Origin of the sequence: Exiguobacterium sp. s59, assembly GCF_018617475.1 — a bacterium.
GTDB lineage: Bacteria > Bacillota > Bacilli > Exiguobacteriales > Exiguobacteriaceae > Exiguobacterium > Exiguobacterium aestuarii.
Map to the genome: position 1 here is coordinate 519,043 of NZ_JACSKG010000001.1, position 109,118 is coordinate 628,160.

The 109,118-nt window shown below is 46.8% G+C and carries 116 protein-coding genes and 2 pseudogenes (1 of these 118 running past the window's edge); 103 read left to right on the forward strand and 15 right to left on the reverse strand.

Features of this window, described 5'->3' with window-relative positions:
- From KNO91_RS02680 to KNO91_RS02725, 10 genes are all read left to right on the forward strand, one after another.
- On the forward strand, positions 1 to 293 hold the end of the coding sequence (locus KNO91_RS02680; RefSeq protein WP_251126021.1) for a UDP-N-acetylmuramoyl-L-alanyl-D-glutamate--2,6-diaminopimelate ligase. Its footprint begins 1,168 nt before the window's first position; 293 of the gene's 1,461 nt are visible here — the last part of the coding sequence; the start codon falls outside the window, past its left edge; the stop codon is at positions 291 to 293.
- Positions 294 to 296: 3 nt separating this feature from the next.
- Positions 297 to 1,550 carry a lipid II:glycine glycyltransferase FemX gene (locus tag KNO91_RS02685; RefSeq protein WP_214788706.1) on the forward strand — a complete coding sequence of 418 codons (1,254 nt, stop codon included), beginning with the start codon at positions 297 to 299 and terminating at the stop codon, positions 1,548 to 1,550.
- Positions 1,547 to 2,200, forward strand: a complete 654-nt coding sequence (locus KNO91_RS02690; protein ID WP_214788703.1) for a M15 family metallopeptidase — start codon at positions 1,547 to 1,549, stop codon at positions 2,198 to 2,200. The genes KNO91_RS02685 and KNO91_RS02690 overlap by 4 nt, the downstream gene beginning before the upstream one ends.
- A gap of 94 nt (positions 2,201 to 2,294) precedes the next feature.
- On the forward strand, positions 2,295 to 3,962 hold the full coding sequence (locus KNO91_RS02695) for a ribonuclease J (RefSeq protein ID WP_074034657.1): 1,668 nt from the start codon (positions 2,295 to 2,297) through the stop codon (positions 3,960 to 3,962).
- Positions 3,963 to 4,023: 61 nt separating this feature from the next.
- On the forward strand, positions 4,024 to 6,228 hold the full coding sequence (locus KNO91_RS02700; RefSeq protein ID WP_214815936.1) for an FtsK/SpoIIIE family DNA translocase: 2,205 nt from the start codon (positions 4,024 to 4,026) through the stop codon (positions 6,226 to 6,228).
- 401 nt (positions 6,229 to 6,629) lie between these two features.
- Positions 6,630 to 7,349 (forward strand): GntR family transcriptional regulator, encoded by a 720-nt coding sequence (locus tag KNO91_RS02705; RefSeq protein ID WP_074034655.1) that lies wholly within the window; start codon positions 6,630 to 6,632, stop codon positions 7,347 to 7,349.
- 130 nt (positions 7,350 to 7,479) lie between these two features.
- Positions 7,480 to 8,568, forward strand: a complete 1,089-nt coding sequence (locus KNO91_RS02710; RefSeq protein WP_214789852.1) for a BMP family lipoprotein — start codon at positions 7,480 to 7,482, stop codon at positions 8,566 to 8,568.
- 63 nt (positions 8,569 to 8,631) lie between these two features.
- Entirely contained in the window at positions 8,632 to 10,158 is a 1,527-nt protein-coding gene (locus KNO91_RS02715; protein ID WP_214794030.1) for an ABC transporter ATP-binding protein, read from the forward strand.
- Positions 10,155 to 11,219, forward strand: a complete 1,065-nt coding sequence (locus tag KNO91_RS02720) for an ABC transporter permease (protein WP_214788691.1) — start codon at positions 10,155 to 10,157, stop codon at positions 11,217 to 11,219. The genes KNO91_RS02715 and KNO91_RS02720 overlap by 4 nt, the downstream gene beginning before the upstream one ends.
- Positions 11,216 to 12,175 carry an ABC transporter permease gene (locus KNO91_RS02725; RefSeq protein WP_214794027.1) on the forward strand — a complete coding sequence of 320 codons (960 nt, stop codon included), beginning with the start codon at positions 11,216 to 11,218 and terminating at the stop codon, positions 12,173 to 12,175. Before KNO91_RS02720 ends, KNO91_RS02725 begins: the two co-directional genes overlap by 4 nt.
- A gap of 162 nt (positions 12,176 to 12,337) precedes the next feature.
- On the opposite strand, the gene KNO91_RS02730 is transcribed toward KNO91_RS02725, so the two are convergent.
- Positions 12,338 to 12,586 carry a ferredoxin gene (locus KNO91_RS02730; RefSeq protein WP_214740203.1) on the reverse strand — a complete coding sequence of 83 codons (249 nt, stop codon included), beginning with the start codon at positions 12,584 to 12,586 and terminating at the stop codon, positions 12,338 to 12,340.
- Positions 12,587 to 12,728: 142 nt separating this feature from the next.
- On the opposite strand from KNO91_RS02730, the gene KNO91_RS02735 reads away from it, so the two are divergent.
- The 7 genes from KNO91_RS02735 to KNO91_RS02765 all read left to right on the forward strand — a co-directional run bounded on the left by KNO91_RS02735 (position 12,729) and on the right by KNO91_RS02765 (position 19,475).
- On the forward strand, positions 12,729 to 13,751 hold the full coding sequence (locus tag KNO91_RS02735) for a YpbB family protein (RefSeq protein WP_214815939.1): 1,023 nt from the start codon (positions 12,729 to 12,731) through the stop codon (positions 13,749 to 13,751).
- Complete coding sequence (locus KNO91_RS02740; RefSeq protein ID WP_353047451.1) at positions 13,735 to 15,162, forward strand: RecQ family ATP-dependent DNA helicase; 1,428 nt, start codon at positions 13,735 to 13,737, stop codon at positions 15,160 to 15,162. The genes KNO91_RS02735 and KNO91_RS02740 overlap by 17 nt, the downstream gene beginning before the upstream one ends.
- Positions 15,163 to 15,203: 41 nt before the next feature.
- Positions 15,204 to 15,404 (forward strand): hypothetical protein, encoded by a 201-nt coding sequence (locus tag KNO91_RS02745; RefSeq protein WP_074034648.1) that lies wholly within the window; start codon positions 15,204 to 15,206, stop codon positions 15,402 to 15,404.
- 129 nt (positions 15,405 to 15,533) lie between these two features.
- Complete coding sequence (locus KNO91_RS02750; RefSeq protein WP_214815942.1) at positions 15,534 to 16,397, forward strand: MerR family transcriptional regulator; 864 nt, start codon at positions 15,534 to 15,536, stop codon at positions 16,395 to 16,397.
- A gap of 60 nt (positions 16,398 to 16,457) precedes the next feature.
- Complete coding sequence (locus KNO91_RS02755; RefSeq protein WP_214788678.1) at positions 16,458 to 17,036, forward strand: adaptor protein MecA; 579 nt, start codon at positions 16,458 to 16,460, stop codon at positions 17,034 to 17,036.
- A gap of 97 nt (positions 17,037 to 17,133) precedes the next feature.
- Positions 17,134 to 18,060, forward strand: coding sequence for a D-alanine--D-alanine ligase (locus KNO91_RS02760; protein WP_214788675.1), 927 nt, complete (start codon positions 17,134 to 17,136; stop codon positions 18,058 to 18,060).
- A gap of 146 nt (positions 18,061 to 18,206) precedes the next feature.
- Positions 18,207 to 19,475: a Glu/Leu/Phe/Val family dehydrogenase gene (locus tag KNO91_RS02765; protein ID WP_015881453.1), complete on the forward strand. Its 1,269-nt coding sequence runs from the start codon at positions 18,207 to 18,209 to the stop codon at positions 19,473 to 19,475.
- 40 nt (positions 19,476 to 19,515) lie between these two features.
- Here KNO91_RS02765 and KNO91_RS02770 read toward each other — a convergent pair whose 3' ends face one another.
- Positions 19,516 to 20,496, reverse strand: a complete 981-nt coding sequence (locus tag KNO91_RS02770) for a YpdA family putative bacillithiol disulfide reductase (protein ID WP_214794015.1) — start codon at positions 20,494 to 20,496, stop codon at positions 19,516 to 19,518.
- A 51-nt stretch (positions 20,497 to 20,547) separates the two neighbouring features.
- Entirely contained in the window at positions 20,548 to 21,519 is a 972-nt protein-coding gene (locus tag KNO91_RS02775; RefSeq protein ID WP_214794012.1) for an asparaginase, read from the reverse strand.
- A 107-nt stretch (positions 21,520 to 21,626) separates the two neighbouring features.
- Here KNO91_RS02775 and prsW point away from each other — a divergent pair, with 107 nt between their 5' ends.
- From prsW to KNO91_RS02910, 27 genes are all read left to right on the forward strand, one after another.
- Positions 21,627 to 22,283, forward strand: coding sequence for a glutamic-type intramembrane protease PrsW (gene prsW, locus KNO91_RS02780; protein ID WP_214794009.1), 657 nt, complete (start codon positions 21,627 to 21,629; stop codon positions 22,281 to 22,283).
- 14 nt (positions 22,284 to 22,297) lie between these two features.
- Positions 22,298 to 22,963: a flagellar brake protein gene (locus tag KNO91_RS02785; protein ID WP_214815945.1), complete on the forward strand. Its 666-nt coding sequence runs from the start codon at positions 22,298 to 22,300 to the stop codon at positions 22,961 to 22,963.
- 74 nt (positions 22,964 to 23,037) lie between these two features.
- A complete protein-coding gene (cmk, locus tag KNO91_RS02790; RefSeq protein ID WP_214794003.1) occupies positions 23,038 to 23,712 on the forward strand; it encodes a (d)CMP kinase in 675 nt (224 codons plus the stop codon).
- Entirely contained in the window at positions 23,709 to 24,332 is a 624-nt protein-coding gene (locus KNO91_RS02795) for a lysophospholipid acyltransferase family protein (protein ID WP_214815948.1), read from the forward strand. The genes cmk and KNO91_RS02795 overlap by 4 nt, the downstream gene beginning before the upstream one ends.
- A 155-nt stretch (positions 24,333 to 24,487) precedes the next feature.
- Positions 24,488 to 25,636 (forward strand): 30S ribosomal protein S1, encoded by a 1,149-nt coding sequence (gene rpsA, locus KNO91_RS02800; RefSeq protein ID WP_214793997.1) that lies wholly within the window; start codon positions 24,488 to 24,490, stop codon positions 25,634 to 25,636.
- 138 nt (positions 25,637 to 25,774) lie between these two features.
- Positions 25,775 to 27,085, forward strand: coding sequence for a ribosome biogenesis GTPase Der (der, locus tag KNO91_RS02805; protein WP_214788650.1), 1,311 nt, complete (start codon positions 25,775 to 25,777; stop codon positions 27,083 to 27,085).
- A gap of 17 nt (positions 27,086 to 27,102) precedes the next feature.
- Positions 27,103 to 28,128, forward strand: a complete 1,026-nt coding sequence (locus KNO91_RS02810) for an NAD(P)H-dependent glycerol-3-phosphate dehydrogenase (protein ID WP_214793994.1) — start codon at positions 27,103 to 27,105, stop codon at positions 28,126 to 28,128.
- Between the two features lie 115 nt (positions 28,129 to 28,243).
- Positions 28,244 to 28,423, forward strand: a complete 180-nt coding sequence (locus KNO91_RS02815) for a DUF2768 domain-containing protein (protein ID WP_251126107.1) — start codon at positions 28,244 to 28,246, stop codon at positions 28,421 to 28,423.
- A 3-nt stretch (positions 28,424 to 28,426) separates the two neighbouring features.
- Positions 28,427 to 29,137, forward strand: coding sequence for a hypothetical protein (locus tag KNO91_RS02820; protein WP_214788641.1), 711 nt, complete (start codon positions 28,427 to 28,429; stop codon positions 29,135 to 29,137).
- Positions 29,138 to 29,246: 109 nt separating this feature from the next.
- Positions 29,247 to 29,519: an HU family DNA-binding protein gene (locus KNO91_RS02825; protein WP_074034634.1), complete on the forward strand. Its 273-nt coding sequence runs from the start codon at positions 29,247 to 29,249 to the stop codon at positions 29,517 to 29,519.
- Positions 29,520 to 29,645: 126 nt separating this feature from the next.
- Positions 29,646 to 30,218, forward strand: a complete 573-nt coding sequence (locus tag KNO91_RS02830; RefSeq protein ID WP_214788638.1) for a heptaprenyl diphosphate synthase component 1 — start codon at positions 29,646 to 29,648, stop codon at positions 30,216 to 30,218.
- 20 nt (positions 30,219 to 30,238) lie between these two features.
- Positions 30,239 to 30,940 (forward strand): demethylmenaquinone methyltransferase, encoded by a 702-nt coding sequence (locus KNO91_RS02835; protein ID WP_214815951.1) that lies wholly within the window; start codon positions 30,239 to 30,241, stop codon positions 30,938 to 30,940.
- A 30-nt stretch (positions 30,941 to 30,970) separates the two neighbouring features.
- The gene (locus KNO91_RS02840; protein ID WP_251126513.1) at positions 30,971 to 31,906 is read left to right on the forward strand and encodes a polyprenyl synthetase family protein; all 936 of its coding nucleotides are present in this window, start codon (positions 30,971 to 30,973) and stop codon (positions 31,904 to 31,906) included.
- 91 nt (positions 31,907 to 31,997) lie between these two features.
- Entirely contained in the window at positions 31,998 to 32,417 is a 420-nt protein-coding gene (gene ndk, locus KNO91_RS02845) for a nucleoside-diphosphate kinase (RefSeq protein ID WP_214691868.1), read from the forward strand.
- A gap of 100 nt (positions 32,418 to 32,517) precedes the next feature.
- Positions 32,518 to 33,297, forward strand: coding sequence for a CheR family methyltransferase (locus KNO91_RS02850; protein ID WP_214789851.1), 780 nt, complete (start codon positions 32,518 to 32,520; stop codon positions 33,295 to 33,297).
- A 9-nt stretch (positions 33,298 to 33,306) separates the two neighbouring features.
- Positions 33,307 to 34,470: a chorismate synthase gene (gene aroC / locus KNO91_RS02855; protein WP_214815954.1), complete on the forward strand. Its 1,164-nt coding sequence runs from the start codon at positions 33,307 to 33,309 to the stop codon at positions 34,468 to 34,470.
- Positions 34,464 to 35,519 carry a 3-dehydroquinate synthase gene (locus KNO91_RS02860; RefSeq protein WP_214815956.1) on the forward strand — a complete coding sequence of 352 codons (1,056 nt, stop codon included), beginning with the start codon at positions 34,464 to 34,466 and terminating at the stop codon, positions 35,517 to 35,519. Before aroC ends, KNO91_RS02860 begins: the two co-directional genes overlap by 7 nt.
- The gene (aroA, locus tag KNO91_RS02865; protein WP_214815959.1) at positions 35,516 to 36,766 is read left to right on the forward strand and encodes a 3-phosphoshikimate 1-carboxyvinyltransferase; all 1,251 of its coding nucleotides are present in this window, start codon (positions 35,516 to 35,518) and stop codon (positions 36,764 to 36,766) included. The genes KNO91_RS02860 and aroA overlap by 4 nt, the downstream gene beginning before the upstream one ends.
- Before the next feature lie 29 nt (positions 36,767 to 36,795).
- A complete protein-coding gene (locus KNO91_RS02870) occupies positions 36,796 to 38,070 on the forward strand; it encodes a tetratricopeptide repeat protein (RefSeq protein WP_214815962.1) in 1,275 nt (424 codons plus the stop codon).
- A gap of 23 nt (positions 38,071 to 38,093) precedes the next feature.
- On the forward strand, positions 38,094 to 38,627 hold the full coding sequence (locus KNO91_RS02875; RefSeq protein WP_214793970.1) for a ReoY family proteolytic degradation factor: 534 nt from the start codon (positions 38,094 to 38,096) through the stop codon (positions 38,625 to 38,627).
- 160 nt (positions 38,628 to 38,787) lie between these two features.
- Positions 38,788 to 39,228 (forward strand): DUF2487 family protein, encoded by a 441-nt coding sequence (locus tag KNO91_RS02880; protein ID WP_214815965.1) that lies wholly within the window; start codon positions 38,788 to 38,790, stop codon positions 39,226 to 39,228.
- A gap of 110 nt (positions 39,229 to 39,338) precedes the next feature.
- Positions 39,339 to 39,839 (forward strand): QcrA and Rieske domain-containing protein, encoded by a 501-nt coding sequence (locus KNO91_RS02885; protein WP_074034622.1) that lies wholly within the window; start codon positions 39,339 to 39,341, stop codon positions 39,837 to 39,839.
- A gap of 19 nt (positions 39,840 to 39,858) precedes the next feature.
- Entirely contained in the window at positions 39,859 to 40,530 is a 672-nt protein-coding gene (qcrB, locus tag KNO91_RS02890; RefSeq protein WP_015881478.1) for a menaquinol-cytochrome c reductase cytochrome b subunit, read from the forward strand.
- Between the two features lie 33 nt (positions 40,531 to 40,563).
- Positions 40,564 to 41,358, forward strand: coding sequence for a menaquinol-cytochrome c reductase cytochrome b/c subunit (locus tag KNO91_RS02895; protein WP_214788615.1), 795 nt, complete (start codon positions 40,564 to 40,566; stop codon positions 41,356 to 41,358).
- An 88-nt stretch (positions 41,359 to 41,446) separates the two neighbouring features.
- Positions 41,447 to 42,064, forward strand: coding sequence for a DUF1405 domain-containing protein (locus KNO91_RS02900; RefSeq protein WP_214793967.1), 618 nt, complete (start codon positions 41,447 to 41,449; stop codon positions 42,062 to 42,064).
- A 38-nt stretch (positions 42,065 to 42,102) separates the two neighbouring features.
- The gene (locus KNO91_RS02905; RefSeq protein WP_214745364.1) at positions 42,103 to 42,786 is read left to right on the forward strand and encodes a zinc metallopeptidase; all 684 of its coding nucleotides are present in this window, start codon (positions 42,103 to 42,105) and stop codon (positions 42,784 to 42,786) included.
- A gap of 59 nt (positions 42,787 to 42,845) precedes the next feature.
- Positions 42,846 to 43,304, forward strand: coding sequence for a GreA/GreB family elongation factor (locus KNO91_RS02910; RefSeq protein ID WP_214815968.1), 459 nt, complete (start codon positions 42,846 to 42,848; stop codon positions 43,302 to 43,304).
- Between the two features lie 39 nt (positions 43,305 to 43,343).
- On the opposite strand, the gene KNO91_RS02915 is transcribed toward KNO91_RS02910, so the two are convergent.
- A complete protein-coding gene (locus tag KNO91_RS02915) occupies positions 43,344 to 44,219 on the reverse strand; it encodes a YitT family protein (RefSeq protein WP_214788607.1) in 876 nt (291 codons plus the stop codon).
- A 112-nt stretch (positions 44,220 to 44,331) separates the two neighbouring features.
- On the opposite strand from KNO91_RS02915, the gene bshB1 reads away from it, so the two are divergent.
- From bshB1 to nth, 14 genes are all read left to right on the forward strand, one after another.
- Positions 44,332 to 45,015, forward strand: a complete 684-nt coding sequence (gene bshB1 / locus KNO91_RS02920) for a bacillithiol biosynthesis deacetylase BshB1 (RefSeq protein WP_214788604.1) — start codon at positions 44,332 to 44,334, stop codon at positions 45,013 to 45,015.
- Positions 45,012 to 46,133, forward strand: coding sequence for an N-acetyl-alpha-D-glucosaminyl L-malate synthase BshA (bshA, locus tag KNO91_RS02925; protein WP_214793958.1), 1,122 nt, complete (start codon positions 45,012 to 45,014; stop codon positions 46,131 to 46,133). The genes bshB1 and bshA overlap by 4 nt, the downstream gene beginning before the upstream one ends.
- The gene (locus KNO91_RS02930; protein WP_214793955.1) at positions 46,130 to 47,269 is read left to right on the forward strand and encodes a CCA tRNA nucleotidyltransferase; all 1,140 of its coding nucleotides are present in this window, start codon (positions 46,130 to 46,132) and stop codon (positions 47,267 to 47,269) included. Before bshA ends, KNO91_RS02930 begins: the two co-directional genes overlap by 4 nt.
- Complete coding sequence (locus KNO91_RS02935; protein WP_214793953.1) at positions 47,242 to 48,204, forward strand: biotin--[acetyl-CoA-carboxylase] ligase; 963 nt, start codon at positions 47,242 to 47,244, stop codon at positions 48,202 to 48,204. Before KNO91_RS02930 ends, KNO91_RS02935 begins: the two co-directional genes overlap by 28 nt.
- Before the next feature lie 224 nt (positions 48,205 to 48,428).
- The gene (panB, locus tag KNO91_RS02940) at positions 48,429 to 49,262 is read left to right on the forward strand and encodes a 3-methyl-2-oxobutanoate hydroxymethyltransferase (RefSeq protein ID WP_214793951.1); all 834 of its coding nucleotides are present in this window, start codon (positions 48,429 to 48,431) and stop codon (positions 49,260 to 49,262) included.
- Entirely contained in the window at positions 49,262 to 50,092 is an 831-nt protein-coding gene (gene panC, locus KNO91_RS02945; protein ID WP_214815971.1) for a pantoate--beta-alanine ligase, read from the forward strand. Before panB ends, panC begins: the two co-directional genes overlap by 1 nt.
- 5 nt (positions 50,093 to 50,097) lie before the next feature.
- Positions 50,098 to 50,481 carry an aspartate 1-decarboxylase gene (gene panD, locus KNO91_RS02950; RefSeq protein ID WP_015881490.1) on the forward strand — a complete coding sequence of 128 codons (384 nt, stop codon included), beginning with the start codon at positions 50,098 to 50,100 and terminating at the stop codon, positions 50,479 to 50,481.
- Between the two features lie 107 nt (positions 50,482 to 50,588).
- The gene (gene dinG / locus KNO91_RS02955; RefSeq protein ID WP_214815974.1) at positions 50,589 to 53,399 is read left to right on the forward strand and encodes an ATP-dependent DNA helicase DinG; all 2,811 of its coding nucleotides are present in this window, start codon (positions 50,589 to 50,591) and stop codon (positions 53,397 to 53,399) included.
- A gap of 64 nt (positions 53,400 to 53,463) precedes the next feature.
- On the forward strand, positions 53,464 to 53,649 hold the full coding sequence (locus tag KNO91_RS02960; protein ID WP_015881492.1) for a YpmA family protein: 186 nt from the start codon (positions 53,464 to 53,466) through the stop codon (positions 53,647 to 53,649).
- Positions 53,646 to 54,131, forward strand: coding sequence for a hypothetical protein (locus KNO91_RS02965; RefSeq protein ID WP_214793946.1), 486 nt, complete (start codon positions 53,646 to 53,648; stop codon positions 54,129 to 54,131). The genes KNO91_RS02960 and KNO91_RS02965 overlap by 4 nt, the downstream gene beginning before the upstream one ends.
- A 20-nt stretch (positions 54,132 to 54,151) precedes the next feature.
- On the forward strand, positions 54,152 to 55,339 hold the full coding sequence (locus KNO91_RS02970) for a pyridoxal phosphate-dependent aminotransferase (RefSeq protein ID WP_214793944.1): 1,188 nt from the start codon (positions 54,152 to 54,154) through the stop codon (positions 55,337 to 55,339).
- A gap of 20 nt (positions 55,340 to 55,359) precedes the next feature.
- Positions 55,360 to 56,661 carry an asparagine--tRNA ligase gene (asnS, locus tag KNO91_RS02975; protein ID WP_214788579.1) on the forward strand — a complete coding sequence of 434 codons (1,302 nt, stop codon included), beginning with the start codon at positions 55,360 to 55,362 and terminating at the stop codon, positions 56,659 to 56,661.
- 62 nt (positions 56,662 to 56,723) lie between these two features.
- Positions 56,724 to 57,308, forward strand: a complete 585-nt coding sequence (locus KNO91_RS02980; RefSeq protein ID WP_214815977.1) for a DnaD domain-containing protein — start codon at positions 56,724 to 56,726, stop codon at positions 57,306 to 57,308.
- Positions 57,308 to 57,967 carry an endonuclease III gene (gene nth, locus KNO91_RS02985; protein ID WP_214793940.1) on the forward strand — a complete coding sequence of 220 codons (660 nt, stop codon included), beginning with the start codon at positions 57,308 to 57,310 and terminating at the stop codon, positions 57,965 to 57,967. Before KNO91_RS02980 ends, nth begins: the two co-directional genes overlap by 1 nt.
- Before the next feature lie 38 nt (positions 57,968 to 58,005).
- Here nth and KNO91_RS02990 read toward each other — a convergent pair whose 3' ends face one another.
- Positions 58,006 to 58,857, reverse strand: coding sequence for a DUF3800 domain-containing protein (locus tag KNO91_RS02990; protein WP_251126025.1), 852 nt, complete (start codon positions 58,855 to 58,857; stop codon positions 58,006 to 58,008).
- A 356-nt stretch (positions 58,858 to 59,213) separates the two neighbouring features.
- On the opposite strand from KNO91_RS02990, the gene recU reads away from it, so the two are divergent.
- From recU to KNO91_RS03030, 8 genes are all read left to right on the forward strand, one after another.
- Positions 59,214 to 59,840 (forward strand): Holliday junction resolvase RecU, encoded by a 627-nt coding sequence (gene recU / locus KNO91_RS02995; protein ID WP_214815980.1) that lies wholly within the window; start codon positions 59,214 to 59,216, stop codon positions 59,838 to 59,840.
- 20 nt (positions 59,841 to 59,860) lie between these two features.
- Positions 59,861 to 62,470 (forward strand): transglycosylase domain-containing protein, encoded by a 2,610-nt coding sequence (locus KNO91_RS03000; protein WP_214815983.1) that lies wholly within the window; start codon positions 59,861 to 59,863, stop codon positions 62,468 to 62,470.
- Positions 62,471 to 62,550: 80 nt separating this feature from the next.
- Positions 62,551 to 63,111, forward strand: coding sequence for a hypothetical protein (locus tag KNO91_RS03005; RefSeq protein ID WP_214815985.1), 561 nt, complete (start codon positions 62,551 to 62,553; stop codon positions 63,109 to 63,111).
- A 17-nt stretch (positions 63,112 to 63,128) separates the two neighbouring features.
- Positions 63,129 to 65,378, forward strand: coding sequence for a DEAD/DEAH box helicase (locus KNO91_RS03010; RefSeq protein WP_214815988.1), 2,250 nt, complete (start codon positions 63,129 to 63,131; stop codon positions 65,376 to 65,378).
- On the forward strand, positions 65,375 to 66,538 hold the full coding sequence (locus tag KNO91_RS03015; protein ID WP_214793935.1) for a ribonuclease H-like domain-containing protein: 1,164 nt from the start codon (positions 65,375 to 65,377) through the stop codon (positions 66,536 to 66,538). The genes KNO91_RS03010 and KNO91_RS03015 overlap by 4 nt, the downstream gene beginning before the upstream one ends.
- A complete protein-coding gene (locus KNO91_RS03020) occupies positions 66,535 to 67,080 on the forward strand; it encodes an SLOG family protein (RefSeq protein ID WP_214788552.1) in 546 nt (181 codons plus the stop codon). The genes KNO91_RS03015 and KNO91_RS03020 overlap by 4 nt, the downstream gene beginning before the upstream one ends.
- Positions 67,081 to 67,084: 4 nt before the next feature.
- Entirely contained in the window at positions 67,085 to 67,381 is a 297-nt protein-coding gene (gene gpsB, locus KNO91_RS03025; protein ID WP_214793934.1) for a cell division regulator GpsB, read from the forward strand.
- Between the two features lie 20 nt (positions 67,382 to 67,401).
- The gene (locus tag KNO91_RS03030; RefSeq protein WP_214815991.1) at positions 67,402 to 67,977 is read left to right on the forward strand and encodes an NERD domain-containing protein; all 576 of its coding nucleotides are present in this window, start codon (positions 67,402 to 67,404) and stop codon (positions 67,975 to 67,977) included.
- A gap of 34 nt (positions 67,978 to 68,011) precedes the next feature.
- Here the strand turns inward: KNO91_RS03030 and KNO91_RS03035 are convergent, their stop codons facing one another.
- Positions 68,012 to 68,299 (reverse strand): hypothetical protein, encoded by a 288-nt coding sequence (locus tag KNO91_RS03035; protein WP_074034596.1) that lies wholly within the window; start codon positions 68,297 to 68,299, stop codon positions 68,012 to 68,014.
- 96 nt (positions 68,300 to 68,395) lie between these two features.
- Here KNO91_RS03035 and KNO91_RS03040 point away from each other — a divergent pair, with 96 nt between their 5' ends.
- Entirely contained in the window at positions 68,396 to 68,647 is a 252-nt protein-coding gene (locus tag KNO91_RS03040) for a hypothetical protein (protein WP_214691944.1), read from the forward strand.
- A 50-nt stretch (positions 68,648 to 68,697) separates the two neighbouring features.
- Here the strand turns inward: KNO91_RS03040 and KNO91_RS03045 are convergent, their stop codons facing one another.
- Positions 68,698 to 70,236 (reverse strand): FAD-dependent monooxygenase, encoded by a 1,539-nt coding sequence (locus KNO91_RS03045; RefSeq protein ID WP_214793932.1) that lies wholly within the window; start codon positions 70,234 to 70,236, stop codon positions 68,698 to 68,700.
- A gap of 112 nt (positions 70,237 to 70,348) precedes the next feature.
- Here KNO91_RS03045 and KNO91_RS03050 point away from each other — a divergent pair, with 112 nt between their 5' ends.
- From KNO91_RS03050 to KNO91_RS03110, 13 genes and pseudogenes are all read left to right on the forward strand, one after another.
- Positions 70,349 to 70,972, forward strand: a complete 624-nt coding sequence (locus tag KNO91_RS03050; protein ID WP_371816627.1) for an NUDIX hydrolase — start codon at positions 70,349 to 70,351, stop codon at positions 70,970 to 70,972.
- A gap of 40 nt (positions 70,973 to 71,012) precedes the next feature.
- Positions 71,013 to 71,213, forward strand: a complete 201-nt coding sequence (locus KNO91_RS03055; protein ID WP_214788531.1) for a DUF2187 family protein — start codon at positions 71,013 to 71,015, stop codon at positions 71,211 to 71,213.
- Between the two features lie 17 nt (positions 71,214 to 71,230).
- Positions 71,231 to 72,415: a DUF2157 domain-containing protein gene (locus tag KNO91_RS03060; protein ID WP_214815997.1), complete on the forward strand. Its 1,185-nt coding sequence runs from the start codon at positions 71,231 to 71,233 to the stop codon at positions 72,413 to 72,415.
- Positions 72,412 to 72,864: a GDYXXLXY domain-containing protein gene (locus KNO91_RS03065; RefSeq protein WP_214788525.1), complete on the forward strand. Its 453-nt coding sequence runs from the start codon at positions 72,412 to 72,414 to the stop codon at positions 72,862 to 72,864. Before KNO91_RS03060 ends, KNO91_RS03065 begins: the two co-directional genes overlap by 4 nt.
- A 238-nt stretch (positions 72,865 to 73,102) precedes the next feature.
- Positions 73,103 to 73,834, forward strand: coding sequence for a 3D domain-containing protein (locus KNO91_RS03070; RefSeq protein ID WP_251126026.1), 732 nt, complete (start codon positions 73,103 to 73,105; stop codon positions 73,832 to 73,834).
- 106 nt (positions 73,835 to 73,940) lie between these two features.
- A pseudogene (locus tag KNO91_RS03075) lies at positions 73,941 to 74,657 on the forward strand (ABC transporter ATP-binding protein); the annotation flags it as partial.
- A 10-nt stretch (positions 74,658 to 74,667) separates the two neighbouring features.
- Positions 74,668 to 76,173: an ABC transporter permease/substrate-binding protein gene (locus KNO91_RS03080; protein ID WP_214788519.1), complete on the forward strand. Its 1,506-nt coding sequence runs from the start codon at positions 74,668 to 74,670 to the stop codon at positions 76,171 to 76,173.
- Positions 76,170 to 77,042, forward strand: a complete 873-nt coding sequence (locus tag KNO91_RS03085; RefSeq protein ID WP_214816000.1) for a diacylglycerol/lipid kinase family protein — start codon at positions 76,170 to 76,172, stop codon at positions 77,040 to 77,042. The genes KNO91_RS03080 and KNO91_RS03085 overlap by 4 nt, the downstream gene beginning before the upstream one ends.
- A 122-nt stretch (positions 77,043 to 77,164) precedes the next feature.
- Positions 77,165 to 78,529, forward strand: coding sequence for a sodium-dependent transporter (locus tag KNO91_RS03090; RefSeq protein WP_214788513.1), 1,365 nt, complete (start codon positions 77,165 to 77,167; stop codon positions 78,527 to 78,529).
- 196 nt (positions 78,530 to 78,725) lie between these two features.
- Positions 78,726 to 79,448, forward strand: a complete 723-nt coding sequence (locus KNO91_RS03095) for a 5-bromo-4-chloroindolyl phosphate hydrolysis family protein (RefSeq protein ID WP_214788511.1) — start codon at positions 78,726 to 78,728, stop codon at positions 79,446 to 79,448.
- Positions 79,432 to 80,661, forward strand: a complete 1,230-nt coding sequence (locus KNO91_RS03100) for a toxic anion resistance protein (RefSeq protein ID WP_074034586.1) — start codon at positions 79,432 to 79,434, stop codon at positions 80,659 to 80,661. The genes KNO91_RS03095 and KNO91_RS03100 overlap by 17 nt, the downstream gene beginning before the upstream one ends.
- A gap of 51 nt (positions 80,662 to 80,712) precedes the next feature.
- On the forward strand, positions 80,713 to 81,288 hold the full coding sequence (locus tag KNO91_RS03105; RefSeq protein WP_214793923.1) for a deoxycytidylate deaminase: 576 nt from the start codon (positions 80,713 to 80,715) through the stop codon (positions 81,286 to 81,288).
- 198 nt (positions 81,289 to 81,486) lie between these two features.
- Positions 81,487 to 81,837 (forward strand): hypothetical protein, encoded by a 351-nt coding sequence (locus tag KNO91_RS03110; RefSeq protein ID WP_214788506.1) that lies wholly within the window; start codon positions 81,487 to 81,489, stop codon positions 81,835 to 81,837.
- Between the two features lie 151 nt (positions 81,838 to 81,988).
- On the opposite strand, the gene hisJ is transcribed toward KNO91_RS03110, so the two are convergent.
- Positions 81,989 to 82,807, reverse strand: a complete 819-nt coding sequence (gene hisJ / locus KNO91_RS03115) for a histidinol-phosphatase HisJ (protein WP_214816003.1) — start codon at positions 82,805 to 82,807, stop codon at positions 81,989 to 81,991.
- A 110-nt stretch (positions 82,808 to 82,917) separates the two neighbouring features.
- Here hisJ and KNO91_RS03120 point away from each other — a divergent pair, with 110 nt between their 5' ends.
- From KNO91_RS03120 to hisIE, 9 genes and pseudogenes are all read left to right on the forward strand, one after another.
- Positions 82,918 to 83,841: an ATP phosphoribosyltransferase regulatory subunit gene (locus KNO91_RS03120; RefSeq protein ID WP_214788501.1), complete on the forward strand. Its 924-nt coding sequence runs from the start codon at positions 82,918 to 82,920 to the stop codon at positions 83,839 to 83,841.
- A complete protein-coding gene (gene hisG / locus KNO91_RS03125) occupies positions 83,838 to 84,446 on the forward strand; it encodes an ATP phosphoribosyltransferase (protein WP_214793917.1) in 609 nt (202 codons plus the stop codon). The genes KNO91_RS03120 and hisG overlap by 4 nt, the downstream gene beginning before the upstream one ends.
- Positions 84,443 to 85,660: a histidinol dehydrogenase gene (hisD, locus tag KNO91_RS03130; RefSeq protein ID WP_214793914.1), complete on the forward strand. Its 1,218-nt coding sequence runs from the start codon at positions 84,443 to 84,445 to the stop codon at positions 85,658 to 85,660. The genes hisG and hisD overlap by 4 nt, the downstream gene beginning before the upstream one ends.
- Positions 85,657 to 86,673, forward strand: coding sequence for a pyridoxal phosphate-dependent aminotransferase (locus KNO91_RS03135; protein ID WP_214816006.1), 1,017 nt, complete (start codon positions 85,657 to 85,659; stop codon positions 86,671 to 86,673). The genes hisD and KNO91_RS03135 overlap by 4 nt, the downstream gene beginning before the upstream one ends.
- Positions 86,660 to 87,247, forward strand: a complete 588-nt coding sequence (gene hisB, locus KNO91_RS03140; protein WP_214816009.1) for an imidazoleglycerol-phosphate dehydratase HisB — start codon at positions 86,660 to 86,662, stop codon at positions 87,245 to 87,247. The genes KNO91_RS03135 and hisB overlap by 14 nt, the downstream gene beginning before the upstream one ends.
- Entirely contained in the window at positions 87,244 to 87,831 is a 588-nt protein-coding gene (gene hisH / locus KNO91_RS03145) for an imidazole glycerol phosphate synthase subunit HisH (protein ID WP_214793906.1), read from the forward strand. Before hisB ends, hisH begins: the two co-directional genes overlap by 4 nt.
- The gene (gene hisA, locus KNO91_RS03150) at positions 87,809 to 88,522 is read left to right on the forward strand and encodes a 1-(5-phosphoribosyl)-5-[(5-phosphoribosylamino)methylideneamino]imidazole-4-carboxamide isomerase (protein WP_214816012.1); all 714 of its coding nucleotides are present in this window, start codon (positions 87,809 to 87,811) and stop codon (positions 88,520 to 88,522) included. Before hisH ends, hisA begins: the two co-directional genes overlap by 23 nt.
- The gene (hisF, locus tag KNO91_RS03155) at positions 88,515 to 89,282 is read left to right on the forward strand and encodes an imidazole glycerol phosphate synthase subunit HisF (RefSeq protein WP_214816014.1); all 768 of its coding nucleotides are present in this window, start codon (positions 88,515 to 88,517) and stop codon (positions 89,280 to 89,282) included. Before hisA ends, hisF begins: the two co-directional genes overlap by 8 nt.
- Positions 89,231 to 89,868, forward strand: a pseudogene (gene hisIE, locus KNO91_RS15315) (bifunctional phosphoribosyl-AMP cyclohydrolase/phosphoribosyl-ATP diphosphatase HisIE). Before hisF ends, hisIE begins: the two are co-directional and overlap by 52 nt.
- A 40-nt stretch (positions 89,869 to 89,908) precedes the next feature.
- Here the strand turns inward: hisIE and KNO91_RS03170 are convergent.
- A complete protein-coding gene (locus tag KNO91_RS03170) occupies positions 89,909 to 90,832 on the reverse strand; it encodes a DUF7916 family protein (RefSeq protein ID WP_214788471.1) in 924 nt (307 codons plus the stop codon).
- A gap of 85 nt (positions 90,833 to 90,917) precedes the next feature.
- On the opposite strand from KNO91_RS03170, the gene KNO91_RS03175 reads away from it, so the two are divergent.
- Positions 90,918 to 91,472 (forward strand): maltose acetyltransferase domain-containing protein, encoded by a 555-nt coding sequence (locus KNO91_RS03175; RefSeq protein WP_285800894.1) that lies wholly within the window; start codon positions 90,918 to 90,920, stop codon positions 91,470 to 91,472.
- 22 nt (positions 91,473 to 91,494) lie between these two features.
- Here the strand turns inward: KNO91_RS03175 and KNO91_RS03180 are convergent, their stop codons facing one another.
- From KNO91_RS03180 to KNO91_RS03205, 6 genes are all read right to left on the reverse strand, one after another.
- Positions 91,495 to 92,508 carry a pyridoxal phosphate-dependent aminotransferase gene (locus tag KNO91_RS03180; RefSeq protein ID WP_214816017.1) on the reverse strand — a complete coding sequence of 338 codons (1,014 nt, stop codon included), beginning with the start codon at positions 92,506 to 92,508 and terminating at the stop codon, positions 91,495 to 91,497.
- A complete protein-coding gene (locus KNO91_RS03185) occupies positions 92,505 to 93,272 on the reverse strand; it encodes a transporter substrate-binding domain-containing protein (protein ID WP_214788462.1) in 768 nt (255 codons plus the stop codon). The genes KNO91_RS03180 and KNO91_RS03185 overlap by 4 nt, the downstream gene beginning before the upstream one ends.
- 117 nt (positions 93,273 to 93,389) lie before the next feature.
- Positions 93,390 to 93,905, reverse strand: coding sequence for a P-loop nucleotide/nucleoside kinase family protein (locus tag KNO91_RS03190; protein ID WP_256441800.1), 516 nt, complete (start codon positions 93,903 to 93,905; stop codon positions 93,390 to 93,392).
- A 144-nt stretch (positions 93,906 to 94,049) separates the two neighbouring features.
- Positions 94,050 to 94,400, reverse strand: a complete 351-nt coding sequence (locus tag KNO91_RS03195) for a VOC family protein (protein WP_214816020.1) — start codon at positions 94,398 to 94,400, stop codon at positions 94,050 to 94,052.
- An 8-nt stretch (positions 94,401 to 94,408) separates the two neighbouring features.
- Positions 94,409 to 94,918: a DNA topology modulation protein gene (locus KNO91_RS03200; RefSeq protein WP_214816097.1), complete on the reverse strand. Its 510-nt coding sequence runs from the start codon at positions 94,916 to 94,918 to the stop codon at positions 94,409 to 94,411.
- Between the two features lie 33 nt (positions 94,919 to 94,951).
- Complete coding sequence (locus tag KNO91_RS03205) at positions 94,952 to 95,458, reverse strand: hypothetical protein (protein ID WP_214788456.1); 507 nt, start codon at positions 95,456 to 95,458, stop codon at positions 94,952 to 94,954.
- A gap of 137 nt (positions 95,459 to 95,595) precedes the next feature.
- Here KNO91_RS03205 and KNO91_RS03210 point away from each other — a divergent pair, with 137 nt between their 5' ends.
- The 13 genes from KNO91_RS03210 to nrdG all read left to right on the forward strand — a co-directional run bounded on the left by KNO91_RS03210 (position 95,596) and on the right by nrdG (position 109,103).
- Positions 95,596 to 97,062, forward strand: a complete 1,467-nt coding sequence (locus KNO91_RS03210; RefSeq protein WP_214816023.1) for a phytoene desaturase family protein — start codon at positions 95,596 to 95,598, stop codon at positions 97,060 to 97,062.
- Positions 97,063 to 97,073: 11 nt separating this feature from the next.
- A complete protein-coding gene (locus KNO91_RS03215; protein ID WP_214793879.1) occupies positions 97,074 to 97,532 on the forward strand; it encodes a GNAT family N-acetyltransferase in 459 nt (152 codons plus the stop codon).
- Positions 97,533 to 97,590: 58 nt separating this feature from the next.
- On the forward strand, positions 97,591 to 98,022 hold the full coding sequence (locus tag KNO91_RS03220) for a YlbF/YmcA family competence regulator (RefSeq protein ID WP_012726155.1): 432 nt from the start codon (positions 97,591 to 97,593) through the stop codon (positions 98,020 to 98,022).
- A gap of 53 nt (positions 98,023 to 98,075) precedes the next feature.
- The gene (mutS, locus tag KNO91_RS03225) at positions 98,076 to 100,604 is read left to right on the forward strand and encodes a DNA mismatch repair protein MutS (RefSeq protein ID WP_214793876.1); all 2,529 of its coding nucleotides are present in this window, start codon (positions 98,076 to 98,078) and stop codon (positions 100,602 to 100,604) included.
- A gap of 4 nt (positions 100,605 to 100,608) precedes the next feature.
- Positions 100,609 to 102,429 carry a DNA mismatch repair endonuclease MutL gene (gene mutL, locus KNO91_RS03230; RefSeq protein WP_214816026.1) on the forward strand — a complete coding sequence of 607 codons (1,821 nt, stop codon included), beginning with the start codon at positions 100,609 to 100,611 and terminating at the stop codon, positions 102,427 to 102,429.
- Positions 102,430 to 102,594: 165 nt separating this feature from the next.
- Positions 102,595 to 103,245 (forward strand): 50S ribosomal protein L25/general stress protein Ctc, encoded by a 651-nt coding sequence (locus KNO91_RS03235; RefSeq protein WP_214816029.1) that lies wholly within the window; start codon positions 102,595 to 102,597, stop codon positions 103,243 to 103,245.
- Between the two features lie 236 nt (positions 103,246 to 103,481).
- A complete protein-coding gene (locus KNO91_RS03240) occupies positions 103,482 to 103,832 on the forward strand; it encodes a cupin (protein ID WP_214793866.1) in 351 nt (116 codons plus the stop codon).
- A 51-nt stretch (positions 103,833 to 103,883) separates the two neighbouring features.
- Positions 103,884 to 104,168, forward strand: coding sequence for a barstar family protein (locus KNO91_RS03245; RefSeq protein ID WP_214816032.1), 285 nt, complete (start codon positions 103,884 to 103,886; stop codon positions 104,166 to 104,168).
- A 159-nt stretch (positions 104,169 to 104,327) separates the two neighbouring features.
- Positions 104,328 to 104,972, forward strand: coding sequence for a hypothetical protein (locus KNO91_RS03250; RefSeq protein WP_214816035.1), 645 nt, complete (start codon positions 104,328 to 104,330; stop codon positions 104,970 to 104,972).
- Between the two features lie 226 nt (positions 104,973 to 105,198).
- Positions 105,199 to 105,498: a hypothetical protein gene (locus tag KNO91_RS03255; protein ID WP_214816037.1), complete on the forward strand. Its 300-nt coding sequence runs from the start codon at positions 105,199 to 105,201 to the stop codon at positions 105,496 to 105,498.
- Between the two features lie 242 nt (positions 105,499 to 105,740).
- Positions 105,741 to 106,571, forward strand: a complete 831-nt coding sequence (locus KNO91_RS03260) for a formate/nitrite transporter family protein (protein ID WP_074035310.1) — start codon at positions 105,741 to 105,743, stop codon at positions 106,569 to 106,571.
- A gap of 191 nt (positions 106,572 to 106,762) precedes the next feature.
- Positions 106,763 to 108,613 (forward strand): anaerobic ribonucleoside triphosphate reductase, encoded by a 1,851-nt coding sequence (locus KNO91_RS03265; RefSeq protein ID WP_214816040.1) that lies wholly within the window; start codon positions 106,763 to 106,765, stop codon positions 108,611 to 108,613.
- Positions 108,591 to 109,103 (forward strand): anaerobic ribonucleoside-triphosphate reductase activating protein, encoded by a 513-nt coding sequence (gene nrdG, locus KNO91_RS03270; RefSeq protein ID WP_214816044.1) that lies wholly within the window; start codon positions 108,591 to 108,593, stop codon positions 109,101 to 109,103. Before KNO91_RS03265 ends, nrdG begins: the two co-directional genes overlap by 23 nt.
- Positions 109,104 to 109,118: the final 15 nt, after the last annotated feature.

Genomic DNA, 109,118 nt, shown 5'->3' on the forward strand with positions numbered 1-109,118 from the left:
AGATGGCATCGACTTATGCGGGGACGGTCATCATTACGACAGACGATCCGCGCTTCGAAGCGTATGAATCCATTACAAAAGGGATTGCGGCCGGAATGACGCACGATAACTACGTCGAAATCGGCGACCGGGAAGAAGCGGTCCGTTATGCGGCAAGCTTAGCCAAACCGGACAATATCATCGTGTTAGCAGGAAAAGGGCACGAAAAATATCAGATTATCGGAAACGAGAAATTGCCACTCGACGAAGAGGCGATTGTCCGATCGACCATTTTGAATACGGAGGAAGCATGATTTATGGCAGTACAACCAGTTACGTTGACAGAAAAAGAACATGACGACTTCGTCAAAAAACACGACCGTGGCGACCTATTACAACTATCAAGTTGGGGAGATGTAAAACGACAGAACGGATGGACGTCAGAACGAATCGCAGTTGCCCGCGACGGATTGACGACCGGTGTGGCTTTGTTGTTATTTAAACGTGTCCCGAAACTACCATATACGTTATGTTATGCGCCACGTGGCTTTGTCGTAGACTATGATGACGTGGCATCGCTCCAAGCGCTTGTAAAAGAAGCGAAGCGTGTCGCTGCGAACCATAAAGCAATCGTCATCAAAATCGATCCGAACATCGACCGCGATGAGATGCCGGGTCTCTTGACAGAAATGGAAGCCGTCGGATTTCGGCACAAAGGGTACGGGGGTGGCTTCGATTACGCACAACCTCGTTTCACGATGGAGACAGATTTACGTCCGAGTGAAAAAGAAATTTTTGCGAAATTCCATCATAAATTCCGCTATAACGTTCGTTTAGCAGAGAAAAAAGGAATCGTCTGTAAGGAAGTCGGTCGTGATGGATTAAAAACGTTCGCCGATCTCATGAGAGTGACGGGAGAACGTGACGGGTTTGCCATTCGCGGTCTTGATTATTTTGAGAATCTATATGATTGTCTCCAACCGAACGATGCTCGACTCTTTTTAACAAAACTCGAACCTAAAATTGCGCTCGATCAGCAACAAGCAACGCTTGAGAAAGCGAAAAAAGAGTTGGAAAAAATTGAACGTGGGTTAGAGAAGGAAACCGTCGAAAAGAAACGAACGAGCCTTCATAATCGTAAAGAACAGACGGTGGCACAAATTCAAAAAGCCGAGCAAGCGTTACCTGAGCTCGTCGAATTGAATCAGGCTTACCCGGATGGACTTGTCTTATCAGGTGGGCTTTTGACACTTGCGGGACGACGTTCTTATTACTTATATGGTGCCTCGTCAAATGAGTTCCGTGAATTCATGCCAAACCATTTGATGCAATGGACGATGATGCAAGCGGCGAAAGAGAGTGGAGCCGAGCGTTATGATTTTGGTGGCGTCTCGGGTAGCACGGATCCTGATGATGAATATGCGGGTCTCTATGCATTCAAGTCTGGATGGGGGAGCGACATGATTGAGAAAGTCGGAGAATTCGACCTCGTCTTAAATCGCCCGTTCTATATGGCACTCGAAAAAGGATTGCCCATCCTTAAAGGACTCCGTAAACGGTTAAGAAGATGAGATGGACCGGCGTGTTATCACTTGCGATGGTCGCCTTCTTGATCGGTATCATACTTGCTTACTTTTATATGCAGCCAGAACCTGTGCCATGGGTGGATGAGCCCACGTTTGAAGCGGACATGTGTGTCCGGGACGTAGGGGCGGAAAACACGATATTGGCAAGAACGAAGATTGATTTTGATCGCCTTCATCCGCAAGTTGCGGAACGTGGTGCGATGTTCGTACGGTTGGCTCATTCTTGTCTCGATCTCGAAGTTCGATTGACGTCAGGGTATCGTTCAGCAAAAGAACAAAACGCTTTATATGCACAAGGGCGTTCTGAACCGGGACAAGTGGTGACGAATGCGAAAGCAGGTCAAAGCTATCACAATTATGGACTGGCGGTCGATTTTGTCATCATCCATAACAATAAAACGGACTATGACTTAAGCACGGATCGTAATCGCAACGATGTACCAGACTGGCAAGAGCTTGGGGAATTAGGAAAGGCGCTTGGTTTCGAATGGGGAGGCGACTGGAACTCATTCCCTGACTATCCGCATCTCCAGATGGACTTTGGCTTGTCAATCCGACAACTCGTCGCAGGGAAGCAACCGGACAAGAAAGCAATCGCACCGCTTGCCGATACACTAAAACCTCTACTAGATTGAACGGAAATGTTGGCAATGAAGCCGTTTTCCGATACAATATTCAGTAGCGATAAGGGACGAAACAGAATATGAAACATTTAGGAGGTTTTTGTTAGTGTCAAAAAAGAAGACAGAGAATATTAGCGTCTTTGCGCTTGGAGGCGTAGGCGAAATCGGGAAGAACATGTACGTCGTGGAGCTAGACGACGACATCTTCGTCATCGATGCCGGTCTCATGTTTCCAGGCGATGAGATGCTCGGGATTGATATTGTCATCCCAGACATCACTTATTTAAAAGAAAACAAGGATCGCGTCCGAGCGATTTTCATCACTCACGGTCACGAAGACCATATTGGTGGACTCAGTTATGTCCTACGCGATTTAAAACATGTTCCGGTATACGGGACGAAGTTGACTCTCGGATTGATTGAACTGAAATTAAAAGAGGCCGGTTTGTTGAAAGAAGTCGACCTTCGCATGATTGATGCCAAAACGAAATTGACTATCGCTGATCATCTCGTCACGTTCTTCCGCGTCAATCACTCGATTCCCGACTGTGTCGGTGTTTGTATTCAAACATCTCAAGGTGCCATCGTCCATACCGGAGATTTCAAGTTTGATTACACGCCAGTCGACGGGAAACAATCTGACTTTAACAAATTGGCGGCGATTGGACAGCGCGGAGTACTTGCATTGCTTTCCGATTCAACAAACGCAGAGCGTCCGGGTCAAACCGGTTCAGAATCGATTGTCGGTGCTGAATTGAACGATGTGATCTATCAAGCCGAAGGTCGTGTCATCGTGGCATCATTCGCCTCGAACGTTCACCGCTTACAACAAGTCTTTGCAGCCGCAGAAGCGAATGACCGCAAAGTCGCGGTCGTTGGTCGCAGTATGGTCAACATCGTCGAAGTCGCACAAAAATTAAACTACTTACGTTTCAAAGCGAAGACACTTGTCGAGTTATCGCAAGTGAATCGTCTTCCTGACAACAAAGTCGTCATCTTGACGACGGGATCTCAAGGGGAGCCGATGGCGGCGTTGACTCGGATGGCACGTAATGCGCACAAGCAAGTAAACATTCGCTTGAACGACACGGTCGTCATTGCGGCAACTCCGATTCCGGGGAATGAGAAGTCGGTTTCGAAAACGATTGACCTATTGTTCCGTTCTGGGGCAAACGTCATTTACAACCAACGTAAAGTTCACGTATCCGGACACGGTTCGGCGGAAGAGTTGAAGTTGATGCTCAATCTCGTCAAACCGAAATATTTCTTACCGATTCACGGCGAATACCGGATGCAAATGGCACACTCGAAACTCGCTGAACAAGTAGGGGTCAAACCGAACAACATCTTCATCGTTGAAAAAGGAGATGTCGTCGAGTTCACAGGTCGTAAAGCCCGCATGAGCCGTAAAGTTCCTGCAGGTAACGTCTTGATTGATGGGATCGGTGTCGGTGACGTCGGAAATATCGTCTTACGAGACCGTCGCTTGTTATCACAAGATGGGGTCGTGCTTTGCGTGGTCACATTGAATCGGAAACAGAAGAAATTGATTTCAGGACCTGAACTCATCTCACGTGGATTCGTGTATATGCGCGAATCGGAAGAAATGATTTCAGAGGCAAACCGTATTGTCACAAAACAGATTGAAAAGAGTCTGCAAGCTGGCAGTGATTGGACCGAATTGAAATCAAATATCCGCGAGCGACTTAGCGTCTTCTTATTCGAGCAGACGAAACGTCGTCCGATGATCTTGCCGATCATCATGGAGATTTAATGGAATGAGAGTGAGGCAAAAGTCATCAGACTTTTGCCTTCTTTTTTTAGGAGGAACTGAAGTGGCTCAAAAAACGAGTAAGACACCCGTGAAGCGGAAGCGACCAGCAACGCGAAACACGAGAAAACGGAAAAAACAACCGATTGCGCCACGTACATATGGATGGGGAATTTTCGTTCTTTCCATCGTCGCATTCGTATTTGCCTTATTCGATTTCGGATGGATTGGTCGACAACTATCTGACTTGTCCGAATATCTGTTTGGTGGCTGGGGTGCGCTCACGTATCTGATGATTGCCATCTTATTATGGATTTTACTGAAACCGATGAAACCGATGGAGCGAGCTGGACTGTTCAGTATGACCGCGTCCTTTTTACTGTTCGGTGATTTACTGTGGGGAGAAGAACGAGGCGGCGTCAACGGTGCACTTTATGGCTTAAACCAATACTTATTTTCTGACTTCGGCCTCATCTTTTTAGGCATTGTCTGTTTGATCGTCGGTGTATCCCTTTATGTGCCAACGATTTGGGGAACGATTTACCATCGTTTAGAGGAATCTGTTGTGGCTGTGAAAAAGGAATGGCAGTCAAGGCCGAAAGCAGAGAAAAAACAAGAGATCAAGCAGAAGCAGGAACCGAAAGGGTCTCGTAAATCTTCGCCTAAACCGTTGCCGGTGGAAGCCGATTCGGATGTAGAGTCGGAGTCAGATGTGGTCACGATGAATGATATCCCGATTGTCGGGTTCAGTGAGAAAGTGGTGGCAGAGAAAAAAGAGGAAACCAAAGCGGCACCTTCTACGGAAACAGACGCTTCCATTTCGACCGAGGAAATGATGATGACCGCGGCGCAAGACGTCTCGGACACATATGAACTCCCTCCGTTCTCCAATTTAAAAGAACCGGTAATCACCGATTTATCTGGAGAAAATGCGCGTTTAAAAGAGAATGCCGCTAAATTGGTGAAGACATTAAAGTCGTTTGGTGTAGGCGTGAAAGTATTAAAAATTCACCTTGGGCCGACCGTCACAAAGTATGAGTTACAACCGGACATTGGGGTGAAGGTCAGTCGAATCACTTCGCTTAGCGATGATCTCGCACTTGCACTTGCCGCGAAAGACATCCGAATCGAGGCACCAATCCCGGGTAAGGCGGCGATTGGAATTGAGGTACCTAACCAGGAAGTCGCTCCAGTCTGTTTACGAGAAGTGCTTGAAGCAGACCCAGTGAGACAGGACGATTCAAAGCTACTCGTCGCACTCGGACGAAGCATTAGTGGGGAGACTGTTGGCATCTCACTAAACAAAATGCCACACTTACTCGTGGCCGGATCGACAGGTTCCGGTAAATCAGTCTGTATTAATGGAATGATTGTATCCATACTGATGCGCTCTCGACCAGACGAGGTCCGTCTCATGATGATCGACCCAAAAATGGTTGAGCTGAATGTCTACAACGGTGTCCCACATTTGTTGACACCGGTCGTCACAGACCCGAAAAAAGCAGCACAGGCATTGAAACAAGTCGTCGCCGAGATGGAAAGACGATATGAGCTGTTCAGTCGCTATGGTGTCCGCAACATTGAAGGATACAATGAACTCGTCGATCAGTCCGATGATGAGGATGCGAAGCGTCTACCGTTTATTGTCGTCATTGTAGATGAGTTGGCGGATTTGATGATGGTCGCTTCAAATGACGTCGAGGACGCCATCATGCGCCTCGCACAAATGGCACGGGCCGCAGGGATTCATATGGTCTTGGCGACACAACGTCCATCTGTCGACGTCATTACAGGGGTCATTAAAGCAAACATCCCGTCTCGAATCGCGTTTGCAGTCTCTTCACAAACCGATTCCCGGACAATCTTGGACGGAGGAGGAGCAGAGAAACTACTTGGGCGTGGCGACATGCTGATGCTTGCAAACGGGATGAACAAACCAGTACGTGTCCAAGGTGCGTTCGTTTCCGATCAAGAAGTCGAAACGGTCGTCAATCATGTCATCGCCCAGCAACGAGCACAGTATGTGGAAGCGATGATGCCGAAAGAAGAAGAGGTGACGACAATCGACTCCGATGATTCATTGTTCGGAGAAGTCGTTCAATTCATCGTCACCCAAGAAACGGCTTCGACATCGATGATTCAACGAAGATTTCGAATTGGCTATAATCGGGCAGCACGCTTAATTGACTCGCTCGAAGAGGCGGGGTACGTAGGTCCGTCAGAAGGTTCAAAACCTCGGAAAGTTTTAATAAACGAACAAAATGAATAAGTGTATAAACGAACGATTGTATATCAATATATTCAATCGTTCGTTTTTTATTGCTTTTTAAATAATATGGAAATATTCGCGCAAATCAGAGAGGTTCGTTATAATATTCATGTAATATAGCACATATGACCTATATCGTTTATTAGTACATACTTTTAAAAACGGCTGAAACGCTTACATTTTTTAATAACGTTTACATTTTACAAAAGTTTTTCAAACTGAATCGAAAAGAGTAAAATGGACTCAGAGGTACGGTTCGAGATGGTTTTTTAAAATATTTCCTTGATTCCGAACAAAAAGTATTGCGTTCTAATTCTCGAATCCCTATACTTAATATTGGCAAGGACATTCATACGTCAGATGTCTGAGCACTGGTAAGTAAATTAAAGGTGGTGAGGCCAATGTCGATTAAGCTCGATCATCGATTGCTCTATCTTCGAGTGATTGAGAAAATTAAGCAAGATATCGACGCTGGTGTCTATCGTGAAGGTGAGAAATTACCTTCAGAGTTTGAGCTTTCGAAGCAACTCGGAGTCAGTCGAGCGACACTTCGTGAAGCGTTAAGAATTCTCGAAGATGAGAAATTTGTCGTGCGAAAACATGGGGTAGGGACGTTTATTAGTTCTAAACCGCCATTCACATCAGGGATCGAGGAATTATTCAGTGTTACTGATATGATCACACGTGCAAAAATGACACCAGGAACGAAAGTATTGGTGGCCGAGAAAGTGTTGGCAACAGAGAGAGAAGCCGAGCGTCTCAAGATTGAGCCGAACTCACCGATTTATCGAATCGTTCGAATTCGATATGCGGATGACACACCGGTCGTTTATTGTGTCGACAAAGTGCCGGCCCATCTCGTCTCAAATCCTGAGGCATTGACCGAAGGGAAGTCGTTGTTTGACTCTCTCGAAAAAGAGGTAGGACGTCGAGTCGCATATGCAATCACGCACATCGAACCGAGTGTCAGCTCTGAAATATCGTCACAACTTCAGACGGACCAACCGTTACTCGCATTAAAACAATTGCATTACGATGAGAGTGATTTACCATTACTCGATTCGGCCAACTTTTTCCGAGCTGATCGATTCGACTTCCATGTCGTACGTAAACGAGTGTAACCGAACAGTTTATGAACGGAAGAGTTATTTTTGGGGAACAGCGTGAAAGCGCTTTCTTATACCGGTGTAAAGACTACTGATAACATGACAACAAAATTTGTTATGAACCGAAAGGGGAAACACGACGATGATGAACAAAAAGAAAACGATTCTCTCAGCTTTAGCAGCAGGACTCACACTCTCTACAGTACTCGCAGCATGCGGTGGCGATGACAACGAAGGTGGCTCATCTTCAAACGGTGAAGGCGGAGAAGGCGGCGACTTCAAAGTAGCGATGGTTACAGATACTGGCGGTGTTGATGACAAATCATTCAACCAATCTGCTTGGGAAGGTCTCACAAAGTTCGGTCAAGACAACGACTTGACTGAAAACGAAGGATACAAATATCTTCAATCAGCTAAGCAAGCGGACTACCAGCCAAACTTGCAACAATTGGCTCGTGATAACTTCAACTTGATCTACGGAATCGGCTTCTTGATGGCTGAAGACGTACAAAAAGTTGCAGAGCAGTTCCCTGACAACAACTTCGCAATCGTCGATATGGTTGTTGATGCTCCAAACGTTGCATCGATCACGTTCAAAGAGCAAGAAGGTTCATTCCTCGTTGGTGTCATTGCCGGTCTCTCAACGACAACTGATAAAGTTGGTTTCATCGGTGGAGTAGAATCAGACTTGATCAAAAAGTTTGAAAATGGATTTAAAGCGGGTGTCATGGCTGTAAACCCAGAAGCAACAATCGACGTGAAGTATGCAGAAGACTTCAACTCGGCTGAAAAAGGAACTGCAATCGCTTCAGGTATGTACGGTTCTGGATCGGACATCATCTATCACGCAGCTGGTGGTACAGGTGTAGGGGTATTCACAGAAGCGAAAAACCGTAAGAAGAACGGCGAAGAAGTTTGGGTAATCGGGGTTGACCGTGACCAGTATGAAGAAGGTCTTCCAGAAGACGTTACACTTACGTCAATGGTCAAACGTGTAGATACAGCTACTTATGACGTATCGAAACAAACGATGGACGGAGAATTCCCAGGTGGCGAAATCATCGAGTTCGGTTTGAAAGATGACGGCGTCGGCATCGCAGAAACTTCTGATAAGCACGTTTCAAAAGAGATTCTCGATAAAGTTGAAGAATACCGTACACAATTGGTTGACGGAGAACTTACTGCACCAGCAACTGACGCTGAGTTCGAAGAGTTCATGAAAAACGTAAAATAATTCATTTGAGTGAAGGGGGGACCCATGTGGTCTCCCTTTACTTAAAGTTAGGGGTGAACTTCCTTGGAATATGTAATTGAAATGCTAAATATTCGCAAAGAGTTCGGTACGTTCGTTGCGAACGACAATATCACACTCCAATTGCGCAAAGGGGAAATCCATGCGCTTCTCGGAGAGAACGGAGCGGGGAAGTCGACGCTCATGAACGTGTTATTCGGTCTCTATCAGCCTGAAGGCGGAGAGATTCGTGTGCACGGAAAAAAAGTGGATATTGAAAACCCGAACATCGCCAACGAACTTGGGATCGGGATGGTCCACCAACACTTTATGCTTGTTGAAAAATTCACGGTCACAGAGAACATCATCCTCGGACTTGAGCCAAAGAGCGGTGTAACGATTGACCGTGCGACAGCCCGTAAAAAGGTCATGGATATTTCAGAACAGTATGGACTTAAGATTGATCCAGACGCGAAGATTGAAGATATTTCAGTCGGTATGCAACAGCGTGTAGAAATCTTGAAGACGCTCTATCGCGGGGCGGATATTTTGATCTTTGATGAACCGACGGCAGTGTTGACACCACAAGAGATTCAAGAACTTATCCAAATTATGAAACGTCTGATTGCTGAAGGTAAGTCGATCATCTTGATCACGCACAAGCTGAAGGAAATTATGCAAGTCGCAGACCGTTGTACGGTCATTCGCCGCGGACGTTATATCGGAACGGTTGAAGTCGACGAAACCGTTAACGAAGACAGTCTTGCTGAAATGATGGTCGGGCGAGAAGTCAATTTCGATGCGGAGTATTCGAAAGCCGATCCACAACAAGTTGTCCTTGACGTTCAAGGACTTGTCGTCAAAGACAGTCGTGGTTTGAAAGTCGTTGAAGGATTAGACTTACAGATTCGTGCTGGAGAAGTACTCGGGATTGCAGGAATTGACGGTAACGGTCAGACGGAACTGATTGAAGCAATCTCTGGGCTTAAAAAGCCAGAATCCGGTAAAGTTTTACTCAATGGAAAAGATGTGACGGGGCACACACCTCGTAAAATGACGGAAGCTGGCATCGGACATATTCCACAAGACCGTCATAAGCACGGGCTTGTCCTTGACTACTCGATTCGTGACAACATGGTTCTTCAAACGTACTATAAAGAACCTTTCTCGAAACGGGGTCTTATGAATTATAAAGCCGTGGCAGAGAAAGCGAAGGCGTTGATTGAGAAGTTTGACGTCCGAACTCCATCCATCGATGTGCCAGCGCGTGCCCTTTCTGGTGGTAACCAGCAGAAAGCAATTATCGCCCGTGAGGTCGATCGCTCGCCTGATTTACTCATCGCAGCACAACCAACGCGCGGTCTAGATGTCGGTGCGATTGAATTTATTCACGAACAACTCGTTAAAGAACGTGAAAAGGGCCGTGCTGTCTTGCTCATCTCGTTCGAACTTGATGAGATTTTACACGTATCCGACCGTATCGCCGTTCTTTATGAAGGAAAAATCGTAGGAATTCGTGATCCGAAAGAGACGACGGAACAAGAACTTGGCTTCTTGATGGCCGGCGGTCAGAGAGGGGACGACACAGAATGAAAAAATTAAGTTTAAACCAACTTCTCATTCCATTCCTATCCATCATTTTAGGACTTCTCGTCGGAGCCATCGTTATGTTGATTGGTGGGTACGACCCTGTTCAAGGCTTTATCTCCTTGTTTGAAGGGATGTTTGGAAGCCCGTATGCCATCGGGGAGACGTTACGTGCAGCAGCACCACTTATCTTCTCGGGTCTTGCGGTTGCCTTTGCATTCCGGACCGGGCTATTTAACATCGGGGTAGAAGGCCAAGTATTGATTGGATGGGTAGCAGCCGTTTATGTAGGGATCAACTTCGATTTGCCGATGTTTATCCATTTACCGCTTGCACTTCTTGCAGCGATGGTCGCAGCCGCAATCTGGGCTTTCGTTCCTGGTTTCTTAAAAGCGAAGTTTTACGTACACGAAGTTATCACATCAATCATGATGAACTATATCGCGCTTTACACGACGAACGCGATTTTGCGTAGCGTCATCGGTGTGACGAACGAACGTACAGACTCAATCAACGAATCGGCATCGCTTGCGTCACCATGGTTACAAGAGTTGACGACGTACTCACGTCTTCACTGGGGTGTCCTCGTTGCGGTGCTCGCAGCGATTGTATACTACTACATTCTTCAACGTACGACGCTCGGTTACGAGTTACGTGCTGTCGGGTTCAACAAACATGCTTCTCAGTACGCAGGGATGAGCGTTGACCGTAACATCGTCCTTTCGTTTGTCATCTCAGGGATGTTCGCAGGTCTCGCCGGCGCGATGGAAGGTCTCGGGACGTTCGGTAGTATGACGCTCTCGGCATCGTTCACAGGTGTTGGATTTGACGGGATTGCCGTAGCCCTCCTCGGTGCAAACACAGCGGTTGGTGTCATTCTTGCAGCGATTCTCTTTGCTGGATTGAACATCGGTGGATTGGCGATGCAACTTGGTGCGAACGTACCGTCTGAACTCGTCAAAGTCATCATCGCAGCAATCGTTATCTTTGTGGCATCTGGTTATGCCATCAACTATGTTATTGAGAAACTTAAAGGAAATCGTAAGAAAGGAGTGGAGAAAAAATGAGCTTCTTAGAAGTCCTCTATATCGTCGTACCGGTTGCACTCGCCTATGCGACTCCACTCATTATCGCAGCGCTTGGTGGGATTTTCAGTGAACGCTCGGGTGTCGTCAACATCGCACTCGAAGGAATTATGATCATCGGTGCCGCAACAGGAATCATCACAACGCTCACGTTGACAGACTTAGGAGCCGGTGCGTTTAGCCCATGGATTTCCTTGATCGTTGCGATGGTAGTTGGAGCGTTATTCTCTCTCTTCTTAGCTGTTCCGGCCATCCTATGGCGTGCGGACCAGACGGTTCTTGGAGTAGCGATTAACATGCTTGCGATTGGTCTCGCGATTTTCGTTGTACGTGTGCTTTATAATAAAGGTCAAACTGACTTTATCGAGTATCGTATTGCGAAAGAGAACGTACCATTTTTGTCAGATATTCCTGTTCTAAAAATGTTCTTCATTAACGTTCAATATACGTCATTTGTTGCCATCGCATTAGCGTTTGTCGTCTGGTTCGTCATCTTCAAGACGCCGTTCGGACTACGTCTTCGCTCAGTCGGGGAACATCCGATGGCGGCCGATACGATGGGAATCAACGTCACAAAAATGCGCTTCATGGGCGTCATGCTCTCTGGTGCATTTGGTGGCCTTGCCGGAGCGGTATATGCCGTTACGGTTACGACAAACTTCAGCGGAACAACGATTGTTGGTCAAGGGTTCTTGGCGATTGCCGCGATGATCTTCGGGAAGTGGAATCCGCTCGGCGCACTCGGTGCCGGATTATTCTTCGGATTCGCTCAAGCACTTTCGATTATCGGAAGCAACTTGCCGGTCATCAATAACGTGCCACAGCTTCTCCTCTTGATTGCACCATATGCGCTCACGATTCTTGCGCTCGCTGGACTCGTTGGTCGTGCGGATGCACCGAAGTCAGTCGGTATTCCATATATTAAAGGAAAACGCTAATCTGGAATAGGACATATGTCCATTTTAGAAAGGTTGTTTGGTGCTTAAGCCAAACAACCTTTTTTGTTATACTTGGCTAGAGCTGTCATGATTGGAGTACGGTGGAGAAGTGAAAATGAAAAAAGACATATCGGTCAAAATGACCAATATGTCTTTCTTGGATTATTCAAACTTCAATGCATCGCCTTCGAACGATTCGTCTGCCACTTTGATTGAATCGGTTGGGCATCCTTCGAATGCATCCATCATGTCTTCGTATAACTCATCAGGAATTTCAACAGTACCTGTGTTGTCATCCATCAAGTTGAATGCGAGACCTTCATCATCGTAATCGTAAATATCTGGTGCTGCTGCACCACAAGCTCCGCATGCGATACATGTATCTTTATCGACGATAGTAAATTTTGCCATGATAATAACCCTCCAAACGGTTCGTTTCTCTTAGAAATCAATCTACTGTCTACGAGTAATTGTAGTCTACATACCCAATTATTTCAATGAGGAAACGAGTGTCTTTTTGGTAGGATAATGATTTTTTTAAGGATGTGACGACTTGGTTCATTTAGCAGACGGAGTTTTACTGCTGGCCATTAAGCGATTAAACGGAGAACGAAGTGAACGCAGCCTATTCCATGTCTTAAATGGAAAGCGTTCGGCGACAACGTTACAAGACGCGTTCTTTTATGAACTAGAACCTGTTTTTGGACAGTTTCCGCAAACAACGTATGCATATGAGTCCTTATTGAAAGGACTTGAGAAGCGGGGATGGTTAGACCGCAAACAGTTTAAACTGACAGAAGCGGGAGACATGTTGGCATCCCCTGAAGCTGTAGAGGATTTGTTCAATCGATTAGGTGGGGAGCGCCGTGATTTTAACGCGACGACATGGAAACGGCTTAGCCTTTTCGTACAGACGTTTATGTCTAAGGAACATGAACGAACATTTTATCCAGTCCAAGCCGATCGACCTGCAGAACAGTGGGTAAAGCGATTATTGCAACTCGACCGAGATTGGAAAGTGCTGATGCAATCGTTTCATCACGAAATCGAGATTGCGCTCGAAAAAATCGGAGATCCATATGCGACGGCGGTCGTCTATCGATTCACGGGAGCATTTGAAACCGGTCTGACTTATGAACAAATTGCTAGCCTACTCGATGTGGATGCCGAGACGGCTCGACTCTATTTTTTGGCCGGATGGAATGAGTTGTTGATAGCGTTACCGGAAGATGCGAAGTTACGAGGATTTACGTATGGATTGTCGACAGAGCAGATGACCTATTCGGCACGGGAATCATACGAACTCTTTTTGAAAGGGTATTCGTTCCAACAAGTTCAGTCACAACGTAGACTACGGACGAGTACGATTGAAGATCATGTGGTAGAGATGGCGATGTACTTAGACATCTTTCCCCTCGATCAGTTCGTCCCGGCCGAAGAAATTGTCACGATCGAGAGACTTCGACATCCGAACAGTTGGGCGTTGAAACCGATATTTGAAGAGATGGGAAACGTTAGCTACTTTCAAATACGTCTTGTGTTCGCAAGACTGAAACGAGGTGAGACATTTGTATGAATCGACATTGAAGCGTGTGTTCGGGTATGATACGTTCCGCCCAGGTCAGCATGAAATCATCCATTCCGTTGTAGAGGGTCAGGATGTATTGGCAGTCATGCCGACAGGGGCAGGAAAGTCGTTGACGTTTCAACTCCCCTCATATATCAAGAACGGAGGATTGACGGTCATCGTCTCACCACTGCTCTCTTTGATTGAAGACCAAATGCTTCACATTCGAGAACGTGGAGAACGAGGTGTCGCACGATTGACGTCGATGGAATCAGCAGAAGAAAAGCAAGAGATCATCAATCACTTGAAACGCTATCGCTTTCTATATTTATCACCTGAGCAGTTGGCGGTGCCATATGTCACACGAGCACTCTCGAACGTCAAGATTCAAATGCTCGTCATTGACGAGGCGCATTGTATCTCCCAATGGGGTCATGAGTTTAGACCGGAGTATGCCCGATTAGGGGAATTGCGTAAACAAATCGGAAGCCCGCAATGCATGGCGGTCACAGCGACCGCACCTGAAAGCGTGAAGCAAGACATCGTTGAAAAACTGGCACTCTTTTCACCTGAGCAGTTCGTTCATTCTGCGAATCGACCGGAAATTCGATTGATGGTCGAACGGCTCGAAAAAGAAAAGAAACTTGAACGATTAAAAGAATTGGTGCGAGACGTTCCGAAACCGGCTGTCGTCTATACGGCGACCCGTCGAGAAGCGGAAGCATTGGCGTTTGAACTAGATGATGCGTTATTTTATCACGGTGGAATGTCGACAGAAGACCGACGACTCGTGCAATCTCAATTTTTACGGAACGAAGTGTCGGTCATGGTGTGTACGAGTGCATTCGGGATGGGGGTAAACAAAGACAACGTCCGCTCCGTCATCCATTTTCAAATACCTGCAACGGTCGAAGCATATATGCAAGAGATTGGACGAGCGGGTCGTGATGGAGAGCCGGCGTTTGCTGTCCTCCTCTATGCAGACGGAGACGAGCGCATCCAACAATTTTTGATTGACGGTCAATATCCGAAAGACGAAGACATCCGTTTGGCGTATTTTGAACGCGAGAACGCCACGTCGGTTTCGCAGTTATCTCGTATATTGCGGATGAACGAAGAAGATCCGAAGTTCTTACTTTTGAAACAGTTGTTGTCTGAACGTTCGCTTCAAGAGGCGCTCGATTGGGTAAAAGAAAGAAGACGTGATCGATATCGTCAACTCGGACAGATGATGGATTATGCACTCATCCGTACGTGCCGACGTGATTATTTGCTTCGCTATTTTTCGGAGTCGACAATCGACCAAGAAGAATGTTGTGACCAATGTGGGGCGATTGAGTTTCCGGAGACAACACGAATCGTCCGAAAAAATGTGACAGAATGGAAAATACGGTTGACGCAAATCTTTTCCTTTGAATAATATCATAGTAAAATGATAAAAAAGGTAAAGGAGGGCATACGTTGCGACATCGGAATCAGGCAGATTCTTTACGCGAGCAGTTGGCGGATACGTTGCCGTCTCGATCGGAGAGGCAAGAACATGAACGGAAGAGAAAGTTGAACGATAACTTGATGAAGCGCCCGTTGGCGATGACATTGACCTTCGCCATGTTAGCGATTATTCTCATTTTCATATATATCGGGCGAGATGCCATATTTTAAGGTGAGGTGCGGACGATGTTCGCGCCTTTTTTTATTTTTGAAAAATACTGGATTGCACAATAAAAGGGGTAAACCTTTTCAATTGAGGATATACTTATGTCATAGAACGAATAGGAGAGGAGGGCGGAGATGCCGAAATACTCCATTAAGACCGTGGCGACGTTGACCGGTGTCAATCCAACGACCATTCGTGCCTGGGAACGTCGATACCAATTTATCGTACCGAGCCGGACCGAATCAGGTCACCGCCTGTATTCAGATCAAGATGTCGAAAAAATCAAATGGGTGGTAGAGAAGCAAAGAGAAGGGTTATCCGTCTCACAAGCGATTCAACAGCTCCATCAGGCACCTGAACCGGAACCGACGTCTGCCAAGCTTTACGATGAGGAATTAAAGGACGGCTTGCTTCAGGCGTTGCTTTCCTTTGATGAGCGGACCGCACATGATTTGATCAATCGTGCTTTTAATACGTTTAGCTTTGAAAAGGTGACGAAAGACATCATTGGACCGCTTCTGATGGATATCGGCTCTCAATGGGAGCAAGGGTCGATTACAATCGCCCATGAGCATTTTGCGACAGCTTTTTTACGGGCTCGTCTATCTACATTGTCACTTCAAATGCCAATGAATCCGTTCCTTCCGCGAGTCACTTGTGTCTGTGCACCCGGTGAGATGCATGAAATCGGACTTCTATTTGTCACACTTTACTTGCGTCAACATGGATACGACGTCATCTTTTTGGGAGCTGGATTCCCGAAAGAAGACTTGAGCAAGGCGCTGCATGACATCGATGCATCCTGCCTCATTTTTGCGTGCACATTGACGGATCACATTCCTCAGTTAATCGAGGCGATGGGCTATATCCAAGAAGAGCATCCTGAACTGAAGATTGGGGCCGGTGGATATGCGGTTAGCCTCGAACGTGATCGGTTCGAAGATGCATTTCTTGGCGATTCACCTGAAGAGTGGACGAAATGGTTATCAACTATTTGACACGGGATTAAAACGGGAGTAGCTTATTAGTAGGATTGAATATTCACTGGAGGTTTTCGATTGAGATTTGAAAAACAAACAAAAGAACATCTTCGTGTATATGTGACTGCGAATGAGCTTACATTACGTGGAATCGCCATCGATACGATCGTGGGGGAAAACGGTCAACAGCTGTGGAAAGAATTGCTTGAGACAGCAGAAAGTGAGTACGGATTCTCTCCGCAAGGCGCGGTTGATTTGAATGTGACGATGTTTCCTCGAGATGGCCTCGTCATTGACGTTCAAAAAGGTGAAGCCATTGCAGAGCTTGATCTCGAACAAGTTGAGATTCGCCTGACAATCGACGTCATCCATCATTTGATTTACCAGTTCGATGACCTCGAAGATGTGATTAATGCTTCGATTCGATTGTTTCCACATATACATGAAACCGAACAAGGTGGGGCACTTTATCATTATGAGGGTCGATACTATCTTCACTTCGTGGAAGTGCTTCCTGAGAAAGTGGAAGAACGACTCGCCGCCATTTTGTCCGAATATGGAAAGACGACTACGGTCAGTCCGTACGTCATGATGGAATACGGAAAGACGATTCAAACTGAACATGCTGTGAAAGAGCTGTACGATGCATTCGCATAAGTACGGCTTTTTTTACTTTTCTGTTCCTATTGTTTTTAAGATGCCCGTGTTATGATTAGACATGAATTTTCAGTAGTTAGTTGAAGGAGAGATTGGAATGAAGGTCGCTGTATTGTATGGTGGAGTGTCAGGAGAGCGTGAGGTATCCCTCACAAGCGGACAAGGGATGATTGAGGCATTGACGGAACGTGGTCATGAAGTCACGGCAATCGACTTTCATCCAGAGCGCGCGAACGAGTTGTTGACGTTAAACGTCGATGTCGTCGTCAGTGCGTTACATGGGAAATACGGCGAAGATGGCCGTGTTCAATCATTACTTGAAATGGCGGGGATCCCATACACAGGTTCAGGTGTATTGGCATCGGCTCTTGCGATGGACAAGGCAAGAGCGAAAATCATCTTCGCGGCATCGGGCATCCGTGTGGCGCGCGATGTGCTGATTGAATCTGTTGATTCGATTGATGAGAAAATAGCCGAGTGGGGAAATGAGTTCCCATGTGTCGTCAAGCCTGCCCAAGAAGGTTCGTCAAACGGTTTGACGATCGCAATGGACGAAAAGATGTTGCGTGCTGGCATTGAGAAGGCATTTCTATGTGATTCAGCGGTTTTAGTCGAGCAATACATTAAGGGGAAAGAACTGACTGTACCGGTTATCGGGAATTTTGGAAAAGAACAAGCCCTTCCGGTCATTGAGATCATTCCGAAAAATGAATTTTACGACTACGAGTCGAAGTATACAGAAGGTGGTTCGATTCACGTATGTCCTGCTGAAATTTCGGATGAATTGACGACAGAAGTGCAACAGGCGGCTGTCATGGCGCATCGCGCGCTCGGATGTTCAGGATACTCGCGTTCTGATTTCCTCGTATCCGAAGCAGGAGAGGCGTACATTTTAGAAACAAACACGTTACCTGGGATGACGCCGTTAAGCTTGTTCCCGGACAGCGCGAAAACAGTCGGGATTTCTTACGGTGAGCTATTAGACCGCTTTATCGAGCTCGCGCTCGAACGCGAGTCGAAGTAAGACATCTGTATCATTCCACACTTAAAGAAAACGCTTTCATTATTTTTGTAAAACCCTTTCAAATTGAGCGCGTATCGGCTATACTTTTAAACGAATACGAGGTTAATTCTTGGGGGAGAATTGACAATTTAGGGGAGGAAACCTTCATGATTACGGATCAAGAAAAAGGTCATCAAAAACGAAAAAACATCTTGGAATCGACACAAGAGGTAATTCACGAAGCATTAGATAAGCTCGGCTATCCAGACGAGATGTACGAGTTGTTGAAAGAACCGCTTCGCATGCTGACCGTTCGGATCCCAGTTCGCATGGATGATGGCTCGACAAAAATCTTTACGGGTTATCGCGCTCAACATAACGATGCGGTCGGACCGACAAAAGGGGGAATTCGGTTCCACCCGAGCGTAACTGAGGTAGAAGTTAAAGCACTATCTGTATGGATGAGCTTAAAAGCGGGGATTGTCGACTTGCCTTATGGTGGCGGTAAGGGCGGAATCGTCTGTGACCCACGTGAGATGAGTTTCCGTGAAATCGAACGATTGAGCCGTGGCTACGTGCGAGCGATCAGTCAGATCGTAGGACCGACAAAAGACATCCCAGCTCCAGACGTGTTCACGAACTCGCAGATCATGGCTTGGATGATGGATGAGTATAGCCGAATCGATGAATTCAACTCACCAGGATTCATCACAGGTAAACCACTTGTTCTTGGAGGCTCACACGGTCGCGAGACAGCGACGGCGAAAGGTGTGGCCATCATGATTCGAGAAGCGGCACTACGCCGTGGTATCGAGCTAAAAGGTGCACGTGTCGTTGTTCAAGGGTTCGGAAACGCGGGTAGTTTCCTTTCGAAGTTTATGTACGATGCGGGAGCGAAAGTGATCGCGGTCAGTGACGCTTACGGTGCCATCCATGATGAGAACGGTTTGGACATCCCTTACTTGTTAGACCGTCGCGATTCATTCGGTACGATTTCGACGCTCTTCAAAAACACGATTTCGAATAAAGAGATGTTAGAACTCGACTGTGACATTCTCGTGCCAGCTGCCATCGAGAATCAAATCACGGAAGATAACGCCGATGCCATTAAAGCGTCCATCGTAGTGGAGGCGGCGAACGGTCCGACGACGAACGAAGCGACGAAGATTTTGACAGAACGCGGAATTCTTCTCGTGCCAGACGTGTTGGCATCGAGTGGTGGTGTCACGGTTTCGTACTTCGAGTGGGTACAAAACAACCAAGGTTACTATTGGACGGAAGAAGAAGTCGAGGAAAAACTTGAAAAAGTACTCGTTCATTCGTTCAATACGGTTTACAATACTTCTTCAGCCCGCAAGGTCGATATGCGTCTCGCGGCTTATATGGTCGGTGTTCGTAAGATGGCGGAAGCGTCACGCTTCCGTGGTTGGGTCTAAATAAAAAAAGTTCGGTCAACACGTGTTGACCGAACTTTTTTTATACTTTAATACGGTTTGTGATCGTATCTGCGATGGCTTTCCCGTGGAATCGACCGTTCTCGATAAAAATCTTATTCGCATCGTTCCCGGCAGCGACGACGCCGGCGATGAACAGATGCTCGACATTCGTTTCGAACGTTTCCTCATCAAATGTCGGGACACCGCTCTCGTCATCGATCGTGATACCAGCATTTTCGAAAAGATGATGGTCTGGCTGATATCCGGTCATCGCGAAAACGTGATCGGCATAGACGTGTTTTTCTTCTCCATGCTGATGGTAATGGACACCGTCTTCGGTAATTCGATCAATCGTCGCCTCAAACTCCATTCGAACTTTCTCATGTCGGACGAGTGAATCGAAGTTAGGAAGAACCCACGGCTTCACGGAAGGACTATACGAGTCGCCGCGATAAAGCACCGTTACATATGCGCCGGCCTTCTCGAGTTCGATTGCCGCATCGACAGCGGAGTTCTTCCCACCGATGATGGTGACATGTTGTCGATAGTATGGATGGGCCTCGTGGAAATAATGGTGTACGTGTGGCAACTCTTCACCAGGCACGTCGAGCAGACGAGGTCGTCCATAATACCCTGTGGCTAAGATCACATAATCCGCCTCGCGGACGGTTTCCCCACGGCGCTCATGTCTTGACGTCACGATGAAACGGTCATCGATTTTTTCAACAGATTCGACGGTCTCGAACGGATAGACGTTTAGTCCGGTACGAGTGACGACTTCGCGATAGTAGACGAGTGCGTCTTGTCGCCGAGGTTTTAGATCTTTACATATAAAAGGAATATCCCCGATTTCTAACAGACTCGCAGATGAAAAGAACGTTTGATGGGTCGGATAGCGATAAATCGCATCCACGATATTTCCTCGTTCAATTACGGTACAAGAAACCCCAATCTTCTCTAACTCGATGGCCGCTGATAGACCACATGGTCCAGCACCCACAATTATCGCTTGTTTATTCACTGAAAATCACCTCTTTGCTCATTGTAGGGAAGGGGGCGCAGAAGCGCAAGGTTATTGCTGGAAGCTAAAGCTATGCTCCATGACGGATTGAGAAGACCCGGATTCGAGTTCTACGAGTAACCGCAAGCGAGCTTTTTGCGAATTTAACCCGTTCGAGAATATGATGCCCATCTCTTTTAATTGTTTCCCACCACCGTCATACCCATATACGTCTTGGACGATTCCGTTAAAGCAACGACTGACAATCACGACGGGGATTTCCTCTACTAAGCGCTCGAGAGCTGGCAAAAGTGTCGGAGGGACATTACCTTGTCCTAACACTTCGAGGACGAGTCCGTCGTATCCGAGTGTCATCACAGATTCAAGCAAATCAGGCTCCATTCCTGCAACGACTTTTAACACTGCTACCCGTTTTGAGATGGACGGAATCATTTTGGGCTGTCTTGTCGCCGGTTGACTATAGATGAGTACGTGGTCCTTTGTGACCATACCCACATTTCCAAAATGAACCGACTTAAATGTATCAACGGATGATGTGTGTGTTTTTGTGACGTTGAATGCCGAGTGAATCTCTCCATTGAACACGACGAGAACACCTTTTCCGCGAGCCGCCTCGCTTTTCGCGACTCGAAGAGCAGTGATCAAATTGAATTCTCCGTCGGATCCGACCTCGTTCGAGGAACGCATTGCTCCTGTCAATACGATCGGGACTGGTGCGCCGAGCGTGATCTGTAAGAAATATGCCGTCTCTTCTAGTGTATCGGTTCCGTGCGTAATCACGACCCCGTCATACGTGTCTTGTGTCAATTCATGTTGAATGAATTGAGCCAGTTCAAGCATTTTATCTGGTGTCATATGTGGAGATGGGATATTTGAAAAATGCTTTGTCGTGATTTTTGCGATGTCCGTCGCTTTCGGAAGTGTGGCATCAATCGGGTTCACATCGCTTGGTTCGACGTGACCTGTGCCAGATTGAGACATGGCGATCGTACCGCCTGTGTGAATGAGTAATAAATGATTCATAAATGACCTCCTAATATTTTTTAAGGATATTTCCATTTTCTAGGCGTTCTACACTTTTTCTTTCAGACAATTCAGTGTATGCTAATGAGAGAAAGGAGAGATGCGTCATGATCGCAATCGCCTTGTCTGCGGTTGCACCAGGGCTTGCCCTTCTTTCCTACTTCTATCTTCGCCATGAATTGGAAGCAGAACCGCTCGGATATGTGATTCGTTCTTTCGTGGCCGGGGCCGTTCTCGTTTTCCCGATCATGTTTATCCAATATGCGTTCGTTGAAGAAGGGGTGCTGACTGGGCCGTTTTGGCAGGCATATGTCACCACTGCCTTACTCGAAGAGTTTTTTAAATGGTTTATGATTTATTATACAATATATATACATAAAGTCTTTGATGATTACTACGACGGGATTCTCTATGCGGTCGCCTGCTCATTAGGCTTCGCGACGTTGGAGAATTTTTTATACTTATGGGTGTACGATTCATTAGAAATCGCCATTTGGCGGGCCATCTTGCCGGTGAGCGGGCATGCATTGTTTGCGGTCGTCATGGGTTATTGTTTGGGACGAGCCAAACATTCGGCACGTGAGCGGGTGTGGCTGTTTATGGCGATCTTCTCTGCGACGGTCATCCATGGGACGTTTGATTTGATTTTAATTTTAGAACCGGATCATAAGTTGCCAGCCGTGCTCTATATCGTCATTTTATGGATGGTGGCTCTATTACTCGTTCGAGCTGCCAACCTGTCCAATCGTCGTCAATTTAAATAAAGGGGAACATGCTAATGCTGAAAGAAGGACAAGAGTTAAGAATTGAAGTAGAAGGACGCAACGAGGGGAAAACTAAAATTGCTGCCATCGTGGACCAAGTGGTTTGGATCGAATCGCCAAGTGACATGACGACGCTCAAAACGTTCTTTTTACATGAAGAGGAGGAGATGCGAGTCTACTTCTTCAAAGGGGATAACCAATTGTTTGCATTCGATACGAAAGTTGTGAAACGAATCAGCGATGCGCAGATGACGATTCGCTATGCGTTCAACATGCCGGATGAGAAAAAGATCAAACGGATTCAACGGCGGGAATATTTGCGCGTCCCTGAAATGATTGACGTGACAGTCGTTGCGGCTGACGGGGCGGACTTCGAATCATTCGAGACGACGTCGCTTGACGTATCAGCTGGCGGAATGAAAATCATTGCGAATCGTGCCCCGATTGAAGTGGATGAATCGCTCATCGTCGTTTTCCGAATTGAAGACGAGCAGGGGTCACCAAAGCTCTTTCGAGTGAAGAGTCGACTCGTACGGATACATAAGCAAGAAGTGAAGCAAGAACTTTCTTTAGCTTTTGAGGATTTGACGCCTCGTGACCAAGAAACGATTTTACGATACTGCTTCCGCGTTCAACTCGAAGCTCGTAAACGGACAGGGTCTGTATTTTCTTCAAGATAAAAAACTGTTATGATGTTCTCGGGATTATAGACCGAGAGGAGGAGGGTATCGGGCGCACTCGATACCCGTTTTGTATGAAAACATCGTTACAAATTGCTTTAGATGGACCGGCTGGTGCCGGGAAAAGTACAATCGCCAAATCGCTGGCGAAACAATTAGGCTATGTCTATATTGACACAGGAGCGATCTATCGAGCGGTCACATACCGCGCGTTAAACGAAGGGGTTAACCTTGAAGATGGTCCAGCTCTTGCGAAGATGATTGAGAACATGTCAATCCGTCTCGTTCCGTCGGACGAAGGACAACGTGTATTTGATGGTGACGAGGAAGTGACTGACGTCATTCGCTCGAGTGAAGTGACGAATAATGTCAGTTTTGTCGCACGTCAACCAGAAGTGCGGGATGCGTTGATGGATTTACAACGCGATTTAGCAAAACATGGCGGTGTCGTCATGGATGGACGCGATATCGGCACGCACGTGTTACCAAACGCTGATTTGAAAGTATTCATGACCGCTTCTGTCGAAGAACGAGCACGCCGCCGTCACGAGGAAAACGTATCAAAAGGAATCCCTAGCGATTACGAGCAATTGAAAGAAGAGATCGCCCTTCGCGACAAACGAGATTCAGAACGCGAAGTCGCTCCTCTCCGTCAAGCGGAAGATGCCCATTATCTTGATACGACGACGTTGTCCATTGATGGGGTCGTCTTAGCGATTGAACGATTAATTGAAGAGGTGAAAGCATGAGTAAGCCGTTGAACAATGGTCCGTTTGGAATGTATCGGATGGCAAGAGGCGTCGTCAACATCATCCAACGTTTATCGTTCCGTGTCGAGTTCATCGGACGCGAGCATGTCCCGAAAAATGGGTCAATCCTCGTTTGTTCGAACCACCAGTCAAACTGGGACCCGGTCCTTCTTGCATGTGCGATTCCAAAAGAGCGTCCATTGCGATTCTTTGCTAAAAAGGAATTATTTAGTGTTCCCGTACTGAAGCATATTTTGAACCGAGCGGGACAGATTCCGGTATCACGAGGGGAAGGTGACCGTCAGGCGCTACGAGTCGTTCTTCAAAAGCTGAAAGAAGAAGAGGTCATTTCGATTTTTCCTGAAGGTACACGTTCTAAAGACGGGACATTAGGAAAGGCTCAAGCTGGCGTTGGTTTCTTTGCGATGCGTTCGGATGCGCATATTTTACCGATTGCCATCATTGGTAAATATAAGTTCCGTACGAAATTGCGTGTCGTGATTGGGAAGCCGATTGATTTGACTCCTTTGAAAGAACGTAAGGCGAGCGCACAAGAGGCGGCCGACTTAATCATGGATACGATCGCCGACCTTTATTTGACACATTCATTCACGAAGTAATCACGGGACTCGGGAATTGAGGTTTAAACTTCTTTCAATAGAGGTACAATCTTCATAACGCCTTGACAAATTCTCGGAATTATAAGAGATTTATACTAGGTGTAAGCGCCTCATGGCGCTCCTTTTTGTACTCATCGTGAGGGGGTAGTGTTGGAATGGTCGAAGAAATGAAAGATATGCCTGATTTTGAAATTAATCGTGGTCAGATTGTGACCGGAACAGTCGTCAAAATCGAGGACAAGCAAGCGCTGATCGATATCGGTTATAAGACCGAAGCGATTTTGCCAATTAGCGAAGTATCAAGCATGCATCTAGACGATTTAAACGAATCACTCCAAGTGAACGACGAGATTCGTGTCAAAGTTAAAAAAGTCACGGACGAAGAAGTGGTCGTTTCGAAAAAAGACGTTGATGCCGAGGCAGCATGGGATCGAATCGTCGAAAAATTCGAATCGGGTGAAGTGTTTGAAGTGATGGTGAAAGATAAGGTCAAAGGTGGTCTTGTCGTCGATATTGGAATCCGTGGATTTATCCCGGCATCTCTTGTCGAAAGTCACTTCGTAGAAGACTTCTCGTCATACTTGAACAAACCAATTACCGTAAAAGTCGTCGAGATCGATCGCGAGAAAAATCGCGTCATCTTGTCACATAAAGCAGTTGTCGAAGCAGAGATGAGCGCGAAGAAATCTGAGACGCTTGAATCACTTGAAGTCGGTCAAGTAATCGAAGGAACGGTTCAACGTTTGACAGACTTCGGTGCGTTCGTTGACATCGGTGGAGTGGATGGACTCGTCCACATCTCAGAAATGGCGCATAGCCGTGTCGAGAAGCCAAGTGATGTTGTGACTGAAGGCGACCGCGTCAAAGTGAAAGTCCTTGGTCTCGACTTAGATAATGAAAAAGTGAAGCTCTCAATTAAAGAAACACAGCCTGGCCCATGGGAGACGATTGAAGGGCAGATTCAACCAGGTGATGTGATCGAAGGAACCGTCAAACGTCTCGTGACGTTCGGTGCGTTCGTTGAGGTTGCACCGCAAGTGGAAGGTCTCCTTCATATTTCGCAAATTGCGAACCGTCACATCGCGACGCCATCTGAAGTCTTATCAGAAGGTCAAGAAGTGAAGGTGAAAGTGTTAGACGTTCATCTCGATGATAAGAAAATCTCATTGTCGATGCGTGCACTCGAATCATCTGAACCGACTCGTCAAGATGATGATCAAGCATTACTCGACGAATATAGCGACCAAGGAGGATTCTCTGTCTCTGAATTGACAGGTGATGACTCTTCGGACGACTCTAAATAAGATGATCGTTCAAGCGGGAGTCATGCTCCCGCTTCTTTTTGTATGGTCACTTAATTTTGCCTGTGATATGATAGGTGAGTTGCGTTTCGAAATGTTGAAATGATGAAATTTTGATAGAAAGATTAGTGAGGTGTTTTTATGGGAATTCCAGCAGTGGCCATCGTTGGCCGTCCGAATATCGGGAAATCCACAATTTTTAACCGCATCATCGGAGATCGTGTCTCGATCGTCGATGATAAACCGGGTGTCACACGTGACCGTATTTACGGCACAGGAGAGTGGTTAAACCGTAAGTTCCATTTGATTGATACAGGTGGGATTGAAGTAGGGGACGAGCCGTTGCTCGTTCAAATGCGTCATCAGGCTGAACTCGCCATCGATGAAGCAGATGTCATCATCTTTATGGTGAACGGTCGTGAAGGGATCACGGCAGCTGATGAAGAAGTAGCGAACTTGTTGTTCCGTTCGAACAAACCAATCGTTCTTGCCGTCAACAAAGTGGATAACTTTGAAATGCGAGATCTCATGTATGAATTTTATTCACTCGGATTCGGTGACCCGTTCCCAATCTCGGGTACACACGGTTTGGGTCTTGGAGACTTGTTGGATCAAGTATTCGAACTCGCCCCTGAAAAGGATGAATTTGAATATAACGAAGATGTCATTCAGTTCTCGTTAATCGGGCGCCCGAACGTCGGGAAGTCTAGTTTGACGAACTCGATTCTTGGAGAAGACCGTGTCATCGTCTCGAATATCGCCGGAACGACGCGTGACGCGATTGATACACCGTTCACACGTGACGGTCAAGAGTACGTCATCATCGATACGGCAGGTATGCGTAAACGCGGAAAAGTATATGAATCGACGGAACGATATAGCGTCATGCGCGCTCAAAAGGCAATCGAACGTTCGAACGTCGTCCTCGTCGTCCTCGACGGTGAGGAAGGGATTATCGAACAAGATAAACGTGTTGCCGGTCTCGCGCATGAAGCCGGGAAAGCGATTGTCATCGTCGTCAACAAGTGGGATGCAGTCGAAAAAGATGATAAGACGATGAAGAAGATGGAAGAGAAGATTCGTCAAGAATTCTTGTTCCTTGATTATGCACCGATTGTCTTCTTGTCAGCACTTACGTCGAAACGGTTGCAGACATTATTGCCTGTCATCAAACAAGTGGCAGAAACACATCGCCGTCGCATCTCGACGAGCGTATTGAACGACGTCATCGTCGATGCGGTCGCGATGAACCCGACACCGACTGATAAAGGGCAACGCTTGAAGATCAACTACGCGACTCAAGTTGCGATCGAGCCGCCGACGTTCGTATTGTTCGTCAATGACCCTGAGTTGTTGCATTTCTCGTATAAACGTTATTTAGATAATCAAATTCGTAAAGCATTTGACTTCACCGGGACGCCGATTCATATCGTGGCTCGTCAGAAAAACTAATAACGGGGGTGCCACTTATGGCAAACGTAGCTGTCATCGGAGCGGGAAGTTGGGGAACGGCCATCTCGCTCGTATTAGCGGACAATGGTCATGACGTCCTGCTCTATGGACGTGAACAAGAACACGTGGATGAAATCAATTCGTCGCACACGAACTCGTTTTATTTAAAAGATGCACCGTTACCGGAATCGATTCGCGCCACGACGGATTTGAACGAAGCACTCGACGGACGTAGCATCATCTTCCTCGTCGTGCCGAGTTCTGCGATTCGCCCTGTCTCAAAACAGTTGAACACGCTGTTGAAGGAACCGGTCACCATCGTTCATGCCGCAAAAGGAATCGAACCGAAAACGCATAAGCGTCTTTCGGAGATCATCGCGGAAGAAATCGATCCATCGAAGCGTCGCGCAATCGGTGTCTTGACCGGTCCGACTCACGCAGAAGAAGTCGCTGTACGTAAACCGACGACCATCACAATCGCTTGTGAGGACCTTGATGTCGCTGACGAAGTGCAGGAGCTACTCACTAACGATCAATTCCGAGTTTACTTAAACTCGGATGTCGTTGGTGCCGAGTACGGTGGGGCGCTTAAAAATATTATTGCCCTTGCGGCAGGTATGACCGACGGGCTTGGTTATGGGGACAATGCGAAAGCTGCGCTCATGACCCGCGGGATTGTTGAAATCGCCCGTCTTGGGGTGAAACTTGGAGCGAATCCAGCTTCTTTCTCAGGATTGACTGGAATCGGTGACTTGATTGTGACGGCGACGTCACAACATAGCCGAAACTGGCGGGCCGGAAATGCGATCGGACGCGGTGAAAAGCTTGAAGACGTTCTTGGAAACATGGGAATGGTCGTTGAAGGTGTCCGCGCTTGTGAGGCAGCACACTCTCTTGCGAAAGAGGCGGGAGTCGAGATGCCAATCACAGAAGCACTCTACAACGTGTTGTTCGAAGGCAAGAGTCCTCATGATGAAGTGAAAAAACTCATGAGACGCCCACAAAAGCATGAGATGGAACAAGTGTTTCATTTTGAAGAATAATACTTCAGGGAGGAACTGACGTTTTCGTTCAGTTCCTCGCTTTTTTTTGCTACACTTGAAGTCTGGAGAACATAGAGAAAGTAGGGGGATAGACGTGACACCGTCACTCATCAAAATGTGGATTTCATTTGCAGGGATCGGTGCTTTTGCCGTTGCTGCTTTGATGGTCGCCATCAGTCACACGAAACTGACCGGATGGTTTGCGACGCTTGTGCGCCTGATTGCGTTCATCATTTTCTTATTTGGAACAGTTATAATGATTTTTGTCGTCGTCTCAGGACCGACGGGAGGATAGACCATGAAAAAAAGTATCATTGCTGTCAGCTTGGCGCTGACGACTTTGTTGGCAGGATGTATGTTTCCGGATTCGGAACGGGGCAACAATATTCCATATGAGGATCAGTTGAACACCGTGCAAAGTGCGGTCGATGCATATCGTGAACAATCTGGCGTCTTACCAATCAAAACAAAACCTGCGGAAACGCCACTTATGGAACGCTATCCAATCGAGTTTGCCCGACTCGTACCAGGATATCTAGCCGACCCTCCTGCAAATAGTTTCGAAGGCGGTGGGTTGTTCCAATACATTCTCGTAGATGTCGAAACGGAACCGACCGTCAAATTGATTGATTTACGCGTATCGGAACGGCTACAGCAACTTCAAACAAATATCACCGCGTTTCGAGCGAAAGAAGGGAAGTTCCCGTTCGATGGGTCACTCGGAAAGAATCAGTTCACGCTTGACTACGATAAACTTTTTGTCACAGAGGAACCGGTTATCCCGAGTCCTTACTCGGACCGTGAGCTCCCGATCTATGTGGACGGCACCGGACAATTATTTGTGGACTATCGAGAAGACGTGAAGGAAGCGCTTCAAAATACGGATGAGTCGCCAGTAATCGGCGAAGACATTCGTTATTTGCTGTATGAAGACGCTCCATTCGCCCCTGCTTATTCACAAGGCTATACAATAGATGAACAAGGGGAAGTCGTTTTTTTAAACAACTGAGCTTGTTTTGAAGGTGAATGTCGTGAAATCATGCAAAAAATGTTGTCATATCAACGTTTGTACGATATGATTAATCCCGTAAACTCCTAGTGAGAGGAGGTGAATCGTGATGAACAAAACTGAATTGATCCAAGCAGTAGCGGAGAAAGCAAACGTTTCGAAAAAAGAAGCTACAGTAGTTGTAGAAGCTACATTCGAATCTATCACTGAAGCACTCCAAAACGGTGAGAAAATTCAATTGATCGGTTTTGGTACTTTTGAAGTTCGTGAGCGTGCTGCCCGTAAAGGTCGCAACCCACGTACAAAAGAAGATATCGAAATCCCAGCGAGCAAAGTTCCTGCATTCAAAGCAGGTAAAGCGCTCAAAGATGCGGTCAAGTAATCTGCAATACATAAGTCGCCGAATGGCGGCTTTTTTTGTTGGGTTTGCGAGTTCGAATGACGTGAATGTGACAAAAATGTGCTATACTATGTCAGAATGACAATGAAGTGGACGAGGGGGGATAGCATGGAACAGTTGACAAATGAATTCGTTGTCACAGACCTTGCTCGTCAAATCGAACAACGTATGAATCATCCCTATTTGACGAAACACGAGGTTGTCCCAACGGTCGACATGCTGTTGCTTCGTTGGATGGTCGAGATGATTGATTTGGAATCGATTGAGCATCGACAACTCGTGATGGCAACCTATTTCGCACATCAAGCGCTCGAATTGCATGATCAAGTGAACAGCAGTCCGAAAGGGTCGCTAGAGCGCCAATTAAAAGTGCTCGCAGGTGACTTTGCCTCGGCTCAGTTTTATAAAATCTTGACGGCTTTTCCAGCGTCATATAGTGACCGATTCGGACAGTCTGTACAACGCGTCAATGCGGCGAAGTGTACATTACTGCTCGAGAAAAACGTCTCGATGAACATTTGGCTCGAAGCGAACGTCGGATTGATTCAAACACTTTCCGAGCTGATCGAACAACCTTATTTGACAACAAGTGGGAAACGAATGATTGATAAGAAAGCGACAGCGCTCAGACAAGACCAAAAGGAGCAACTCACGAAGTTGCTCGCGCACGCGGTCGCTTAGAACGGAAAGGATGTTACACGTTGCAACCGATAGAAAAAGAGCAAAAAGTATACGAAGTATTTCAGTCCATTTCTCCGAGCTACGATACGATGAACTCGATTATCAGCTTCCGACTTCACAAGTGGTGGCGACGGACAACGATGAAGAAAATGAACGTCTTTCCGGGGGCTAAATGTCTAGATGTTTGTTGCGGGACAGCTGACTGGACAATTCAATTGGCGGAAGCTACAGGAAACACAGGAGTCGTCAAAGGTCTCGACTTTTCAGAGAACATGCTGAAAGTGGGAGAAGAAAAAGTGAAGTCGTTGCCGACAATCGAGTTACTCCATGGTAATGCGATGGCGTTGCCGTTTGGAGACAATTCGTTCGATTACGTCACAATCGGCTTCGGACTTCGAAACGTTCCGGACTACATGACGGTTTTACGTGAAATGCATCGCGTCTTAAAACCAGGTGGGACGGTCGTTTGTCTTGAAACGAGTCAACCGACGGCACCGCTTTTCAAAGAATTGTACCGCTTCTATTTTGGGACAGTCATGCCTTTATTCGGTAAAGTATTCGCCGGTTCATACGATCAATACAAATGGTTACAAGAATCGACCGACCAGTTCCCAGACCGTTTGACGCTCAAACGTATGTTTGAAGATGCCGGGTTCGAACAAGTCGAAGTAAAGACATTCTCCGGAGGTGCATGTGCCATGCATCTAGGAAAGAAGTGGTGAAACATGTCTTTGAAGCGACTTTATCGTCATATGAACCGAGAAATTGATCAAATTGATCAATTTCTATCTAGTCGAGTCAGGACGGACCACCCTGTTATTGAATCGGCATCTCGCCAACTACTTGATGCTGGTGGTAAACGCATCCGACCGGCATTTGTTTTATTAAGCGCAGGATTCGGTGAGACGAAGGATATCCGTTTGACGAAAGTTGCCTCAAGTCTTGAATTGATTCACATGGCATCACTCGTTCATGACGATGTCATCGATGATGCGATGCTCCGTAGGGGGAAACCGACCGTTATGGAGCGTTATGATGAGACCGTTGCGATGTATACCGGAAATACACTATTCGGAGAGGCGATTCGTCTCGTCTCCGAAATCGAGTCCCCCGAAGTGATGCGAATCATGGCGGATACGATGGAGCGGATTTGTGTCGGTGAAATCAATCAAATTCAGGATCAATACGAATGGGGTCAGTCGCCTAAGCGATATTTAGATCGGATAGCACGAAAGACTGCCCTTCTGATTGAAACGAGTTGTGCAGCAGGCGCTGTCATTTCAGGAGCTTCTCCTCAAGTCGTCAAACAGCTAAGTCTATTCGGATATGACATCGGGATGGCATTCCAAATGACGGATGATTTACTAGACTTTACAGCTAAGAGTTTCCAACTCGGCAAACCGGTCGGAGAAGATTTAAGACACGGTCATAAAACATTACCGCTTTTCTATTCATCGGAGGACCCAACTTTTTATGAACGACTTCGTCAGGTGAACGCCTCGACAGACACGGATATGACGAAGTCACTCGTCCGTGAAGTGCAACGAAATGGGACGTTAGAACGTAGCCAACGTACAATTGACCGATACGTCGAACGTGCTATTCATCGACTTGATGGGTTGCCGGATGTCCCTGACAAGCGATCGTTGATTGAAATCGCACAATATATCGGGAAGCGCAAATGGTAATTGCCCATGTAACCCCTTTCAAAAAAGTGCTGGAGCGTGTACACTAAATACGTACATCGTACACATTTATTGACTTAGGGGGATTTGGGGAATGGAAAAGACATTTTTAATGGTTAAACCGGATGGGGTTAAACGTGGATTGATTGGGGAAATCATCTCACGCTTTGAAAACAAAGGATATACGTTGAACCGTCTCGAAATGGTGACTCCGTCAGTTGAGGTCGCAGAGGCACACTACGCAGAGCATAAAGAAAAACCGTTCTTTGGTGAATTGGTAGAGTTTTTGACTTCTGGTCCGGTCGTCGCGATGGAATGGGAAGGGGAAGACATCGTCGCCGTCTCTCGTCTCATGATTGGGAAGACAAAACCACTAGATGCACAACCAGGAACAATTCGTGGTGATTTTGCATCGACGATGTCACAAAACGTGATTCATGGTTCTGATAGTGTGGACAGCGCGGAACGCGAATTGGCACTTTGGTTCGCAGGAGTTGCCTCACACGTTTCATGACGAATCGAGGGACGGGGAAACCTGTCCCTTTTTGGTTCCCTTCAAAACCAAGTGGTCAGTAGAAAGAGGAAATGAGAGAGAATTGAGGTTGAAATTGGTGATGAATGATTATGCCATCTTCGTAAAAAAGTTTTATATCAAGTCTGGAATTGACTTGAATTTATATAAAGAGGCGCAAATGAAGCGTCGGATGGTCGCCTTGCGCGAGAAGAAGGGTTATGCGTCGTTTCTAGAGTATTTAAAGGCAATGGACACAGATCGTCAGCTATATGAGGAGTTCCTTGATCGGATGACCATCAACGTGAGTGAGTTTTACCGTAATCCAATTCGATGGCAACAGCTCGAGGAGGATATATTGCCTCACTTGATTCGTTCGGGTCAAGGCAAACTTCGGGTATGGAGTGCAGCATGCTCGACAGGAGAGGAACCCTATTCTCTCGCCATGTTATTATCCAAACATCTAGCGCCTTCTCAATTTTCAATTATGGCCACTGATTTAGATGACATTGTCATCGAAAAGGCGAAACAAGGGAAGTATCACGAACGTGCACTCATCGACTTACCAGATGAGTTTAAAAACCGTTACTTCACGCGTCGTGGAGACGATTATTTCATTTCAGATGAAATCAAACAACTGGTAACGTTCAAAAAACATAATTTGTTGGCAGACGTGTATGAACGTAACTTTGATTTAATTGTCTGTCGGAACGTATTGATTTACTTCACGGAAGAAGCGAAAGAAAAAGTATATACCTCGTTTCAACGTGCACTTCGCCCGGGAGGGATTTTATTCGTCGGTGGAACGGAACAAATCTTCCAGCCGAAGCGTTACGGGTATGCGATGAAACAAAGTTTCTTTTACGAAAAAATAGATGGATGAGGTGAGCGGATGCGCTATTTGACAGCTGGTGAATCACATGGTCCGGGACTGACGGTCATCATTGAAGGTGCCCCTGCCGGTCTAGCTATAGATTTAGATCAAATCAACATAGAATTGAAAAAGCGTCAGTCTGGATATGGACGAGGACGTCGCATGCAAATCGAATCAGACCAGGTAGATGTTCGTTCAGGTATACGACACGGTAAGACAACAGGTGCTCCGATTACATTTTGGATTGAGAATAAAGATCATACCCATTGGAAGCACGTCATGCAAGCCGAACCGATTGATGACGACCTCGAAGTCAAACGACGTGTCTCGCGGCCGAGACCAGGTCATGCCGACTTGGTCGGTGGGATGAAATATGACCATCGTGATTTACGTGACGTCTTGGAACGCTCGAGTGCAAGGGAGACGGCTGCACGTGTCGCGGTCGGTGCCTTCTGTAAACAGTTGCTCGAACAAGTCGGGGTGTCCCTCTTCAGTTATGTAAAAGTAATCGGCGGGGAAAAGGCGGAAACGCGTGCGTTCGAATCACTTCAAGAAGCAAAAGAAATCATCGATGCTTCGCCTGTCCGAACGCTTGACGAGGTAGCAGCCGAGCGAATGATGCGTCGCATCGATGAAGCGAAGTCAAACGGAGACTCGATTGGCGGCATCGTCTGTACGGAAGTACATGGTGTCGTTCCTGGACTTGGTTCCTACGTGCAATACGACCGGAAACTGGATGCGAAAATTGCGCAGGCTGTCATGAGTGTCAACGCATTTAAAGGTGTGGAGTTCGGAGACGGTTTTGACATGGCATATCGACCTGGATCAGAAGTGATGGACCCGATTGCTTACGGTGACGACGGGTATACGCGACTCAGTAATCACCTCGGGGGCTTTGAAGGCGGGATGACAACGGGAATGCCGATTCTCTGTTCAGCGGTCATGAAACCGATTCCGACGCTCTATAAACCACTTCAATCGGTCGATATTGATACGAAAGAGGCGTTCCTCGCTCAAATTGAACGGAGTGACTCATGTGCTGTTCCTGCAGCATCACTCGTCGTCGAGGCGGTCATCGCGTTCGAAATTGCGAAGGAAGTATGTGAGACGTTCGGTCACGATACGATGGAACGAATCAAACGTCGGGTCGATGAATATCGGGAGGAGTTGCGTGTATGGTGACCATTCCGATAACAGCATCGACCCCGTACAACGTCGTGGTCGACAATGAAGATCGTTGGATTGGAACAAATGATTGGTTACATGCCTCGATGCTCTGGGTCATTACGGACGAACATGTCGATTCACTTTACGGGGAATCGTTCCTCGAAAAGTTAAAACACGTTCATTCGCGCGTCGTTTGGTCTGTCGTCGAAGCCGGTGATGCGTCGAAGTCGTTATCGCGGCTCGATCAGCTTGTCTCGGAAGGATTGAGGCACGGATGTGACCGTCACACCCTGATTATTGCTTTCGGTGGCGGGATGGTTGGCGATTTAGCTGGATTTTTAGCGAGTGTCTATATGCGCGGTGTTCCTTACATACAAGTCCCGACGACGATTTTGGCTCACGATTCGGCTGTCGGAGGTAAAGTCGCCGTCAATCATCCGCTCGCGAAAAATGCGATTGGTTCTTTCTATCAACCGGTGGGCGTCTATTATAACGTCTGTCGTTTTGAAACCTTGCCGGTACAGGAAGTGCGAAGTGGCATCGGTGAACTGCTAAAACATGCGTATTTATCACGTTACGTCCTCGAATCCTCTTTCGAGGACGACTTGTTTTTCGCACTGACTGGACTTGTAAAGATAGATTGGATCACATGGCTCGCTCGCGGTATTGAAGTGAAACGAGCGATTGTCGAGACGGATGAGCGAGAACAAGGTATTCGTGCTTGGCTCAACTTCGGGCATACGTTTGGGCATGCACTAGAATCTGTCGAGGCGTATCGTATTCCTCACGGTGAAGCGGTTTTGCATGGGATGGTATTTGCCTTTTTACTATCGAATGACGAGTCGCGGGCGAGACGGTTGTTTGAGTGGATCCGTATGAACGACGTCACGCCGATTGACTGGAAACCGTTCGACCATTACGTTGAAAAAATGACTCGTGATAAAAAGAATCGACACGGAGAAATCCGATTTGTCTTGCTTCGTGACTCGATTGCCGTTGAAGCAGTACCGCTAGAGCAGATTCAACATACATTTGAACAGATGAAAGGATGGTGGGAACGATGAGTTTAAACGGTACAATCCGTGTTCCGAGTGATAAATCGATCACCCATCGTGCGCTTTTATTCGGCATGATGGCGACTGGGACGACGCGTGTATTGCATCCGCTCCTCGGTGCCGATTGTCGTTCGACACTCGACATCATTCAATTACTCGGAGCACACGTGACCGAACGACAAGACGAACTCGTCATTACGGGTGTAGAAACTCCTCGCTCGGCACGACTTGACTGTGGGAACTCGGGGACGACGATGCGCTTGTTGCTTGGGCTCTTGGCTGGATATGATGGTTCATTTGAACTCGTGGGCGATGAATCCCTATCGAAACGTCCGATGCGACGCGTCACAGCACCACTACGTGAAATGGGGGCGGCCGTAACAGGAGATGTGGCGCCTCTCGTGATCGAAGGGAAAACGCTACAATCCATCGACTATACGTTGCCGGTTGCGAGTGCCCAAGTGAAATCGGCGGTCCTTCTCGCTGGGTTACGTGCTGAAGGAACGACAATTGTGCGTGAGCCGATGTTGTCTAGAGATCATACAGAGCGAATGTTGCCACTCTTTGGGGCGAACCTATCCGTTGATGAAGAAGAAAGGATACGTGTGATTCGCATTGAACCGACTCGTCTGAGCGGCGCGACGGTCGATGTGCCAGCAGACCCTTCATCGGCTGCCTTTTTCTGGGCAGGAGCAGCGATCGTACCGAACAGTTCGGTCACGACGACGGACGTCTGTTTGAATGAGACAAGAATCGGATTTTTACGTACACTCGAGCGCATGGGTGCGAGTGTTGTCATTTCCAACGAACGAACTGTCGGTGAGGAAGTGGTCGGCGATGTCACCGTGACGTCGAGTGAGCTGTCTGGTACGGTCGTCGAAGGGGAAATGATTCCGTCGCAAATCGATGAATTACCGTTATTTGCGCTCGTCGCCTCACAGGCGAATTCACCATCCATCGTGAAAGACGCAGCGGAACTGAGAGTGAAAGAGACCGATCGGATTGACGTGGTCGTCTCAGAGTTACGTAAACTAGGCGTGGACATCGTTGGAAGAGAGGACGGATTTATCGTAAAACCGAGTCGTCTTCATGGCGGAAACGTCTCAACATATGGTGACCATCGTCTGTCGATGATGTTACAAATCGCATCACTCGTCACAGAGGATACCATCCAAATTGAAGGCATCGATGCGTCCGATGTCAGCTATCCCGACTTCCGTCAAGATTTACAACGGATTCAGCGTGAGATAGAATAACGACAAACCGAAGGCCAGGAGGACGAAACATGCTAGATGAAGCAGCACTATCACATATAATCGAGATGCTTGAATCAGGAGAGACTGAACATGCTCTTGCGCATATAGAAGAACTTGAAAAAGAAGGGTCCGATGACGATCGCCTCGCAATCGCCGACTTGTATTTAGAACTTGGTCTTGCCGACCGTGCGACCGACGTCCTATCAAAATTATACGTCGACTACGAAGGGGACCCGAACGTCGCTCTCTCACTCGCGGAAGCATATTTAGACAGTGACCGCGAAGAAGAGGCGATTGCAGTGTTAGAGAAGATCAAGTCAGATGACGCCGAGACGCAAGTGAGAAGTCTCGTCTTGTTAGCAGATTTGTATCAATCTCAAGGGCTCGATGAAGTAGCCGTGAAAAAACTGATGGAAGCACTTGAAAAGAACCCGGACGAACCGTTACTCATTTACGGGTTAGCGGAATTGTATGCATCGACTGGTTCGTTTGAACAAGCCATTCCGCTTTATGCGCGACTTCCGAAAATGAAATTACCGGCTGAAATTGATTACCAAGCGGATTATGCGGAAGCACTCACGATGGTCGGATCATTCGAAGAGGCGCTTGAAGAGTATGAAAAAGCAACACATCGCGATTTAAATACTGTCTTTGGACATGCCATGACAGCTCACCGGATCGGGCGAGAGGAAGTCGCTATCAAGCAATTTAAAGAGCTCCAGGCAATGGACCCGGACTTTACGTCGCTCTATCTCCCGTACACCGAAGCATTAGACGCGCTTGGACAGACGGAAGAAGCGCTTGAAATCGTAGACCAAGGAATCACGCGCGACGACTATAATGACGAACTTCGTCACGTCAAAGCGAAATTGCTCCTCAAACTCGGAAACCGTGAAGGGGCCATTAAAGAGCTTCGGGAAGCACTCGTTTTGAATCCGGAATCGCTACAAGCGACAGAATTGATCTTATCGATTTTATTCGAAGCAGGAGAAATCGATGACGTCCTCGAAACAATAGATGCACTTGAAGATCATGCGACATCGCCGCTTATGACTTGGTACAAGGCGAAAGCGAAATATGAGCTTGAAGAATATGAAGAAGCAGTCAGTTTGTATGCCTCGATTGAGCCGATGATGAAAGAGGACGTGTCATTTGTGACAGAATGGGCTACACTGTTGATAGAGGAAGGTCGTAGACAAGACGCGCGACGTGTGGTCGAGCAATCGCTTGCATTGGTGGTCGACCTTGAAGATCGCCAAGTGCTCGAAGACCAGCTCGAACAATTGTCTGATGACGTAGAATGATAAAGGGAAGGGAATGAGGTCAGATGGTCGAGCGGAAACGGAATTTTTTGAAGCGATTTGTCGCTCATCATACACTTCGGAAACGTGAAGCAAAGTGGATTCTTGACTATTGGTTGAGACATCCCGATAAGCTTGGCAACGTTCATTTCGTCACGAACGCCTCGGTCTCGCCGCGAAGTCTTGTAATGACGGCGTACGGATTTGACGGTGAACCGTTTCGATATCGACGGGGAGACCTTGTGACCATGAATCCTGAGAAGGCTTATCACGACATCCGTCTGCACGATGGGCCGATCTATGTGGAATTGAACTTCCAGGGCATGATGATTGACGAGAACTGGATCGATATCGTGGAACAGAATCCGTTTGAGCCGGTGGCAGAAGTGAAGGATGAAGTTTCTTCCTCTGCCCAGACGGTCATTCAAGCCTCGGTTGCCCAATTTGAAGAGGAGCGACTATTGATTGAAATCGATAAAGCACTCGATCGCCGAGACGAAAATCTATTTCGCAATTTGACGAGTCAGCTTCACCAAGTACGGGCATCTAAATTATTTTGAAAAAAACAAGCGCTTCCGTTCCGGTAGGCGCTTGTTTTTTGGTATATTAATAACGTAGGAATACACAATTATTTCACAGTTCGTTCATAAGTTTGAAACGTGAACGAAGTCATGTACGATACAATAGACATGATGAGATCAGTTGGAGAGGAGGGAAAAGATGAGGTTCGATAGTCAAGGGGCACTACGCTCGATTGCCGAACGACAATACGTCGATACGCTCATCGTTCCGCTCGCAGAATTGGCGTTTGGTGAGGGTATGGTTCGTAAAGCCGAAAGCTATGAAGTCATTCATGCCGTTACGGTCGAGACAGAACGTCAATTATCTGGTCGAACGATGCTCAGCCCGACAATCAGTTACACCGATGTGGAAGCTGGTGTAGAATTAGCGAAAGATGTAGTGGAAAAAGCGGAAACATCCGGATTTTCTCACGTTTTGTTCATTGCATCAGACGTCCGTTTTAAGCCGTATGAATTGCCAATTTTGTTCGTGCCGCCGTTAGCGCTAGGAGCGATGACGAGCGATCAGGCGCATACGATGGTACAAAATTTTGCGACACAAGTTATCACGGAACTTTCGAGCCGTTGGATGGCGACATGAAGCGGTTGACGTAGAGGTTTTATTGATATACTATTTTGTTGAGTGAGAAATTTTTGTGAAGAATGCATAAAGAATTATGGGGTTATGCACACGAATGAGGGGGGAACGAAATGGCTCAAAATGGGTCAAAAGTCACGCGCCGTCAGTTCTTAACGTACACACTGACTGGAGTAGGTGGCTTTATGGCGGCAACATTGATCAGTCCGATGGTCAACTTTGCGATCGATCCGGTTTTGAAAAAATCTGGAGCAGGCGACAAAGTAAAAGTAATGAGTCTTGATGACATCACGACTGAGCCGCAACGTGTCGACTTTAAGAAACAAACACAAGATGCTTGGTACGAATTTGAAGAAACACTTTCAGCATGGGTATACAAAACAGAAAGTGGCGAAATCATCGCACTTTCTCCGATTTGTACACACCTTGGCTGCCAGGTAGCTTTTGCTGGTGATCCGACTCGTCCACAAGAATTCTTCTGTCCGTGTCACTTAGGACGTTATGAAAAAGATGGAACGAACATTCCAGGTACACCACCAACTGCACCACTTGCACGTTATGAAAAAGAAGAAAAAGACGGCTTCCTATATTTAGGTAGTCCAGTCGCTCAGTAATGAGAGGGGGAACTAGCCGATGTTACAAAAAATTTATGATTGGGTCGATGAACGCGTAGACATCACACCGCTCTGGCGCGATATCGCAGACCATGAAGTACCGGAACACGTCAACCCTGCTCATCACTTCTCTGCATTTGTCTATTGTTTTGGCGGTTTGACATTCTTTACGATCGTCATTCAAATCCTTTCTGGGATGTTCTTGACGATGTACTATGTACCAGATATCATCAACGCGCACGCGTCGGTGTACTATTTACAAAATGAAATCGCACACGGACAAATCGTTCGTGGGATGCACCACTGGGGCGCATCCGTTGCCATCGTCATGTTATTTTTACATACGCTCCGCGTGTTCTTCACGGGATCGTATAAAAAGCCACGTGAGCTTAACTGGGTCGTCGGTGTTCTCTTGTTCTTCGTCGTCTTGGCGCTTGGACTTACAGGATACTTGCTTCCTTGGGACATGAAAGCGTTGTTCGCAACGAAAGTTACGCTTCAAATTGCTGAAAGTGTACCGGTCATCGGTGGTATTGCGAAGACACTTCTCGCCGGTGGTGAGATTGTCGGGGCGAGCACACTCGCACGATTCTTCGCCATCCACGTCTTCTTCTTACCGGCGGCATTGTTCGGACTATTAGGAGCCCACTTCTTGATGATTCGTAAACAAGGGGTTTCTGGACCGCTATAAGCCGATTCGAGGAGAAAAAGGAGGAGAAACGATATGCATCGCGGTAAAGGGATGAAATTTGTAACCGACTCTCGAGTAGGAATCTCGAATCGGAAACAAAACATTGCAAAAGACTATTCAGAATATCCAGGACGCACAGAAGCGTTTTGGCCAAACTTCTTGCTTAAAGAGTGGATGGTAGGTTCGGTCTTCTTGATCGGATTCATCGCTTTGACGATTGTCGAGGCACCACCGCTTCAAAATATCGCCGATCCAACGAACACGTCATACATTCCATTACCGGACTGGTATTTCTTGTTCTTGTATCAGTTACTCAAATATCAATTCGCTGCTGGAGACTGGATCTTACTCGGTACAGTCATTATTCCAGGTTTGGCGTTCACGGCACTTCTCATCGCACCTTGGCTTGACCAAGGCCTCGAGCGTCGCCCTGCGAAACGACCAGTCGCCATTAGTTTCATGATGCTCGGTATTCTTTCAGTCTTCTACTTGACTTGGGAATCTGTTCAAACGACACACTGGGATCAAGTTCATGCACAAGGTGAACTTCAAATTCCAGGTGAAGGTCCTGAAATTGATACAGCTGCACCAGGATATGAGATTTATTCGGCTCAATCATGTGTGAACTGTCACGGTCAAAACTTAGAAGGTGGAGCAGCTGCTCCTGCCTTGGTCGGTACGACGTACACGGCTGAAGAGATTGCAGATATTGCTGTAAACGGGATTGGGACGATGCCTGCTGGTCAGTGGGACGGCTCACCTGAAGATTTACAAGTATTATCTGAGTTCATCGCTTCATATGGTGAAGGCGGCGAAAATAACGAGTAAGCTATAAAGTGTAGCCTGAGAAACCAGGCTACACTTTTTTACTTATTTGTTCGTATTGCGATAAACTGAAGAAAAAAGGATGGAGACAATGAACCCGACGTTTTTAAAACCTTTCTTGATGCATCGAATCGTGCTGACTCTTTTATTTGTCATCAACTTAGGAGGTACAATTTACGGCTATATTTGGTATGAACCTCAACTACGGGATACAGCTTATGTATATTGGCCATTCGTTCCGGATAGCCCAACGGCATCCCTCTTCTTTACGATTGTGCTCGGGCTATGGATTGCGAACAAACGCTCTCCGCTGTTTGAGACGCTTGCGTTCATTACGTTGATTAAATATGGGGTATGGGCCGTCATCATGAATATCATGTTTTTAGGGACGTTACCGCCTGATGCACCGACCCTCACCGTCTTAATGGCGGTCATGTTGATGGTCTCCCACGGAGCGATGGCGCTTCAGGCACTCATCTATGCACCGTTTATGAAATGGACAGTTACATCGTTTGTCTGCTCGCTCATTTGGGTAATTCATAATGACGTGGTCGATTACGTGCTCGGTCAATGGCCGCGCTATCCGTCACTCGCAGAACATATTATGTGGATCGGCTACGGCTCGTTTTGGTTAACGGGATTATGTTTTTTTATGGGATATGCGTTCGTCCTACGCCCTTCGCTTGAAAATAAGTTCATAAGAATGTAAAATCAAATTATCAAATACACGCAGAGGTGAAATAGAAAATGTCATTAGGTGGCTATATTTTCTATCTTGCACTGATTATGCTCATCCCTTTATGGGCCCAGATGCGAGTGAAAAGCACGTACAAACAGTTCTTAAAACAACCGCTTCAAAGCGGTGTCACAGGCGCACAAGTCGCTGACTTCATCATGAAACAGAACGGTGTTCACAATGTACGAATCGAAATGGTCGATGGACTCATGAGCGACCACTATGACCCAGTCAATAAAGTCGTTCGTCTGTCTCGTGAAGTATATCAAGGATCGACGATTTCATCGGCTGCGATTGCAGCTCACGAGATTGGTCACGTCATTCAAGATGCGACTGACTACAAGATGATGCGCGTTCGTCATAGTCTCGTTCCAGTCGTTAACATTACATCGAACTTGTCGTTCCCGTTATTGCTCGGAGGCTTCTTGTTCGGCGCACTCGGGTTGGCACAACTCGGTGTCATCATGATGCTCGGGGCGGTCGTATTCCAATTGATTACGCTACCGGTCGAGTTCGATGCTTCGAAACGGGCGATGGCACAGTTGACGTCACACGGAATCGTGACGGCGACAGAAGAGTCAGGTGCACGTAAAGTATTGAATGCAGCAGCATGGACATATGTGGCTGCGACGCTCGTTGCCGTTGCCGAACTCATTCGTTTGGCACTCATCGTCTTCATGCCACGAGAAGAATAGAACGAAATCCCGTCAACCGGCGGGATTTTTTGATTTGTTGAGAGAGGGAGATGTTGTCCATGAAGCCACAACTGACAGCGATGGGTCATGATCAAGTGAAAAATAGGCTCGCGACGTTAAAGCATGCCCGGACGGTTGCACGTGAACGCATGCGGACGGCGCGAAAGTTTTGTGATTTCCGAGAAGATGTCACCTATGTCGAAGCGGTACGTGATTATGAGCGGATGGAGGCGGATATTTTAGAACTTGAACGCTTGCTTGACGACGCGACAATCGTCGAATCCAAACAAACGGACGTCGTGTCATTCGGAAACAAGGTCGTCATTCGGGAACGAAACGACGAGGAGACGGAGAGCTATCGAATCGTAAGTGAGGCCGAGGCGGACTTAGGACAAGGGAGTATTTCAAGCTCATCGCCACTCGGTCGCAATTTGATTGGTGCTACGGTTGGTCAAATCGTACACGTCGAATCGCCCGAAGGTACGCTGGCATTCGAAGTACTTAGCATTGAAGCATAAAAAATCGCCTCGTTCATCATATGAACGGGCGATTTTTGTTTACTTCAACGGAATCCGATTCTCATCGAACGTGAACCCTTCTCCGCCAACTTCATAGACGTGGTGGAACGTGACAAATGCATGCGGATCGATCTGTTTGACGATCGTCTTCAAACGGTTCACTTCATTTCGTCCGACGACGACGTACAATACTTCAAGGTCACGATTCGAGTAGCCACCTTTGGCAAGCAACCTTGTCGTGCCGCGGTTCATCGTTGCGTGAATCCCATCAGCGATGGCGGTCCGGTGGTCACTGATGATCATCGCCGCTTTACCGGCATACGTCCCTTCTTGCATCGAGTCAATGACACGTGCCCCGATATATACAGCGAGAAGTGTATACATCGCCTCACGGTAATCGAGATACGTCAAACTAAGGACGATGACAAAGAAGTCGAAGATGAGAAACGTCTTTCCGATTGACCAACCGATATATCGTTGGACGAGACGCGCGATAATGTCGACGCCACCGGTCGTCCCGCCATTGTTGAAGATGATGCCGAGCCCGACCCCGATAAAGAGACCGGCGAACAAACTGGCGAGCACCATATCATCCGTCAGGTCGATGACGAGCGTAGAATATTTAGCGATGAGTGCATACCAAAGTGAGAATGAGAACGTCCCGATGAGTGTATAGATGAACGTCGTTCGACCTAACAACTTGTAACTCATGAAAAAGAGCGGGATGTTTAACGCCAAGTTCGTAATGGAAGGCGAGATATCAAAGAGACCCCGAAGAATCAAGGTGATTCCGGTGAATCCACCTTCAGCCAAATTGTTTTGGACGTTGAAGTGATAAACGCCGAATGCAAAAATAAAAGAACCTATTAAAATGAATATGATATTTCGAACACGAATCGGTAATTGTACCGTCATCAGGTTCACCTCCCCTTAGATAGATTACTCGAAAAACAGTTCGATTGACTACCCTGAACATATGACATTCAGAAACGAGTCGGCTATACTTTTCAAAGAAGAGGTGATGTAGATGAAAGTAGTAGCCATCGGGGCACATCCAGATGATATCGAAATCGGGATTGCAGGGATGACCGCCCAATGGACAAAAGAGAAGATTGAGGTCGTTTACGTCGATTTGACGAGAGCGGAGCTATCTTCGAATGGTGATGTAGAAACACGACAACGAGAAGCAAGTGCGGCAGATGCTGTGCTCGGTGTCCGTCGCATAAATCTCGGCTTTAAAGACCGGGGGATAGATGGAAGCGCAGAGCAGCTCGAGGCGATTGTTTCGTTGATTCGTCGTGAACGTCCGACACACTTGATCTATCCATATGAGGTCGACCGTCATCCAGATCATGCAGCTTGTGCGTACTTGGTGACAGAGGCGCTGTTCAACGCCGGTATCCGAAAATATTTACCGGAGCTTCCGGCATATCGACCGGAAAGTGTGTACCAATACATGATCAATGCGCACGTCGAGCCAGACGTATGTGTCGATATTAGCGAGACAATTGAAGTGAAGACACAGGCGCTGCAATGTTATGCGAGTCAATTCACGCCTGTTGACGGGGTGAAAACGCCACTCACAGACGCTTATGTAGAACGGGTGGTCGCCCGTGAACGACATTTTGGAAGTTTGATTGGCGTCTCCTATGCGGAAGGTTTGAAGCGAGTGCGACCGTATGTCGTGAAACAGGCAGGTGATCTCACATGACATATCGGATTGGGATTCTTTGTTATCCATCGGTCGGAGGCTCAGGGATTTTAGCGACAGAACTCGGGATGAAGCTTGCAGACCGCGGACATGACGTCCACTTCATCACGAGCAGTATGCCGTTCCGTTTAAACGCTTACCACCCGAATATCACGTTCCACCAAGTCGAGATCAATCAATATTCAGTCTTTCGCTATCCGCCATACGATATGACGCTATCGGCGAAAATCGCGAGTGTCATCCAATCGTTCGGACTGGATGTCATTCATGCGCATTACGCGGTCCCACATGCTGTATGTGCTGCGCTTGGTCGGGAGATGGCCGGTGTGAAGACACCGATCGTCTCGACGTTACATGGGACCGACATCACGGTGCTCGGTGAGGATGAGGAATTGAAACCGGCGATTCTTTATGGTTTGCGCCAATCCAATGCCATCACGGCCGTCTCACATAGTTTGAAACGGGAGACAGAGGAGCGGATCGCAGGTGATTTACCGATTCAAGTGATTCACAACTTTATCGATGAGTCGGTCTATACACCTCAAATCGACCCGACATTACGTGAAAGATACGGTCTGACGGCAGATGACCGAGTCGTCATCCACATTTCAAACTTCCGTCCCGTCAAACGTGTCGACCTTGTCCTTGAGGCGTTCGACAAGATGGAGGTACCACATAAAAAACTGTTACTCGTCGGAGATGGTCCTCTCATGGGTGCGATGCGCCGTCTCGTGACAGAGATGGGACTTGAAGACGACGTCATCTTTGCCGGGAAACAAGAGCAAGTCGCCGCACTCCTCTCCATTAGTGACGTTCATGTCCTATTGTCAGACAAAGAGGCGTTCGGTCTCGTCGCACTCGAGGCGATGGCGACGGGTGTCCCATCGGTCGTCAGTGACGCAGGCGGCTTACCGGAAGTCATCACGGACGGCGAGGACGGCTTTGTCGTTCCGCGAGGTGAGGCGACAATCGCCGCTCTGGCGATGCAACGCATATTGACAGATACGGTACTTCAAGAGCGGTTCAGACAAAATGGACTCGAAAAATCGAAGCGTTTCGCTTCGCAAGACATCGTGACACAATATGAGCGCTTGTATGAACAGGTGGTGACTTCATGACAGAGTGGGAGTATGCAAAACAGATCATCGAGACAATCGAACAACATGGCGGTGAGGCGTACATCGTCGGTGGGGCCGTTCGGGACTATGTGCTCGGAAGTTTGCCCGACGATATCGACTTGGCGACTTCTCTGTTTCCGGAGGAAGTGATGGCACTGTTCCCGAAATCGGTCCCGACCGGTATCGAGCATGGAACGGTCACGGTCATCATTGACCATCACCCGTTTGAAGTGACGACATTTCGTTCGGAAGGGGCGTATTCAGATTCAAGACGTCCGGACCATGTCGCACTCGGGGTGACACTCGAAGAGGACATGTTGCGTCGCGACTTTACGATGAACGCGATGGCGTTCCATGACGGTCAGGTCGTGGATTTATTTGGGGGTCAGCATGATTTAGAGGAACGGATCATCCGGACGGTCGGGAGTCCTTTCGAGCGGTTCGGTGAGGATGCCCTTCGGATCATGCGTGCCCTCCGTTTCATGTCCCAGCTCGATTTCACCTTACATGAGGAATTGCGCGACGCGGCGAGTGCGCTTAGCCATAAGCTCGAACAGATTGCGATGGAGCGCATCGCGATCGAGTTTGAAAAGCTGCTGACCGGACCTGCCTACCGAAAAGCGTTGGCCGAGATGGTCGAACTCGGCATCCATCGTCATTTGCCGAACGTGACGACCGAATTGATGCAGCGGGTGCAACAAGATGAGCGGACTCCCGTGAACGCGGTCAGTGGCTGGGCTCTCTTCTTATATCATGCGAAAGATGAGACGTGGCTACTTCCATGGAAACGATCGAACGCGATCAAGCGGGAGGCACGGACACTCGCCGAACTCTGTGAAACGGGTCTCGATGTGATGACGGTCTACATGACGGATGAAGACACGCTCTCGACTTATTTTAAGATGAATGGTGAAGAGGACCGCAGTCGTGAACTGAAGCGATTGCTCCCGATCCAATCTCGTCAAGAACTGAAATTCAATGGCCGGGATGCCCTTGAACTCGGGGCGAGAGGAGAGGCAATCAAGCACCTGTTGCTCGATCTCGAACGACGTGTCATTTCACAAGACATTCCGAATCATGAGACTGTATTGAAAGAGGAGGCGAGAAGATGGCTTCAACGCGCGGGCGTGTCCTGACACTGTTACAAAATGGGGAAGTATGGAGCGGACAAGAATTGGCGCGCCAATTGAATATTTCACGTACCGCTATTTGGAAACATATCGAAACCCTAAAGCAAGACGGGTACGCGATTCATACCATTCCCCGTAAAGGATATCAACTGATCGAACAGAGCGACCGGTTGGATGAACCAGCTTTCGTCTCATTCCGAAAAGGCCGATTCGGTCAAACTGTGCATGCATATGAGCAGATTGATACGACACAACGAATCGCCCATGAGCTAGCTCAACAACATGTACCAGAAGGGACACTCGTTATTAGTGAGGAACAGACTGCAGGACGGGGACAACTCGGGCGACATTGGCATAACCCGAAACAAGTCAATATTGCGGCGAGTATCATCCTGAGACCCGATTTGCCAATTCGTGACGCGTCGAAACTGACATTGATGGCAGCGAGCGCCTTCGCAAGAGCGCTTAATCATCGACACCTTGATGTCACGATTAAATGGCCAAACGACTTATTATTGAATGGAAAGAAAATCGGCGGTATTTTGACAGAAATGCAGACGGAAGGCGACCGTATCCAAGCTGTCATCTTAGGGTTCGGCGTGAACGTCAATGGCGAGGCGGTTCCGCAAGAGTTGGCACATCGAGCCACCTCCCTTTACCTAGAGACCGGTAAACGATACCGTCGAAGTGAACTATTGGCTGAATTGCTAGCTGAACTTGAAATCGAATACGATCGATTCCTCGAAGCGGGGTTTGACCCGATTCGAGTAAATTGGATGCGTCATGCCGCCTATTTAAATGAAACGATCACGTTGAACGCTTCTCGTGCGTCGCGATCTGGTGTCATGCGAGGGATATCCGAAGAGGGCGCGTTGCTTCTTGAGGCAGATGGAAAGATCGAAACGATTTACTCTGCTGAGATTGCAGTGTGGAATGATTGATGAAAGCGAGACCATCGACTATACTTAATGTGTCGGACGCTATCATTTGTTGAAGTGTACCGCACTTGCAGACTGTCACAATCAGTTGTCTGCCTTGATCATTTTGACAGGGACAGAAGGACACTACTCATGAAAACCATGAACTTGTTTTTCGTGCGCCTTCTTGCCATTCGTGTAAGAAGGCGTTTATTCTTTCCTGTCTCCACGTTTAGGAGGAGAAACAGATGCACACGATGACTTCATTATTGAAAAAGATGAACGAGCAGGAAAAGCTCGTCATGTTGACGGCGTATGATTATCCGTCAGCGAAGCTGGCAGAAGCGGCAGGTGTCGATTTGATTCTGGTCGGCGATTCCCTTGGGATGGTCGTTCTTGGGTATGATTCGACAATCCCAGTGACGACGGAAGATATGCTTCACCACTCGAAAGCTGTACGCCGTGGGGCGAAAAACACGTTCGTCGTAGTGGATATGCCATTTGCGACATACCATGGTGATTTTGATCGGACGCTCCAGGCAGCGTCCCGTCTATTCCAAGAAGGACATGCGGATGCCATTAAACTAGAAGGTGCCGGCGAAGTCTTACAGACGATTGAACGTCTGACTCAGGTTGGGATGCCGTGCGTCGCCCATCTAGGGTTGACTCCGCAATCGGTCGGTGTATTAGAAGGGTACAAGGTACAAGGGAAGTCGCTAGAGGCAGCGGAAACACTACTTCAAGACAGCTTGGCTGCCGAGCGAGCGGGTGCGAAGATGCTCGTCCTCGAGTGTGTCCCTCACCAGTTAGCAAAACGAATCGCAGAAGAGTTGACAATCCCAGTCATCGGGATCGGTGCCGGGGCGGAAGTCGACGGACAAGTACTCGTCTATCACGACGTATTGAGGTACGGGGTAGACCGCTTACCTAAATTTGTTCAAGCATATGCGGATGTGAATGAAGTGGCGACAGAGGCTATCCGTTCTTATGTGGAAGAGACAAAAACTGGTCAATTCCCGCTTGAACGTCATACGTTCACGATGGATGAATCATTACTCGATTCGCTGTATGGAGGAAAATGATGAAGATTGTATCAACCGTTGAAGAGTTGCGCCACACGCTTCCGACGAACCAAATAGTTGGCTTCGTTCCCACGATGGGATATTTGCATGAAGGACATATGAGTCTCGTCGAGAACGCACGACGTGAAAATGACTTCGTTGTCATGAGTATCTTTGTCAATCCGACTCAGTTCGGCCCGAACGAAGACCTCGATCGGTATCCTCGAGATTTTGAACGAGATGAAAAGTTGGCTCGGGAAGCCGGTGTCGACCTTCTGTTCTATCCGACAACGGAGACGATGTATTCGCTTGATATGGCACGCGTCACTGTTCGCCAAGGCGCGGACGTGTTATGTGGGGCAAGTCGTCCCGGCCATTTTGATGGTGTGTTGACAATCGTCTCTAAATTATTTAACCTTGTTCAACCGACACGTGCTTATTTCGGTCTGAAAGATGCCCAGCAAGTGGCGCTGATCGAAGGATACGTCCGAGACTATTTTGTTCCGGTCGACATTCGACGCTGCCCGATTATTCGTGAGGAGACAGGATTAGCCAAGTCTTCTCGAAACGTGTATTTGTCAGATGTTGAAAAAGAAGAAGCGAGTCAAATCTTTAAAGCGTTGACGGTAGCAAGAGAAGCGCTTGAGTCAGGTCACAAGATTGAGGAAGTGAAACGACAATTGACCGAACGATTAGACGGGATTCCAAACAGTCAAATCGATTATGTCGAACTCGTGGACTATCCGACGCTCGGTGTTGCCTCAAGCGATTCGAATGAAATATTGATAGCGGTGGCCGTTCAATTCGAACGAGCCCGATTGATTGATAATGTGATTTGGAAGAAGGGATGAATCCAATGATTCGTACATTTATGCACGCGAAGCTTCATAAAGCTACAGTGACAGAAGCAAACTTACACTACGTCGGTTCGATCACAATCGATGAGGACTTGATGGATGCGGTAGGCATCATGGAAAACGAGCATGTTCATATTACGAACAACCATAACGGTGCTCGCATCGAGACGTACGTCATTAAAGGGGAACGTGGATCGGGTGTGATTTGTTTAAATGGTGCCGCTGCACGTCATTTCCAGGTCGGTGATGTTGTCATCATCATGGCGTACGGTCAAATGACAGCGGAAGAAGCGAAAACGCATCGTCCAAAAGTCGCCGTATTGAATGAGCAAAATGAGGTCGATCAACTTCTTTACGAAGAGATCGCCCATACGATTTTATAAAGTATTCTGGGGATGTCGACAAAGGCATCCCCGTTTTTTCGTCGTTCGTTCTATGGTAAGATGAGACAGATAGAAAGCACGAGCGTGCCTAAGATGGGATGGATGTTATGGACACGTATGTGATTGTGGATATAGAGACAACGGGTCATTCCGTAAAGTCCGGTGATGAACTGATTGAGTTTGCGGCGGTCGTCGTACAAGCTGGTGAAGTAATCGAGCGCTATAGCACCTTGATTCGACCGGGTCGACCAATCCCACCTTTTATTACGCAATTAACAACGATTAGCGATGATGACGTAAGTGATGCACCGACATTTGAAGAAGTGATTCCCGACATTTGGAAAATGCTAGATGGACGGGTATTTGTCGCGCATAACGTCGCATTTGATTTAACTTTTTTAAACGAGAGTCTTGAACAAGCCGGTTACCTTCCATTTCAGGGTAGAGCCATTGACACGGTTGAAATGTCGCGCATTCTTTATCCGACATTAGAGAGCCATGCCCTTGAAGCGTTATCCGACACGTTTGACCTCGTACATACAGACGCACATCGGGCCCTTAGTGATGCGGAGGCGACTGCCGAGCTCTTTATTCGAATGCTGGAGCGGTTGCGTGAGTTGCCCGTCGTGACATTGAAACGACTTCGCGCCTTATCAGAGTCGTGGACGAGTCATATCGAGCCGTTACTCGATGAAATCATCGTCGAGATCGGGATTCGACCTGATGACGAAACACGTTTTGATATTCATCGTAAGATTGCTTTGCGTCGCCCTGACGATTCATTCGTACCGGCAATAGAGCGTGAACCGTTCGAACCGTTTCTACTTCGTACGATTGAAGAGACACTCCCGTCAATCTTTGAGCAGTTTGAGCCGAGACAAAGTCAATTTGAAATGATGCGTCACGTCTATAAAGCGTTAGATGATGAGAAAACGCTGTTAGTCGAAGCTGGGACCGGTACTGGGAAAACATTGGCGTATTTGATCCCGAGCGCGCATCATGCACTCGAGACGAAACGGCCGGTCGTCATCAGTACGCATACGATTCAATTACAGGAGCAGTTGTTGACCCGTGATTTACCGGTGCTCCAACAGATTTTTCCGGAAATTGAATTCACGCTGTTGAAAGGAAGACGGAACTATATCGATTTGCGAAAATTTGAGATGGTTCTCGACGAATCGAATGATGGACTGTTAGTTTCGATGTGTAAAGCGATGGTGCTTGTATGGTTGACTGAAACGGTGACGGGGGATTTAGAAGAACTCTCCTTCCCAGGGTCTGCGACGCAAGGTCCTGCCGCCTTCAAACGTCTGATACAAGCAGATGCTTCAAGTGAATTCGGTCGATTCGATCCATGGTATAGTCGTGACTTTTTCACAAAGGCGGTCCTACGTTCGAAAGAGGCAGACTTGATCGTGACGAACCATGCGTTGTTATTTTCTGATTTACAACATCAGGCAGGCATCTTACCGACTGATACGCCACTCGTATTAGACGAGGCGCATCAAGTCGAAGAAGTGGCCTCTCACCATTTTGGAGTGACGTTTGATGCCATCCAATTCGACCGGTTGTTTAAATGGTTTGGATATGGAGCGGATGGAAAGTTTCATTCACGAATCATCCAACTTGCCGATTTGACTTCTGTTACGGAAGAGGCGGAGGCGTTCAGCCAACAAATTGATTCTGCGCTTGCTCGGGTTGAAGAAGAGCTCGAGGACCTTTTGACTGCGTTGCAATCGTTAGGAAAGAAAAAAGAACCTCGTCAAACGGTTCGTTTCGAACGAGAAGGAGCTGCGTTCCGACCAATTCGCGAAGTGGCGAATCGATTAGAGGACAAGTTGCGAACGCTTCGGACATCGCTCAGGCACCTACACCGTCTGCTCGATGAGCGAAAAGAGCATATGACATTCAAACAACGTGCGCTCTTGAGTGATCTGAAAACATTGATTAGCGATGTTCGAGAACTCGAAAGTGTCATTTATGAGACGATGTTGACACGAGACGATGACGCGGTCAGCTGGGTCGAGTTGAATTTAGGGAACCGAAAATTGACTTCGGTGTATACACAACCTGTCGAGATTGGACCGCTGTTGCACGAACGTCTATTCAAGAAGAGACCGACGATTTTAACGTCGGCGACGATGACAGTCTCCGGTAAGTTTAGTTTCATGGAGCGTCGACTTGGACTAGAAGGAGAACCGGTGAGACGAGTCGTGCTACCATCACCATTCAACTTTAAAGAGCAGGCCAAGTTGTTTGTTCCATCAGACTTCCCGTTAATCAATGATGTCCCGCTACCGCAATTCGTCGAACAGACGGCCCAATCAATCGTTCAAATCGCGAACGTGACAAAAGGACGGATGCTCGTTCTCTTCACATCGAATGAATTGTTACGTCTCACTTACGAACAAGTGAAAGACCATCTCGACCCGTCCTACACGCTCCTTGCCCAAGGTGTCAGCGGAGGGTCGCGTAGTCGATTAACGAAGCAGTTTAAGCGGATGGAGCAGTCTATTCTTTTCGGGACCGCTAGTTTTTGGGAAGGTGTGGACATTCCGGGTGAGGCGTTGACCTGCCTTGTCATCGTACGTCTACCGTTTGCGCCACCAGATCAACCCATTATGCAAGCCCGTTCTGAAAAGATTGAATCGATGGGCAAATCCCCATTCTTTGAACTGTCACTTCCTCAAGCGGTCATTCGATTCAAGCAAGGTGTCGGTCGATTGATTCGATCGAAAGCGGACTATGGTGCGATTTTTGTATTTGACCGTCGAGTGGAGACTACTCGGTATGGCAAACAGTTTATCAACAGCTTGCCGAAGGTGGACCGGATAGAAGGGACGCTAGAAACGTCTCTATCAGAGTTGGAGTTATTCTTAGATGAAAAGGAAAACTCCGTTGCAAGAAATGATAGATAACGCTAGGCATCATGATGTTATCGTTTTATAATGATACGTATAGTGTTTTGGAGGAGGAGTCAACATGAATTCGAATATTGAGACGCTTGCGAGTGTACGCATCGAACCGACTGCGGATGTTTATAAGATTGTCGATTTATTGAATCGGACGTTAAAAAGTCAAGATTTGATGTTCGGCCTTTCGCTTGAGAAAAAAGTGAATGATCCGAAGAAGGAAGAGATGGTCTTCACCATCTATCGTACAGAATGACCAGAAAAACAAAATGGATCGTCTCATTGCTGACGGCACTAATTGGTGTCGTCCTTGTCTTTAGCGTGATGTATCGATTCACGATTGGACATACAGAAAATCAAAAAGAGCAACTCATCGAGGAAGCAACGACACGATTGAATGAGGAATCGCCAAACCTACAAGTGGGGCAAGGCGAGCTGTTCAATGGGACAGAGGCATATGTTGTTTTCCCGGAAGCGGACGGGGACTCTATCTGGTTCGTGCCATTGAATGACAAACTAGAGATTGAACAGCGTGAAATCGGTGAAGTAAATGCGAATGATGTCTGCGCTCGTTCAGTCAAGGAGACAGGCGGACAACTAGTCAGTTGTAAGTATGGTTTCGACGAGAGAGCGCTTATTGAAGTAGTCACAAAGGCAGATGCATCTTATACGTATTCGTATTACACGTTACAGACTGGAGAGTATATTCGACGCGTCCAATTGACCGATCAAATGTGACGAATTAGAGGGGGATCATGATGGAACATCTATTAGCGAAACGAGTAAAGCAACTCACACCATCGACAACATTAGCGATTACGGCTAAAGCAAAAGCGCTAAAGGCCTCAGGAAAAGATGTGATTGGACTCGGGGCAGGTGAGCCTGATTTTAATACACCAGAACGAATCATCGATGCTGCGTGCCAAGCGGCTCGTGATGGCGATACAAAATATACACCTTCGGGCGGAACAGTCGCGTTGAAGGATGCCATCATCGAAAAAACGAAGCGGGATAGTCAGTTGACGTTTGAGCGTAATGAGGTGATGGTCGCTTCTGGTGCAAAACATGCTTTATACGCTTTATTCCAAGCAATTTTAGATGAGGGTGACGAAGTCATCGTCCCGACACCATACTGGGTCAGTTATCCAGAGCAAATTAAACTTGCGGATGGAGAGCCTGTATATGTCGATACCAATGAAGACACATCATTCAAATTGACACCAGAATTACTCGAACATGCGATCACGGACCGGACGAAGGCAGTCATTTTGAACAGCCCTTCAAATCCGACGGGAATGATTTATACGAAAGAAGAGCTACAGGCACTCGCCGATGTCGTTCTTCGACATAACCTTCTCGTCGTGAGCGATGAAATTTATGAAAAGTTGATTTATGGGGACGCAGAATTCGTATCGATTGCGACTCTACCAAACATGCGTGAACGTACAGTGATCATCAATGGGGTCTCGAAGTCACATGCGATGACAGGATGGCGAATCGGGTATGCCGTTGGTGATGCGACAATTATTAGTGCGATGACAAACTTAGCTTCTCACTCGACATCAAACCCGACATCTGTCGCTCAGGCGGCAGCAGTCGAGGCATACAATGGACCACAAGATGATGTGGAGATGATGCGTCAGTCGTTCGAAGAGCGACTTGATATCGTCTATAATCGTCTCGAACAAATTCCGGGAATCACTTGCTTGAAGCCACAAGGCGCATTTTACTTATATGCCAATGCAAAAGTTGCCGCGACCGAGAGCGGATACGACACAGTCGATGCTTGGTGCGAGGCAGTACTTGAAGAGGCGAACGTGGCACTCGTTCCAGGTTCTGGATTTGGACAGGAAGACTACGTACGATTATCATATGCAACAGAATTAAAACGCGTATTAGAAGCGCTCGATCGAGTAGAAGACTTCATTACGAAGCGCACTCGATAAGCGAAAGGATGGAAATGAATATGACAACAATTTCAATTAACCAGTTTAAAGATTATGAAGGACAAACAGTCCGCGTCGGCGCTTGGATTGCCAACAAACGTTCGAGCGGAAAAATTGCGTTTCTCCAATTACGCGACGGCAGCGGATTTGCACAAGCCGTCGTCGTGAAGGCAGACGTTTCTGAAGAATTGTTCACTCTCGCCAAAGGTGTGACACAAGAAACTTCTGTCTGGGTGACAGGTAACGTCAAATCAGATGGTGGTCGCACACCACTTGGCTTTGAATTAGAAGTTACTGATTTAGAAGTGATTGCGGAATCAGTGGATTATCCAATCACACCAAAAGAGCATGGAACGGAATTCTTGATGGACAACCGTCACTTATGGCTCCGTTCACGTCGTCAACATGCGATTATGAAAGTTCGTAACGAAATTATTCGTGCGACATATGAATTCTTTAACAAAGAAGGATTCGTCAAAATCGACCCACCAATCCTGACGAGCAGTGCACCAGAAGGTACGACAGAGTTGTTCGAGACAGACTACTTCGGTCAATCTGCTTACCTCTCCCAGACGGGCCAATTGTACATGGAAGCCGCTGCGATGGCACTCGGTAAAGTATTCTCGTTCGGACCGACTTTCCGTGCAGAGAAGTCAAAAACGCGTCGTCACTTGATCGAGTTCTGGATGATCGAGCCAGAGATGGCGTTCTTCGATCACGATATGAACCTAGAAATTCAAGAGCAGTATGTTTCATACATCGCACAGTCTGCGCTTGAGAACTGTAAGAATGAACTTGAATTCCTTGGACGTGACCTAGAGAAGTTGGCGCAAGTGAAGGCACCATTCCCACGTGTCCGTTATGAAGATGCAATCAAATTCTTGAAATCTGAAGGATTCGATGATATCGAATACGGCGACGATTTCGGTGCACCACATGAGACGGCGATCGCGAACGCGCACGATCAACCGGTCTTCATCACGCACTGGCCAAAAGAAATCAAACCGTTCTATATGAAAGTGGACCCTGAAAACCCAGAGCTCGTACTCTGTGCAGATTTGATTGCACCAGAAGGGTATGGCGAGATCATCGGGGGGTCGCAACGTGAAGACGACTATGAACGTCTAAAAGAAGAAATCATCAAAGAAGGTCTTGACGAAACCGATGCGTACGATTGGTATCTCGAACTTCGTCAATACGGTTCGGTCCCACACTCTGGTTTCGGGCTCGGACTGGAGCGTACGGTTGCATGGATCAGTGGAATCGAGCACATCCGTGAAGCAATCCCGTTCCCACGTTTATTAAACCGAATCCACCCTTAACGATTAATCGGGGAAGACGTCATGTCCTCCCCGATTAATGTGTCTTAGAAAGGAAGTGCGACATGGATGCACATCAATTGATTCAATTATTCGAGCAAAGTCCGGTCGTCATTCCGCGAAAACTGTTCACTGATGCTAGACGACTCGACTTGTCACCTGTCGAATTCAGTCTCATCGTCCATCTACTTGAAATGACTGGGGAAGGCATCGTCATGCCGCTCCCGAGCGAATTAGGGAAACGATTGAATATTTCGGAGAATGAGGCACGATCTGTGCTGCTCGGTCTGTTGCAAAAAGAATTGATTGCCATTGACGCTTCGAGTAATAGCGAGCGATACAGCCTATTGCCACTGTTTGAAGCGTTACAAGGAGAAGAGAAAATCGCACCGCAACAGACGTTGAATGAAAATATCATTCATACATTTGAACGAGAATTTGGGACAATTACCCCGTTTGAGATTGAACAAATCGTTGGATGGATGACGGAAGATAACTTCAGCGAAGAGTTGATTATGGCGGCTTTGCGCGAAGCAAAACTACGGAATGTTCGAAACTTTAAATATATGGACAAAATCTTACGCGTCTGGCGGGACCATCAAGTCGAGACGCTTGAAGATGTCGTGGAATATCAACGGAGGAACAAGTGATGTTGACGAAAGTTCAGTTACAAGAAGTGTCGGACACGATGAAGCAAATGTTCCCGGATGCGCATTGTGAGTTGACCCATCAAAATCCATTCGAATTAGTGGTCGCCGTGGCGCTTTCCGCGCAAGCGACAGATGCCCTTGTCAATAAAGTGACACCAGGTCTATTTGAAGCCTTCCCGACAGTTGAAGCGATGGCTGCCGCAGACGTTTCGGAAATCGAGGCATTGATCAAGCGGATTGGCCTATACCGTAATAAAGCGAAGAACGTGAAGGCGCTCTCTGAGAAAATCGTGAATGAGCACGACGGGATTGTGCCGTCAGACCGGGCGTCTCTAGAGGCCCTTCCAGGCGTCGGTCGCAAAACGGCCAACGTTGTCTTGTCGGTCGCGTTCCATGAACCCGCTTTTGCCGTGGATACTCACGTCGAGCGCGTGTCAAAACGTCTTGGCATTTGTCGTTGGAAAGATAACGTTCGCCAAGTCGAGGATACGTTGATGAAGAAGTTCCCACGCGATGAATGGTCGCAGCTTCACCATCAATTTATCTTCTTTGGACGCTACCATTGTAAAGCGCAGCGACCTGCCTGTGAGACGTGCCCGCTTCTTCATATGTGCCGTGAAGGCAAGAAACGAATGAAATCGACGAAAGTCACTACGTAAAAATGCATCGACACGTTTTGTGTCGATGCATTTTTGGTTTAATGGTTCCAAGGATGGTCGCTCCACTCACGACGCTTTTTCGTGATGGGTACCTTTTTGAAGCCCCAGTTGCGGAAGTCTTGGTCCGGACTTTCTTTACGAATGTAAATTTTGTCCTTGATCGCTTTGAAGATTCGGTTCTCGTCCCCATAATGGACGAACCGTGGTTTTACTTCAATCACACCACGACGAACGCGTGACAGTGGGAGGCAGACGAGGTCTGCGATTTCTAATCCAGATTGATACATCGTGTTCTGCTTCTCAGAGAAAATGAAGCCTTTAATTTTTTGACGACTCTTTTCGACATCGAGGTGGACTGTACCTGAGTTGAAAATATCGAAAAATGCTTTTTGGATGAGTAGGTTCTGATAATCATCTCTTGATTCGAGGACGACGCGTGCACTGACCGCCTCTGTTTCCTCTAAGAACGCATAAAAGGACTTCATCAGGTGGGCGAAAGCGACGACGTACGGATCTTTTGGCGTCGAATAAAAGTCATGTAATTTTTGCTTATCGACTTCGACACTGACGATGGTACAATCAATTCCCCGCAAAAAGTCAGGTAGTTTATCCCAAAAATCACGCAACATGTCGATCGTGATGCCGTCTTCTTTACCGTATGGATGTTCCGCCTTTAAAATTTCTTTCAAATGTAGCGGAATTTGCTCGGTTTTAAAAACGTCTCGCTTAAACGCATGAAGACGACGCTTCAACTCACAAGGTAATCCGGTTTCATCCGCGTCGATTGAATACTTGTACTCCATCAACACACCAGTCAAATTGAACTGTGTATTGCCTTTCGGTGTACCAGTCTCGTCCACGAACATGACATACTTCTTTCCACTTTCCATCCAATCCCTCCAAAACGGCTTAACAGTAACGTCTTTAAGCATCCTATTTTATTTCCAAATGGTGATTCGGTCAATCTATTGCACAGAAATTGCACACTTTTTAAAGAATGACATCAATTAGGTTTATCGATGTGTCATCTTGGATAAACACTATAGGTGCTATTATCATAAAAAAACAATCGGGTCATACATAACGAGAGCTTTTCAATTTGGATACACAATCGCTTACATACTAGTTTAACATACGGGAGTTTGGTACGATATGTGTTGCGGTAAATCCACATAAGTGTCGACCGACAGAAGTCGACAATCAGACCTGAGACGGAAGGAACGAGTGGACCGACCTGTTAATATGTATGTATGGGGTGACGACATTGTTCCATTATCCAAACGGTAAGAAAGCAAAAGTGACAAAGATAGAAAAGGGGGAAGGAATTTCGAAGGAACGATCGAATTCTCCAACCTATGCGAATCGCGGAATGAATTTGGAGACGTTGTTGAATGAAACGAATGAATTTTATCGGATTCATCAACGGGCCGTCATTCATAAGAAACCGACACCTCTCCAAATCGTCAAAGTCGACTATCCGAAGCGGAGTGCCGCCAAAGTGACGGAAGCTTATTTCAAACAGGCGTCCACGACCGACTATAACGGGGTGTATCGCGGCAAGTACATTGACTTTGAAGCGAAAGAAACGAATAATAAGACGTCGTTTCCGCTCGGCAATTTCCATGAACATCAAATTGAACATATGCGTGAGTGTGAACGTCACGGAGGGATTTGTTTTGTCATCATCCGCTTTAGTCGCTATAATACGCAATATGTATTGACCACCGAACAACTCGTCCAGTGGTGGGAACAACGAATGACGGGACGTAAATCGATTCCACTTCGCTTTATTGAAGAGGAAGCGATTGAAGTGCCGACGAGAGCCTTACCGTCGATTGATTATTTGATGGTGCTCGATCAATGGCTCGATTGAATAGAAGGAGTGAACCATGAATGGAGCGAAGTAGGGTCGCACGTCGACAAGATTCGACGACGAATAAACGCAAAAAAACTGGGAAACAACCAAAGAATAAGAGTAAGAAGCCGATGTGGAAACGCATCTTTTTATTAGGTTTCATGTTATTTATTGCAGCAGTCATCGCATTCGGAGCATATACCGTATATGCAATTGCGACGGCACCAGAGCTTGACGAAGAAAAACTCGTCGATACGTATCCGATTCAGCTGATCTCGGCTGAAGGCGAACCGCTCGAAGGAGCCGGTCAAATTCGGGAATACGTCTCCATTGACGATATTTCAGAAGTGATGCAACAAGCGGTCGTCTCGATTGAGGACCGTCGTTTCTATGAACACAACGGAATCGACTTACGTCGAATCGGTGGCGCGGTCGTGGCCAACTTGACTGACGGTTTCGGTGCAGAAGGTGGATCGACCATCACGCAGCAGTTGGTGAAACAATCGTTTCTTTCAACGGATAAGAAGTTGAAGCGTAAGCTTCAAGAGCAGTGGCTCGCGCTCAAACTTGAACGTGAGTATACGAAAGAACAGATTTTAGAGATGTATTTAAATAAAAACTACTACGGTAGTGGTGGATACGGTGTACAAACCGCATCAAAACGCTACTTCAACAAGCCAGTCTCTGAGGTCAACTACCAGGAGGCAGCAATCCTCGCAGGTCTACCGCAACGTCCGAGCGCATATGACCCGATCAACGGTGACCAAGAGTTGACGCGTTACCGTCAAGAACAAGTCTTGTCTGCGATGAAACGAGACGGTCACATTTCGGAAGAACAGTATAACGAAGCGCTTGATGTTGCCATCGCTGACGTCATCTCACCGGGTGAAGAGACGGAAGAAGAGGCGTTCACACGTGCGATTTATCTACGTGTCCAAGCAGAGCTTGAAGAAGATTATGGTCTTGAACAATCAGACATTTATGGCACAGGTTTGAAAGTATACACGTCAATCAATAAAGAACTTCACACAAAGTTTAATAGTGACATTAAGTCTGATAATGTAAACATTCCTAACGGTGCCTTCCCATCAGATGAGCTTCGTATGGGTGCAACTGTACTGAATACAAAAACGGGTGAAATTGTCGCAATTGTTGATAGTCAGCAAGCTAAGCAAGGCGATAAGAACTATCGTGATTACTCAAACGAAAAGTTTCAAATTGGATCCACGGCAAAACCGTTCTTTGACTATGGACCAGGTATTGAAAATGGACAATGGTCAACAGGGAAAATGTTACTTGACGCAGAATTCCCTGGAGGAAAACCAAGAAACTATTACGATGGATATCGTGGAATGAATACGATGCGTCAATATTTGAAGATTTCAGCAAATACGCCGGCAGTTCGAGCATTCCAAGAAGTGCGAGATGAGTATGGACAAGAAGCCATCGAATCGTTTGTGAAGAATGTTGGAATCGAACCAGAGTATCCTAAGGGCGGCGATGAACTGCTTGAATCAAATGCTTTAGGTACGGCACAAGCAAGCACAACCCAAATGGCTGCAGCGTATGCAGCGCTCGGTACTAACGGTATGTATACAAAACCTCACTTGATTCAAAAAATCGAATTTAATGACGGTTCAAGCATCAATTCACCAGTTAAGGCGAAACAAGCAATGGAAGACTATACGGCCTACATGTTGACGGATATGCTTCGTGACGTTGTGAGTGAAGCGGACGGGACATATGACCCTGGTGCATTCCCTTGGGATGTAGCTGGTAAAACTGGAACCACAAATGATGAACAGTATAAATGGTTTACAGGATATTCGACTGATTACTCGATTTCTGTATGGACAGGTAAAGTTAATGATGAGAGTAACAATAAACCAAACTATGCCCAATATTACTTCGAGTATATGATGCAAGAAGTGACGAACGTTACAGGTCAACCAGATCGCTTCGAGCGTCCAGACTCTGTCTTGTCTCTTGGGAATGAACTTTATGTCAAAGGGACGAAGCCAAAAGATCTTCAACCTGAGAAACTTGCCGCTCCTACGAGCGCAAGCGTCAACTATGATGAAGATTCACAAGCCGGTTCTGTCTCATGGTCATATGATTTTGATGGTGCAAAAGCAGATGGCTACTCAGACATCTCGTTCACTGTGACTCAACAGTCGGCGGATGGCGGTGAAAAAGTCGTCGGTACAACGGGAGAGACGAGTGTCGATATTGCAAACTTGGCTGAAGGGGACACGACATTCACCATCGTTGCCAAAGCGACGAACCCATTGACGGGTGAACAGCAATCGGCACCAGCGCAAGCGAGCTACTCGATTGAACCGAAAGAAGAACCGAAGGAAGAAGAAGAAAATCCTTCTGAAGAAGAAAATAACGAAGACAACCCAGCAGATGAAAATAACGGCAATGAGGAAAATAACGGCAATGGTAACGAAACCGACAATGGAAATGGTGAAGATACGACTGACGAACAAAATCCTGATGAGCCGGCTACTGATGAAGGCACTGATGAAGGAACAGACCAACCGACGGATGGAGACGATTCAGGTGCTCCGTTAGAAGGTCAATCGAATAATGAATCGCCAAACACGGAACGTGGGAACGGCAATTCGAATAACGGAAATAACTAAGAAAGGCAGGGCGACATTGTGCGCCCTGTTTTTCGTATGACTTTGTTATAATGAAAAGAAAGGGAACAGGATGGTGACACATGGTTCAACTCTCTTTAAAGCGCAAGATGAAAGTGTTATTTGTTATGGATCGACTGCAAGACGACGATTTCGGCGTACCGCTCAGTGGACATCTCGGATTAAAGCTTTCCCATCTGCTGTTAAAAGAGTCGATTCCACTTGGTCGTCTCATCCATGATCAAACCGTCGCTGAAGCGATTGGACATGCTTACTTAAAACGAATCGGTGTCGAAACGATGTTCACGGGTGAGGAATCCTACTATTCGGATTTACTTCGTGGCAATCGTCAAACCTTATCGACAGACGAAGATTATTATAAAACGGTGCAACGCTACGCCAAGCATCTATTAGCGGTTCATTCGAAATGCACGAAGCTACATACCATTGTCTTATTCGGTCGATCGACACAACGTCTGTTTTCAGACGCGCTCATCCGCCTTGAAGAAGAGAATGCGCATGTCGCCACAACGTTTCAAAGCATGACCATTTTAAAAATGCCCGCTGTATCGAGAGTGATACGAGATGAACGGATTCAATCGATCCGGCAAACCGTAGTGGAACTTGCACCTTCGAATTCATAAAAAAAGAAGGTGAACTGATGCGAAAATCACGTTCTGTCGAAGAAATGATTCAAGAATTAAAAGAAGATCCGAGCTTTGCCAAAAACGTCCGCCACTGGCATACAGTCGATGCACGTCCGGCACAATATGCCCCCATTCCAGAGCAAGTACCGAAACAATTGACGAACGTCTTGAAGAGCCGGGGAATCGAACAGCTGTATACGCACCAGGCTGAAGCTGTGAAACAAACGGCAGCCGGTCACTCGACTGTCATAGTGACGCCGACCGCATCAGGAAAAACACTGTGCTATAACTTACCGGTACTTTCTAAGATGATTGAAAAACCAACAGCACGTGCGCTTTATCTTTACCCGACAAAAGCACTCGCGCAAGATCAAAATAGTGATTTGATGGAGATGGTCGAGGCACTCGAGGGGAATTTGCGATGCTTTACGTATGATGGGGATACGTCTCCCGCCGCGCGAACAAAAGTCAGGGATGCGGGAAATATCGTCATCACCAATCCGGATATGCTCCATTCCGGAATTTTACCGCACCACACGAAATGGATTCGTCTATTTGAAAATTTAGAGTATATCGTCGTCGATGAGTTGCACACGTACCGTGGTGTGTTTGGTAGCCACGTCGCAAACGTGTTTCGTCGATTGAAGCGAATTTGCGCCTATTATGGAAGTCATCCGAAATGGATCATGACTTCCGCGACGATTGCGAATCCACGTGAACTCGCTGAATTGTTGACGGAAGAGGAAGTCGTGTTAATCGACCGGAACGGGGCGCCTCAAGGGAAGAAGCATCTCGTCTTTTACAATCCCCCTGTCGTCAACGAAGCACTTGGAATTCGTAGAAGTGCAACACTCGAGACGAAACGTATCGCATCGAAGCTCGTCGAAGCAAACATTCAAACGATTGTATTCGCACGATCGCGTGTCCGCGTCGAGGTGCTTTTAACATATTTACAAGAACTGACACGACGAGAGCTTGGACCGAAGTCGATTGTCGGGTATCGAGGGGGTTATCTTCCATCGGAACGCCGCGAAATTGAACGACGGTTACGGAATGGTGAAATCAAAGCAGTCGTCTCAACGAATGCGTTAGAACTCGGCGTGGATATCGGGCAGTTACAAGCATGCGTTCTCAATGGCTACCCCGGAACCGTCGCCTCACTTTGGCAACAAGCTGGACGTGCAGGTCGTCGTCATTCCGAGTCACTCGTCGTATTCGTTGCGTCTTCGTCCTCTCTCGACCAGCTTGTCGTCGAACAACCTGATATGATTTTAGATCGTTCGCCGGAAGCTGCTCGCCTTGACCCGAATAACTTGATTATTTTAGTGGACCATATGAAGTGCGCCGCATTCGAATTACCGTTTCAAAAAGGAGAGCGATTTGGAACGGTCGACACAGAGGATATTTTAGAGTTCCTGACCGATGCGCAAGTGCTACACGAACGAGCGAATAAATACTATTGGATGACGGACTCATTCCCGGCGCATGACATCTCTCTTCGAACGAGCGACCAAGAGAATGTCGTCATCGTCGACCAAACCGCAAAACATCAAGTGATCGGTGAAATGGATACGTTTAGTGCGATGACCTTATTACATGATGAAGCAATCTATTTGCATGGCGCCGAACAATATCAAGTCGAAAAGTTAGACTTCGAAGAGAAAAAGGCGTTCGTCCGTCGTGTCGATGTCGACTACTATACGGATGCGAATTTGGCCGTAGAATTGAAAGTGCTCGAAGAAAACAAGACGGATGGTGCAAAAACGTTTGGCGAAGTATCCGTCATTGCGATGGCCACCCTCTTTAAAAAAATTAAATTTGGAACACATGAGAACATCGGGTCAGGTCCGATTCATCTCCCGGAGCGAGAATTGCATACGACGGCGACGTGGTTCACATTAGACGAACGTTATGCATACTCGGAGGCAGATCTCGAAGATCAACTTGAGGCGGTCAGTGACTTGTTTAGACGACTCGCACCGCTCTATCTCATGTGTGATACACTCGATTTATTTACGACCATTCAAATGAAGTCGACTCATACGAATAAACCGACCGTCTATTTATATGACCGCTATCCTGGTGGCATCGGTCTCAGTGAGGCGCTTTATAAAGATGCAGATATGGTACTTGAAGCAGCAGAACGGACAGTATCAGACTGCCCGTGTGAGAGCGGATGTCCTCGCTGTGTCGGTATGGTCGGATACGGGGACTTCAAACAGCAAGTCATTCGTCAGTTACAAGCATTGAAAGGATCGTTATGAAAGCAAAATTATCTAGATTAATAAAAACGAAAGAACCTGTCGAACCAGTACGCACGGCATCTCCCGACGAAGTGGAGCAGCGGAAGTGGATTGAGCAGGGTGGGGACATTTTAACGTTTGAAGAGGAGTGGTGTGTTCGAATCCGAAAGACATATCCACTAGATGAGATTTACCACGACTATGCTTTCGGAGACGCAAGTCGAATGATGCGAAAAACTGAACATCCGTTTTTTGCGGTCGACTTAGAACCAGAACAAGTACTTTTCATGGATACGGAGACGACCGGGCTACGTGGATCTGGCACATCGATTTTTTTAATCGGGTTTGCGAGAATTCGAGCAGAACACTTAGAAATGATTCAATATGTCTTGCCGCACCCTGCGTTTGAGACCGCCTTTTACTATCATTTCTTGCAAGATATCGGAGACGAGGTACGTTTCGTCACCTATAACGGGAAGTCCTTCGACTGGCCGCAAATCAAGACGAGACATACGTTTGTCAAATCTCGGGTCAAAGCGTTGCCTTCCGTCGGTCATGTCGATTTATTACATGCCGCAAGGCGATTGTTGAAACCGAGATTAGAATCGGTGTCACTTAAAGCTGTCGAAACGTATTTCGGTCATGGCCGAACAGATGACCTTCCTGGATTTTTAGCACCGATGCATTATTTCCAGTACGTCAAAGAACGGAACCCGGAGATTCTCATGCCGGTCCTCGAACACCATCATGCAGACTGTTTAAGTCTTGTCTCTCTCTACACAAGACTTAGTCAACTTGTCACGACTCCACAAACAGATTTCGGTGAAGAGCGTGCGCATTGGTTACATGACCTTGGCGAACAGGAACGGGCGCTCGAAGCGTTTGAACAGCTTTCGAGTCCTTCGAAGCGAGCCGTCATGCGGCAAGCAATGCTATTGAAGCGAACGGGACGTATGGAGCAAGCAATTCCGTTATTCGAATCATTGCATACGATCGAGGGCTATGTTGAACTCGCCAAATATGCAGAGCACAAGCAGAAGGATGTGGCACTCGCGATTGATTATACGGAACGAGCGATGGAGCTCCTTGAACAAAAACGCACAGTGTTGCGTCAAACGATCAATCGAGAAAAGGCCGAGCTAGAACATCGCCGTGCCCGTCTAGAAAGGAAGAGATCATGAAAGTTGTAGCCATCACAGGATATCGTCCTCATGAACTTGGAATTTTCAAAGCAGATCACCCCGGAATTGAAATCATTCAAGAAGCTTATCGTAAAAAAATTCTTGAAGTCATCGAACTTGGCGCTGAATGGTTCATCTTTAGTGGAACGAACGGTTGTGAATTATGGGCCGGACAAGTATTGTTAGAGTTAAGAGAAACTTATCCAATTAAAATTGCGGTATTTCCTCCGTTCTTAAATATGGACGAACGCTATAAACCGTTCGAGCAAGAATTATTTGTGCAACTGCAACTCGAAGCCGACTTCTTCGAACCGTTGACGCAACGTCCGTATGAGGATCCAAGTCAACTACGCGCAAAAACTGCATTCTTTTTAGACAAAGCAGAAGGATTGATTACCTTGTATGACGAAGAAACGGAAGGAAGTCCCCGTTTTCTAGTAGAAGGGGCACGGCGGAAGCCGAATATGGAAGTCTTTTTGATTAATCAGGAAGATTTACGTGTCATTGAGGAAGAAAAACAATGGGAACAACAATGGGAGTGATACGATGCAAACCGAACTAACGGCAGAAGCAATTTATAAACAAGAATTTAAAACAGCATTACGAGGGTATTCGCAAGAAGAAGTCGATCAATTCTTAGACGTGGTCATTCGCGATTATGAAAAGATGGCAAAAGAGATCGATCGTCTTCAAAAGGAAAATGATTCATTGCGTCGCGAATCATCACCTGCAGCGGAACCTGTCAAGCCAGCGCAGCCTGTCGCATCTAATTATGATATGTTGCGTCGCATCTCAAATCTCGAAAAAGCAGTCTTCGGAAAGCAAGTGGGACCAAGCGAATAAGGAATAGGGGGGTGGAGTGAATGTTACAAGTGTTAACGGCTACTGAGAAACAACCCGTTAAACAACAGACAAGAAAGCTGTTTCGTCCGAAAGAAGAAGTGATGAAAGCACCGTCATGCTATACGGATCGTCTCGTCGAAAACATTAGACACACTTGTCGTTTTGATTGGATGATGATTGAACAAGTCGAGTTTGGGGACGATCTCGTTCATTACGTGCTCGTTGGACCTAAAGGAGTATTTTTGATTCAATTAAATCGAACTCCAGCCCCTGTCCATTTGACGAACCGCGAGTGTCGGACAGAGACGTCTATGGGATGGAAACACGTCTATCCACATCCTGTCACGGAGTTAGAGCGAATGACCAAACAAGTACGTTCACGACTGAAAAAAGAGTGTGGACAAGCGATTCCGGTTTATTCGTTTTTAATCTTCCCAGAGACGGAACAGTTGAAGCTTAAACGGATTAAGGCCAATTGTGGCGACTCTTTCAAGTTGGTCGATCAGGTCATCAGCAAAACCAATCTTGAGATGTTGACGGAGCCACTTGTTAAACAAATCGCCTACTACTGTTCTGAAAGACAAGTACATAAATAAGAAGAAGGCCAAATGATTGTATTTGGCCTTCTTCTTATTTTAATAGTTCTCTAGCTTTTGCCGCATCATCTCGATGGACGAACAGTGCGACACGGTCGTCTAAATTTTTTGCGAGCGGTTTTAACAACTTTCCGGTCGGAAGTCCTTGTTCTATCCGACAGGTGATTCCCTGTTCTGTCAGGTAATGATAGTCACCTAATAGTTCCTCGCCTTGCTTCCCAAACGCTTCACCGAAGCGAACCCATTTTAAGTTGCGAATCGTACGAATCGTGACCAAAATGACGAACAAGATGGCGAGTACAATGATGAATAATGTTTCCAACGCATTCAACCCCTTCTTTACACAAGTTTAATGGTGCGGCGAGTTGAAAGCAATATGAAGTGAACGTTATACTAAAATGGAAAAGAGGGGGATTTTATGAAAAAACCGATTCAATCGAGACGAGAGGCAATCTCGCTCCTCGAAGACCAGCAAGTACTCTACATTCGAATTCATAACGGCCAAACCGGTATGATCAAATCGACGGAAGAAGGCATCATCGTCGCCATCCCGAATGAAGAGACAGACAAAATTGATTTTCGTAAGCTCGAGGATATCGAGGCGTTTGAAGCGTTCTACGATTTGACGCTTTCAAAACCAGGTATTCTATATGTAAATGTTGAAGAATAAATGACATGGAGAGCTTCACCAATGTGGTGAAGCTCTCCATTTATACACGCTTATGTTTGCGGAAGCCAGACGGCTAACTTGTCCTGTAAAGGTTTTAGACGGACATGATGTTGCATATGCAATAAATAGCCGTCTGGACGTATGACCAATATACCGCGTTTCATAAATAGTGACTTGGCAAGTTCATTTCCTTGATCGAAAAATGGACGACTCGTCTTCGACAATGTAATGGTTTGAATGAATGGATGATGCTGATTTAAGAATTCATAAATCGCTGTCAAATCACGTTTGCCATCGTCGAACACGAGCACTTGGAAGCGTCCGTCGGCAATCTCCGAAATCTTCGTCCGAAAGCCGTCATCGGTTCGTAAAATCTCTGTCTCAGGAAAGATCTTTCCTTCGGAAACTCGTCGAAATGGCATACGCAACGCTTTCGGATAGGACAGATGAAGTTGCGAGATTCGTTCCGTTATCTTTTGATTAACGAGATTGACTCGTGTGAAGACATCAGCTCCGATGGCTTGGAACGGTAACAGCATCGGAAGGGTCGTTTGAAGCATCACGGTCGCGATATTCGTCGTCTGTAGGACATTCTTTGCAACGTGCTCGCGTTCATCCCGATACGTCGAGACGACTTGATGTGGAGCACCCGTCTTCAAATGGAGCCATAGCTTCCAACCTAAGTTGAATGCATCCGCAATCCCAGTGTTCATTCCTTGTCCACCGACCGGAGAATTGATATGAGCCGCATCGCCCATTAGAATGATGCGATTATGGATAAACGTATCGACCATCCGATTATGAACGCGAAAAAGTGAGAACCACTCGACATCGTGGATGTGAACAGGCATGTGACTACGTTGTTCAACAAATTGTTGAAGGTCCGATTCCACGAATGATTCATCGGTTCGTAAGTTTCCCGTTATCCGGATTGTTTCATCTGTGAGTGGAAATACTTCTAGCACCCCTTGATCCGAGAAGAAAATATGCACCTCTTCGCGAGAAATGGGCCAATCTGCTTTCAAATCCGCTAACACCCATGCCTCTTTAAACGACTTCCCACTGAAAGGGAGGGCGAGCATTCGACGGATAGAACTGTTCGCACCATCAGCGGCGACGACATATTTGGCTTCGACTGAACGCTGGGTCCCATCTGCAGCAGTCAAATGAGCAATCGTACGTGATGGATATTGGGTGATCGACGAGAGTGATTCGCCGCGCTTCACTGCGTGACCATGTTTGTGTAGGGCGCGTTCTAAAATTTCTTCTGTTTCATTTTGTCGCAGTAGTGTCACGAAAGGATACGGAGTGACAAGCTTTGAAAACTCTAGCTTTGCCGTCCATTGACCTGAGAAATAGAGATTTCCCCGTTCAATCGTACGGGCCCGCTCGAGCACTTCTTGGGCAACATCTAAGCGAGAGAACACTTCGATTGTCCGCGGCTGTATCCCGATGGCCCGAGAATTATCCGACGGGGTCGTCTTTCGGTCGATGATTTGAAATGAAACGCCATATCTGGCTAAGGTGAGGCCGAGCGTCAGGCCGGTCGGTCCGGCTCCGACGATTAGTACATCCACTTGTTCGTCCAAAGTGATCAACTCCTATCATTAATAATGATATTTCCGACATTGGCAGCGATTAAACGAAAAGTGGGGTATAGAACGGTATAAGATATTCGATGATGGAAGGTGAGTGAACGGTGTGCAGCCATGGATCAATGAAAATCAAATTCGAAATAGCTTTACAATGGAAGAAGATTACGAACAGACAGCGGCGGTATTAATTCCGCTCGTTGAAATAGAGAAGGAATGGCATGTCGTCTTTGAAGTACGTGCCCATACGATGCGGCAGCAACCCGGGGAGATTTCTTTTCCAGGAGGTCGACTTGAAAAAGGAGAGACACCTGTCGAAGCGGCGGTGCGAGAAACGTGTGAGGAGCTCGAGGTTGCGTCAACTCAAATTGAAGTCATTGGCAAATTGAGGCCGCTCGCCACACCCCATCGACAATTGATTTATCCATTTGTCGGAATCTTATCGGAATTACCAAGTGTGAAAGAAACGGATGAGGTCGATCACTTGTTTACGGTACCGGTCTCTACATTGCTTATGATTGACCCGTTCCATGGAGAGATGGAGTGGACGATGAATCCAGATCAGAATATTCCATTAGATCGATTGGCGAATGCTAAAGCGTACAAAAAACGGGTAATTAAAATGAGAGAACCTTTCTACGAACATGAAGACTATATCATTTGGGGACTTACTGGAAAATTTTTGACACAATTTATTCAACGCATAAAAGAAAACGTATTCAAACCGACATAATTTCGTTATAATGATAGAAACAAATTTAGATTGGAAGTGAATGGGTGTGTCTGAAGAATTCCTCGTAGGTGATATCGTGAAGTCGACTCGTGAAGGATGGGTCGCAGAAGTGACCGCCGTACTGACCAATACTGTGATCGGAGACGTTTCGATCATGGAAGAGTTTCAACAACTCGGGCTCGAGTTTGAAAAACAAGTTTTATTAAAATCAGATTTGGAATTGATTGAACGCGCCAGCTGACCTTTTTTCTGAAAGGGATGATTCAGGTGTCCATTGACAAAAAAGTACGTGAATGGCAAGAGGCGGGTTTGTTAGATGAAGCGACGGGTAAAAGACTAGTCGACTATGAACATACACAACGGGCGGCTAGTGAGCGACATGATCACAAGCCGCCTGTTTTAGTTATTGTCGGCTCGATTTTACTGGCACTCAGCCTATTTAGCTTCGTTGCAGCCAATTGGCAGGCGATTCCTGACCTCTTAAAGATTGGGTTATTTCTTATTTTTATGGTTGGATTTTATGTCTTTGCCGAGCGGGTCCGCTTGAAAACGCCGAGGTACGTCACTTTATTACGCGTATTAGGATTTGTCTTTTTTGTAGCGACCATGGCGGTCATCTTTACCACGTATAATCTATCCGGGCAATTGACGTTTCTGTTTTGGATCCTCTTCACGATGGCAGTTTTGCACAGAATCATGTATGAGCACGTCATTTTTTCGATTATCTCCGCTATCACTGCATTCATGGCCGTCACGAACAGTTTCGAAGGTATAGGGTTGACGTTGATTGGATTTGCACTCGTCGTGACATGGGTATGGTTCCATTTTGTGGAGGAATCATTGGATCGGACGTTCGCATGGCTCACCTTTTACGGTATTCTCAATATCTTTGGTCAATATGTGAACTATGAAGGAAGACTATGGCCACTTTGGTCACTCGTCATTTTACATGCGTTACTTCTAATTTATCGTAAGCGGGCTGCTTGGCAAGCTGCCTATTTATTTGTCGCAGCCGTGCTTTCCATTGGCTATTTAGTGAATGTCACGGAAAGCTGGCTCTCGCAAAGACCACCTTCGATACTAGAAGCGACCCTTCTATCCATAGCACTCGTTGCCGTCTATTTGATTCATCGCCGAAACGATCTGTTGTGGGTGAGTTTGCTCGCAGTCATTCCATTTGCATTATTCGAGGATTCAGGTGTACTTCTGGCGGTATTGATTGAAGTGATTGCATTGGCATACCTCGTCCGTCAAGACATGATGAGACAACCAACCATCTTCGCCTTTATCTATTTCCTAGTTGTCCAGATGACGATTTATTTCATTTATGTATGGGACCGTCTGGATATCTCTCTCTTCTTCTTGATCGGTGCGCTCATCGTCTTCGCATTGTCACTCGGACTATGGTGGCGTAATCGTACGAGAAGGGATGTGACGACATGAAACGATTGTCCACGTGGGTCATTCCGGCCGTCCAAGTCATGATTGCCGTCCTGTTTGTCATTCTTGTCTTTGCCATCTCGTGGGTAGGGGAGACATACACGTTCAAAGGTACTTCGTATGAACCGTATGACCCGTATTTTGGAGACTCTATCTATCTGGAATATGACGAATTCGAAGGACGTCAAAATGTTGAGACGGGGACGGTTTACGTTTCGTTCGAGCAAGGGGAAGATGGATTTGCCGTCATCGACCGAGTCGAGTCAAAACCGTTTTTCGGAGGAGTACGGGCGAACTACTATGACCGCAACCTTTATATAGAAGAAATGGGGTCGTATCGTGTCCCTCAAGATGAAGTAGACAGGGTGGAAGGGGAAAAATCTTTCACGGTCCAAGTCGATGTTGCACCGTGGGGGATGCTCAGATTGCATGATTTAAAGCCAATTGAATAAATAAAACACATGACAGGAAGATTACAGGTTTGTTACATGATTTATTGTAACGATTCTGTAATTTTTTTGTGAAACCTAGTAATAGCAACGTTTTTCGCAATTGTTACAATCTGTAACCACTTTTTACGTCATATGTCAGGAATATTTCACTTCGTTGAAACGGCTACTCCAATGTAACGTGTCGTGGTAAATTAACATCTGTTCGTTACATAACGAGAAAGGTGATGACCTTACTACGATGAAATTGATTAAATATATGATGTTATTTGGAACCGCAATGATTGGGATGTTCACATTCGTTGGTCAAGCAGATGCTGCACAGATCGGAATCGGGACAGAACAGAAAATTGTACAAAATCCAATTGAATTAGAACGACAAGCGATTGAAGAAGAACGACAGAAAGAAATCGCCCGTCAAAAGAAAATTGCCGAAGAAAAACGCATCGCTGAAGAGAAACGCATCGCTGAAGAGAAGCGTCTCGAAGCAGAACGTCTTGCTGCAGAGAAAGAGAAAGCAGAAAAGGAAAGACTTGCTAAACTTGAAGCAGAACGAAAAGCTGAAGAAGCGCGTAAAGAAGCAGAACGTGCGGCAGCAAAAAAGGCAGCGGCTTCTTCGAATAAAAAGACTACGGCGACACCAGTGTCTACGTCAGCGGGTAAAAAAGTCATTACAGTCGAATCGACTGCATATTCAAATGATGTCGCTGATAACAAGGCATATGGTGGTCGTGTCTTAACAGCAACTGGTCATGACGTGACTGATTCGATTTATTATAACGGGATGCGAATCATCGCTGTTGACCCTGCCGTCATTCCATTAGGTTCTAAAGTCCATATCCAAGGTGTCGGTGATGCGATTGCCCTTGATACAGGTGGAAGAATCAAAGGACATATCGTCGATTTACTCGTCGATTCCAAACAGGATGCGATCCAATGGGGGCGTCGTCACATCAAAGTAACGCTTTACTAATGGTCAGGTTCTCCAATAGGAGAGCCTTTTTTTGTTTAACAAAGTAGAGAAACGGGCAAAATACTATTTGAATTTCCATTTTGGAAATAGTCGAGGAGGGATCAGGTTGATTGAGTTTCGTGATGTGTCAAAACGTTATGAAGACGGGACGTTAGCCGTCAAAGAGTTAAGCTTAACAGTAGAAAAAGGAGAAATCTTTGTATTGATTGGACCTTCCGGGTGTGGAAAGACCACGACGATGAAGATGGTCAATCGCCTCATCGATCATACGGACGGTAAGATTTTAATCGATGGAAAAGAAATCTATCAATTCGATATTTTTGAGTTACGCCGTAACATCGGTTATGTGCTTCAACAAATTGCCTTATTCCCCCATCTAACAGTTGAAGAAAACATCTCTGTCGTACCGGAACTATTGAAATGGAAAAAAGAACGAACGAAAGACCGTGTGACGGAATTGATGAAAATTGCCGGTCTCGACCCGAAATTACGTTCGAAGAAGCCCTCGGAACTATCTGGTGGTCAACAACAACGGGTCGGGGTATTGCGCGCACTAGCCGCAGACCCGGACGTCATCCTGATGGACGAACCGTTCTCTGCGCTTGACCCCATTAGCCGTGGTCAATTGCAAGATGACATCAAGCGACTAAATGATGAACTCGGTAAGACGATTCTATTTGTCACACACGACATGCAAGAAGCGATGAAGCTCGGTGACCGCATCGCATTGATGCGCGACGGCGAACTCATGTTGGTCGGTACACCAGATGAAATATTGGCGAGTGAAGATCCGTTCGTCTTAGAATTCACACAACGCGGAAGAGGTGAGCTAGATGCTTGAGACGTTCCAAAATAGACAAGGTCAGCTTGTCGAGGCACTGATTGAGCACTTGCAGCTCTCTGTCGTATCGCTTTTAATTGCCGTTTTGATTGCCGTACCATTAGGGATTTGGCTGACACGTCGTAAGAAAATTGCCGAGACCGCCATTGGTGTTACAGCAATTATTCAAACGATCCCTTCGCTTGCCCTACTCGGGTTAATGATTCCACTCGTAGGAATCGGAGCATTGCCTGCCATCATCGCGCTTGTGTTATATGCGCTCCTACCAATTTTACGTAACACGTTTACTGGATTGAATGAAGTGGACAAATCGTTACTTGAAGCAGCTCGAGCTTGTGGGATGAAGCCGAATCAAAGTTTGATGAAAGTCGAACTTCCCCTTGCATTGCCGGTCATCATGGCTGGTATCCGTACAGCGATGGTCTTAATCGTCGGTACGGCAACACTCGCTGCTCTTGTCGGAGCAGGCGGACTTGGTACACTCATCTTACTTGGGATTAACCGAAACGATAATTACTTAATCTTACTGGGTGCGATCCCAGCCGCTATTTTGGCACTCCTGTTTGACTTCTTGTTGCGTCAGATGGAAGGTGCGACAGCGACTCGCAATAAGACGAAATTGATTGCTGTTTCTACCGTACTCGCCCTGGTCATCATCACGCCGCTCGCATTTGGTCGCTCTCAAGAGACAGACCTTGTCGTTGCCGGTAAACTCGGTCCAGAGCCAGAAATTCTGATGAATATGTATAAGCTATTGATTGAGGAAGAAACAGATTTGACTGTATCCGTGAAACCGAACTTCGGGGAGACGACGTTCGTATGGGGCGCACTCCAATCAGGTGACGTCGATATTTATCCGGAGTTCACAGGTACAGCACTCGCGAGTCTCGTCAAAGAGACACCTGAGTCAAACGATGCAGGTGAGGTATATGAACAAGCGAGAGAGGCACTGGCCGAAGACGGATACGTGATGCTCGAACCGATGAAGTTTAACAATACGTATGCGCTCGCGATTCCACGTGACTATGCCGAGGCAGAAGACATTACGGCTATTTCAGATTTACGGAATGTCGAGTCCGATATTAAAGCCGGTTTCACCCTCGAGTTCACCGACCGTGAAGACGGGTATCCTGGCTTACAAAACGAGTATGGGTTTGATTTCCCATCTGTCGTCTCGATGGAGCAGAAATTACGTTATCGCGCCATCGCTCGAGGGGATGTCAATCTAGTCGACGCTTATGCGACGGATCCTGATATCGCCGAGAACGATCTCGTCGTATTAGAAGACGACCGACAATTCTTCCCACCTTATCAAGGCGCACCACTCATGAAAGAGGAGACGCTTGAAGAGTATCCGGAGATTGAGGATGCGCTCAACCAACTCGCCGGCAAAATTACAGACGAACAGATGTCTGAACTGAACCGACGTGTTGCCTACGGAAATGAACGTGCTTATGATGTAGCGAAAGACTTCTTAGAACAGGAAGGGTTATTATGAGAGCTTTGATTATTTCGAATCCGAAGTCTGGTACGAGCGAAACGATGCTCGGAGAAGTCATCGGAACGATTGAATCGCTCTACGAAGAAATAATTATCAAGAAAACTCAAGAAATCGGGGACGCGCTCCGATTCGCGAAAGAAAGTGGAACGTTCGACCATATGATTGTGATAGGGGGAGACGGGACCTTAAACGAAGTGGTGAATGGCTTAATGACGTTAGAGCGTGAGGAGCGTCCGACAGTAGGAATCATTCCTGCCGGGACATGTAATGATTTTGCGCGAGCGCTTGAACTTCCCATTCAACCGACACAAGCGGCAAGTGTCATTAAGTCGAATCATGAACAGCATGTGGACGTTATTCAAGTTGATGAGATGTATGCTCTCAATTTCGTAGGAGTCGGATTGATTGCAGACACGTCACGTCAAATCGATCCGGATGAAAAGGAAGCGTTAGGTTCAATCGGTTACTTTTTAGCGACTATCCGCCAGTTTCGCGAAGCTGACCCATTTGAGATTCGGTTACGACGAGGAGATGAACTCCTTTACGAAGGTGATGTCAGTTTTCTATATGTAGGGAATGGGAGTTATCTCGGGACCGTACCGACGAAGCTTGAGACACAATCGTTTTCAGACGGATTGTTAGAAGTCGTTCACAGTTCGTCAATCGGATTTCCGATGATTCGACAATTGTTGGCCCAGCAACTCGGTCTTGGTCAAAAATCGACGGAATGGAATCACTTTCAGGCTCCTCATGTCGAAGTCGAGTTAAATGAACCCCAAATCATCGATGTAGACGGTGAGCATTTCGAAACCGATCACTTAACGATACGAATTCGAGAGCAGGCTCTCATGTTTTTAACGCCATAAAGCATCAACAGAGAAAAGTATTCAGACTTTTCTCTGTTTTTTTGTTGTCCTGACCCTTGAACCGTGTTAGTATTTCACTATTATTATGAAAATGAAATGAAAAACAGGAAGTAGGGGTAATCATGGCGCAAAACTCATTCGCCTCAAAAATTGGATTCATTCTAGCTGCCGCAGGGTCGGCAATCGGTTTAGGTGCGATATGGAAGTTTCCATACGTCACTGGAACTAGTGGGGGCGGTGCCTTTTTACTCATGTTTTTGGCGTTCACATTATTACTCGGTCTCCCATTATTAATTGGTGAATTCATCGTTGGACGTTCTACGCAAAAGACGGCACTTCTCGCCTTCAAAAAATTAGGGCACGGTCGTTGGACCATCATCGGTTATTTAGGTGTCATCGCATGTTTCTTGTTGCTTTCCTTCTATAGTGTTATTGGAGGATGGGTTCTCATTTATATCGGGCTCGGTTTAAGTGGAACATTAAGCGGGCGTTCGGCTGACGAATTCGGGGATGTTTTCGGAAACGTCGTTTCAACACCAGGAATTGCTGTACTCGGACAATTTTTATTCCTTTTAATCACGCTCTTGATTGTATTACGTGGAGTTGAAGCAGGAATCGAACGAATGAGTAAAATTTTAATGCCACTCTTGTTCGTCAGCTTCTTAGTTCTCGTCGTCCGTTCATTGACACTTGACGGAGCGATGGAAGGGGTTCGCTTCTTCTTACAACCGGACTTCTCAGCATTAACGGGTGAATCAGTGTTGTTTGCTTTAGGTCAAGCCTTCTTCTCCTTATCGTTAGGAGTAGCGGCGATGTTGACGTATGCGTCTTACATTAAGACGAAAGGGACGTTGAATCGTTCGGCGAACATGATTGTTCTATTGAACATTGCAGTATCACTCTTAGCTGGGCTTGCCATCTTCCCGGCAGTCTTTGCATCGGGACTTGACCCGGCTGAAGGTCCGGCGCTACTGTTCGTCGTGTTACCGGCAGTCTTCAACCAAGTACCACTTGGTGGATTCTTCATGGTCTTGTTCTTCCTATTATTCGCTTTCGCATCGATCACGTCATCGATTGCCATGTTAGAAGTCGTCGTTGCAGGTGTGACGGATCGATTGAATGAAAAGAAATCGAGTTGGACGAAGAAACAAGTGACCGTGACGGCCGCTATTCTCGTCTTCGTTGTAGGAGTTCCATCCGCATTGTCGTTCGGATTATTGAGTGATGTACAATTGTTTAATGGGCTAACGTTCTTCGATACGATGGATTACCTTGTTAGCTATATCTTGATGCCGGTCGGGGCGCTCTTGACATCGATTTTTGTCGGATACGTCGTCGATCAACGTATATTGAAAGATGAGATCCAAACGTCAGAACCAGGTAAGAAACTTTATCCAATCTGGCATGCGCTCATTCGTTACGTGATTCCCGTAACGGTAGCAATTGTCATGGTATCAACGTGGGTTACAACACTTACAGCACAATAACCGAAACCGTAGGCTCTCAGAGTCTACGGTTTTTTTCGTCGCACAACGGGAAAGAAGTCGTTATAGGTAGTTGTTTCTACACCTTTGGACGGAGGATTTAGCGATTTTTATTATGCTAAAATGATAGAGATGACGAAACTTTTTTTGATAGGTTTCGTAATGTACAATAGAAGTAACATGAGATGAGGTGAAAAGAATGAAAACATGGATGAAATGGGCCCTGACAGGGGCGGTCATATACTTTGCCATCAACGTATTCGATTTCTCCTGGTTATTCATTATCGTAGGGGCGCTCGTCTTGAATGAAGTCTGGTCGACGAACAAGCGCAAAAACCGTCAACGCACACCGACAACGGTTGCGAAACGTGCCAAGAAAAAACTGTTGCTTGATGAGGACGAACCATTCACGGGTTCAAGAATCCTTAAACCGATTGAAGAGCCTGTCCCAGCACGTCAATTCGAGGCGACAGACGATTTAGAGCTTCAATTTTTGCAACGGACGATTGAACAAGGTTATGAGAAGTTGCAACAGATTGACCGTGTACTTCCTGAAATTAAAGATGTGGAAGTACGACGTGAAATGAAAGCTGTCTCAAAAGAAGCGCATGAATTGTTCGAAGAACTTTTCGAAAACCCGCAAGACGCGAAACATGTTCGAGACTTGTTCACATTCTACTTAGATTCCCTCGTCTCGGTCGTCTTGAAATTTAAAGAACTTGAAGGAAAACGAGTCGTTATTCAAGAAGAGACTCGAGAGCAATTAATCACGAATATGCGACTAATTGTCGATAAATTTAAAGAACAGCGCGGACGTCTTCTTGAAGATGACGCCGTAGACTTTGAACGTGAACTGATCATGATGGAGCGAGTCTTATCTGATCAGCCGGAAGGGAGAAAGAAACATGACTTCATCGAATGAAACGAACTGGCAGTCATGGCCGGAAGAAGAGCTGACATCTGATACGAAAACAAAAACCGAAACAGAGGGGTTTAGTGACCCTTCTGTGGAGTGGTCATCTGTTTCACAACCTCATGAAGTACCTGCCATTCAAGCCAAGCCAGACGTACCTCAAGAGCATCGTGAGCGAATTACGCGATTGGCGGAGTCCATCGATATTAAAAAGACGGATTCAGTCATGCTGTTCGGCTCGAATGTCCAACGTGAACTCTCACAATTCTCTGACCAGATTTTGACGGAAGTGCGGATGAAAGACGGCGGGGATGCTGGGAAATTATTGTCTGACTTGATGCAAAACGTCCGAAAGATGGATCCAGACATGCTTCAGCCGGAAAAGAAAAGTTTCATGGACAACATCCCGCTCATCGGTCGCGCAAAGAAGAAGGCTGAAAACTACAAGCTTCAATTCGAAAAAATGAACGTCTATTTGGAAGAAGTCATTCATAACCTCGATCGTGCCAAATTCGGGCTCATGAAAGACATCACGATGCTCGATCAAATGTACGACAAGAATAAGCGATATTTCGAAGAGTTGAACGTCTATATCGCTGCGGGTGAGACGAAGCTTGATCATGTACGTGAACATGAGATTGCGCCACTTCGTCAAGAAGTGGAAATTTCAAAAGATCAGTCTAAGCTTCAACAATTGAACGATATGATTCAATTGGCAGACCGTTTCGAGAAGAAGTTACATGACTTGAAATTGAGTCGTACGATCAGTCTTCAAATGGCACCTCAAATTCGAGTGATTCAGCAGAATAACCAAATCCTTGCGGAGAAAATCGAATCAGCGGTCGTCAACACGATTCCTCTTTGGAAAAACCAAGTCGTCCTTGCACTCAGCTTGACGCGTCAGAAGACGGCACTTCGCATGCAACAGGATGTGACGAAGACGACCAACCAGTTGCTTGAGCAGAACTCGAAGATGTTGAAAGACTCTTCAATTGAAATTGCTCAAGAGAATGAAAAAGGGATTGTGTCGGTGGAGTCACTTAAAGTCGCCCACGAGAATTTACTCTCGACGTTGGATGAAACGTTACGCATTCAACAAGAAGGGAAACAAAAGCGTCGTGACGCTGAGCGTGAACTTGATCGGATGGAACATGAGCTTAAAGAGAAAGTCATCGAGATTGCTTCTAAAAATAAAGAACTACCTAAAGATACTGGATATTAAGAAGGGAAGTCTGAGCAATCAGACTTTCCTTTTCTACGAGGAGGGGCTTACATGGAGAAACAACGATTGTGGGACGAGACGTGGTTATTGTTTGCCGATATGATGGCTGAGCGACACTCAAAGTGTGCATCTAAGAGTGTTGCCTGTGTCATCGTAAAAGATGAAAAGCCGATCTCAATTGGTCTAAACGGCACACCTTCTGGTCATACGAATTGTAATGAAATCTATATCAAGCAAGAAGATGGGTTTTATAAACATACCGACTATGTTGCGTCGACGGACCTCGATATGATCAACGAACCAGCTCGGCTCATCCGTAATGGTGTAACTTATATCAAATGTACGGACCCATATGACCATCATCACTGGTCGAAGCAACATGAGATTCATGCGGAAATCAATGCGATTGGAAAATTGGCTGCCGACTCGACGAATGCGTTCGGTGCGACGGCATATGTTACCCATTCACCTTGTCATGCCTGCTCCCTTGCGCTGATTGCAGCACGCGTTGCACGCGTCGTTTATGCGGTCGGTTATGAGCATGGTGACGGTTTAGAGTTGATGCGTGAAAGTGGGATTGAAGTGTTACATATGCCACTTGAAAAAATGTACAAAAATACATTGTAAACGTTTTCATTAGATGATATATTATTAATGTACTGCCAATGGTGTTTTACTCTTCCATTATTCGCCCCTCCTCGGAGGGGCCTTTTTTTGTTCAAAATGAAGTGAGACAAACTTTACACATAATGTTCAATATTTCACAATATACTCTTTGAAATCTCTTATATAATGAAAGTAGATTCAGGAGAGGGGAATTTGATTATGGAAAAACTCGTTCGCTTTACAGATGGTGCATATGAAGTGGAAGCGTTAATCACACTTGAAGAAGTGTGGGAAGATAAATTTGCGATTGGCATGCATCAGGAATTGGCAGTCAAATCGTTAACCATTAACGGAAATGAAGTATCAGAAATCAAACACGTTCGTGCACTCCTTCGATATTATCCGACACTTGGCGTCTCGGGAATCTTGTTGGCATTAGACAAGGCAGCCGCTGAAATCGTCGCTTTGTCGAAAGATCAAGATCCAGCACTTCAATACGTTGAACTCGTGGCACTTCAAATGGATGAAGCGGCGACGAATGACTTGAAAACTTTATACGCAGCGATGTGATTTAAATTGGGTGAACTATTTCACCCAATTTTTTATTGCATCTATTTTTTGTTATGGTATGATGTTTACAGATGAAGAAATGGAATGCCATATCGTTGTCAACCATAAGCATGGGGATCTAGATAGCTAGATCGCTGTCAAAAAGCCACGTTCATAGGAACGTGGCTTTTTTTTGTGCAATGAGGTCGAATCCGGCTGCTACATCGTTAGCGAGGTGAGCGTCTGATCCTAACGTGAAAGGGATGTTCAGTCGGTTGGCGCTCTTTGCAAGTCCTGCGACGTACGGCTCGCCACAGTCAGGCTTTCTTAATCCCGCCGTGTTGAAATCGAGTCCGAAGCCCCGATCAGCAATCGCTAGTAAGAGACGTTCCTCTTCCTCTTTTACATGTGAACGGTCCCATTCATAATTTTTTTGATATTTGATCGGTAAATCAATGTGTCCAATCCGAGCGACGTTAATGTTTTCCCATGGGAATCCAAGGCCGCGTTCGATTGACTCATAATAAGCTTTCATCACATTTTCGAATGAGCCGAGCGCTGTGACTAGCTCATCAAACGTCTCAGCAGAATAATCAATCGGCATATATATGCCATCTACATATAAGAAGTGCTGTGACAAAATGACTTCATCAAGCAATGGTGCAAAAGGTTCTAATAAAGCGATTGTCTCTTCCTCAAGGTGTGGCAACAAGTCGACTTCTAGCCCGACTTTTATATCGATGACATCTTTAAAGTGTTGTTTCATCCGCTGTAATGTATCGAGATATTCAGGAAGTAGATCGATGGACATTGCTGAGTCTTGGTTCGGGACCGGATCGATAAACGATCGTGGGAACGGCGCGTGTTCTGTGAACGTCATTGTTTGCAGGCTTTTTTCGATTCCGGCTTGAATATATAGTTCAATCGGGTCTTTTGTGCCGTGTGGACAAAATGGGGTATGCACATGACCATCATGGGTAAAGTTAAACATCCGTTACACGTCCTTTTCAGTTCAATTGGTTGACAGGTGTTGCTCTGTTTGATAAATTTAACACACTGCTTTAGTTTGGTAAAGTGATAATAAGATAAAGGGTGGTTTTCATGATTTGGTCAAATTCAAAAGGTTCGATTCCAGAAGGATGGTATGAACTTCAATCAGGAGATGTCATTCGACCAAAGCGTTGGATGCTGTCATTTTTAGAGAAGGCAGAGGCGAGCGGTTATGCCGTCATCGACCCACCGCTACTCGAATACTATTCGCATTATCAAAATTTGGCGCTCTTTGACGAGTCGGCCTACTATCGTTTATTCGGGAATGACGGGGAACTCCTTGTCATGCGCCCTGACTATACACTTCAAATTGCTAGAAAGCTAGCAGACGGTCATGAACCGATGCGTGTCGCCTACGCAGGAGCTGTCTATCGTCGGACGGTCAAGCATTCAGGTCAACCGCATGAACGCCAACAGCTTGGACTCGAGTGGGTCGACGGTGAAGAGAAAGACAGTCATCTCATTGAATCTTTTCTCGATATGACTGAAGGAGTCCTTCCAAAAGATCGTTTGACATTAAAAATCGGATCAGCGGCTGTCATCTCGTTAATCGCGAAAGAGACGGGCATACAGGAACGCACATTCCGAAAAATCTTGGCGCTTCGAAATTTAGAGTCATTACGCGAACTAGCTGAGACGTATCGGTATCCATTGATTGCGAAGCTTCCTTTTTTAATTGGGAACGCTGCACTTGAAGAATTACGTGCCGAGGCACCGGATTCTTTAAAAGATGCCATTGATGAAGTCGATGATGCCGTACAACACTTGCGCTCAATCGGACTAGAGGTGTCATATGACTTCGGTCAAACGGGAGACTTTGATTACTATTCTGGTTTGACGGTGACGGGTAGCGTTGAAGGCAAGCGAGTCCTTTCAGGTGGACGATACGATTCCCTATATGGACATTTTGGACACTCGAGACGAGCGTTCGGCATGTCACTCGATTTAGAACAGTTAGATGAGGTGATGAAATGAAGGTAGCGGTCGCAAAAGGACGAATTGAAAAAGCAGCCCGTCAATTTTTTGTAGAAAAAGATTTGCCGGTATGGCCGGAAAAGCGTGGACGTGAGCTGACGGTACAGGCAGGGGATCATGAGTTTATTTTCGTCAAAGGGGACGATGTCTATAAATATGTGATGCACGGTGCCGCAGATGTCGGAATCGTCGGGGGAGATATTCTACGAGAAAAAACACCTGGCGTGCTCGAAGTCGTCGATTTACCGTTCGGACGTTGTCGGATGGCCGTATGTGGCCCTAAAGTTCGACGTAATGGCACAAAGAAATTAAAAGTGGCCAGTAAATATCCAAACATCGCCATCTCACACTTTGCTTCGAAACGACAGAACGTTGAAATCATCGCGTTGAATGGGTCGGTCGAACTTGCTCCGCTAACCGGACTCGCTGATTGCATCGTCGATATCGTCGAGACGGGTGCGACGTTGGCAGCGAACGACTTAGAGGAATATGAAACAATCTTTTCAATCAATGCAAAGTTCATTACGAGTGAAACGGCTTTGGCGGAACAGCCTGACGAATTGAAGGAATGGATCCGAAAGCTGAGTCAGGAGGGAGACGCATGAGCACTGAAACGAATCGATCACGTCGCGAAGCATGGGCCGAGGCCGTGAAACCAATCGTCGAATCGATTGAAACCCGTGGAGACGAAGCGCTACTTGAATGGACGCGTCAATTCGATGGCGTCGACAAAATCGAATCAGTCGATTTGTCTCGCTTCACCCCGCCGGCAGCATATGCCGAATTAACTGAAGCGCTGACATTGGCAGCAGAACGGATTCGTGCGTTCCATTCTCATCAAGTACGGCAAGATGATGTGTTTGAAGATACGATGTTCCGACTCGGTCGACGTTATATGCCACTCGATTCGGTCGGTGTCTACGTGCCAGGCGGGACAGCTGTCTATCCGTCGAGCGTCCTGATGAACATCATTCCTGCAAAAGTCGCCGGTGTCAAACGAGTGGTCATGGTCACCCCTCCAAAAGCAGATGGAATCGACATTTCGCTTTTGATCGCAGCAAAAATCGCAGGAGCTGATGAATGTTTTCTAGTAGGAGGCGCACAAGCCGTTGCTGCACTCGCATATGGGACAGAAACGATTCGCCCAGTTGATAAGATTGTAGGACCGGGCAATGCGTATGTCGCGACAGCGAAGGCACTCGTGTCGCACATCGTCGGCATCGATTCCGTTGCCGGACCGTCTGAAGTGTTAATTGTTGCCGATGAGACGGCGAATCCGAAGTGGGTCGCGGCTGACCTTCTCGCACAAGCAGAACATGACGTAGAAGCGACAGCAATCGCACTCGTCACGACAGAGACGCTACGTGATGAAGTGGAGCGAGAACTTGAACGACAGCTCGCGCTCTTACCACGACAGGACATCGCAAGAGAAGCGTTGAAGCGTGGCGGTGTCTTGTATCGGTCGCTAGAGGAAGCCATCGAGTATGCGAACACAATGGCTGCCGAGCACGTCCAGTTAGCCGTCAAAGACCCGGAGCAATTGATGAAGTCGATTCGTCACGGTGGGTCGTTCTTCCTCGGTCACGAGGCAGCTGAGGCGTTCGGAGATTATATCGCTGGACCGAATCACGTCTTACCGACGAGTGGGACAGCGCGATTCTCGAGTGGATTGTCCGTCGACGACTTTTATCGCCGTCAGACGTTCCTTGAGATGACAGAACTCGATGAGACGATTACGAAGGCGGCGATTCGAATCGCCAAACAAGAACAACTAGAAGGACATGCCCGTGCAATGGCTGTTCGGATGGAGGACGTATGAGACGAAATTATCAGAACATCCCGCGCTATGTGCCGCATGCCGTGACTGGGTTCGCGCTCAATCAAAACGAGAGCCAATATCCGTTACCAGAACGATTGGAACAAGCGATTCGTGACGTATCACTCGAGGCACTAAGCCGTTATCCGGTCGACGAGTTGATTGCTTTAAAAGCGAGTTATGCGACCTATGCAGGAGTCGAGTCGACACAACTCATGGTCGGAAGCGGAAGCGATGAACTCTTGGCAATTTTAAGTCAGGCGATCTTAGATACAGGGGATCGTGTCCTCGCTCCGGCACCTGACTTTTCGATGTATGGCATTTATACTCAAATCGCGAGAGGCCAATTCATCCAACCTGATGCAAACGGGTTGAACTATGAGACACTCGTCGAGCTCATTCAATCAATCAAACCGAAGCTCGTTCTGATCTCGAACCCAAACAACCCGACAGGCAAGATGTGGACGCTTGAACAACTTTCGGACATTGCGGCACGCGTCCCGTATCTCGTCGTGGATGAAGCGTATATCGATTTCACGATGGACGACTCATTTGTGTCTCGCTTGAACGAGCACCCGAACGTCATCATCCTACGGACGTTATCGAAGGCGTTCGGTTTAGCGAACCTTCGGATTGGTTTCATGATTGCCTCAGAGGAGATCATCGAACAAATCGACCGATTCCGCTCGCCGTTCAACGTCAGTGGACTCAGTGCCGCTGTCGCGAACGTCGTCTTACGAGATGCATCATACATTCAGGAGTCGATTCAGTTCCATACGGCGCAACGTGAGAAATTAACGGAGTTGTTACGACCAATCGGTGAGATTTTACCGAGCCGTGCCAACTTCATTTATGTCAAAACGGATGATAGTGAAGAATGGGCATCTCGCTTCCTTGAGAATGGAGTCCATGTACGCGCGTTTCCTGATGGACTACGTGTCAGTGCGGGAACAGACGAAGCGTATGCCTATATTCGACAAACGATTGAAGAGGTGAATTCTGTTGAGAACAGCTGAACTAAAACGTGAGACGAAAGAGACGAAAATAGACATTCAATTAAATCTAGACGGAACAGGGGAGAGTTCCATTCAGACGGGGGTCGGGTTTTTTGACCACATGTTGACGTTGCTCGCCTTTCACAGTCAGATGGACTTACACGTGAAAGTAGAAGGCGACACATGGGTCGATGCCCATCATACGGTCGAGGATGTCGGGATCGCGCTCGGGCAACTCATTGCGAAGTCTCTCGGGGACAAAGTCGGGATTCGTCGTTATGGCTCAAGCTACATGCCGATGGATGAGACGCTCGCGCGAGCGGTCGTCGATGTGTCAGGGCGCCCTTACCTTGTCTATCAGGCGGAGATTCGCAATCCGAAGCTCGGCGATTTTGACACAGAACTCGCAGAGGAGTTCTTCCGTGCCGTCGCCATGAACGGTCGACTCACGCTTCACCTCGCCGTCCTTTACGGGTCGAATTCACACCACATGATTGAAGGGTTGTTTAAGGCGTTCGGTCGGGCACTCGCCGAGGCGGTCTCGAGCGATGGGACGAACCGACTCCCTTCTACGAAAGGATGGATCGAAGGATGAAAGTAGCTGTCATCGATTATGGCATGGGAAACGTGTTCAACGTCGAACGTGCGTTACAAGCTATCGGCTGTTATGTCGTGATCACGAATGATGCGAGGCAAATTGAAGAAGCGGACGCCATTTTACTCCCTGGTGTCGGTGCTTTCCCACAAGCGATGCAATCACTCGAACAGACAGGTCTTATCCCGTTACTGCAACAAATGGCGACAGAAAAGCCGTTTTTAGGCATTTGTCTCGGGATGCAGCTCTTGTTTGACTCAAGCACGGAAGGGATGCCGACGAAAGGTCTCGGTTTGATTCCGGGAACTGTAGAACGTATGCGTGCGAAGCGGCTCCCACACGTTGGATGGAACTCGATCCTTCGGGACGAGGATGTCTATTTTGTCCACTCTTACCATGCGGTGACGGATGACGAATACATCGTGGCAGCGGCTGAATACATGGGTGAGAAAGTTCCGGCGATTGTTCAAAAAGGGCTCGTGACGGGCATGCAGTTCCACCCAGAAAAAAGTGGGACGTTCGGTCTCAGTTTACTTCAAGAATGGAAGGAGGCGGTCGAACGTGAGATTACTACCCGCCATTGATTTAATCGGAGGAAAGATTGTCCGTTTGACGGAAGGTGATTTTTCGACAGAAGAACAATATGGTGACCCGTATGAGCTACTGAAGGAATGGCAAGGAAAAGTTCCGATGATTCACTTGATTGATTTAGAAGGGGCCAAAGCAGGTGAGCCACGTCACTTAGACGTCGTCCGCTATGCAAAGTCTCTTGGATTCCTCGTTCAAACAGGGGGCGGGATTCGTTCAGAAGCCTCACTCGATGCGGTCATGGAAACTGGTGCGGATCGCGTCCTTTTAGGGACGAAGGCGTTCACGGACCCTGACTTTTTGGATCGGGCTATCGAGAAGTACGGCAATCGAGTCGCCGTGGCACTCGATGCGTATGATGGGAAAGTCGCTATCAACGGCTGGCAGGAAGCGACGAAACTCGATGATATCTCTGTCGCCCAAGACCTCGTCCAACGAGGAATCGAGACGATTTTGTATACGGACATCGGTTCTGACGGGAAACTAAACGGACCGAACGTCTCCCGCATGAAGGCGTTACGGCAAATCGTCAACGTCACCCTGATCGCTTCAGGCGGTGTGACGACGGAAGAGGACGTGAAAGAACTGAAGATGGCCAAGATTGATGAGGCGGTCGTCGGCAAAGCGCTCCTCTCCGGTAAAGTAAGTATCGATGAACTGATTGAATGGGAGGCGCGTTATGCTTAAACGCAGAATTATTCCATGTCTCGATGTGAAAGAAGGTCGTGTCGTCAAAGGGATTGAATTCGTTCAATTACGAGACATTGGTGACCCGGTCGAAATTGCGAAATATTACGATGAGTCGGGAGCAGATGAACTCGTCTTTCTCGATATCACGGCAAGTACGGAACGCCGACAGACGATGCTCGATGTCGTCAGTGCGGTTGCACGAAAAGTGTTCATTCCGTTGACGGTCGGTGGAGGGATTCGTTCGCTTGAGGATATCTCTTCACTGTTAAAAGCAGGAGCGGACAAAGTATCATTGAATACGCTCGCTGTCGAATCTCCGAGTCTCATTCGTGAAGCCGCGGATCGTTTCGGATCACAATGTATCGTCGTGGCGATCGATGTGAAGTTTGAAGACGGGGCGTACTACGTCTACACATATGGCGGTAAACAGAAAACCGAGCTGTTGGCAGTCGAATGGGCGAAACAAGTGGCCGCACTTGGAGCGGGTGAACTTCTTGTCACGTCCATGAACCAAGACGGGAAGCAGAACGGATATGACCTGACGATTTTAGAACAACTCCGCGAAGTCGTCGATATTCCGATTATCGCTTCCGGTGGTGCAGGGAATGCCGAGCACGTAGTCGAGGCGCTTGAGAAAGTCGATGCCGCTCTTCTTGCCTCCATCTTACATGACCGAAAAACGACAGTAGAAGAGGTGAAGCACGTATGCACGAGTCACAACTTGCCGATGCGGTTCGTTTCGACGAAAATGGACTAATCCCCGCTATCATCGTTTCAGAAGAGGATGGAGCGGTCCTCATGTTAGGATATATGAACGATGAGGCAATCCGACAGACACTTCGTGAACGAGTCGTCACGTTTTGGTCCCGATCGAAAGGTCGGCTGTGGATGAAGGGGGAGACGAGCGGGAATACACTTGACGTCGTCAGCATTCACGTCGACTGTGACCAGGATGCGCTTCTCGTTCGTGTCCATGCGAACGGTCCGACGTGTCATACCGGGAATCGAAGCTGTTTCTTTACGGAGGTGAGCGTATGATTCATGAATTGGAGCAATTGATTCAATCTAGAAAAGCAGAACCGAAAGAAGGTTCTTATACGACGTACTTGTTGGAACAGGGTGTTGAAAAAATCGCCAAGAAGTTTGGTGAAGAATCGTTCGAGGTTGTCATTGCTGCCATGACGGATGAAGACTTGGTCGAAGAGTCAGCAGATCTTCTGTATCACTTACTCGTCTTGTTAGCAGCCAAAGGTGTTCGTTTAGAGGATGTGGAGGCGTTACTTGCCAAGCGTCACGGAACGACGACACCGGCGAAGCCGCGTCGAGACGTCACGGAATGGTAAACGAAAAGGGAAGGGAGACATGCTCCTTCCCTTTTTTGTGTTATCGATTGACCGAAGCGGCCATGCGAATGTATGTATGACGCCGTCCGCGAATGGCAATCGAGAGTGCCTGAATGTTTTCAGGTACGGCAATCCCAGATAATCCGGCATCGCCGATATGAACGATATCCGCGCCGCCTCGTTTCGAAGAGAGTGCGATGTCACGAACAGTCGCCACATCAGCTCCTTCTTGAGACGTCCCAATCGCTGCTAACGTGAGGGCCCCGAGCGCTTGCAATTCTTGTACGAGTTCGTGGAAGGAGTCTTCACGGACACCTGGTACGGTTCCTGGAGCCGGCAATAGAATGATATCTGCCCCAGCTTCGACAAAGCGAATGTATGCGTCGCGGTCCAATACGTTGCCGACACCGGCCTGATGCATTTTTCCGGCAATGATGACGCCGGCGAATTCACGACGCCCCCGAATAATGGCTTGTTCGATTGCTTCATTCGTGACCCCCGTATTCGGGTTGCCCGTCAGACAAACGAAATCGATCCCGAGTTCAGATGCTTTTTGGAACGCTTCAACTGAAGCGAGTCTGCCTCGTTTCACTTCATTCATCTCAGACGATTTCTCTGAAAAGTCGACGGGTTCCAAGTTGACACCGACCGGTAATCCAATCAATCTTTTTAGTTCCAAAATCGGATGGTCGCTCATCTCATCACCTGGTAGATCTCCGAACAACGCATGACTTTCAAGTCCTTTAATATAAGGATGGAACACATCCAACATGTTCAATAAAATCAAGTCGGCACCGAACGCTCGCGCCAGTTCTGCGTTCGTCACTTCTGGGTAGAGCGGTTGCACGGTCGGGATGACCTCGGCCATAACCGTTCGTCCTTCTGCTTTTCGAATCGACCCGACTAAATCTTGGCGATTAAATGTTATAAAATCACTTGCCCGACATTCTAAAATTCGTTTCATCACATCTTCCTCCTTCTGCTCATCCTTGTCTCTATTCCCTAAAGCCTTCAAAAATCCTCTATACTGATTTTAAGGAGGGATCATGATGACGGAAAAAGAGAAGATGATTCGTGGTGAATTATATTTAGCTGGTGATGAGACGCTCGTTAAAGATCGGAAGCATGCCCGGCGATTGATCGAGCGATTCAATCGTTCCGGGATTGATGATTTGACTGAGCGGAAAGAAATTCTTAGTGCGTTACTCGGTTCGACGAAAGAGTCGTATTACATCGAACCAAACTTCAAATGTGATTATGGGTATAACATCCACTTAGGTGAACGATTTTATGCGAATTTTGACTGTGTCTTTCTAGACATCTGTCCCATCACGTTTGGGGATGACTGTATGCTCGCACCGGGTGTACATATTTATACGGCTACACATCCGATCGATCCGATTGAGCGCATCTCTGGGTATGAGTTCGGGAAACCGGTGACCATCGGCGACCGGGTATGGATTGGTGGAGGGGCCATCATCAATCCGGGTGTGACGATTGGTGATGAGGCCGTCATCGCATCTGGCGCAGTCGTCACAAAAGACGTTGCACCTCGTACAGTCGTCGGAGGAAATCCGGCGCGCGTCATAAAAACGATCGACTGACAAAAACTCCTGAACACGAGGTTCAGGAGTTTTTTACATTCATCGATTCAACGTATTGCTGAATCGCTTGTTGTGTAAGCTTGAGTGCCGCCTCATCACCGATGGTCACTCGAATCCCCGTCGATTGTTTCGACGTGTGTACATTCAATGCAGTCAAATGTGACCATACGACTTCAGGCTGCCCTAACTCGACATACAAGAAGTTCGTCGAGGCAGGGAGGACTTGACCGATGGCTTCTAAAGCTACCATCCATTTCTGTCGCATCTCTTCATGCCATTCGATTGATTCCTGAAGATAATGCCCGTCTTTTAAGAAGATGTTGCAAATTTTTGCACTTACCCCGCTAATGTTGAACGGGGGAATGAATTGACGGAAGTAATGTGCGAGTTCGCTATTTGTCACCATGAACCCGATTCGGACGTTCGCTAATCCGAACGCTTTCGACATCGTACGGAGGACGATGAGATTCGGATGCTTCGCGATAAACGGGATCATGCTGGCATCAGGTGTGAAGTCCATATACGCCTCATCCACCACGAGGTACGGCACGAGTGTGGCGAGGTGCGTCAACTCTTCAACGGTCCACAGTTTTCCGGTTGGATTGTTCGGGTTCGATAGAAGAAGAAGTTTTGGATGATACGTCTCGATTGCCTCCAAGATGCCTTCATACGATAAATCAGCGGCTTGAACATGTTGACCGTGTGCGATTGTCGTGAAAATGGGATACATCGAAAAATCAGGGGTCGGAGACAGGACGATGTCATCTGGAGCGAGCAATGCTTGCGTCACGACATGGATCATCTCATCACTCCCACAACCGACGAGTAATTGCTCGGGTGTCACACCGACATACGTGGCGTAACGTTCAAACAACTCATTAATCGGTTCGACCGGATATTCATGTAAGTCATGATAGGTCATAGAATCCAGTTGATTTTTGATTCGGACAGGTAAAGGGAACTGGCTCTCATTTTGGTTTAACCGATGTCCCGTCGGATAGACGACGGGATAAATCGGTAGCTTGACTTGTCTCATTCAGTCGGCTCCATTGAAAACCATTTTTTCACCAATTCATCAATTTCACCAGACTCCATCATCTTGTTCAACTCTTCGTTGAATTGGTCGCGTAACTCATCATCTAATTTGAATGCCGCTGCTGATCCTTTTTCGCCATCCTCTTTCAAAGCGAACGTATAGAAGCTGTCATCTTGATCGAGATACTTTTGAGCGACCGTATCTTCGATGACCATCGCATCGATCCGACCCGTGTTCAACTCTTGAACGATCTCAGGAATTTTGTTCAATGATACGAGTTCGGCGTCAGGAGCCTGTTCTTTAGCGATGTTTTCTTGAATCGAAGCCGTTTGGACACCGATTTTCTTCCCAGACAAATCTTCAATCGCTTGAAGTGACTCGTCTTTCGTCATAATCAAGTTTGTCGCTGACAAGTAGATATCTGAGAAGTCGGCGTTCTCTTTACGCTCTTCAGTCGGTGTCATTCCTGCCATGACGAAGTCGACACGGCCACTATTGAGGGCCCCGAGTAAGCTACCGAAGTCCATATCTTCGATTTTCAATTCGTAGCCGAGTCGCTCTGTGATCGTTTCTGCGATTTCAATATCGAATCCGACAATCGCATCCCCATTTGCCGTATCGACGAATTCATATGGGAAGTAATCGGCACTCGTCCCCATGACGAGTGTTTTCTGTTCTGTCGCTTCACCTTCTGTTTCTTGACTACATGCACCGAGTAAAGCCGCGCTCATGATAAGTGTACCTGCTAATAACCATTTTTTCATATGTGTATAATGCCTCCCTGTAGTAGATGAGACTAAGTGTATATGCATGATTATTAATTGTAAAGTATAAAAATACAAAAACATCAAAAAAAGAAACACTTTCGAGATGAAAGCGTTTTATTCGTAGGTTCTCATAAGATACGAAACGATTCGCTCAATCGGAATCTCTCGATTGTCCATCGTATTGATTTGTAAGTAGGTATGGTTCTTAGGGCGTTTGCAGTGTTCATTCATCTTAGACCAATTCTCATACGAAACTTGATTAATTTGACTCGGTCGTCTGACACGGTTTCGAAGTCGTGCGTTAATTTCTTCGTAATCTTCATGACGACACTCGATATAACGATATGTCGCTCCGTACTTTGTGGAAATCGCTATCCCTTTATCGAGCATTTCGTCATAGAGACAAGGACTGTCGAGAATGACGTTTTGTCCAAGTGATAGGTGATACTCGACGAGAGACCAATCGACATCATAAGCCATCTTCCCGATTTCTCCATCCGAGAAATTGTCGATAGGAAGCGTACGAAGCAATGCAGTTTTCGATGCATCATGATCGATGACGACCGCGTGTACATGTTGGATGATTCGTTTAGCCAATGTGGATTTTCCAGATCCAGGTGTTCCAGACATTTGAAGAAAAAACAGATGATCACCTCACATCTAAATAGGAGTAAATCTTATTACTCATATAACTTGATTTACTTGTTATATTGCCTCAGTTCTTCAAGGTGGACATTCGATACAATCGACCTGAATAACCTCATATGGCTGATTTTAGCATTTGCATATCATGATGACATTTCCATCAAGATCTTTGAAATTGAACCAATGATCGTGCTCAATTGGTGTGATGATATCAATATTTTTTTGAATCATATAAGAATAAGCTTGATGGATGTCACGTGTATTCAAGTGAAACAGTGGTGTCTGGATGATGTTATCTGTTGAGTAGATTTTACTATCTAAAACGAGGTTGGTGCCCTCTAATGGTATGACATATAAATGGTCGAACAAAATATCTTCCTTTATTGAGAACTCGAATAAATTACAATACCAGTCACGCGCTTTTTGAATATCACTCACCGGAATAAAGATGGTGCCGATTTGGTGAAGAATAGGGTTCATAGAAGATCCTACCTTTTCGTTTGATGAATAAAGTTTTCAACATCCTTCCGAGATTTTAACACGATGATCTGCTTCTCATGAGAAAATTGTGAGATTCGTTTGAGCATCTCAGGTCGTTGAATGTCAGGAAAGTTCCAGACCCATTTGAGGAATGCGAAATCAAGCTTTTCCTCACAAGATGCGCCCATATCGGGCCGTGTCGTACCACGGTAACGTATCACTCTTTTTAGAACCCGATATACGCACACGATACGTGGCAAATCAATCAAAATGACAGTGTCAGCTTCCTGTAGACGCAAGTCCAGCGTGTTCCCGAAGTTTCCGTCAATAATCCATTCGTCTTTCTTCACGAGTTGTTGTTGAATGTTGATTCGTTCTTCTCTCGGTGCCATCACCCATCCCGGTCTCCACATGAGGGCGTCTAAATGATAGACCTCTAGTTGCAACTGTTCCCCGAGTTGGCGCGCGAGGGTGGATTTGCCCGCACCACCGGAACCGATAATCATGATTCGTTTCATTTTTTCATTGTTGTCATGTGGTAAGTTGTTCATTTACTCTTGCTTATCCTCCAATACGATCCATTTTTCTAATCGACCATCCTCTTCATAAATGACACGGAAATCCATCTGACCGATGACGAGGCGTTGTTCCGAACTAAACACGACAATCGGATAGTTTGTCGATACCGGTTTATCCGTCTCAAAGATGGGACTATGCGCCTGCATCGCATAATACCCGTCCGATCTCGTGTTGGCAGCCCCTGCATCGATTTGAGTCACATGTTCAAATCCTCTCAGTCTGAGCACATAACTATAAGACGTTCTCGCCCCTTGTTCGAGACGCCATTCTTCGATAATGGCTGACTTGTCGTCGATTGTTCGTTCTTCTAACACTTTCTGTGCCGTATACTCTTTTTCGTAAGGGATCATCTCTTGAATGCTGACGACGGTCATCGTCGCGAGTTTGAGCGATTCCTCGGAAGGTGGGGTAATCAGTATACCAATAAAGATGAGGATTGGAATCAATAAATAGACCATGACACGACTGCGCATTTTCATCACCTTACCTTTTCAGATGTGAACTATTTCTGCATAAGAGAATCGGTTCCCTTCAAAAGAAGTCTGGAATCTTATAAACCGATTCATTTCTTCATTTTTTTGAAGGAGTGGGTATCATACAGTTAGGAGGGATGTTCATGAATATTGGGGTCATTGGTGGAGGCATCGCCGGCTTGACGGCAGCTGCGCTCGCGCAACAAGAAGGTCATGATGTGATTGTCTTTGAAGCGTCGCGTGAATGGGGCGGGTGTGCCGGTAAGTTTCAACGTGGAGACTACTTGTTTCCCGCTGGCGCGACACTCGGGATGGGATTTGAGCAGGGAGGGGTCCATCAGCGGGTTCTCGAGAAGCTTGGAGAAGCGGTCGAGGTCACTTTATTGGATGAATTAATGGATATTCATCTCCCGGACCTTACCATCACCTATTATCACGACCGCGAACGTCTCCTCGAAGAGCTGAGTCGCGCGTTTCCGGAGAACCTTCATGCGATTCATGCGTTCTATCGTGAAGTGTGGGGCGATTTTGAGAAGATTCGCCCGTTGTTTCAGCAGTTGCCCGCTCTTCCATTTCGCACGGTCTCGGATATGATGTATGCACTAAAAGGCTTCCGTCCGAACCAACTCATCACGCTCATGAAACTCCAACGGCCACTTGGTGACACGTTAGCTCGTCATGGACTAAACAATACGATGTTCGAACGATTCATCGATGGCATACTGCTCGACAGTTTGCAAACCGGTGCGAAGGAAGCGAGTCATTTGCTCGGTGCAGTCGCACTGTCGATCTATCACGAAGGGGCATATTATGTAGAAGGTGGACTGTATCAATTGGCTCATGCATTAGAGCGCGCCGTCCGAACGTTTGGTGGTGTTACAAGATTAGGAAGAGATGTGCAGTCCATCGAACGTGTGTCGGATGGGTGGCTCGTCACCGATCGAAGAGGTCGGCTTGAATTGGTCGACGCGGTTGTGTCTGCCATACCGATTGAGCGGACGAGCGAACTTCTCAAAGGACAGGAACAACGACGGTTCAAACGACAGTATCGTAGGCAGTTGAAGCAGTCGCAATGGGGCACGTTCAGTCTGTATCTCGTCCTACCTGAGGACATATGCCAACAACAGCCACTTTTCCAACAAATTTATCACGAGCAATTACCGAGTGGTCATGCGTTCATATCGATGTCTGCACCAGACGATGTGTTGCGGACAGAACGTCCTGAACGAACCATCACGGTCTCCACACATATCGATTTATCAGAATGGCAGCATTGGAAAGACCGGGCAGCATATGAGAAACTAGAACAAGATTGGACCGATCGTCTCGTCGACGTCGTTGCGACTGCGTTCCCCGATTGGAATCGTGAGTCGTCACTTCTCCTTCCCGGTGGACCAGGTGCATGGGTGAAGTATACGAAACGTCCACATGGGGCAGTCGGAGGTTATTCTCAGACCCCAAGCCAGGCGCTGTTCCGTGCCGCGAGCTATCGTACGGACTTGCCAAACTTTTATGTGTGCGGGGATACGATATTTCCAGGAGCGGGAACGATTGGCGCGATGACGAGTGGGTTACATGTCGCCCGGGCACTCGGGGCGACAATTGAATAGGGGGAAAACGGATGAAGAAAAAAACATTTGGTGAACTGACAACGATGGAATTGTATCGCTTACTGGCACTACGGACTGAGATTTTTGTCGTCGAACAGAATTGTCCGTATCAAGAAATCGACGGGAAAGATGAACAGGCCGTCCATTATTGGATTGAAGAAGATGGAGAAATTGTCTCTGCTCTTCGCGTGTTGACGGAGGCGTCTCCTATTGCCATCGGACGTGTCGTCACGAAAGCCGCTCATCGAGGAAAAGGCTATTCTCGTCAGCTGATGAAAGAGGCAATCCAGGACTTCGGACATGAGACGCTATATCTTCAAGCGCAGACGTATGTGGAACCATTCTACGCATCGTTCGGATTCAAACGGACTAGTGAAATTTACAACGAAGACGGGATTCCGCATGTCGATATGTTACGTGAATCCTTAAATCCCGCTAGTACCGTTTCCGAATCGTTCATGTTAGAATGAGAAAGAACATTCACGTGCGATTGAGCACGATAACATTATAGACATAAAGGGGTTTACAATGGTGACCGATCAACAAGTAATTGCAAAAGCAAGAGAATTGGCAGACGTATTAGCACAAACACCAGAAGTGGCACGTTTCAAAGAAGCGGAAGCGAAAGTGAACGGTAGCGACCGCGTACAGACGTTGATTAAACGAATCAAGTTCTTACAAAAAGAAGCGGTCAACTGTAAGCATTATGGCAAGACCGAAGCACTTGCAAAAGTTGAGCAAAAGATTGATAAAGCGATGGAAGAGCTCGATTCGATTCCGGTCGTTCAAGCGTTCCAAGAAACTCAAGTCGAAGTAAACGACTTGCTTCAATACGTGACGGTCACGCTCGCGAACTCCGTGACGGATCGTATTATCGAATCGACGGACGGAGACGTCCTTGCAGGAAAGACAGGGAGCGGCATGGCGGCTGAACAAGCACGCGGCGGCTGCGGATACTAAAACGACACAGCTGGCCGATGGTCAGCTGTTGTACTTTCTAGAGGTGAATTAACATGCAAGAAGTCCATCAGACACCAATGATGAAACAATATTTCTCCATCAAGGCAGACTATCCGGACGCCTTTTTATTCTATCGACTCGGCGATTTTTACGAGTTGTTTTTTGAAGATGCGCAAATTGTCGCAAAGGAGTTAGAGCTAACGCTCACTTCTAAAAATGGAAAGCAGGCCGAACACCCGATCCCAATGTGTGGCGTACCTCACCATTCTGCGGCCATTTACATTGAACAATTGATTGAAAAGGGCTTCAATGTCGCCATCTGTGAACAGACGGAAGACCCGAAAGCGACGAAAGGACTCGTGAAGCGCGAAGTCATCCAAGTGATTACGCCAGGTACATACATGGCGTCACTGAGCGAGAAAGAAAACCGATATCTCGTCGCCATCTCTGACGTCGCAGGTCGTTTTGGGATTGCGCGCGGTGACGTCACGACCGGTGAATCATGGTTGACGACGCTTTCGTCGGAAGAGGCTGTCTTACGGGAAATCGAAGGGTTACTCCCGAACGAGGTCATCGTCGAGGACGAGCGACTCGCTGATTTGTTACGACAGACGGGAATCCCTCTCTCGATTCAAGTGGACAAGCGGGAGAGTCCGCTCGCGCAAGGTGCGAAAGATGAGGCACAGCGTTCCGCATTTGAGTTATTGTTCGCCTATTTGACGAAAACTCAGAAACGCTCACTCGACCACTTGCAACCGGCTGTCGCCTATGAGGTCGAACAACATATGCAACTTGACGCCAACACGGCACGAAATCTTGAACTGTTCCGATCTGCTCGTTCTGGGGAGAGAAAAGGGTCACTCTTATCGCTCCTTGATGAGACAACGACAGCGATGGGTGGCCGATTGTTAAAACGCTGGCTCGAACAGCCGCTTTACACCGAACAAGGCATCAAAGAGCGCCAAGACGCCGTGGAGAACTTAGTGGACGACTTCATGTTGCGCGATCAACTACAAGAAGAGTTAAAGCGAGTCTATGACATCGAACGCCTTGTCGCGAAAGTTGGGTACGGGACGGCGAATGCGCGAGATCTCGTCCAACTTCGCGACACGCTCGAGCGGATGCCTTCTGTCCGGTCACTCTTACAAACAGTGAAAGCGGATCGTTTGCAGCAAATCGAGCAAAAGCTTGATTCGTTTGAATCGTTAAGTGAACAGCTCCGGGCTGCCCTTGTCGATTCACCCCCGATTTCGACGAAAGAGGGCGGGATGATTCGTCACGGTTATTCGGATGAACTCGATGAACTTCTAGAGGCAAAAGCGAACGGAAAGTCGTGGATTGCCAACCTCGAACAACAGGAACGCATCGCGACCGGCATCAAGTCATTAAAGGTCGGGTATAATCGCGTCTTCGGTTACTATTTAGAAGTGACGAAAGCGAATGCGAAGCTACTCGAAGAGGGTCGCTATGAGCGGAAACAGACGTTGACGAATGCGGAGCGTTACATCACGCCAGAACTGAAAGAAAAGGAAGCCCTCATATTAGGGGCGGAAGAGAAGAGCTGTACGCTCGAGTATGACCTATTTGTCGCACTTCGCGAAGAGGTGAAGACATATACGAAGGCCCTTCAGCAGCTGGCTCGTTCACTCAGTGAATTAGATGTGCTCCTCGCTCTTGCCGTTGTGGCGGAGAAGCGGGAATATGTACGCCCTGTTACGACATCCCACGTTCAAATCGAACGTGGGCGTCACCCTGTCATTGAGACGGTCTTGCCGCGAGGCGAATATGTCGCCAATGATTTGACGCTTGACGACACACGCCAAATGTTGCTCATCACGGGTCCGAACATGTCCGGTAAATCGACATACATGCGTCAATTTGCCTTGATTGCAATCCTTCATCAAATCGGTTCATTCGTCCCGGCAGAAGCAGCGGAACTCCCGCTCTTTGACCGCATCTTTACACGAATCGGTGCGGCGGACGATTTGGTGAGCGGGCAGTCGACGTTCATGGTCGAGATGACCGAGACGAGACAAGCTGTCACTGAGGCGACGGGACATAGTTTGATTTTATTAGATGAAATCGGTCGCGGGACATCAACGTATGACGGAATGGCGCTCGCACAGGCGATCGTCGAATATATCGCCTCGTCAATCGGCGCGAAGACACTCTTCTCGACGCACTATCATGAATTGACAGTGCTCGAAGATTCGATTCCGACGCTCGAGAACGTCCATGTCCGGGCGATTGAGCGGGATGGGCGTGTCGTGTTCTTGCATGAAGTGCATCCAGGACGTGCCGATAAATCATATGGGATTCATGTGGCGGAATTGGCCGAACTCCCGGGTTCATTGATCGACCGGGCACGGACGATTCTCTCAGAACTCGAGTCAGAGGCGACGAAACCTGCTTTAAACGAGCAGGCTGTTCCAACTCCAGTGGAAGAAGTCAGCCAATTGTCGTTGTTCGAGTCGAATGACGCTGTTCGAGAACAGCTGCTCAAACTCGATTTATTGGCTATGAATCCAATCGAAGCGATGCAGGCGCTGTATGAACTGCAACAAACCGCAAAGAAAGGGTGAATCGATGGGAATCATTCGAGAGTTATCTGAACAACTCGCGAACCGAATCGCAGCCGGGGAGGTCGTCGAACGACCTGCTTCTGTCGTCAAAGAATTAGTCGAGAATGCGATTGATGCGGGAGCGACGAAAGTAGACGTCGACTTACAAGAAGCGGGTATCCGACTCATCAAAGTGCGTGACAACGGGCACGGGTTCCATGAAGAAGACGCCGCCCGAGCCTTTTTACGACATGCAACGAGTAAAATTCGGGATGAGCACGACTTGTTCCGCATTCGGACACTCGGTTTCCGAGGAGAGGCACTCGCCTCGATTGCTTCGGTCAGTCACGTCTCATTGAAATCTAAGCGTGCGGACGAGGACGGTTTTGAGATGACGCTTGAAGGTGGAGTCGTCAAGTCGACGAATCCGGTAGCGACGAACGTCGGGACCGAAATCGCAGTCAGTCAGCTTTTCTTCAACACACCGGCCCGTCTGAAATACTTGAAGACATCGGCGACAGAACTCGCCAGCATTACCGATACGTTGAACCGATTGGCACTCTCTCATCCGGAGATTCGCTTCACGGTCTTCCATGAAGAAAAAGAATTGCTGAGAACGAACGGGAATGGAGACTTGAAACAAGTCATGCTCGCCATCTATGGTCGTCAAGTCGCCGCACAAATCGTCACGGCATCGAGTAAGACGAATGATTATACGCTGAGCGCCCATCTCGTACGTCCGGAGGTGACCCGTTCGAACAAACAATATGTGACCCTCATCTTAAATGGGCGAAGCATCAAGAACTTCGCGCTGACGCAAAGCGTGCTCGAAGGCTACCATACGCTCTTACCGATCGGTCGCTATCCGATTGCCGTGCTTGAAGTGAAGATGGACCCAATGTTGATTGACGTGAACGTCCATCCGACGAAACGTGAAGTGCGTTTGTCGAAAGAAAAAGAACTATGCCAGCTTATTCGAGAGACCGTTCAATTGACACTCCGTGAGCAACGGCTCATTCCGTCTGTGAAACAAGAGCCGAAGCCGAAACATGTGACACCGTCTGAACAGTCAAAACTCGACTTTTCGATGGAGCCACAACCTAAACAAGCAGATCCGGTCGAGTGGAACTATCCGATTCCTCGGGAACGGAAAGAGACGCTCACGTCACCTTCCCAGTGGAATCCGGCTCCGCTCGTTCATGAGCCGGAAGCAGAGATGATCGAACCAGAACAGTTTGAGGAGCCAGTAGTACGTCAGTCGGAGCGTTTACCGGCGTTAGACGTCATCGGGCAACTGCACTCGAGTTATATCATCTGTGGAGCGGAAGACGGAATGTACGTGATGGACCAACATGCCGCTCAGGAACGAATCAAGTATGAATTGTTCTATGAGCAGTTAGGACGTCCGGAAAAAGAATATCAGCTTCTGTTGATCCCGTTAACGTTAGAGTTCACACAAGAAGAGACGCTCGCTATCGAAGAAGTGCTACCACTCCTAGCGGACGCAGGCATCACGTTAGAGCCGTTTGGGGGTAACACGTTCCTCGTCCGTGAGATTCCGACATGGTATCCGCAACATGACTTAGAAGGCACGATTCGTGACTTGGTGGAGATGGCCATTCAACAGCGCTCGATTGATCTTGCGAAATATCGCGAAGAGGCATCGATCCTCATGGCGTGTAAACGATCGATCAAAGCGAATCATCCACTCAATATGGAAATGATGCGACAATTGATTGATGATTTAGGTCGAACGACGTCTCCGTTTACTTGTCCGCACGGTCGCCCGATTCTCGTGAAGTGGAGCACGTATGAACTCGAGAAGTTGTTCAAACGCGTCATGTAATCGTCTTGTTACCTTGTTTTAACACGATGTAACGTTTATTCAATAGCCCTCATGGGAAAACTATACACATGTCACTCAACGCATCGAGGTTGAGAGGTGGCTTTTTCACTGCCTCACCCTCAAGATGTCGACATGAAATGTATATCCATGTAGGAGGAAAAGAAAATGACGAACAAACTTCAAGTATCAAAACGAGAATTACGCCCACGGTCACTGCGTACGAAGTTGCGTAAGGAAGGCAAAGCGTTAGGCGTCGTCTACGGATACAAAGTAGACAGCACTCCAATCGTATTTGACGAGATGGACCTTCGTAAAATTCTTCGAGACCACGGTGACAATGCCTTGATTGAACTCCATTTCGATGGAAACAAAATCAATACGCTCGTGCACGGATCGGAAACAGACCCGTTCACAAACTTCTATCAACACGTCGAATTCATGGCTGTGAAGATGGATGAAGAGACAGAAGTCGAAACGGATATCGTCCTTGTTGGCGACGCGAAAGGCGTCAAAGAAGGCGGATATCTCGCTCAGTCGCTCTATAAAGTGACGGTCGCTGCGACACCTGCCAACATCCCTGAACGCATCGAACTTGACGTGTCAGACCTCGAAATCGGTGACTCGGTGACGGTAGCAGATCTTCCAGAAGATAAATCGTACACGATTGTCTCGGAACCAGATATGCACATCGCCTCTGTGAATGAGCCGGTTGCTGAAGAAGAGGAAGAAGCGACTGAATCAGAGGAAGGTTCAACTGAAGAAGCTTCTGAAGAATCTTCTGAAGAAACAGAAGAATCGACTGAAGATAAAGAATAAGAGTTGCATACGTGTCTGTAACAGTGACACGACTCAATTGAGAGGAGCATTGTCCCGAGATGGGGCGATGCTCCTTTGTTTGATTGTCCAAATAAATCTGAACTTTATACTTTTAGGTCAAACGGATAAATCATAATCACTTGAACCAAAATATTACAAATTAACATTACTTCAATGTGATGATAGGTATAAATGCGGTAATACATATAAAAGTTTATTTCTTGAGAGGATGTATGATGAAGTTTTATAAAATTGATAGACAAACTGATAAACGAATTACAAAATTTAATTTGGAATTTGTGATATCACAGGTCATACAAACTGAAAAAGGGTCTAATATAGGATGTATACATTTAAAACCAGGTAGTGTCATCGGTTATCATCAAACAGTTGTACCCCAACTTACTTCTTCTCGTCATGGTGCCGAGGGTTACATTAGAGGCGAAAAAGATGAACATTTTAAGGTTCGGGCAGGAGACACAATTTTTTGGACGAAAGAGGAATGGCATGAAACGAAAGCAGGTGGAGGATTAACGGATATCGAAATTGAAGAATTAGATCCCTCAATCGATATGACTGAGATATAATTTTTATGAAACTTAGACGATTTGAGGTAAGAGTGGGGGAGAAGACTGTATATGTCACATCTATATATCGATTTAAGTAACGTTACTTCCACCAAAGAACTACATCAGTTATTAAAAGAAAGTCTTCATCTTCCTGATCATTACGGAAAAAATTGGGATGCATTTTGGGATGTGATTACTGATGTGGATTTTATAACTTTTCCTGAACGTATCACGTTTATCGGGTATTCTTTGCTTGAAACGAAGTTAAGTGAAGATGCTAAGTACTTAAAAATGTGCTTAGAAGAGTATGATGAAGAACATTATGTTTCACATTGTCATTTTGTTTTCTTGTAATCTAATTTGCTTACTAATATATAAAACTAGTCTATAAGAGAGTAACCATTTTACAATCACTAATTTTTCAATATAACTTTTATAGTCCCCGACCATCATAAGAATAATTAGAAAAACAGCTGATTTAAATTACAAGGTCTTTAAACTGAAAAATCAAAGGTGATCACTATGCAGGAGCTTACAATTATTGAAAGGAAGCGTCTATTAGAGCATCTTGAAGATAATTTAGATAATTATTTCATTATAGGTGAAATTAAAAAGGTTTATGAGATCACTAGTTATGATGATTTAACTATTAACGATAACCAAAAAGCTTTAATTGATTTTTTGGTTTACCAAAATGTATATCCAATAGTCATGACATTTATATTATCTAAAAATATAAGTCAGGATAATGAGATGGTTGAAAAAATGGATTCAAGGAAAATTAAATATTCTATGAACTATTGCTCTGAGGATAAGAATTCTTTTTATTACTGCAATGCAAAAATAGAAAACGAAAAAGATCTAAGGTTTTTGATTAACGAAACGTACTGGATGCCTGCTCAAAATGGGTTTTATAACATTATCTTTAAAGATAAATTGAATTTCACTTTAAAAAAATATGGTAAGTGGCTGTTCTCTAGAACTCAAGTTGTACCTTCAATTGATATGAGTATACCAACTTCTTTTATTAAAATAGATGGAGATGGACTTGGGTTTATTTTATTTTCTAATGAAAAAAAATATGAATCTATTGAAGAATTGACAAAGAATTTACCTCAAAAATTTTACATTGATTATTTAAACGAAAATGAATTATGAGTGCTTCAATTTGATCATGTTTTAACGCATAGTCCTGTTACGACTGAGATTCATTTCACAAAAATTAGAATCGGAAAGGAATATCACTGATAAAATTTTTACTATGTCTTAATCGCAATCGTCGACCAAGAGACAGTTAATTAACATTTAATTGAACAATCATGGAATACAGTGATTGCAGAAGAGCATTACAAGGCAATTCATAAACTTGAGTGAGGTGTATAATATGTCATTGAAATCGATACAATCGCTTTTACCTGTTAAAGAAAAGGAAATCCTGTTGGATCAGGTCGAAGGGTTGAATAGATATCTTTGTATTCTACCGAACGATGAGTTAGAAAGTCAGTTTGGAGATTTAGAAGATTTTAAAAACCAGAGCTTTGCAGTTGTGGGCTATGAAGATATGCTAGGAGATTTTGTAGGGGTGGACTTAATGAGTGGGCAACTTTTGATTGTTAATCATGAAACGTTTCATGTAGAGGAAAGATTGAATGTAACATTTGATGAACTCATGAAGAAGGATTAATCACTTATTCGAACTATTGGTTTCTAAAGATTTGTCTTGTTATTCTCTCGAAAATCGAGAGAATTTTTGTTTGTCACAAATCCGCCATATGTAAACGATTACGATGTGAACACTCTGTCAATTCCTTCTAGAGGTGATTGCCAACAGAGACTGTACAGTTTATATTGTTAATGATTTCACATATTAGAACTGATACTTTCCTATTTAATTATTCAGAAAGAAGGGTTTGTGACATGGCATCAATGGAAATCCATGCACTCGAATCATTACGGAAAAAAGCACAGGCTTCCTCGCAAATGATTCATTATCGTCCAATGGAATACTTTTTACGGGCAATGTTAGCCGGAATCTTTATCGGCTTTGCTTCGATTTTCACGTTAAAAGTCGTCAACGGCATGTATTTAGCGGAATCACCGTTTACGACACTCATCGGGGGCTTCTCTTTCGGGATTGCGCTCGTCATGATCATTTATGGGGGAGCGGAGTTGTTCACGGGGAATACGATGTATTTCACGACGTCGACGCTTCGCGGTTATACGACGCTCAGTGATACGATGCTCGTCTGGTTGCTCTGTTTTGTCGGGAACGCACTCGGGGGAATCCTATTCGCCTTACTACTCGCACCGACTGGTGTCATCCAAGAACTTGGCATGAACAACTGGTTGTTCTCAGTCGTCGAGGGCAAAATGCATCACACGACGGTTGAAATTTTCTTCCGTGCCATCTTCTGTAACTGGATGGTCTGTCTCGCTATTTTCTTACCGAAACAAATGAAAAATGAATTCGCTCAAATCTTCTCGATGATTTTCCTTGTCGCGGTCTTCTTCGCTTCAGGATTTGACCACGTCATCGCCAACTTCGTCTTGTTCGCCTTGACGCTTGTCGTCCCACACCCTGAGACGATCAGCATGGCAGGTGCAATCCACAACTTGATTCCTGCGACGTTCGGTAACATTATCGGCGGTGCGCTCTTTATGGGAGCCATCTACACATGGCTCAACTCGAAAGGTCTTCGTGAGGCACAAGAATTAGAGGAAGAAGTCGAATTAAAAGTCGTGAAAGCTGCTAAATAAATGATGTTTGTCACATATAACGTAGAGCCTTGTCCCATCGAAGACGAGGCTCTTTTTTGTCGTATGCGCACATGTAAACTGTCACAATATTGACTCGTGACCTTCCAAAAAAAAACGTGTCATAATCTATATATAGGATTTTAAAAACAATTTAAACTGTTTTTAATCCATATATAGTGAGGTGAGGGGTATTGAAATTACTACGGTTGTATGAGGACGTATGCGTCTTACCAGACCAAGACTTAGTACAAGAGAATGCGAACGTTGACGGGAAGTCCCCGCTCGGGAAATTAGCACGACTCTCTTCAGAAGTATCGAAAGAATTGTCGCAGACATATTTGATGTCGGAACAGTCAAAGCAAGCCGTCACTGATAACTTTTTATACGTGCACGACGCGGACTATTACATCACAGGATCGACGACATGTTGTCAAATTCCACTCGGTCAATTGTTGAAAGACGGTTTCCATACAGGACATGGGACGATTCGGTCCCCGAAAGACATTCGCTCCGCCATGGCGCTCGCATCCATCATCCTACAAGCGAATCAAAATATGCAACATGGGGGGCAGGCTTTTCCGATGTTTGACGTCGACTTAGCACCGTATGTCGAGAAGACATATAAGCGTCAACTTAGCCGACTCCAATCGTTACCTGTTGACTGGGACGAGGCGCAATTGGAGACACTCGCAGAAGAAGAGACGATTTCGGCGACGTATCAGGCGTGTGAGGCGTTCATTCACAATGCGAACTCGATGCACTCACGAGGTGGCGGGCAAGTACCTTTCGTTTCAATCAATTATGGGACGGACACATCAAAGTGGGGACGTATCCTCATTCGGGAGTTACTCCGTGCCACAGAACGTGGGTTAGGGAACGGAGAGACACCGATTTTTCCGATTCAAATCTTTAAAGTGAAGGAAGGTATCAACTTCAACGATGGTGACCCGAATGTCGATCTCTTCCGTGAGGCGTGCCGCGTCACAGGCAAACGTCTCTTCCCGAACTTCTCTTTTATCGATGCCCCGTTCAATGCCACGTATTATGACGGGACACACGAATCAGAAGTGGCATACATGGGTTGTCGTACGCGAGTCATGGGAAACCGGCACGGGGAGGAGACGTCAATCGGACGAGGCAACCTGTCTTTCTCAACACTCAACCTGGTGAAGATGGCACTCGTCTCCGAGTCGCTTTCGGACTTCTATCGAATTCTCAACCGATATATCGACATCGGGATTGAACAGTTGATCGAGCGATTCGAGTATCAATGTACGCGTCGCGCTGAAGAATTTCGTTTTCTTTACACACAAGGGGTCTGGCGTGGCAGTGAGCAGTTACATATACAGGATGAAGTCCGAGACGTATTGAAACAAGGAACGCTCTCACTCGGTTTCATCGGGCTCGCTGAAACGTTGAAAGTGTTGACGGGCAGTACACATGCTGAGTCCCGTGAAGCGGAGCGACTCGGTCTCGACATCGTCACCCATTTGTCCAATCGCATGCGTGAAGTAGCCGAAGCGTACGACTTGAACTTTTCGTTGCTCGCGACACCTGCAGAAGGACTATCAGGTAAATTTGTGATCCGAGACCAGGAAGAGTTCGGGATGATCGACGAGGTTACCAATCGGGCGTTTTACACGAATTCATTCCACGTGCCGGTTTATCAATCCGTCTCCATCCGAGAAAAAATCCGAATTGAGGCACCGTATCACGCGTTATGCGACGCGGGACACATCTCTTACGTCGAAGTCGATGGTTCCCTTGCCCACAATGCAGAAGCAGTAGAATCGATTGTACGCTTGATGCGTCAACATGATATCGGATATGGTTCGATCAATCATCCGGTCGACCGTTGTGGAAATTGTGGGTTAGAAGGACTGATTGACGTTGCCTGCCCGACTTGTGGTGAGGATACAAACATCGAACGAATCCGCCGCATCACCGGCTATTTAGTCGGGACGATGGACCGTTGGAATACGGCGAAACGAGAAGAAGAACGGGCGAGGGTGAAACATGATGCGCATTCTATCCGTCGTTGAAGAATCGGTCGTCGATGGACCAGGAATACGGACGGTCATCTTTACTGCCGGCTGTCCCCACCACTGTAAAGGGTGTCACAATCCTTCCTCGTGGAATCTGAGCGGTGGCGATGAAATCGAAGTAGATGAACTTGTCCATCGCATAAAAATGAGTGGTTGGGACGGGGTGACCGTCTCTGGAGGCGAACCGTTCCTGCAATCGTCAGCGTTAGCGGAACTCGTCACAGCATGTAAATCGCTCGGTAAAAATGTGTGGGTGTATACCGGTTATACGATTGAACAGTTGGAAGCGATGCACGACGAATCGGTTCAAACTGTTTTGGACCACGCTGACGTCCTCGTTGACGGACGTTACGAGCAGTCACTACGAGACACGGGACTCCGCTTTCGGGGGTCGAGCAATCAACGAATCATCTTTTTAACTAAATCAGGCGAGAATTCTCCCTCCTCTAAGCGTCTCGGGGCGAAGCCCAGCGTAGGTGGGAAATGAATCGCCCGGTCCAAA

Coding starts and splice junctions, on each gene's coding strand:
- KNO91_RS02685 (WP_214788706.1), top strand. CDS start 297: ATGGCAGTACAACCAGTTACGTTGACAGAAAAAGAACATGACGACTTC.
- KNO91_RS02690 (WP_214788703.1), top strand. CDS start 1,547: ATGAGATGGACCGGCGTGTTATCACTTGCGATGGTCGCCTTCTTGATC.
- KNO91_RS02705 (WP_074034655.1), top strand. CDS start 6,630: ATGTCGATTAAGCTCGATCATCGATTGCTCTATCTTCGAGTGATTGAG.
- KNO91_RS02710 (WP_214789852.1), top strand. CDS start 7,480: ATGAACAAAAAGAAAACGATTCTCTCAGCTTTAGCAGCAGGACTCACA.
- KNO91_RS02720 (WP_214788691.1), top strand. CDS start 10,155: ATGAAAAAATTAAGTTTAAACCAACTTCTCATTCCATTCCTATCCATC.
- KNO91_RS02725 (WP_214794027.1), top strand. CDS start 11,216: ATGAGCTTCTTAGAAGTCCTCTATATCGTCGTACCGGTTGCACTCGCC.
- KNO91_RS02730 (WP_214740203.1), bottom strand. CDS start 12,586: ATGGCAAAATTTACTATCGTCGATAAAGATACATGTATCGCATGCGGA.
- KNO91_RS02750 (WP_214815942.1), top strand. CDS start 15,534: ATGCCGAAATACTCCATTAAGACCGTGGCGACGTTGACCGGTGTCAAT.
- KNO91_RS02760 (WP_214788675.1), top strand. CDS start 17,134: ATGAAGGTCGCTGTATTGTATGGTGGAGTGTCAGGAGAGCGTGAGGTA.
- KNO91_RS02765 (WP_015881453.1), top strand. CDS start 18,207: ATGATTACGGATCAAGAAAAAGGTCATCAAAAACGAAAAAACATCTTG.
- KNO91_RS02775 (WP_214794012.1), bottom strand. CDS start 21,519: ATGAATCATTTATTACTCATTCACACAGGCGGTACGATCGCCATGTCT.
- prsW (WP_214794009.1), top strand. CDS start 21,627: ATGATCGCAATCGCCTTGTCTGCGGTTGCACCAGGGCTTGCCCTTCTT.
- KNO91_RS02785 (WP_214815945.1), top strand. CDS start 22,298: ATGCTGAAAGAAGGACAAGAGTTAAGAATTGAAGTAGAAGGACGCAAC.
- cmk (WP_214794003.1), top strand. CDS start 23,038: ATGAAAACATCGTTACAAATTGCTTTAGATGGACCGGCTGGTGCCGGG.
- KNO91_RS02795 (WP_214815948.1), top strand. CDS start 23,709: ATGAGTAAGCCGTTGAACAATGGTCCGTTTGGAATGTATCGGATGGCA.
- rpsA (WP_214793997.1), top strand. CDS start 24,488: ATGGTCGAAGAAATGAAAGATATGCCTGATTTTGAAATTAATCGTGGT.
- der (WP_214788650.1), top strand. CDS start 25,775: ATGGGAATTCCAGCAGTGGCCATCGTTGGCCGTCCGAATATCGGGAAA.
- KNO91_RS02810 (WP_214793994.1), top strand. CDS start 27,103: ATGGCAAACGTAGCTGTCATCGGAGCGGGAAGTTGGGGAACGGCCATC.
- KNO91_RS02815 (WP_251126107.1), top strand. CDS start 28,244: ATGTGGATTTCATTTGCAGGGATCGGTGCTTTTGCCGTTGCTGCTTTG.
- KNO91_RS02820 (WP_214788641.1), top strand. CDS start 28,427: ATGAAAAAAAGTATCATTGCTGTCAGCTTGGCGCTGACGACTTTGTTG.
- KNO91_RS02825 (WP_074034634.1), top strand. CDS start 29,247: ATGAACAAAACTGAATTGATCCAAGCAGTAGCGGAGAAAGCAAACGTT.
- KNO91_RS02830 (WP_214788638.1), top strand. CDS start 29,646: ATGGAACAGTTGACAAATGAATTCGTTGTCACAGACCTTGCTCGTCAA.
- KNO91_RS02840 (WP_251126513.1), top strand. CDS start 30,971: ATGAACCGAGAAATTGATCAAATTGATCAATTTCTATCTAGTCGAGTC.
- ndk (WP_214691868.1), top strand. CDS start 31,998: ATGGAAAAGACATTTTTAATGGTTAAACCGGATGGGGTTAAACGTGGA.
- KNO91_RS02850 (WP_214789851.1), top strand. CDS start 32,518: ATGAATGATTATGCCATCTTCGTAAAAAAGTTTTATATCAAGTCTGGA.
- aroC (WP_214815954.1), top strand. CDS start 33,307: ATGCGCTATTTGACAGCTGGTGAATCACATGGTCCGGGACTGACGGTC.
- KNO91_RS02860 (WP_214815956.1), top strand. CDS start 34,464: ATGGTGACCATTCCGATAACAGCATCGACCCCGTACAACGTCGTGGTC.
- aroA (WP_214815959.1), top strand. CDS start 35,516: ATGAGTTTAAACGGTACAATCCGTGTTCCGAGTGATAAATCGATCACC.
- KNO91_RS02870 (WP_214815962.1), top strand. CDS start 36,796: ATGCTAGATGAAGCAGCACTATCACATATAATCGAGATGCTTGAATCA.
- KNO91_RS02875 (WP_214793970.1), top strand. CDS start 38,094: ATGGTCGAGCGGAAACGGAATTTTTTGAAGCGATTTGTCGCTCATCAT.
- KNO91_RS02880 (WP_214815965.1), top strand. CDS start 38,788: ATGAGGTTCGATAGTCAAGGGGCACTACGCTCGATTGCCGAACGACAA.
- KNO91_RS02885 (WP_074034622.1), top strand. CDS start 39,339: ATGGCTCAAAATGGGTCAAAAGTCACGCGCCGTCAGTTCTTAACGTAC.
- qcrB (WP_015881478.1), top strand. CDS start 39,859: ATGTTACAAAAAATTTATGATTGGGTCGATGAACGCGTAGACATCACA.
- KNO91_RS02895 (WP_214788615.1), top strand. CDS start 40,564: ATGCATCGCGGTAAAGGGATGAAATTTGTAACCGACTCTCGAGTAGGA.
- KNO91_RS02900 (WP_214793967.1), top strand. CDS start 41,447: ATGAACCCGACGTTTTTAAAACCTTTCTTGATGCATCGAATCGTGCTG.
- KNO91_RS02905 (WP_214745364.1), top strand. CDS start 42,103: ATGTCATTAGGTGGCTATATTTTCTATCTTGCACTGATTATGCTCATC.
- KNO91_RS02910 (WP_214815968.1), top strand. CDS start 42,846: ATGAAGCCACAACTGACAGCGATGGGTCATGATCAAGTGAAAAATAGG.
- KNO91_RS02915 (WP_214788607.1), bottom strand. CDS start 44,219: ATGACGGTACAATTACCGATTCGTGTTCGAAATATCATATTCATTTTA.
- bshB1 (WP_214788604.1), top strand. CDS start 44,332: ATGAAAGTAGTAGCCATCGGGGCACATCCAGATGATATCGAAATCGGG.
- bshA (WP_214793958.1), top strand. CDS start 45,012: ATGACATATCGGATTGGGATTCTTTGTTATCCATCGGTCGGAGGCTCA.
- KNO91_RS02930 (WP_214793955.1), top strand. CDS start 46,130: ATGACAGAGTGGGAGTATGCAAAACAGATCATCGAGACAATCGAACAA.
- KNO91_RS02935 (WP_214793953.1), top strand. CDS start 47,242: ATGGCTTCAACGCGCGGGCGTGTCCTGACACTGTTACAAAATGGGGAA.
- panB (WP_214793951.1), top strand. CDS start 48,429: ATGCACACGATGACTTCATTATTGAAAAAGATGAACGAGCAGGAAAAG.
- panC (WP_214815971.1), top strand. CDS start 49,262: ATGAAGATTGTATCAACCGTTGAAGAGTTGCGCCACACGCTTCCGACG.
- panD (WP_015881490.1), top strand. CDS start 50,098: ATGATTCGTACATTTATGCACGCGAAGCTTCATAAAGCTACAGTGACA.
- dinG (WP_214815974.1), top strand. CDS start 50,589: ATGGACACGTATGTGATTGTGGATATAGAGACAACGGGTCATTCCGTA.
- KNO91_RS02960 (WP_015881492.1), top strand. CDS start 53,464: ATGAATTCGAATATTGAGACGCTTGCGAGTGTACGCATCGAACCGACT.
- KNO91_RS02965 (WP_214793946.1), top strand. CDS start 53,646: ATGACCAGAAAAACAAAATGGATCGTCTCATTGCTGACGGCACTAATT.
- KNO91_RS02970 (WP_214793944.1), top strand. CDS start 54,152: ATGGAACATCTATTAGCGAAACGAGTAAAGCAACTCACACCATCGACA.
- asnS (WP_214788579.1), top strand. CDS start 55,360: ATGACAACAATTTCAATTAACCAGTTTAAAGATTATGAAGGACAAACA.
- KNO91_RS02980 (WP_214815977.1), top strand. CDS start 56,724: ATGGATGCACATCAATTGATTCAATTATTCGAGCAAAGTCCGGTCGTC.
- nth (WP_214793940.1), top strand. CDS start 57,308: ATGTTGACGAAAGTTCAGTTACAAGAAGTGTCGGACACGATGAAGCAA.
- KNO91_RS02990 (WP_251126025.1), bottom strand. CDS start 58,857: ATGGAAAGTGGAAAGAAGTATGTCATGTTCGTGGACGAGACTGGTACA.
- recU (WP_214815980.1), top strand. CDS start 59,214: ATGTATGGGGTGACGACATTGTTCCATTATCCAAACGGTAAGAAAGCA.
- KNO91_RS03000 (WP_214815983.1), top strand. CDS start 59,861: ATGGAGCGAAGTAGGGTCGCACGTCGACAAGATTCGACGACGAATAAA.
- KNO91_RS03005 (WP_214815985.1), top strand. CDS start 62,551: ATGGTTCAACTCTCTTTAAAGCGCAAGATGAAAGTGTTATTTGTTATG.
- KNO91_RS03010 (WP_214815988.1), top strand. CDS start 63,129: ATGCGAAAATCACGTTCTGTCGAAGAAATGATTCAAGAATTAAAAGAA.
- KNO91_RS03015 (WP_214793935.1), top strand. CDS start 65,375: ATGAAAGCAAAATTATCTAGATTAATAAAAACGAAAGAACCTGTCGAA.
- KNO91_RS03020 (WP_214788552.1), top strand. CDS start 66,535: ATGAAAGTTGTAGCCATCACAGGATATCGTCCTCATGAACTTGGAATT.
- gpsB (WP_214793934.1), top strand. CDS start 67,085: ATGCAAACCGAACTAACGGCAGAAGCAATTTATAAACAAGAATTTAAA.
- KNO91_RS03030 (WP_214815991.1), top strand. CDS start 67,402: ATGTTACAAGTGTTAACGGCTACTGAGAAACAACCCGTTAAACAACAG.
- KNO91_RS03040 (WP_214691944.1), top strand. CDS start 68,396: ATGAAAAAACCGATTCAATCGAGACGAGAGGCAATCTCGCTCCTCGAA.
- KNO91_RS03055 (WP_214788531.1), top strand. CDS start 71,013: ATGGGTGTGTCTGAAGAATTCCTCGTAGGTGATATCGTGAAGTCGACT.
- KNO91_RS03060 (WP_214815997.1), top strand. CDS start 71,231: ATGATTCAGGTGTCCATTGACAAAAAAGTACGTGAATGGCAAGAGGCG.
- KNO91_RS03065 (WP_214788525.1), top strand. CDS start 72,412: ATGAAACGATTGTCCACGTGGGTCATTCCGGCCGTCCAAGTCATGATT.
- KNO91_RS03070 (WP_251126026.1), top strand. CDS start 73,103: ATGAAATTGATTAAATATATGATGTTATTTGGAACCGCAATGATTGGG.
- KNO91_RS03080 (WP_214788519.1), top strand. CDS start 74,668: ATGCTTGAGACGTTCCAAAATAGACAAGGTCAGCTTGTCGAGGCACTG.
- KNO91_RS03085 (WP_214816000.1), top strand. CDS start 76,170: ATGAGAGCTTTGATTATTTCGAATCCGAAGTCTGGTACGAGCGAAACG.
- KNO91_RS03090 (WP_214788513.1), top strand. CDS start 77,165: ATGGCGCAAAACTCATTCGCCTCAAAAATTGGATTCATTCTAGCTGCC.
- KNO91_RS03095 (WP_214788511.1), top strand. CDS start 78,726: ATGAAAACATGGATGAAATGGGCCCTGACAGGGGCGGTCATATACTTT.
- KNO91_RS03100 (WP_074034586.1), top strand. CDS start 79,432: ATGACTTCATCGAATGAAACGAACTGGCAGTCATGGCCGGAAGAAGAG.
- KNO91_RS03105 (WP_214793923.1), top strand. CDS start 80,713: ATGGAGAAACAACGATTGTGGGACGAGACGTGGTTATTGTTTGCCGAT.
- KNO91_RS03110 (WP_214788506.1), top strand. CDS start 81,487: ATGGAAAAACTCGTTCGCTTTACAGATGGTGCATATGAAGTGGAAGCG.
- hisJ (WP_214816003.1), bottom strand. CDS start 82,807: ATGTTTAACTTTACCCATGATGGTCATGTGCATACCCCATTTTGTCCA.
- KNO91_RS03120 (WP_214788501.1), top strand. CDS start 82,918: ATGATTTGGTCAAATTCAAAAGGTTCGATTCCAGAAGGATGGTATGAA.
- hisG (WP_214793917.1), top strand. CDS start 83,838: ATGAAGGTAGCGGTCGCAAAAGGACGAATTGAAAAAGCAGCCCGTCAA.
- hisD (WP_214793914.1), top strand. CDS start 84,443: ATGAGCACTGAAACGAATCGATCACGTCGCGAAGCATGGGCCGAGGCC.
- KNO91_RS03135 (WP_214816006.1), top strand. CDS start 85,657: ATGAGACGAAATTATCAGAACATCCCGCGCTATGTGCCGCATGCCGTG.
- hisH (WP_214793906.1), top strand. CDS start 87,244: ATGAAAGTAGCTGTCATCGATTATGGCATGGGAAACGTGTTCAACGTC.
- hisF (WP_214816014.1), top strand. CDS start 88,515: ATGCTTAAACGCAGAATTATTCCATGTCTCGATGTGAAAGAAGGTCGT.
- KNO91_RS03170 (WP_214788471.1), bottom strand. CDS start 90,832: ATGAAACGAATTTTAGAATGTCGGGCAAGTGATTTTATAACATTTAAT.
- KNO91_RS03175 (WP_285800894.1), top strand. CDS start 90,918: ATGACGGAAAAAGAGAAGATGATTCGTGGTGAATTATATTTAGCTGGT.
- KNO91_RS03180 (WP_214816017.1), bottom strand. CDS start 92,508: ATGAGACAAGTCAAGCTACCGATTTATCCCGTCGTCTATCCGACGGGA.
- KNO91_RS03185 (WP_214788462.1), bottom strand. CDS start 93,272: ATGAAAAAATGGTTATTAGCAGGTACACTTATCATGAGCGCGGCTTTA.
- KNO91_RS03190 (WP_256441800.1), bottom strand. CDS start 93,905: ATGTCTGGAACACCTGGATCTGGAAAATCCACATTGGCTAAACGAATC.
- KNO91_RS03195 (WP_214816020.1), bottom strand. CDS start 94,400: ATGAACCCTATTCTTCACCAAATCGGCACCATCTTTATTCCGGTGAGT.
- KNO91_RS03200 (WP_214816097.1), bottom strand. CDS start 94,918: ATGAAACGAATCATGATTATCGGTTCCGGTGGTGCGGGCAAATCCACC.
- KNO91_RS03205 (WP_214788456.1), bottom strand. CDS start 95,458: ATGAAAATGCGCAGTCGTGTCATGGTCTATTTATTGATTCCAATCCTC.
- KNO91_RS03210 (WP_214816023.1), top strand. CDS start 95,596: ATGAATATTGGGGTCATTGGTGGAGGCATCGCCGGCTTGACGGCAGCT.
- KNO91_RS03215 (WP_214793879.1), top strand. CDS start 97,074: ATGAAGAAAAAAACATTTGGTGAACTGACAACGATGGAATTGTATCGC.
- KNO91_RS03220 (WP_012726155.1), top strand. CDS start 97,591: ATGGTGACCGATCAACAAGTAATTGCAAAAGCAAGAGAATTGGCAGAC.
- mutS (WP_214793876.1), top strand. CDS start 98,076: ATGCAAGAAGTCCATCAGACACCAATGATGAAACAATATTTCTCCATC.
- mutL (WP_214816026.1), top strand. CDS start 100,609: ATGGGAATCATTCGAGAGTTATCTGAACAACTCGCGAACCGAATCGCA.
- KNO91_RS03235 (WP_214816029.1), top strand. CDS start 102,595: ATGACGAACAAACTTCAAGTATCAAAACGAGAATTACGCCCACGGTCA.
- KNO91_RS03240 (WP_214793866.1), top strand. CDS start 103,482: ATGAAGTTTTATAAAATTGATAGACAAACTGATAAACGAATTACAAAA.
- KNO91_RS03245 (WP_214816032.1), top strand. CDS start 103,884: ATGTCACATCTATATATCGATTTAAGTAACGTTACTTCCACCAAAGAA.
- KNO91_RS03255 (WP_214816037.1), top strand. CDS start 105,199: ATGTCATTGAAATCGATACAATCGCTTTTACCTGTTAAAGAAAAGGAA.
- KNO91_RS03260 (WP_074035310.1), top strand. CDS start 105,741: ATGGAAATCCATGCACTCGAATCATTACGGAAAAAAGCACAGGCTTCC.
- nrdG (WP_214816044.1), top strand. CDS start 108,591: ATGCGCATTCTATCCGTCGTTGAAGAATCGGTCGTCGATGGACCAGGA.